At 28.2% G+C, this 115,343-nt stretch carries 127 protein-coding genes, 4 tRNA genes and 1 pseudogene (2 of these 132 running past the window's edge); 83 read left to right on the forward strand and 49 right to left on the reverse strand.

Annotated features, from left to right (window positions below):
* From CARM_RS02985 to CARM_RS03020, 8 genes are all read left to right on the forward strand, one after another.
* On the forward strand, positions 1-1,294 hold the 3' portion of the coding sequence (locus tag CARM_RS02985) for an acetyl-CoA carboxylase subunit A (RefSeq protein ID WP_139424806.1). Its footprint begins 146 nt before the window's first position; only the last 1,294 of its 1,440 coding nucleotides appear in the window; its start codon lies beyond the left edge, outside the window; the stop codon is at positions 1,292-1,294.
* Positions 1,294-1,557, forward strand: coding sequence for a hypothetical protein (locus CARM_RS02990; protein WP_139424807.1), 264 nt, complete (start codon positions 1,294-1,296; stop codon positions 1,555-1,557). The genes CARM_RS02985 and CARM_RS02990 overlap by 1 nt, the downstream gene beginning before the upstream one ends.
* Positions 1,554-2,270: an arginyltransferase gene (locus tag CARM_RS02995; protein WP_139424809.1), complete on the forward strand. Its 717-nt coding sequence runs from the start codon at positions 1,554-1,556 to the stop codon at positions 2,268-2,270. Before CARM_RS02990 ends, CARM_RS02995 begins: the two co-directional genes overlap by 4 nt.
* 18 nt (positions 2,271-2,288) lie before the next feature.
* Positions 2,289-3,095 (forward strand): adenylosuccinate lyase, encoded by an 807-nt coding sequence (locus CARM_RS03000; protein WP_139424812.1) that lies wholly within the window; start codon positions 2,289-2,291, stop codon positions 3,093-3,095.
* 68 nt (positions 3,096-3,163) lie between these two features.
* Positions 3,164-4,327: a putative lipid II flippase FtsW gene (gene ftsW / locus CARM_RS03005; RefSeq protein ID WP_139424815.1), complete on the forward strand. Its 1,164-nt coding sequence runs from the start codon at positions 3,164-3,166 to the stop codon at positions 4,325-4,327.
* 208 nt (positions 4,328-4,535) lie between these two features.
* Complete coding sequence (argF, locus tag CARM_RS03010) at positions 4,536-5,447, forward strand: ornithine carbamoyltransferase (protein WP_139424818.1); 912 nt, start codon at positions 4,536-4,538, stop codon at positions 5,445-5,447.
* 423 nt (positions 5,448-5,870) lie between these two features.
* Positions 5,871-6,614, forward strand: a complete 744-nt coding sequence (locus CARM_RS03015; protein WP_139424821.1) for a transporter substrate-binding domain-containing protein — start codon at positions 5,871-5,873, stop codon at positions 6,612-6,614.
* Position 6,615: 1 nt separating this feature from the next.
* On the forward strand, positions 6,616-7,374 hold the full coding sequence (locus CARM_RS03020) for a transporter substrate-binding domain-containing protein (RefSeq protein WP_139424824.1): 759 nt from the start codon (positions 6,616-6,618) through the stop codon (positions 7,372-7,374).
* Here the strand turns inward: CARM_RS03020 and CARM_RS03025 are convergent, their stop codons facing one another.
* Positions 7,375-8,640, reverse strand: coding sequence for an aminotransferase class V-fold PLP-dependent enzyme (locus CARM_RS03025; protein ID WP_139424827.1), 1,266 nt, complete (start codon positions 8,638-8,640; stop codon positions 7,375-7,377).
* A gap of 60 nt (positions 8,641-8,700) precedes the next feature.
* On the opposite strand from CARM_RS03025, the gene CARM_RS03030 reads away from it, so the two are divergent.
* From CARM_RS03030 to CARM_RS03045, 4 genes are all read left to right on the forward strand, one after another.
* Entirely contained in the window at positions 8,701-9,552 is an 852-nt protein-coding gene (locus CARM_RS03030; protein WP_139424830.1) for a DUF234 domain-containing protein, read from the forward strand.
* Positions 9,553-9,557: 5 nt separating this feature from the next.
* A complete protein-coding gene (locus tag CARM_RS03035; RefSeq protein WP_139424833.1) occupies positions 9,558-10,574 on the forward strand; it encodes a fla regulon two-component system sensor histidine kinase FlgS in 1,017 nt (338 codons plus the stop codon).
* Between the two features lie 44 nt (positions 10,575-10,618).
* Positions 10,619-10,695, forward strand: a tRNA-Arg gene (locus CARM_RS03040).
* A 213-nt stretch (positions 10,696-10,908) separates the two neighbouring features.
* Positions 10,909-12,117, forward strand: coding sequence for a tyrosine-type recombinase/integrase (locus CARM_RS03045; RefSeq protein WP_139424835.1), 1,209 nt, complete (start codon positions 10,909-10,911; stop codon positions 12,115-12,117).
* Here CARM_RS03045 and CARM_RS03050 read toward each other — a convergent pair.
* The 14 genes from CARM_RS03050 to CARM_RS03115 all read right to left on the reverse strand — a co-directional run bounded on the left by CARM_RS03050 (position 12,114) and on the right by CARM_RS03115 (position 19,593).
* A complete protein-coding gene (locus CARM_RS03050; RefSeq protein ID WP_139424838.1) occupies positions 12,114-12,293 on the reverse strand; it encodes a MerR family transcriptional regulator in 180 nt (59 codons plus the stop codon). The genes CARM_RS03045 and CARM_RS03050 overlap by 4 nt on opposite strands.
* Complete coding sequence (locus tag CARM_RS03055; RefSeq protein WP_139424841.1) at positions 12,290-12,955, reverse strand: pentapeptide repeat-containing protein; 666 nt, start codon at positions 12,953-12,955, stop codon at positions 12,290-12,292. The genes CARM_RS03050 and CARM_RS03055 overlap by 4 nt, the downstream gene beginning before the upstream one ends.
* Before the next feature lie 44 nt (positions 12,956-12,999).
* A complete protein-coding gene (locus CARM_RS03060) occupies positions 13,000-13,512 on the reverse strand; it encodes a YopX family protein (protein WP_139424844.1) in 513 nt (170 codons plus the stop codon).
* Between the two features lie 28 nt (positions 13,513-13,540).
* Positions 13,541-13,978: a hypothetical protein gene (locus CARM_RS03065; RefSeq protein WP_139424847.1), complete on the reverse strand. Its 438-nt coding sequence runs from the start codon at positions 13,976-13,978 to the stop codon at positions 13,541-13,543.
* Between the two features lie 146 nt (positions 13,979-14,124).
* Complete coding sequence (locus CARM_RS03070) at positions 14,125-14,352, reverse strand: hypothetical protein (protein ID WP_139424848.1); 228 nt, start codon at positions 14,350-14,352, stop codon at positions 14,125-14,127.
* Complete coding sequence (locus CARM_RS03075) at positions 14,349-15,002, reverse strand: hypothetical protein (protein ID WP_139424852.1); 654 nt, start codon at positions 15,000-15,002, stop codon at positions 14,349-14,351. Before CARM_RS03075 ends, CARM_RS03070 begins: the two co-directional genes overlap by 4 nt.
* A 13-nt stretch (positions 15,003-15,015) precedes the next feature.
* Positions 15,016-15,771: a DNA-methyltransferase gene (locus tag CARM_RS03080; RefSeq protein WP_139424854.1), complete on the reverse strand. Its 756-nt coding sequence runs from the start codon at positions 15,769-15,771 to the stop codon at positions 15,016-15,018.
* Positions 15,772-15,773: 2 nt separating this feature from the next.
* Positions 15,774-15,950, reverse strand: coding sequence for a hypothetical protein (locus CARM_RS03085; RefSeq protein ID WP_161593862.1), 177 nt, complete (start codon positions 15,948-15,950; stop codon positions 15,774-15,776).
* Positions 15,951-15,959: 9 nt separating this feature from the next.
* A complete protein-coding gene (locus tag CARM_RS03090) occupies positions 15,960-16,655 on the reverse strand; it encodes a hypothetical protein (RefSeq protein WP_139424856.1) in 696 nt (231 codons plus the stop codon).
* A complete protein-coding gene (locus tag CARM_RS03095) occupies positions 16,639-17,355 on the reverse strand; it encodes a hypothetical protein (RefSeq protein WP_139424859.1) in 717 nt (238 codons plus the stop codon). Before CARM_RS03095 ends, CARM_RS03090 begins: the two co-directional genes overlap by 17 nt.
* On the reverse strand, positions 17,348-18,217 hold the full coding sequence (locus CARM_RS03100) for a lambda exonuclease family protein (RefSeq protein WP_139424862.1): 870 nt from the start codon (positions 18,215-18,217) through the stop codon (positions 17,348-17,350). The genes CARM_RS03095 and CARM_RS03100 overlap by 8 nt, the downstream gene beginning before the upstream one ends.
* A complete protein-coding gene (locus tag CARM_RS03105; RefSeq protein WP_139424865.1) occupies positions 18,207-18,455 on the reverse strand; it encodes a hypothetical protein in 249 nt (82 codons plus the stop codon). Before CARM_RS03105 ends, CARM_RS03100 begins: the two co-directional genes overlap by 11 nt.
* Positions 18,456-18,659 (reverse strand): hypothetical protein, encoded by a 204-nt coding sequence (locus CARM_RS03110; protein ID WP_139424868.1) that lies wholly within the window; start codon positions 18,657-18,659, stop codon positions 18,456-18,458. It abuts the gene before it with no gap.
* 658 nt (positions 18,660-19,317) lie between these two features.
* Positions 19,318-19,593, reverse strand: a complete 276-nt coding sequence (locus CARM_RS03115; RefSeq protein ID WP_139424872.1) for a hypothetical protein — start codon at positions 19,591-19,593, stop codon at positions 19,318-19,320.
* A 166-nt stretch (positions 19,594-19,759) separates the two neighbouring features.
* Between CARM_RS03115 and CARM_RS03120 the strand changes: the two genes are divergently transcribed.
* Positions 19,760-20,530 carry an SEL1-like repeat protein gene (locus CARM_RS03120; protein ID WP_139424875.1) on the forward strand — a complete coding sequence of 257 codons (771 nt, stop codon included), beginning with the start codon at positions 19,760-19,762 and terminating at the stop codon, positions 20,528-20,530.
* A gap of 3 nt (positions 20,531-20,533) precedes the next feature.
* Here CARM_RS03120 and CARM_RS03125 read toward each other — a convergent pair whose 3' ends face one another.
* The 6 genes from CARM_RS03125 to CARM_RS03150 all read right to left on the reverse strand — a co-directional run bounded on the left by CARM_RS03125 (position 20,534) and on the right by CARM_RS03150 (position 24,256).
* Positions 20,534-20,815 (reverse strand): hypothetical protein, encoded by a 282-nt coding sequence (locus CARM_RS03125; RefSeq protein ID WP_139424878.1) that lies wholly within the window; start codon positions 20,813-20,815, stop codon positions 20,534-20,536.
* Positions 20,808-21,308 (reverse strand): Panacea domain-containing protein, encoded by a 501-nt coding sequence (locus CARM_RS03130; protein ID WP_139424881.1) that lies wholly within the window; start codon positions 21,306-21,308, stop codon positions 20,808-20,810. The genes CARM_RS03125 and CARM_RS03130 overlap by 8 nt, the downstream gene beginning before the upstream one ends.
* Before the next feature lie 63 nt (positions 21,309-21,371).
* On the reverse strand, positions 21,372-22,037 hold the full coding sequence (locus CARM_RS03135; protein WP_139424884.1) for a DNA/RNA non-specific endonuclease: 666 nt from the start codon (positions 22,035-22,037) through the stop codon (positions 21,372-21,374).
* A 2-nt stretch (positions 22,038-22,039) separates the two neighbouring features.
* Entirely contained in the window at positions 22,040-22,762 is a 723-nt protein-coding gene (locus CARM_RS03140; RefSeq protein WP_139424888.1) for a DUF3037 domain-containing protein, read from the reverse strand.
* The gene (locus tag CARM_RS03145; RefSeq protein WP_139424891.1) at positions 22,749-23,537 is read right to left on the reverse strand and encodes a HipA family kinase; all 789 of its coding nucleotides are present in this window, start codon (positions 23,535-23,537) and stop codon (positions 22,749-22,751) included. Before CARM_RS03145 ends, CARM_RS03140 begins: the two co-directional genes overlap by 14 nt.
* Positions 23,534-24,256, reverse strand: coding sequence for a S24 family peptidase (locus CARM_RS03150; protein ID WP_139424894.1), 723 nt, complete (start codon positions 24,254-24,256; stop codon positions 23,534-23,536). The genes CARM_RS03145 and CARM_RS03150 overlap by 4 nt, the downstream gene beginning before the upstream one ends.
* A 112-nt stretch (positions 24,257-24,368) precedes the next feature.
* Between CARM_RS03150 and CARM_RS03155 the strand changes: the two genes are divergently transcribed.
* Together CARM_RS03155 and CARM_RS03160 are read left to right on the forward strand one after the other, a co-directional pair.
* A complete protein-coding gene (locus tag CARM_RS03155) occupies positions 24,369-24,590 on the forward strand; it encodes a hypothetical protein (protein ID WP_139424896.1) in 222 nt (73 codons plus the stop codon).
* Positions 24,587-24,769: a hypothetical protein gene (locus CARM_RS03160; RefSeq protein WP_139424899.1), complete on the forward strand. Its 183-nt coding sequence runs from the start codon at positions 24,587-24,589 to the stop codon at positions 24,767-24,769. The genes CARM_RS03155 and CARM_RS03160 overlap by 4 nt, the downstream gene beginning before the upstream one ends.
* On the opposite strand, the gene CARM_RS03165 is transcribed toward CARM_RS03160, so the two are convergent.
* A complete protein-coding gene (locus tag CARM_RS03165; protein ID WP_161593863.1) occupies positions 24,766-24,915 on the reverse strand; it encodes a hypothetical protein in 150 nt (49 codons plus the stop codon). The genes CARM_RS03160 and CARM_RS03165 overlap by 4 nt on opposite strands.
* Before the next feature lie 181 nt (positions 24,916-25,096).
* Here CARM_RS03165 and CARM_RS03170 point away from each other — a divergent pair, with 181 nt between their 5' ends.
* The 12 genes from CARM_RS03170 to CARM_RS03225 all read left to right on the forward strand — a co-directional run bounded on the left by CARM_RS03170 (position 25,097) and on the right by CARM_RS03225 (position 36,442).
* Positions 25,097-26,095 carry a hypothetical protein gene (locus tag CARM_RS03170; protein ID WP_139424901.1) on the forward strand — a complete coding sequence of 333 codons (999 nt, stop codon included), beginning with the start codon at positions 25,097-25,099 and terminating at the stop codon, positions 26,093-26,095.
* 2 nt (positions 26,096-26,097) lie between these two features.
* The gene (locus CARM_RS03175; protein WP_236633230.1) at positions 26,098-26,763 is read left to right on the forward strand and encodes a hypothetical protein; all 666 of its coding nucleotides are present in this window, start codon (positions 26,098-26,100) and stop codon (positions 26,761-26,763) included.
* Complete coding sequence (locus CARM_RS03180; RefSeq protein ID WP_139424904.1) at positions 26,760-27,134, forward strand: RusA family crossover junction endodeoxyribonuclease; 375 nt, start codon at positions 26,760-26,762, stop codon at positions 27,132-27,134. Before CARM_RS03175 ends, CARM_RS03180 begins: the two co-directional genes overlap by 4 nt.
* Entirely contained in the window at positions 27,135-27,506 is a 372-nt protein-coding gene (locus CARM_RS03185; RefSeq protein ID WP_139424907.1) for a terminase small subunit, read from the forward strand.
* On the forward strand, positions 27,503-28,795 hold the full coding sequence (locus tag CARM_RS03190) for a terminase family protein (RefSeq protein WP_139424910.1): 1,293 nt from the start codon (positions 27,503-27,505) through the stop codon (positions 28,793-28,795). The genes CARM_RS03185 and CARM_RS03190 overlap by 4 nt, the downstream gene beginning before the upstream one ends.
* Positions 28,767-29,063, forward strand: coding sequence for a hypothetical protein (locus tag CARM_RS03195; protein ID WP_244948521.1), 297 nt, complete (start codon positions 28,767-28,769; stop codon positions 29,061-29,063). The genes CARM_RS03190 and CARM_RS03195 overlap by 29 nt, the downstream gene beginning before the upstream one ends.
* Positions 29,038-30,543 carry a portal protein gene (locus CARM_RS03200; protein ID WP_139424915.1) on the forward strand — a complete coding sequence of 502 codons (1,506 nt, stop codon included), beginning with the start codon at positions 29,038-29,040 and terminating at the stop codon, positions 30,541-30,543. Before CARM_RS03195 ends, CARM_RS03200 begins: the two co-directional genes overlap by 26 nt.
* Positions 30,521-30,724 carry a hypothetical protein gene (locus CARM_RS03205; protein ID WP_139424918.1) on the forward strand — a complete coding sequence of 68 codons (204 nt, stop codon included), beginning with the start codon at positions 30,521-30,523 and terminating at the stop codon, positions 30,722-30,724. Before CARM_RS03200 ends, CARM_RS03205 begins: the two co-directional genes overlap by 23 nt.
* Positions 30,721-31,368, forward strand: a complete 648-nt coding sequence (locus CARM_RS03210; RefSeq protein WP_139424921.1) for a hypothetical protein — start codon at positions 30,721-30,723, stop codon at positions 31,366-31,368. The genes CARM_RS03205 and CARM_RS03210 overlap by 4 nt, the downstream gene beginning before the upstream one ends.
* Positions 31,369-31,378: 10 nt before the next feature.
* On the forward strand, positions 31,379-31,738 hold the full coding sequence (locus CARM_RS03215; RefSeq protein ID WP_139424924.1) for a hypothetical protein: 360 nt from the start codon (positions 31,379-31,381) through the stop codon (positions 31,736-31,738).
* Between the two features lie 67 nt (positions 31,739-31,805).
* Positions 31,806-32,831 (forward strand): hypothetical protein, encoded by a 1,026-nt coding sequence (locus CARM_RS03220; RefSeq protein WP_139424927.1) that lies wholly within the window; start codon positions 31,806-31,808, stop codon positions 32,829-32,831.
* The gene (locus tag CARM_RS03225) at positions 32,828-36,442 is read left to right on the forward strand and encodes a putative barnase/colicin E5 family endoribonuclease (protein ID WP_236633229.1); all 3,615 of its coding nucleotides are present in this window, start codon (positions 32,828-32,830) and stop codon (positions 36,440-36,442) included. Before CARM_RS03220 ends, CARM_RS03225 begins: the two co-directional genes overlap by 4 nt.
* A gap of 132 nt (positions 36,443-36,574) precedes the next feature.
* Here CARM_RS03225 and CARM_RS03230 read toward each other — a convergent pair whose 3' ends face one another.
* The 3 genes from CARM_RS03230 to CARM_RS03240 form a co-directional block, all read right to left on the reverse strand.
* Positions 36,575-36,871, reverse strand: a complete 297-nt coding sequence (locus CARM_RS03230) for a hypothetical protein (protein WP_139424929.1) — start codon at positions 36,869-36,871, stop codon at positions 36,575-36,577.
* Positions 36,864-37,316 carry a hypothetical protein gene (locus tag CARM_RS03235; RefSeq protein ID WP_139424932.1) on the reverse strand — a complete coding sequence of 151 codons (453 nt, stop codon included), beginning with the start codon at positions 37,314-37,316 and terminating at the stop codon, positions 36,864-36,866. The genes CARM_RS03230 and CARM_RS03235 overlap by 8 nt, the downstream gene beginning before the upstream one ends.
* Before the next feature lie 105 nt (positions 37,317-37,421).
* Entirely contained in the window at positions 37,422-37,631 is a 210-nt protein-coding gene (locus CARM_RS03240; protein WP_139424934.1) for a hypothetical protein, read from the reverse strand.
* A 150-nt stretch (positions 37,632-37,781) separates the two neighbouring features.
* Here CARM_RS03240 and CARM_RS03245 point away from each other — a divergent pair, with 150 nt between their 5' ends.
* The 16 genes from CARM_RS03245 (at position 37,782) to CARM_RS03320 (ending at position 50,786) form a co-directional block, all read left to right on the forward strand.
* Entirely contained in the window at positions 37,782-38,507 is a 726-nt protein-coding gene (locus CARM_RS03245; protein ID WP_139424937.1) for a Rha family transcriptional regulator, read from the forward strand.
* A gap of 98 nt (positions 38,508-38,605) precedes the next feature.
* A complete protein-coding gene (locus CARM_RS03250) occupies positions 38,606-39,622 on the forward strand; it encodes an SU10 major capsid protein (RefSeq protein WP_139424941.1) in 1,017 nt (338 codons plus the stop codon).
* Positions 39,619-40,017 carry a hypothetical protein gene (locus CARM_RS03255; RefSeq protein WP_139424944.1) on the forward strand — a complete coding sequence of 133 codons (399 nt, stop codon included), beginning with the start codon at positions 39,619-39,621 and terminating at the stop codon, positions 40,015-40,017. Before CARM_RS03250 ends, CARM_RS03255 begins: the two co-directional genes overlap by 4 nt.
* Entirely contained in the window at positions 40,004-40,192 is a 189-nt protein-coding gene (locus CARM_RS03260) for a hypothetical protein (protein WP_139424947.1), read from the forward strand. Before CARM_RS03255 ends, CARM_RS03260 begins: the two co-directional genes overlap by 14 nt.
* Before the next feature lie 3 nt (positions 40,193-40,195).
* The gene (locus CARM_RS03265; protein ID WP_139424950.1) at positions 40,196-42,253 is read left to right on the forward strand and encodes a hypothetical protein; all 2,058 of its coding nucleotides are present in this window, start codon (positions 40,196-40,198) and stop codon (positions 42,251-42,253) included.
* Positions 42,254-42,263: 10 nt separating this feature from the next.
* Positions 42,264-42,899, forward strand: a complete 636-nt coding sequence (locus CARM_RS03270) for a hypothetical protein (protein WP_139424953.1) — start codon at positions 42,264-42,266, stop codon at positions 42,897-42,899.
* Positions 42,899-44,644: a radical SAM/SPASM domain-containing protein gene (locus CARM_RS03275; protein WP_139424956.1), complete on the forward strand. Its 1,746-nt coding sequence runs from the start codon at positions 42,899-42,901 to the stop codon at positions 44,642-44,644. The genes CARM_RS03270 and CARM_RS03275 overlap by 1 nt, the downstream gene beginning before the upstream one ends.
* Before the next feature lies 1 nt (position 44,645).
* Positions 44,646-45,143, forward strand: a complete 498-nt coding sequence (locus CARM_RS03280; protein WP_139424959.1) for a hypothetical protein — start codon at positions 44,646-44,648, stop codon at positions 45,141-45,143.
* Positions 45,124-45,498, forward strand: coding sequence for a DUF1353 domain-containing protein (locus tag CARM_RS03285; RefSeq protein WP_139424962.1), 375 nt, complete (start codon positions 45,124-45,126; stop codon positions 45,496-45,498). Before CARM_RS03280 ends, CARM_RS03285 begins: the two co-directional genes overlap by 20 nt.
* The gene (locus tag CARM_RS03290) at positions 45,495-46,853 is read left to right on the forward strand and encodes a hypothetical protein (protein ID WP_176300992.1); all 1,359 of its coding nucleotides are present in this window, start codon (positions 45,495-45,497) and stop codon (positions 46,851-46,853) included. Before CARM_RS03285 ends, CARM_RS03290 begins: the two co-directional genes overlap by 4 nt.
* Entirely contained in the window at positions 46,854-47,243 is a 390-nt protein-coding gene (locus tag CARM_RS03295; protein ID WP_139424968.1) for a YcbK family protein, read from the forward strand.
* 241 nt (positions 47,244-47,484) lie between these two features.
* Complete coding sequence (locus CARM_RS03300) at positions 47,485-47,877, forward strand: hypothetical protein (RefSeq protein ID WP_139424971.1); 393 nt, start codon at positions 47,485-47,487, stop codon at positions 47,875-47,877.
* Positions 47,861-48,016: a hypothetical protein gene (locus CARM_RS08580; RefSeq protein ID WP_236633228.1), complete on the forward strand. Its 156-nt coding sequence runs from the start codon at positions 47,861-47,863 to the stop codon at positions 48,014-48,016. Before CARM_RS03300 ends, CARM_RS08580 begins: the two co-directional genes overlap by 17 nt.
* The gene (locus CARM_RS03310; protein ID WP_139424978.1) at positions 48,009-48,482 is read left to right on the forward strand and encodes a hypothetical protein; all 474 of its coding nucleotides are present in this window, start codon (positions 48,009-48,011) and stop codon (positions 48,480-48,482) included. The genes CARM_RS08580 and CARM_RS03310 overlap by 8 nt, the downstream gene beginning before the upstream one ends.
* Positions 48,479-50,137 (forward strand): hypothetical protein, encoded by a 1,659-nt coding sequence (locus CARM_RS03315; protein WP_139424981.1) that lies wholly within the window; start codon positions 48,479-48,481, stop codon positions 50,135-50,137. Before CARM_RS03310 ends, CARM_RS03315 begins: the two co-directional genes overlap by 4 nt.
* 181 nt (positions 50,138-50,318) lie before the next feature.
* Positions 50,319-50,786: a tRNA (cytidine(34)-2'-O)-methyltransferase gene (locus tag CARM_RS03320; protein ID WP_139424984.1), complete on the forward strand. Its 468-nt coding sequence runs from the start codon at positions 50,319-50,321 to the stop codon at positions 50,784-50,786.
* On the opposite strand, the gene CARM_RS03325 is transcribed toward CARM_RS03320, so the two are convergent.
* Together CARM_RS03325 and CARM_RS03330 are read right to left on the reverse strand one after the other, a co-directional pair.
* Positions 50,783-51,511 carry an amino acid ABC transporter ATP-binding protein gene (locus CARM_RS03325; protein WP_139424987.1) on the reverse strand — a complete coding sequence of 243 codons (729 nt, stop codon included), beginning with the start codon at positions 51,509-51,511 and terminating at the stop codon, positions 50,783-50,785. The genes CARM_RS03320 and CARM_RS03325 overlap by 4 nt on opposite strands.
* On the reverse strand, positions 51,504-52,256 hold the full coding sequence (locus CARM_RS03330; protein ID WP_139424990.1) for an amino acid ABC transporter permease: 753 nt from the start codon (positions 52,254-52,256) through the stop codon (positions 51,504-51,506). Before CARM_RS03330 ends, CARM_RS03325 begins: the two co-directional genes overlap by 8 nt.
* A gap of 219 nt (positions 52,257-52,475) precedes the next feature.
* On the opposite strand from CARM_RS03330, the gene CARM_RS03335 reads away from it, so the two are divergent.
* The 5 genes from CARM_RS03335 to CARM_RS03355 are packed head-to-tail and all read left to right on the forward strand — an operon-like array spanning position 52,476 to position 57,842.
* Positions 52,476-53,918, forward strand: coding sequence for an alanine/glycine:cation symporter family protein (locus CARM_RS03335; protein WP_139424992.1), 1,443 nt, complete (start codon positions 52,476-52,478; stop codon positions 53,916-53,918).
* Positions 53,918-54,058 carry a hypothetical protein gene (locus tag CARM_RS03340; RefSeq protein ID WP_167507489.1) on the forward strand — a complete coding sequence of 47 codons (141 nt, stop codon included), beginning with the start codon at positions 53,918-53,920 and terminating at the stop codon, positions 54,056-54,058. The genes CARM_RS03335 and CARM_RS03340 overlap by 1 nt, the downstream gene beginning before the upstream one ends.
* 33 nt (positions 54,059-54,091) lie before the next feature.
* Positions 54,092-56,086, forward strand: a complete 1,995-nt coding sequence (gene glyS, locus CARM_RS03345; RefSeq protein ID WP_139424994.1) for a glycine--tRNA ligase subunit beta — start codon at positions 54,092-54,094, stop codon at positions 56,084-56,086.
* A complete protein-coding gene (pgp3, locus tag CARM_RS03350) occupies positions 56,083-56,889 on the forward strand; it encodes a peptidoglycan metallopeptidase Pgp3 (protein WP_139424997.1) in 807 nt (268 codons plus the stop codon). The genes glyS and pgp3 overlap by 4 nt, the downstream gene beginning before the upstream one ends.
* A gap of 2 nt (positions 56,890-56,891) precedes the next feature.
* Complete coding sequence (locus CARM_RS03355; protein WP_328591431.1) at positions 56,892-57,842, forward strand: SAM-dependent methyltransferase; 951 nt, start codon at positions 56,892-56,894, stop codon at positions 57,840-57,842.
* Here the strand turns inward: CARM_RS03355 and CARM_RS03360 are convergent.
* Positions 57,832-58,854 (reverse strand): bifunctional 3,4-dihydroxy-2-butanone 4-phosphate synthase/GTP cyclohydrolase II, encoded by a 1,023-nt coding sequence (locus CARM_RS03360; RefSeq protein WP_139425003.1) that lies wholly within the window; start codon positions 58,852-58,854, stop codon positions 57,832-57,834. The two genes, CARM_RS03355 and CARM_RS03360, sit on opposite strands and share 11 nt — an antisense overlap.
* 113 nt (positions 58,855-58,967) lie before the next feature.
* Here CARM_RS03360 and CARM_RS03365 point away from each other — a divergent pair.
* Positions 58,968-59,042, forward strand: a tRNA-Gln gene (locus CARM_RS03365).
* A gap of 13 nt (positions 59,043-59,055) precedes the next feature.
* Positions 59,056-59,131: transfer RNA gene (locus tag CARM_RS03370), tRNA-Met, on the forward strand.
* A gap of 353 nt (positions 59,132-59,484) precedes the next feature.
* On the opposite strand, the gene CARM_RS03375 is transcribed toward CARM_RS03370, so the two are convergent.
* Both CARM_RS03375 and CARM_RS03380 read right to left on the reverse strand, forming a co-directional pair.
* Positions 59,485-59,561, reverse strand: a tRNA-Ile gene (locus CARM_RS03375).
* A 52-nt stretch (positions 59,562-59,613) separates the two neighbouring features.
* Positions 59,614-60,723: an FtsW/RodA/SpoVE family cell cycle protein gene (locus CARM_RS03380; RefSeq protein WP_139425006.1), complete on the reverse strand. Its 1,110-nt coding sequence runs from the start codon at positions 60,721-60,723 to the stop codon at positions 59,614-59,616.
* Between the two features lie 69 nt (positions 60,724-60,792).
* Here CARM_RS03380 and CARM_RS03385 point away from each other — a divergent pair, with 69 nt between their 5' ends.
* The 18 genes from CARM_RS03385 (at position 60,793) to CARM_RS03470 (ending at position 78,690) form a co-directional block, all read left to right on the forward strand.
* Positions 60,793-61,755: an RluA family pseudouridine synthase gene (locus CARM_RS03385; protein WP_139425009.1), complete on the forward strand. Its 963-nt coding sequence runs from the start codon at positions 60,793-60,795 to the stop codon at positions 61,753-61,755.
* Complete coding sequence (locus tag CARM_RS03390; RefSeq protein WP_139425012.1) at positions 61,709-62,923, forward strand: fibronectin type III domain-containing protein; 1,215 nt, start codon at positions 61,709-61,711, stop codon at positions 62,921-62,923. Before CARM_RS03385 ends, CARM_RS03390 begins: the two co-directional genes overlap by 47 nt.
* The gene (gene trmB, locus CARM_RS03395) at positions 62,923-64,113 is read left to right on the forward strand and encodes a tRNA (guanosine(46)-N7)-methyltransferase TrmB (RefSeq protein WP_139425014.1); all 1,191 of its coding nucleotides are present in this window, start codon (positions 62,923-62,925) and stop codon (positions 64,111-64,113) included. Before CARM_RS03390 ends, trmB begins: the two co-directional genes overlap by 1 nt.
* A gap of 39 nt (positions 64,114-64,152) precedes the next feature.
* Positions 64,153-64,809 carry a cell division ATP-binding protein FtsE gene (locus CARM_RS03400; RefSeq protein ID WP_139425017.1) on the forward strand — a complete coding sequence of 219 codons (657 nt, stop codon included), beginning with the start codon at positions 64,153-64,155 and terminating at the stop codon, positions 64,807-64,809.
* A complete protein-coding gene (locus CARM_RS03405) occupies positions 64,796-65,602 on the forward strand; it encodes an ABC transporter permease (protein ID WP_139425020.1) in 807 nt (268 codons plus the stop codon). The genes CARM_RS03400 and CARM_RS03405 overlap by 14 nt, the downstream gene beginning before the upstream one ends.
* Positions 65,599-66,774: a murein hydrolase activator EnvC family protein gene (locus CARM_RS03410; RefSeq protein ID WP_139425023.1), complete on the forward strand. Its 1,176-nt coding sequence runs from the start codon at positions 65,599-65,601 to the stop codon at positions 66,772-66,774. The genes CARM_RS03405 and CARM_RS03410 overlap by 4 nt, the downstream gene beginning before the upstream one ends.
* Before the next feature lie 56 nt (positions 66,775-66,830).
* Positions 66,831-67,550 (forward strand): UMP kinase, encoded by a 720-nt coding sequence (pyrH, locus tag CARM_RS03415; RefSeq protein ID WP_139425025.1) that lies wholly within the window; start codon positions 66,831-66,833, stop codon positions 67,548-67,550.
* A gap of 14 nt (positions 67,551-67,564) precedes the next feature.
* A complete protein-coding gene (locus CARM_RS03420) occupies positions 67,565-67,783 on the forward strand; it encodes a DNA-directed RNA polymerase subunit omega (protein WP_139425027.1) in 219 nt (72 codons plus the stop codon).
* Positions 67,767-69,953, forward strand: coding sequence for a RelA/SpoT family protein (locus tag CARM_RS03425; protein ID WP_139425030.1), 2,187 nt, complete (start codon positions 67,767-67,769; stop codon positions 69,951-69,953). Before CARM_RS03420 ends, CARM_RS03425 begins: the two co-directional genes overlap by 17 nt.
* Positions 69,954-69,964: 11 nt before the next feature.
* Positions 69,965-71,167 carry a tyrosine--tRNA ligase gene (gene tyrS, locus CARM_RS03430; RefSeq protein WP_139425032.1) on the forward strand — a complete coding sequence of 401 codons (1,203 nt, stop codon included), beginning with the start codon at positions 69,965-69,967 and terminating at the stop codon, positions 71,165-71,167.
* Entirely contained in the window at positions 71,167-72,264 is a 1,098-nt protein-coding gene (locus CARM_RS03435; RefSeq protein WP_139425034.1) for a nitronate monooxygenase, read from the forward strand. Before tyrS ends, CARM_RS03435 begins: the two co-directional genes overlap by 1 nt.
* Entirely contained in the window at positions 72,257-74,212 is a 1,956-nt protein-coding gene (locus tag CARM_RS03440) for an N-acetylmuramoyl-L-alanine amidase family protein (protein WP_176300993.1), read from the forward strand. The genes CARM_RS03435 and CARM_RS03440 overlap by 8 nt, the downstream gene beginning before the upstream one ends.
* Positions 74,209-76,044 carry a bifunctional tRNA (5-methylaminomethyl-2-thiouridine)(34)-methyltransferase MnmC2/FAD-dependent 5-carboxymethylaminomethyl-2-thiouridine(34) oxidoreductase MnmC1 gene (mnmC, locus tag CARM_RS03445; protein WP_139425041.1) on the forward strand — a complete coding sequence of 612 codons (1,836 nt, stop codon included), beginning with the start codon at positions 74,209-74,211 and terminating at the stop codon, positions 76,042-76,044. The genes CARM_RS03440 and mnmC overlap by 4 nt, the downstream gene beginning before the upstream one ends.
* Positions 76,045-76,174: 130 nt before the next feature.
* Positions 76,175-76,360 (forward strand): PAS domain-containing protein, encoded by a 186-nt coding sequence (locus CARM_RS08420; RefSeq protein ID WP_268904550.1) that lies wholly within the window; start codon positions 76,175-76,177, stop codon positions 76,358-76,360.
* Between the two features lie 200 nt (positions 76,361-76,560).
* The gene (locus CARM_RS03455; protein ID WP_139425044.1) at positions 76,561-76,800 is read left to right on the forward strand and encodes a hypothetical protein; all 240 of its coding nucleotides are present in this window, start codon (positions 76,561-76,563) and stop codon (positions 76,798-76,800) included.
* Between the two features lie 126 nt (positions 76,801-76,926).
* A complete protein-coding gene (locus tag CARM_RS03460; RefSeq protein ID WP_139425046.1) occupies positions 76,927-77,178 on the forward strand; it encodes a hypothetical protein in 252 nt (83 codons plus the stop codon).
* A 110-nt stretch (positions 77,179-77,288) separates the two neighbouring features.
* Entirely contained in the window at positions 77,289-77,372 is an 84-nt protein-coding gene (locus tag CARM_RS08495; RefSeq protein ID WP_139425164.1) for a methyl-accepting chemotaxis protein, read from the forward strand.
* A 484-nt stretch (positions 77,373-77,856) separates the two neighbouring features.
* On the forward strand, positions 77,857-78,690 hold the full coding sequence (locus CARM_RS03470) for a hypothetical protein (protein ID WP_139425048.1): 834 nt from the start codon (positions 77,857-77,859) through the stop codon (positions 78,688-78,690).
* On the opposite strand, the gene rseP is transcribed toward CARM_RS03470, so the two are convergent.
* From rseP to murJ, 9 genes are read right to left on the reverse strand one after another with little or no spacing between them, the layout of a single operon-like run.
* Positions 78,687-79,793 (reverse strand): RIP metalloprotease RseP, encoded by a 1,107-nt coding sequence (rseP, locus tag CARM_RS03475; protein ID WP_139425051.1) that lies wholly within the window; start codon positions 79,791-79,793, stop codon positions 78,687-78,689. The genes CARM_RS03470 and rseP overlap by 4 nt on opposite strands.
* A gap of 2 nt (positions 79,794-79,795) precedes the next feature.
* The gene (gene pgsA / locus CARM_RS03480) at positions 79,796-80,326 is read right to left on the reverse strand and encodes a CDP-diacylglycerol--glycerol-3-phosphate 3-phosphatidyltransferase (RefSeq protein WP_139425053.1); all 531 of its coding nucleotides are present in this window, start codon (positions 80,324-80,326) and stop codon (positions 79,796-79,798) included.
* Between the two features lie 39 nt (positions 80,327-80,365).
* The gene (locus CARM_RS03485) at positions 80,366-81,145 is read right to left on the reverse strand and encodes an enoyl-ACP reductase (RefSeq protein ID WP_139425056.1); all 780 of its coding nucleotides are present in this window, start codon (positions 81,143-81,145) and stop codon (positions 80,366-80,368) included.
* Positions 81,145-82,041, reverse strand: coding sequence for a 4-hydroxy-tetrahydrodipicolinate synthase (dapA, locus tag CARM_RS03490; protein ID WP_139425059.1), 897 nt, complete (start codon positions 82,039-82,041; stop codon positions 81,145-81,147). The genes CARM_RS03485 and dapA overlap by 1 nt, the downstream gene beginning before the upstream one ends.
* Positions 82,031-83,284, reverse strand: a complete 1,254-nt coding sequence (locus CARM_RS03495; RefSeq protein ID WP_139425062.1) for a M16 family metallopeptidase — start codon at positions 83,282-83,284, stop codon at positions 82,031-82,033. Before CARM_RS03495 ends, dapA begins: the two co-directional genes overlap by 11 nt.
* Complete coding sequence (locus CARM_RS03500) at positions 83,281-84,339, reverse strand: quinone-dependent dihydroorotate dehydrogenase (protein ID WP_139425065.1); 1,059 nt, start codon at positions 84,337-84,339, stop codon at positions 83,281-83,283. The genes CARM_RS03495 and CARM_RS03500 overlap by 4 nt, the downstream gene beginning before the upstream one ends.
* A gap of 58 nt (positions 84,340-84,397) precedes the next feature.
* Positions 84,398-86,155: an ABC transporter ATP-binding protein gene (locus CARM_RS03505; protein WP_139425068.1), complete on the reverse strand. Its 1,758-nt coding sequence runs from the start codon at positions 86,153-86,155 to the stop codon at positions 84,398-84,400.
* On the reverse strand, positions 86,148-87,530 hold the full coding sequence (gene cysS / locus CARM_RS03510; protein ID WP_139425071.1) for a cysteine--tRNA ligase: 1,383 nt from the start codon (positions 87,528-87,530) through the stop codon (positions 86,148-86,150). Before cysS ends, CARM_RS03505 begins: the two co-directional genes overlap by 8 nt.
* On the reverse strand, positions 87,530-88,984 hold the full coding sequence (murJ, locus tag CARM_RS03515; RefSeq protein WP_139425074.1) for a murein biosynthesis integral membrane protein MurJ: 1,455 nt from the start codon (positions 88,982-88,984) through the stop codon (positions 87,530-87,532). The genes cysS and murJ overlap by 1 nt, the downstream gene beginning before the upstream one ends.
* A 124-nt stretch (positions 88,985-89,108) precedes the next feature.
* Here murJ and CARM_RS03520 point away from each other — a divergent pair, with 124 nt between their 5' ends.
* The 6 genes from CARM_RS03520 to CARM_RS03545 are packed head-to-tail and all read left to right on the forward strand — an operon-like array spanning position 89,109 to position 94,924.
* The gene (locus CARM_RS03520) at positions 89,109-90,956 is read left to right on the forward strand and encodes a flagellar assembly protein A (protein ID WP_139425077.1); all 1,848 of its coding nucleotides are present in this window, start codon (positions 89,109-89,111) and stop codon (positions 90,954-90,956) included.
* Between the two features lie 3 nt (positions 90,957-90,959).
* Complete coding sequence (gene ruvA / locus CARM_RS03525) at positions 90,960-91,511, forward strand: Holliday junction branch migration protein RuvA (protein ID WP_139425079.1); 552 nt, start codon at positions 90,960-90,962, stop codon at positions 91,509-91,511.
* A 15-nt stretch (positions 91,512-91,526) separates the two neighbouring features.
* Entirely contained in the window at positions 91,527-92,567 is a 1,041-nt protein-coding gene (locus tag CARM_RS03530; RefSeq protein ID WP_139425081.1) for a D-alanine--D-alanine ligase, read from the forward strand.
* A 2-nt stretch (positions 92,568-92,569) separates the two neighbouring features.
* A complete protein-coding gene (locus CARM_RS03535) occupies positions 92,570-92,785 on the forward strand; it encodes a type II toxin-antitoxin system Phd/YefM family antitoxin (RefSeq protein ID WP_139425083.1) in 216 nt (71 codons plus the stop codon).
* Between the two features lie 2 nt (positions 92,786-92,787).
* A complete protein-coding gene (locus tag CARM_RS03540) occupies positions 92,788-93,531 on the forward strand; it encodes an alpha/beta fold hydrolase (protein WP_139425085.1) in 744 nt (247 codons plus the stop codon).
* Positions 93,524-94,924, forward strand: coding sequence for a Mur ligase family protein (locus CARM_RS03545; protein ID WP_139425087.1), 1,401 nt, complete (start codon positions 93,524-93,526; stop codon positions 94,922-94,924). Before CARM_RS03540 ends, CARM_RS03545 begins: the two co-directional genes overlap by 8 nt.
* Positions 94,925-94,934: 10 nt before the next feature.
* Here the strand turns inward: CARM_RS03545 and flgH are convergent, their stop codons facing one another.
* Complete coding sequence (flgH, locus tag CARM_RS03550) at positions 94,935-95,636, reverse strand: flagellar basal body L-ring protein FlgH (protein ID WP_139425089.1); 702 nt, start codon at positions 95,634-95,636, stop codon at positions 94,935-94,937.
* An 86-nt stretch (positions 95,637-95,722) separates the two neighbouring features.
* On the opposite strand from flgH, the gene pta reads away from it, so the two are divergent.
* Entirely contained in the window at positions 95,723-97,192 is a 1,470-nt protein-coding gene (pta, locus tag CARM_RS03555) for a phosphate acetyltransferase (protein WP_139425091.1), read from the forward strand.
* Positions 97,193-97,200: 8 nt separating this feature from the next.
* The gene (locus CARM_RS03560; protein ID WP_139425093.1) at positions 97,201-98,385 is read left to right on the forward strand and encodes an acetate kinase; all 1,185 of its coding nucleotides are present in this window, start codon (positions 97,201-97,203) and stop codon (positions 98,383-98,385) included.
* A gap of 27 nt (positions 98,386-98,412) precedes the next feature.
* Here the strand turns inward: CARM_RS03560 and CARM_RS03565 are convergent, their stop codons facing one another.
* The 9 genes and pseudogenes from CARM_RS03565 to aspS all read right to left on the reverse strand — a co-directional run bounded on the left by CARM_RS03565 (position 98,413) and on the right by aspS (position 108,721).
* A complete protein-coding gene (locus tag CARM_RS03565; RefSeq protein ID WP_139425095.1) occupies positions 98,413-99,183 on the reverse strand; it encodes a MetQ/NlpA family ABC transporter substrate-binding protein in 771 nt (256 codons plus the stop codon).
* Between the two features lie 70 nt (positions 99,184-99,253).
* Positions 99,254-100,459 (reverse strand): glycosyltransferase, encoded by a 1,206-nt coding sequence (locus CARM_RS08585; RefSeq protein ID WP_139425097.1) that lies wholly within the window; start codon positions 100,457-100,459, stop codon positions 99,254-99,256.
* A gap of 9 nt (positions 100,460-100,468) precedes the next feature.
* Positions 100,469-101,104: pseudogene (locus CARM_RS08590) on the reverse strand (methionine ABC transporter permease); the annotation flags it as partial.
* 23 nt (positions 101,105-101,127) lie between these two features.
* Positions 101,128-102,084: a methionine ABC transporter ATP-binding protein gene (locus tag CARM_RS03580; RefSeq protein WP_139425101.1), complete on the reverse strand. Its 957-nt coding sequence runs from the start codon at positions 102,082-102,084 to the stop codon at positions 101,128-101,130.
* A gap of 3 nt (positions 102,085-102,087) precedes the next feature.
* The gene (locus tag CARM_RS03585) at positions 102,088-104,700 is read right to left on the reverse strand and encodes a valine--tRNA ligase (RefSeq protein WP_139425103.1); all 2,613 of its coding nucleotides are present in this window, start codon (positions 104,698-104,700) and stop codon (positions 102,088-102,090) included.
* Between the two features lie 75 nt (positions 104,701-104,775).
* Positions 104,776-105,831 carry an OmpA family protein gene (locus CARM_RS03590; RefSeq protein WP_139425105.1) on the reverse strand — a complete coding sequence of 352 codons (1,056 nt, stop codon included), beginning with the start codon at positions 105,829-105,831 and terminating at the stop codon, positions 104,776-104,778.
* A gap of 39 nt (positions 105,832-105,870) precedes the next feature.
* A complete protein-coding gene (ppa, locus tag CARM_RS03595; RefSeq protein WP_139425107.1) occupies positions 105,871-106,389 on the reverse strand; it encodes an inorganic diphosphatase in 519 nt (172 codons plus the stop codon).
* An 11-nt stretch (positions 106,390-106,400) separates the two neighbouring features.
* The gene (locus CARM_RS03600; RefSeq protein ID WP_139425109.1) at positions 106,401-106,973 is read right to left on the reverse strand and encodes an adenylate kinase; all 573 of its coding nucleotides are present in this window, start codon (positions 106,971-106,973) and stop codon (positions 106,401-106,403) included.
* A complete protein-coding gene (gene aspS / locus CARM_RS03605; protein ID WP_139425111.1) occupies positions 106,970-108,721 on the reverse strand; it encodes an aspartate--tRNA ligase in 1,752 nt (583 codons plus the stop codon). Before aspS ends, CARM_RS03600 begins: the two co-directional genes overlap by 4 nt.
* Positions 108,722-108,806: 85 nt before the next feature.
* On the opposite strand from aspS, the gene CARM_RS03610 reads away from it, so the two are divergent.
* The 7 genes from CARM_RS03610 to CARM_RS03640 form a co-directional block, all read left to right on the forward strand.
* Positions 108,807-109,637, forward strand: a complete 831-nt coding sequence (locus CARM_RS03610; RefSeq protein ID WP_139425113.1) for an NAD(+)/NADH kinase — start codon at positions 108,807-108,809, stop codon at positions 109,635-109,637.
* Entirely contained in the window at positions 109,637-111,151 is a 1,515-nt protein-coding gene (locus CARM_RS03615) for an AAA family ATPase (RefSeq protein WP_139425115.1), read from the forward strand. Before CARM_RS03610 ends, CARM_RS03615 begins: the two co-directional genes overlap by 1 nt.
* Before the next feature lie 61 nt (positions 111,152-111,212).
* A complete protein-coding gene (gene cbrR / locus CARM_RS03620; protein WP_139425117.1) occupies positions 111,213-112,457 on the forward strand; it encodes a bile resistance response regulator CbrR in 1,245 nt (414 codons plus the stop codon).
* A complete protein-coding gene (locus CARM_RS03625) occupies positions 112,448-113,245 on the forward strand; it encodes a TatD family hydrolase (protein ID WP_139425119.1) in 798 nt (265 codons plus the stop codon). Before cbrR ends, CARM_RS03625 begins: the two co-directional genes overlap by 10 nt.
* Positions 113,245-114,393: a lytic transglycosylase domain-containing protein gene (locus tag CARM_RS03630; RefSeq protein ID WP_139425121.1), complete on the forward strand. Its 1,149-nt coding sequence runs from the start codon at positions 113,245-113,247 to the stop codon at positions 114,391-114,393. The genes CARM_RS03625 and CARM_RS03630 overlap by 1 nt, the downstream gene beginning before the upstream one ends.
* Positions 114,329-115,168 carry a septal ring lytic transglycosylase RlpA family protein gene (locus tag CARM_RS03635; protein ID WP_139425123.1) on the forward strand — a complete coding sequence of 280 codons (840 nt, stop codon included), beginning with the start codon at positions 114,329-114,331 and terminating at the stop codon, positions 115,166-115,168. Before CARM_RS03630 ends, CARM_RS03635 begins: the two co-directional genes overlap by 65 nt.
* A gap of 4 nt (positions 115,169-115,172) precedes the next feature.
* Positions 115,173-115,343 carry the 5' end (the start) of an HAD hydrolase family protein gene (locus CARM_RS03640; protein ID WP_139425125.1) on the forward strand. 318 nt of this gene lie beyond the right edge of the window, so only the first 171 of its 489 coding nucleotides appear in the window; it begins with the start codon at positions 115,173-115,175; its stop codon lies off the right edge, out of view.

Below are 115,343 nucleotides of genomic sequence, written 5' to 3' on the forward strand. Positions count from 1 at the left end.
TAGAATAGGAACTGATGCTATAAGAGGTTATTTGGACGCTAAAAGAATAGTTGAAATTGCTAAAGCTTGTGGAGCTGATGCTATACATCCTGGATATGGATTTTTAAGTGAGAATTATGAATTTGCAAAAGAATGTGAAGAAGCAGGGATTATCTTTATAGGACCAAAATCAGATGTAATTCGTAAAATGGGTAATAAAAATATAGCAAGATATTTAATGAAAAAAAACGGAATTCCTGTTGTCCCTGGTACTGAAAAGTTAAATCATTGCACTTTAGAAGAAATCAAACTTCAAGCTTTAAAAATAGGCTATCCTGTAATTTTAAAAGCAAGTGGTGGCGGTGGCGGTAGAGGCATACGCGTTGTTCATAAAGAAGAAGATTTAGAAAAATCTTTTGAAGCTTGTAAAAGAGAAGCTCTTAGTTTTTTTAAAAATGATGAAGTTTTTATGGAAAAATATGTCATTAATCCAAGACATATTGAGTTTCAAATTTTAGCAGATAATTATGGTAATATCATTCATCTTTGCGAAAGAGATTGTTCTATACAAAGAAGACACCAAAAAATTATTGAGATAGCTCCATGTCCTAGTATTTCTGAAAAATTAAGAAAAACCATAGGAGTTACTGCAGTAGCTGCTGCAAAAGCGGTGGGTTACACAAATGTTGGAACGGTTGAGTTTTTACTTGATGATTACAATAGATTTTATTTTATGGAAATGAATACAAGAATTCAAGTAGAACATCCAATTACTGAAGAAATTACAGGGATTGATCTTATTACAAGACAAATTCGTATTGCAAATGGAGAAATTTTAGATCTTGAACAAAGCGATATTAAACCTAGAGGTTTTGCTATAGAAGCAAGGATTACAGCTGAAAATGTATGGAAAAATTTCATTCCAAGTCCAGGTAAAGTAACAGAATATTTTCCTGCTTTAGGACCTTCTGTGAGAGTAGATAGCCATTTGTATAAAGATTATACCGTTCCACCTTATTATGATTCTTTACTTGCAAAATTGATTGTTAAAGGTTCTAGTTATGATAGCGTGGTTAATAGACTTGAAAGAGCTTTAAAAGAATTTGTAATCGATGATATAAGAACTACTGTGCCATTTTTGATTGCAATTACTAAAATTAGAGAATTTAGAAGAGGATATTTTGACACATCTTTCATAGAAACACATATGGAAGAACTTTTGGAAAAAACCGAAGACAGACACCAAGAAAATAAAGAAGAGGTTATTGCAGCTATTGCAGCAGCTTTACAAAAAATTAAAGAAAGCAGAGAATAATGAGTTTTTTAGATGAATTAAAAGATATAAAAAAAGAACTTCAAAAGGAACAAAAATATTCGAAAAAAGAAAAAAATAAGTCAAGTAAAAGTGGTGTTAATATAAAAAGCACTGATTTAGGCACTTTAGAGAAGGATTTAAGTGAGCAAAATGCTGTTAAACGACAAGAACAAGAATTTGAAGATATATTTTTAAAACAAGAGCGCCTAGCAAATGAATTTATGGAATTTATAAAAAATAGTGATATTAAAAAAATTCAATGAATATTATTGGTTTTTGTACTTTAGAAGAAGAATGTCCTTATCTTGATGGTAAATTTTGTAGGAATGAATATAATTATATTTCTTATATAGATAAGTCATTAAATCAAGAATTGGTATCTAGGGGATGGAGACGCTTTGGTTCGTATTTTTCAAGACCAATTTGTAATGAGTGTAACGAATGCCAAAATTTGCGTATTTTGGTAGAAAATTTTCATTTTAGTAAAAGTTACCGCAGAGTTTTGAAAAAAAATATATCTACTAAAATTATTTTACAAAAACCTTGTTTAAGTGATGAGCATTTATTGCTTTATGAAAAATACCATTATTATCAAAAAGATAAAAAAAACTGGAAAATTTATGATTTAAATTTTAGAAAATATTATAATTTATATGTAGATAATGCAGGCACTTTTGGATATGAATTAGATTTTTACATTGATAATCAATTAGTATGTGTGGATTTAATTGATATTTTAGATGATGGAATTTCTAGTATATATTGTTTTTATGATCCTGATTATTCTCATTTGAGTTTAGGAAAATATTCACTTTTAACTGAAATTAAACTTGCACAATTAAAAAGATTAAAATATATTTATTTGGGTTATTTTGTAAAAAAGTGTCAATCTTTATCTTATAAAGCCGATTATAGTCCAAATGAAATTTTAAAATATACTAGTGCTCTAAATGAACAAGCGTTTTTGTGGAGTTAATTTTAACGAGAGGATTTTATGCAAGTAGTACAAACTTTAGAATCAGTTAGTGTTAATACTGATGATTTTACAATGTTTAAATATTTTCAAGATCTTATCCGTAAAAATTTTTCAAAAGTTATAGGAAATAAAAATAAAACATTATCGTTTTTTGTTGAAAATGAAATTCCTCAAAGAAGATATTTTTTAAAACTTGTAAATCACAAATATAAAAAAGATACGGGAAATCAAATAGATAATCTTGCTTTTGCCCATTATAAAACTTTCAAGCTCAATTTAGCACAAGCTAATACTTTAAAACCAGTTATTTTTGCTAAAATTGGTTTTTCTCAAAAAAACATATTAATTACTTTAAGCTCTAATGAAAAATTATTTGCTGTATATTTAGAGCAGTATTTTAAGGGACATAAAAGTTCTTATGATGAAAAAAATTGTATCTTTTCTATAGTATATAAAGATGATAATACTTTAAATCTTTTAGAAATTTTAGCTAGTGTGAATGAACATTTAAAATATTGTGTTGATTTTACAATTAATGAAGTTCAGCTTTTAGAATTTAGAAATAAAATGAAGAATAAATCTAAAACAAGCTGGAAATTTAATGCTTTAGCAAAGCTTTTTGAAAGTTATTTTCAAACTTTAGGGTGTAGTAGTAATGATGATTTTGCTACGATTAGGCAAAATTATCTTAATTTGGTTAAAATCTATCACCCTGATCGTCATCAAGAAAAAAGTAAAATTGAACAAGCTTATTGTCGTGAAGAGTTTGAAAAAATTCAACTTGCATATGAGAGTTTAAAATCTTTATATAAAAATAATACTTAATAAAATAACATCATTTTAAGTTGCAATTTATTAAAATTAATTTTTTTATATGAGCTTTAGGAATAAATTTGACTGCTGATAGAAAATTATTTTTTTTAAGTTGTATTTTAATTACTATAGGGATTCTTTTTTCTTATTCTTTGAGTGCTTTTACTGTTCTTTATTTAGAATACAACGAATTTCATTTTTTTATAAGACAACTTTTTTTCGGATTAAGTGGCATAGGGATTATATATTTAGTTTCAAGACTTAATCCAGATAGCAAACATGCACATTATTTAATGATTGGTGTGCTAATTATCGCATTTTTATGTGTCGTTATTTTGCCTTTTTTGCCAACTTTTTTGGCAACGGCTGCAGGTGGTGCGAAAAGATGGATTAGATTAGGTCCACTTTCTATATCTCCTGTTGAATTTTTTAAAATTGGATTGATATATTTTCTTGCTTGGTCTTACACAAGAAGAATAGATGATAGCAAAAAAGCCATTAAGCATGAAATCTTGATTTTGATCCCATATTTTTTATTAGCTGCTATAGTAATTGGTTATATTTATATGACACAAAACGACTTAGGGCAAAGTGTAATTTCATTCTTTTTAGTGTTTGCTTTAGCTTTTTTTGCAGGAGCTAGCAAAAGACTTTTTGCTTTTGGTGTGGTTATTGTTGGAATGATTGGTGTTTTAGTTATTTTAAGTAATCAAAGAAGAATTCAGCGCATTGCTGCGTGGTGGGGAAATATTCAAGATGCGTTTTTACCTTTTTTTCCTGATTGGTTAGCAAGTGCTTTAAGAGTTAGTCATAATAGTGAACCTTATCAAATTTCACATAGTTTAAATGCTATAGCCCATGGTGGATTTTTTGGTGAAGGTTTGGGACTTGGAACATTTAAACTTGGATTTTTAAGTGAAGTGCATACTGACTTTGTTTTATCAGGGATAACCGAAGAAGTAGGTTTATTAGGGTTGAGTGTTATTTGTTTTATTTATTTAATGGTAATACTTAGAATTTTTAGAATTGCTGGAAGATGTGAAAATAAGGTACATTTTTTATTTTGTTCAGGTGTTGCTTTGTTATTGCTATTCTCTTTTTTTATGAATGCTTTTGGAATTATATCTTTAACCCCTCTTAAAGGTGTGGCGGTTCCGCTTTTAAGCTATGGAGGAAGTTCTATGTGGTCTATTTGTTTAGGAATAGGCTATGTATTGATGATTAGTAAAAAGGTAAAAATATAAAATAGCTTTTTTAAATTGCGATATTAATGTAAATTGTTAATTTTATTAAATTTAATATAAAATCACAACAATAACTTTTATCATAGTTTTTATATTCTAATATTGTATATTATTCTATTGTTTATTATAAATATTTTATAAAATTTTTATAAATAAAATTATATTATGTGCGGTATTTATTGCTAAAAATAATAAGTAAGGAATGCAAATGAGACATTTTTTAACATTAATGGATTTTACAAAAGAGGATATTTTAGCTATTGTTGATCATGCTATCAAACTTAAGACAAATCCAAAAAAACTATTGCATGATAAAACTTTAGCAATGATTTTCGAAAAAAATTCTACACGCACCAGAATGGCTTTTGAGCTTGCGATTACAGAACTTGGCGGAAAAGCTATATTTTTAGATAGTAACGATTTGCAACTTGGTAGAGGTGAACCTATTAAAGATACTGCTAGAGTTATTGGTTCTATGGTTGATTTTGTAATGATGAGAGTAAAAAATCATGATAGTTTAATAGAATTTGCAAAATATTCTAAAGCTCCTGTCATCAATGGTTTGAGTGAGCTTTATCATCCAACGCAGATTTTAGGAGATTTATTAACCATTAAAGAATGGGGCAAAGAAAAAGATAATAATGTAAAAATTGCTTTTGTAGGAGATAGTAATAATGTGTGTAATTCTTGGCTAATAGCTTCTGCAATTTTAGGTTATGAAATTAGCATAGCCATACCAGAAAATTACAATATCAATACTCAAGTTTGGGATTTTGTTACAAAAAAATCAGAAATTTCAGGAGCTAAAATTTCTTTATTTCACAACAAATTTGATGCTTTAAAAAATAAAGATGTAGTCATAACTGATACTTGGATTTCTATGGGTGAAGAAAAGGAAAAAGAAAATAAAATAAAAGATTTTGCTGGTTTTATTATTGATGATGATGCAATGAGACAAGCAAATGGCGATGCTATTTTACTCCATTGTTTGCCTGCATATAGGGGTTTTGAAGTTAGTGAAATGGTCTTTGAGAAACATTCAAAAGTGATTTTTGAAGAAGCTGTAAATCGTCTTTATGTGGTAAAAGCACTTCTTTGTTTTTTAAACAAGAGTTTATAAAATAAATACTATTTTAAAAAGGTTTAAAATTACAAAATATGAAAAATTTAAACAAAAATTGAGTGCTGTAGAATATTGGCTAAGACAAAAAGATATTATAAAATAAAGTAATAAACATTAGGATATTTGCTAGCTATTATTTTTTGTGTTGAATAAATTTAATTGAGAAATATTTATAGCTTGTATTTGATAATGCAATTTTATTCTATTTGTTTTTAAGCATAATATAAATTTACTTAAAATATATCTTAGAAAAATATAGTAAAAAGTGCTAAATGTTATGGATGGATACAAAACCTTTACAAATAAATTTTTTTTGATATAATTTCAAGCAAATTTACTAAATCAAGGAGTGTCAATGAAAAAATATAGGCGTTTAGACATATTATAACTTTTTATTTAATTTGATCTTTAGGAGATAGAATGAAAAAATTATATGTTGTTTTAGCGTTATTTAGTTTATTAATTTTAGGTGCTTGTTCAAAGCAAGCTGATAATCAAAATAAAGTTTTAAAAGTTGGAATAGAAGCGAGCTATCCTCCGTATGAATTCATACAGGATGGAAAACTTAGTGGTTTTGATGTAGATATTATTGAAGAACTTTCAAAAAGAGCCAATTTTAAAATAGAGTTTGTTAATATGAGTTATGATGCACTTATTCCAGCTTTGATGGGTAAAAAAATCGATCTTATTATTTCTTCTATGGGAATCACTCCTCAAAGAACACAAAATGTGGATTTTAGTATTTCTTATTTTAAAGATAAAAATGTGTATTTAAAACACAAAGATAGTGATTTTTTACAAAAAGATGATTTAAAATCAAAAAATATTTGTGTATTATTGGGCTCTATTCAAGAAAATGCAGCAAAGCAAATTTTAAATGCAAAAGTAGTGGCCAATGAAAGTATGCTAAATTGCTTTTTAAGTTTAGATGCTAAAAAAACTGATGCTGTAGTAACTGATAAAGCTAGTGCAATGAATTTTTTGAAACAATATCCTAATATAAATACTTTTTATGAAGAAGATGATGGAAGCGAGGGTTTTGGTATAGCGTTTAGAAAAAATGAGTTTAAAGATTTAATCTTTAAGGTTAACCAATATTTAGAAGAAATGAAAAAAGATGGTACTTTAGAAAAATTTTTAGTTAAATATAATTTAAAGGATTAAAATGAAAAAAATATTATATGTTGTTTTGACAATATTTGGTATATTGGCTTTAGGTGCTTGTTCTAGTGATAAAAGTCAAGCTAGTACTTCTAGTGAAAAAGTATATAAAGTAGGTATAGCAGCAAATTATCCTCCTTTTGACTTTATTAAAGATGCAAAAATTACTGGTTTTGATGTAGATTTACTAGAAGAAATAGCTAAAAGAGAAAATCTAAAACTTGAGTGGGTTAATATGAGTTTTGATGGTTTGATTCCTGCTTTAAAAGCTGGAAAAATTGATATGATTGCTTCTGCAATGAGTTCAACTCCACAAAGATTAGCAAGTATGGACTTTAGCAATACTTATTTTAATACTAAAAATTTATATTTAAAATTAAAAACTGATACAAGTATTAGTGATAAAAAAACTCTTGAGGGCAAAAAGATAGGAGTTCAACTTGGAACACTTCAAGAAAGTGCTGCTAAAACTATACCAAATGCACAGGTGGTAGCAAGTGAAGAAATGTTAGCAGCAATTTTAGCTTTAAAAGCTGGTAAGGTTGATGCTGTTTTAACAGATAAAGATATTGGTAAAGGTTATTTAAAAACGAATGAAGAATTGGAAGCATTTTTAGAAGAAAATGATGGAAGTTCAGGATTTTGTGTAGCTTTTGATAAAGGAAAGCAAGTTGAACTTGTTCAAAAAATTAATGCCGGTTTAGAAAAAGTTAAAGCTGATAATACTTATCAAAAAATCGTAGAAAAATATGATTTACAATAATTAACTCAAAGCCTTGATGCTTGCTTTCAAGGCTTTGAAAAAGTAATCAATATCTTCTTTTGTATGTATATAATGAAATCCTACCCTTAGCCACCCTGGTTTAAAATTTAATTTTTGATTATCTTTTAGGTTAAGTAAATCATGTCCATAAGGTCCTGCACAAGCACAACCTGCTCTTGTTTCTATTTTATATGTTTTGCTTAATTTATAAGCTAAATCAAAAGGTGAAATTCCTTCTATATTTAAAGCGAAAATAGGAAGCCTATGTGTAATATTTTGTGCATACAGCTTTAGATTTGGAATTTTTTTATACTCTTTAAAAAAGTATTTACAAAGTTCCTGTTCTTTTTGTTTTATAAAATTTAATCCTATTTCGTTGCGTATTTTAAAAGCCAAACTTGCTCTAATAAGTTGAATAATACCAGGTGTGCCACCTTCTTCTAAATTTTCTACTTCACATAAATATTGTTGAGAAATTCTTGAGACATAACCCACGGTTCCACCTGCTGCAAAACTAGGGGTGCTTCCGCATAAATTTTTTTTAATAACAAGCAAACCACAAGATCCCACCCCTCCGAGCAATTTGTGAGAGCTAATAAATGTCGCATCATAAAATTTGGAGTTTAAATTTGCATAAGGGGCTAAAGAGGAAATATCAAAAGCAACTATACCATTGTATTGTTTAATTAAAGAGTAGAGTTTTTTATAATCACTTAAAATTCCTGTAACATTTGATGCAGCGTTAAAACTTGCTATGATTTGTCTGTTTTTGGATTTTTGTAATAATTTTTCTAAAAATATAAAATCTAATTCACCATTTTTATTTAAAGGTATGCGTATGCATTCACACAAGGCTTCTCTAAATGAAAGTTCGTTTGAATGGTGCTCGTATGGTCCTACTATAACTAAAGGTAATTTTTTTTTATCAATATTTTGAAAATATTTTTGCTTGATTAATGGTGGAATATATAATCCTAAAAGCTCTTGAAATTTTTTTATAGCTGCTGAAGACCCATTTCCACAAGCTATTAAGGCAAAACTTTCATCAATTTCTAAGTATTTTTTTAAATTTTTTCTTGCATTTTCATAGTGCTGTTGCGTAGTGAAGGAATTTAAAGAGCTATCTGAATGAGTATTAGCATAAGTTGCAAGAATTTTTTTAATTTCTTTTTCTATGCTTTTTAATGCTAAGGCGCTTGCTGTAAAATCAAAATAATATATACCTTTTTTTAATATAATATCTTTTTTTAATTCTTCTATTTTCAATATAAATATTCCTCTAAAATTTGTTAAAATTATATCATACAATACATTTAAAAAAAGGGAATGATTATAAAATTTAGAGATTTTTCAAAACTTAATAAAAGCTTTAACATTAAAGAACTTTTTGATTTTTATAGTGTGTTTGATGGTTTTGACTTTGATTTTAAATTGGATTTATATGATAATATTTTAAATGTTTTTATTTTACGGGCTTTTGATATTTTAAATTCTTTAGGCTTAGAGGAAAATGCATTGAAAGCTTTGTGTATTTTAAGTAAAAACAATAGAAAACGATATTCTATAAACAAGTCAATTCCACATTTTCAAGCTTTGGGGCTTATTAATAAACTTTTAGAAAAAAATATATTAATACTTGAAAAAAGTCAAGAAAAGCCTATTGTAAAAAACAAAAGACAAAAGATTAAAAAAGAATTAAGAACTTATAATATTCAGGATAAACTTATCTTTGCTAATCAAGGATTAAGATTTTACTTTTATTTTATTTATCCTAATTTAAATTTAATAGTTGAAAAAAAATATAACGAAATATTAGAGACTATAAAAAATAATTTAGAAAATTATCAAAGTTTTGCTTTTGAACTACTATGTAAAGAATTTTTAGCAAAAAAACTTAAAGTAGAACAAGTGTATAGTTTTTGGAATTATTATTGCGAGATAGATCTTTATTATCAAAAGGACAATTTTTGTGTTCTAGGTGAAGCTAAATTTAAAGAGAGAAAAGTATGTAAAAATATATTAAACATTTTAAAAAATAAAGCAAAACAGCTTAAAATTCAGCCTAATTTGTATGTTTTATTTTCAAAAAGTGGTTTTAGTAAAGAGCTTATTGCAAAAAAGGAGCATAATTTGCTTTTATACACTTTAGATGATTTTATTCTTTTAAATGAGGTTTGATAAAAATGGATGAAAATATTTTAAAAAGTTTAGATTCTAGTGAAAAAGAAGATTTACAAAGAGGATTAAAATTTTTAATAGAACAAACTTTTGTTTTAGAAAATGAATATAAACAACTTAGTGAAAATTATATTTCTCTAACACGAACCATGGATGAAGTTGCAGAAGTATTACCGATGGCTTTATGGATTTTAGATGCTAATAAAAAAATAACTTTACAAAACAATAACGCTAGACAGCAACCAAAACTTTTAGAAAATATTGATCTTGAAAAAACTCACTATGAGCTTGAATTTAATCACAAGTTTTATTTGATAAAAGTTACTTCTCATGTTGATAAATTAATAGTTAGTGCTACAGATATTAGTGATGAAAAAAGAAATGAAAGACTAGCTAGCATGGGAACGATTGCTGCACATTTAGCACACGAAATAAGAAATCCTATAGGTTCTATTTCTTTGTTAAGTTCAACTTTATTTGAAAGAAGTGAGCTAAAAAATAAGCATATTGTTTTAGAAATTCAAAAGGCTATTTCAAGAGTTGAGCGTATTGTAAATTCTACTTTACTTTTTACAAAAGGTGTGCATGTTAATTTAAATGAATTTAATTTACAAGAGTTGCAAGATGAATGCGAACAAGCTGTTAATGCGTATAATTATTTGGCAAACATTGAATTTGAATTTGATTTTTTTGATTTTAAAATTAATGCTGATAAATCTTTACTAGCTTTAGTTTTACAAAATTTACTTTATAATGCTATAGATGCTATTGAAGAAAGTGAAAAAGACGAAGGGGAAATAAAAGTTAAATGCGAACAAAGAGAAAATAAAATTTTTATTAAAGTATATGATAATGGCGTCCAAATTAAAGACAAAAAAATGGTTTTTGAAGCCTTTAAAACAACAAAATTAAAAGGGAATGGCTTAGGACTTTCCTTGTCTAAGCAAATAGTTGACGCACATAATGGGGTTTTGGGTTTTGAAGAAAATCCAAAATGTTTTTTTATAGAACTTAAAATTTAAGTTCTATAAAACAAAAATTGACTAAAATAATAAAAGTATATTTTGTCCTCATAGCTCAGCTGGATAGAGCACAGAATTCCTAATTCTGAGGTCGCAAGTTCGAACCTTGCTGGGGACACCATTTATTAATAAATATGGTTTTTTTATGTTTCTTTCATTTCTTTTGAACTCCTATTTTAACATATTTTTATATAAAATATAATTTATTTTTATTTCTTTTATTTCTTTTATTTGATATAATTTCAATACCCATTTTATACCCAGCGTTATTTTTATAGACATTGGGTATATTTTTGGTGTTTATTGGGTATATTTTTGGGTATAAAGGATAAAAATGGCACTCTCTCAAAGCGATATAGAAGCATTAAAAATAAAGGAAAAACAATACTTAGTTCCGCTCGGTGAGCCAAAAGAGCTTTATTTAAAAATTCATCCTACAGGTAAAAAAGTTTTTCAACTTAGAGAACAAAAATTAAAAAAATATATAACCATAGGAGAGTTTAGAAAAGGATTGTTAAGTCTTGCAGAAGCTAGAAAGGAAGCGATTAAGATTTTACAACAATTAAGAAGCGGGGATTTTATCGATAATAAGAATAAAAAATTCACTTTAAATATGGCAAATGATCACTATATACAAACTATAGGAAAAAAACTATCATATTTTACTATAAAAAAGGAGCAGGGAACCTTTATAAAATACATACAGCCTATGCTAGGGCAAAAGCCTATTAATTTGCTAGAAAAGAAAGATTTTTTACCTATTTATGATCATATGAATTCAAAAAATATTTATTCAACTTTAAATAAAAGTATTGCTTTTATTTGTAGGATTTTAGAACTTGCAAGGCAAAGAGGGGAATTAAAAACTAATATTATTGCAGATTTGAAAGATTTGCAAAAGTATTATAAGCTAATTAATGATGATTGTAGCGTGAAGCATTTTAAGGCTTTGATAGAAGAAAAAGAAGTTAAATTTATGCTTGAATGTATGAAAGAATATAGACAAAGAGCAAGAACTAATCCAAATATTATAAACGCAATTTATTTTACGCTTTTGACAGCACAAAGAAGTAAAAATATACGATTTGCTAAATGGAGTGAGATAGATTTTAATAATAATCTTTGGGTTATACAGGCTAAAGACTTGAAAGTAAAAAGCAATGGTGAAAATATTATTCCATTGAATGAATATGCATTAAAAATATTACAAATGCAAAAGATGTTTAATATAAACAAAGAATATGTGTTTTTTAATCTCAACAAATGCATTAGCGATAATTTTGCAAGCAAGTTTTTTAAAATGTATGATTTAAAACATACAATACATGGATTTAGAAGCACTTTTAGGAGTATATGCACTGAAAAAAGCAACGAGCTTATAAAACTTGGCATAGGCAAAGATATCGCTGAGATGATATTGCATCATGTAAATGGAAGCGAAGTTGAAAGAGCTTATAATAGAAGTAAGGCTATCGATTTAAGAAAACAGCTTATGAATTGGTATGGAAAATACTTAAATTCTTTATGTGATTTTGATTTTTAGCAAGCATTTTTTCTACTTTCTATCCATTCTTCTAGTTCTTTTTTGTCATATTTTATAAGCTTGTTTGTGAATTTATAAAAAGGTAGTCCTGCTCTTCGCATTCTAAACTGCTGTAAATTAGTAAAATTGTATTTTTGCTTGACATCTTCAACTGATAAAAATACTGGTTTTTTCATATTTTAACTCCTTTTTTTATGTCAATAATTTTAAACAAAATGTCTTTGTATGCATTCCATACTTGCGTATAATCTTCACGACCATCGTTTAACTCTTCATTTTTTACATTTTTCCACCATGATATGCTTTCTTGTTTGCAACCTATGGCTATATCTTGTGAATTAAATGATATAAAAAATTTTTCTACTTGTAGCGAGCATATGTTTTTCATATCTCCTATGGTATTTGAAATTAAAGTATTTTTAAAAACCGGATTTAAAATTTTAGTTTTTAAAAAATTATTTTCTCTTAAATCAGCCCCGCTAAAATCACAATTTACAAATCTAGCTGAAATTGAAATAATATTTTGCAATGAGCAATTTTTAAAATTAGTTTCATTTGCGATTACATCTTGCATATAGGCGTTTTTTAAAACAGCGGTTGTAAAATTAGCATTTGATATAATGCTTGATTGGAAATTGCAATATTGTAAAATAGCGTCGGTAAAATCAGCCCCGATTAGATCTAAGCTATTAAAATCTAGACCTACTAAATTTTGCTCTTTAAAATTAGCGTCTCTTAAAGATATTTTTTGCTTTCTGCAAAAATCAAGTAATTCATTCGAGTTAAATTCGGTTTTTTCTATAATAATATTTCCTTTTTTGTCATAAATTGTAGCCATTTTATTTCCTCTTGTTTTAGAATTAATATTGTTTTTTTGTTGGTTTAGATGTGGTTTTCGTGGATATTGCCGATTATTTTTAAGTTATCACACATTTTTTCATCAAAAACTTGCTTGTATAATTTATAAGATGATTTAAACAAAGTGTTTTTAACTTCTTCTTCATTGTATCCATGTTTTATTTTTTTTATAAACTCATTATAAGAACGACTAGCTATAAAAACTCCATCCACAAATTTAATTACTAAATTTTCAAAATCACAATACTTTACAATATCTCCTTCATAGATTTTATCGCCAAATTTATCGTAAAGCCCTGTCCATAGTTCTATTTCATAATTACACGATATAAAGTCTTTAACTTTGCAATATTCATCGTAGTCTCCACCATAATAATCTCTTTCACAACTATGTTTTATAGTAAAAACATAGTTCTCATCATCAACATTTCCTGTAACAGCGATATACTCATTGTCGTTTATATTATCATTGTATATTTTTTGTTTTAAATATTTTTTGCCATTCCAAACTCTAAAATCAAAATCTTGTAGTTTCATTTGCTATCCTTTAAGCTGTATTGTTTTTTTAAGTTTGCAAACTTAAGTTTAAAAACTCTCCAGTAAATATAAAAATTCTTCTCCTTACAATGTTTTCTAAAAATTCATATTGGACACAATTAGATATATTTACATACATTTTCATAGGTAATAAATCTCTAGATATATCAAATATAATAGCATTCTTAGCTTTATTTTTTAAAGCTTCTGTGTTATTAGACATATTTTTATAAAGTGTTATAGAGAATATAACTTCGCTATTATTCATATAAACATTATAACTGCTAGAAATATCATTAAATCTACCCCTCATTAAAGCTACAATCACATCTTTGTTTGTATTAATATATGATTTAATTTCCTTAATGGCTAAATTTTTCTTTAAAATTTTTCTTGTGGCACTTACTTTACCATCTACATAATAAATACTACACTCTTCATCTTCTATTAAATCTCGTATCTTCATTTACAAATCCTTTTTTAATTATTTAAGCCCTAATCATGCCATTCACATCAACACTTTGTTTAGTGTTAAAATTTTCTAATTCTTTTCCATACAAAATATAAGCTACTGTATAACTAATTTTAATTTGTATCATTTTTCAATCCTTTCTATAATTTATGAAATTGTGTAAAAACTATTTTTTCTGCTCTAACATCTTCTTTCAAATAATTAACTATATATCTATATAAAATATCTGGGTTAGAAGTTTTCCAAAAATACCTCTTTTCTGTAGCTATAGTGCTTCCTTTGATTTTTTCTCCATCATTTGATATTGCCTCATAGGCACAAAAATAATGAGTTTTAATTGTTAAAAAGTTAAGTATTTTTATAATCATAGCTTACATCTTTCATAGTCAGCTTTATACCATTTAACATATCTATCTAAAGCAAAATCATCTTCTTTGTTAAATACTACAAAATAATCTTCATCTTCTAATACATAAAAATCACTATCTATTATATTTTCTTTTGAAAACTTATCAGCACTATCTTGAACGCTATAAGCACCTCTTTTCTCAACAAATTTCTTTAGCTCATCATCATAATGTCCTGTGCGACTTTCAATTTCTTTTATAGTTTGCAACATACATTTATAGAAATTAAATCCTAAATCTGAAACTATATTTTCAATTGAAGCTAAAAATACAAATCCAAAGTTAATCTCTATAAACTCTAAGTCTAATTCTTTGTTTTTTTCTATAAAATCTCCCAACCTATAAATTAAATTTACTATAAAAAGCTCTTTCGATAAATTTTCATACAAAGTTACGGTTGTGTATTCAAATCTAAAACTATTTATATAGAATATAGCCATATAACACAAAGCATCAACGCTTTCTAAGTCGTCTTTAGCTCTAAAATATTTGCTAACTTTTTCAAATACATCACCTAAAAACTCTGCTTGTTGATTTTCATAGGTTAAATGCCTTACTTCTCTGTATTTAGTTAATCTTTCTTTGATTTCGTTAAATTGTTCTTTGTTCATTTTTTATCCTTTTTTAAGCAAATAAACTTCTTTCTATTTGTTTAAACATGATTTCATTAGCACTTTTAAAAAAATCTTTTTTAATTTCAAATCCATAAGCCTTGCGGTTAAGATTTGTAGCAGCAACCAATGTGCTTCCACTTCCAGCACAAGGATCTATAACAACATCACCAGTATCAGTAAAAATGCTAATTAATCTTTCTAAAAGTTTTATAGGCTTTTGGGTAGGATGTATTTTGTTAATATCCTTATCTTTTGTCCATTCAAAGCAATTCATAATCATTTTTCCATCATTATTAAATTTTGGAAGTTTTTCTCTATAAAAAAGCAATGCGTATTCACAATTGCCTACTATTTTCATATTTGCCTTTAAAACTTGAGAAGAGCTTGGTTTTCTAAAGACTAAATTAATGTAGTGTTTAAAACCATACTTTTTTGCTACATTTATTAACATAAATTGTTGCTCAAAAGAACAAAAAACTATCATACAAGGTGCTTTACCACATTCTTTTGGTTCTTTTATTAACAAGTGGCTACAAAAATGCATAAATTCATTAACATTAAAATTATGATCTGTATCGAAAAAAGATTTATTTGCTTTTTTACTCTCTCCATTTTTATTATCACCATCTATATACCACTCAGGACTGCTAGCATAAGCATTATTACCTAAATTATAGGGGATATCAGCTATTACAAGTTGTGCTTTTGGTATATGATACCTTTTGTAATTTTGAAAATGATCATTAAATAATTTAGGTGTATGCATTTTCATCCTTTCAATAATTCTTTTGCTTTTATCAAGAGTTTTTTTAAATCACTTAAATTGCCCCTTAATTCATCTTCATCACATTCTTCCATATAATCAATCAATTCTAAGCATTCTTTGTTGATTGCAATCAAAGCTCTTGCGTGTTCTATGGCTGTGTTTATTTTTTCTTTTAACATTTACTTACTTTAAAATGGTAGCTCACCATCATCTTCTAAGGTGGCATCTAAAGTATGGGTTTGATGAGGTTTTGGGTTAAAATTTTGTGAATATGGGTCAAATGAAATGCTTTGAGCTTGAAACTCGTTTTGCTCTTGTGGTAATTTTTTGTGTTTGGCCTTAAAGTTTTTGTATGCAACTGACTCTTTTTGGTTTTTAAATTCATCAAAACTTTGCAATTTTGAGTTAAAAATTCTACTAAGAACTATTTTATTTTCAATTTGATTGTTTTTATTTAAAAACTCTTCTGTATCAAAACCCAAAACTAAGGTTTTATTTGTTAGCTCATCAAGACTAATAACTTCCATTTCTTTACCATAGACATTTGCTTTTATTTTTTCGTTAAAGTCAAGTTCTTCTACACCTAAAAAGAGCATTATTGCGTTAAGTTGTCTAAAACCTAAGTAGCTTTCCTTTTCGCCTTTTGAGTTTGTGTATGTAAAATCTCCATTCTTTGCAATAAATAAACTAAAATCAGCTAATTTATTGTGTTTTTGGCATATAAATTCACATTTTACAAAGGTATTTACATTGCCCGCGTTGTTGGTAGTATCATATAAGAATATTTTTCTAAAATAACCACTATATAAACCACCCTCGTTTAAATATTCAAGTAGTGGCTGATAATTTGCCACTTCCATACTTGCTTTAAATATTGGTATCATCGTTTAATCCTTGTATTTTAAGTTCGAGTAATTTATTTTTATCATCTAACAATTCTTTTATTTTATTTGTTGTAAAGATATTGTTGTTTTTGATAAATGCGTCTTGTTCTTCTTTGTTTAAACCCATATCCTCTAAAGTTTTTCTTAACTCAAGCCCAAGTTTTTTTAGCTCATTTGCTTCATCTTTTATTAGCGTTGCTTTAGTATTGCTATAGTTTTTGGTAGTATCTAATTCGCTCTCATCTAACATTCCAAGACCGCAAATACTCAAAGTAACCCGCCTTTTAGCTTTAGTTATGGCTTTCATTAGGGCATTTGCTAGGTTATCCCCGCCTAAATTTCTAATATTTAAAGCTCCTGTATCGCAATCTGTTCTACCATCTGGAGTGCTAGCATAAACGGTAACCATGTAAATATCTCCTATTTGGTTGGTTTCTGTTTTAGTGATGGATACTTTGTGGATTTGTCTTAACTGATCTGTTGCTGCTTTTGTTGCATAAAGGCTTAGTTTGTTATTAAGCATAATGTATTCAAAAGGCTTAGTTAACATATTAATACCCAAGCTATCACAAATGCTTTTTACATATGAGGTTCGCTCTTCATCACTTAATCCTGATAAGTCCCCTTTAACTAATGCTAGTTCATAGGGGTTAAAGTTAAGATTATTTTCTTTTTTTTCACTTACTACTAATTCATTCATTTTGTGCTCCTTTTTTGATTTTTAAACACATTGAGGTGCTTTGTTTTATATACTCTTGCGGGATTTCTAATTTAGCAAAGTCTAAAAATCCTTTATAATCAATCGTTGTTCTATTTTGTGGATAAACACTAATATCTAAGCATTTAACCTTTTGGCCATCTGCTAAGGCTATAAATTCTTTTTTAAGTGCTTCTAGTTTTTCTTTTATAGGTTTTATGGTGTTTTCAAGTCTGATTATTTCTAAGGCTAAATTTTTTGCGTGGGTATCTTCAAGCTCTTTATAATCACTTTTTTGATTAACAAGATAATCATTTACAAACTCATCAATCTTTTTAAGCATAAAATCTTGATATTCCTTGTCATTTTTAACCACACAATAAACTAAATCATCATCTTCATTTAAGACTGCAAAAACACATTTTTCAAAACCACCTACAAAAAGTTGGAATTGAACCTGAGCATAGTATTTTGGGCTAGGTTTTTTAAATTTTAACACTTGTTCGTATTCTTCATTGTTGGTTGAGTATTTAAACTCATATATTGTTTTTTCATCATCTATACCATCTAAAGAAGCCGCGAAATTTTCATTTTCTAAGCTTTGAATAACGATAGGTGTTATATCTTTTCCTACTATAAATTCCATTTTTGCTCTGATTAATTCTTCATAATCTTTGCCTTTTTGCATAGCTTGGCTAGTATGTGGTTTAGAAAGTCCTTGTATAAGTTCTTTTGCCTTTTCTTTGCTTAAAAAAGCTCCTTTTTCCCCAATACAAGAAGCGACTATACTAGCTGTGATTTTTCCTTTTCTAAACTCTAGCCATTCGTTAGAGCCTTGTTCTAATTCTATGATTTTATATTTCATTTGTTTTCTCCTTTAATGCTTTTATTTTTTTAATTGCTAATTCTTCGGCGTTATCCATAGCTATAAGCCCCAGTTCTTCTAATACTTTTATTTTAAAAGAAAGAAATTTTTTAAGCTCTTTTTCTTTTTCTTCTAGGGCTAATAAGCCTTGATTGATTGCTTTGCTTTTAAGTCTTATGTGGTTTTGAGCTTTGAAAAGCTTTAATTGCAAACCATCATCTTTTTTGAAAAATAACATTTAAAGTTCCTTTGTTAATAAGTTTAATAGCTTTATATTTTCAATTTCTATGGCTATTCTTAAGCTATTTTCGCTTTTAAATAAGTCACTAGCTTCTTTTAGTTTTTCTTCTAGTAAAGCTATTTTCTTTTTATATTCGCTAACCTCACTTGCATAATCATCAAAACGAACATATGCTTTTTTGTTTATTACTTCTGCTCTCATTGGTATTCCTTTTAAAATTTTTATACTCAAAAGAGCGCAAAGCAAAAAAGGAAAGAATATGTCTTATTGTTTATAATTAAGGAATATTCGTTAAATAAAGTGCGTTTTAATTTTGTTTGGCGACGGGATTAAAACGCACAATTTCATTATAAGGTCTTAGTTGAAGCCATTAAAAAAATCAAAACAAAAATCTTTGCGCTCATTTGAGTATAAAAAGGGGTTTAAGAAAGCCGAAAGCCACGCTCTCTTTCGGTTATTGTTATAATTGCATTAAGCTTAGACTAAGCGTGGATATATATAATATATTCTAAGGTTTTTTATATGAGATAATTAACGAGCTTAATTATCTCTTTTATTAATTCTAAAATAAGAATTATAAAATCAATTATCTTGCTCACTAATAACCCCCTTTCTAAAAAACCGAAAGAGTAGCCATACTTAATACAATTGTTATTATACAAAATTATTCTTAAACCCTTAAGTTTTCTGTCATTTTTAAAGTGCAAGAAAACATAAAATAGCACTATAAACATTTATGCTAAGCCAAGTTTTTGGATAACTTGCTAACCCTTCTGCTATAAACTTTGCCAACGCGGCAATAAAGCTTAATTTTCAAGCAGTCAAAAGCTTAATCAAGTCTTTTTAATAAAAGACTTTGTTAAACTTTGATAGCTTCTAAAGCTCTTTGTGTTTGCTTTACTTTGGCTATTAAATCCCAAATCTCAAAGCCCACATCTTCTTTGTAAGTTTTTAAAGAAGTTGAAAACTCCCAATCATCCAATTTGTATTCAAGATCTGTTATAAAATCATCTATCAAATCTTTAAGATAAAAAAGATTTTTACCCCTCATACTCTCTTCATACATAAGCTCTTTAGCTAGAGTATCAGTCTCTCTTTCTCTTTTTTCTAAATCAAGGTAGCAACTATCTAACATTTTTTAAATCCTTTTTTGTTTCTTAGGTTTCATTTGTTTCGATGAAGAAAGTATAAAATAAATATCCTTAAAATTAAATTAAAAAATATAAATATTTTATACTTTTTAAAAATGTATTTATGATATAATTTTGAGTATAAAATAAAGGCAAAATAAAGGGTTATTGTTGAAAAAATTACTGATTTTGTTTGTATGTATATATGCTTTAGGGTTTGATGTATGTGAGCAAAGAGATAATGAAGCACTCGCGTATATAGAAAAACACGCCGTTGGTTATAAAAACAAAAATTTTAATCTTTCAGAAGAAAAACTATACAAAAAATCTTTTAGTGATTGCTATGATAAAAAGAATAAAGAAGCTTGTTTGTATATTTATAATAATTTTGTTATAGATGGAAATTATAAAGTTGAGAGTAATATATTTAATTTGATTAAAATAATGACTCATGTTGGTTTAATTCTTAATGCGGACAAAGATAAAAAGTATGAAGAAATTAATTATTTGATCTCTTTGGATAGTCACAAAAATGCCTTAGATGAAATAAATTTTGCTTTAAATAAAACTAATGATACAAAAGCTATAGAGACACTAAAACTACTAAAAAAGATGAATGATTTTGAAGTTAATCGGGCTTATGCATGTCCTTTGTATTATAATGATAAATTACAATCTGATATAATAGATATGCCTTGTGCCTGTAAAAAAACCACTGCATTTTTATTTAAACCAGGTACTATAAGACAAGCTTTTTTAAATTTAAAACTTTTGTGTGATAAATATAAGGATAGTGTGAGCTGTGGATCTGTTGGGTTACTTTATGAAAACGGCAAAGGTATAAGGGTTGATTTTAAACAAGCAAAAAAATACTATGGCTTAGCTTGTGATGGCGGTTATCAACTTGGCTGTGATGGATATAAAAGGTTGATGGGGTATTGAGAGTTATGGTTCTTTGTCTATCCAGTCTATATTAATTATCTCAAAACCTTTCTTTTTATAAATAATTTTAAAATAATTTGTCTTTACATAAAAAATCCCTTTTGGGTGTTCATGCTGATTTATTAAAATATTTCCATGTTGTATTTTAATGGCGTGAAAATATGCAATAGCGGGTCTTAAAAACTTATCTTTATGGGTATTGTAAAGTTGATGTATTTTTGTTTTACAATCTTCATTTATATTAAAATGTTTGCATAAATCATCTGCATTTGTAATACTAGCCATTTATAGTATCTTCTTTGGTGGCTGGTATAATATCTTGTAAAAATACACTTTCAATAGGCATAGTATCGCCATTTTTTGTTTTTTCCCAGCATTCATCATGAGAAATTTCTGAAAGCTCTTTTGCTGTTCTTAAGGCAAATTTATTGATAGTTTCATCTAAAATACTTATTTCTTTTGCGGTAAAATCATCTAAATTAGGTTCTTTTAAACATAAAAAAGATTGTTGTTGGTATTCGCCCTTATTTACTTTTATACTTTTGATAAACTCATTTTTTTCCAAATTAGTTAAAATGTTTTCTAATTTTTTAACTACTGGTCCTTGTGGATTTCTTATATAAGATGTTTGAGTTAGAGATGTGTAATTTTTATACATAAAGGCCCTATCTGCAAACCATAAAATTTTATTCAATTTCACTTTTCCAAGATCAGCTGGAGCATAGTTTGTTTGAAAGTAATTTATAATATAAATGATTATATTTTCTATTTTTTTCATCTTATACTCCTTATTTTTAAATTCTAAAAGCATATTATACTTAAACTAAAAAATCGTTTAAGATTAATAATTGCTAATTAAAATATCACAATTAAACTTATAGCTTTTTATACTTAAATTATCGACTTTATGATTTGGAATTTTATAACATTCTTTAAAATTATTGCCTTTTAAAATCTTGATATAAGAGTTTGGAATAGCAATTTGATTTTTTATTCTTTGTGGGTTGCTATCATAATTAACTAAATTTAAAACTTCAATTCTTCCAAGCTTTAAAGCCGCTTGTCTTTCTCTTTTTTCAATCTTATTCCAAACACTTTGATTTATTTGTGGATTTTGTGGAGTAATATTGCTCATTAAAAAAGTGCTTTTTTGGGCTTGGGTAGTTTTTCTCATAGAGGCATTAGAAAGGGTATGTCCTCTTGTGTAACCACTATTTTTATAATCACTCCATGTGGTGCGATATTTTTTAGGTATATTTGTATCATCTTCAAAGCGTGGGCGTTTTTTAATTTGTTTGCCTTTTAGATTATCTGCTTCTAATTTATAAGCCACTGCTTTAGTTCCTTTATAATTATAATCATAGCAATTAATATAATAAAATTTATCTAAAACCTGCGAGCAGTTTTGTTTAGTAAAATACTTCGCAAACTCTTCACTCGGTTTATATTGTGTGTAATCAGCTAAGGCTAGAGTTGTTAATAGTGGTAAAATTATAAGTTTTTTCATTTTCATTGTTTAGTGGTAGAAACTATTTCTTTTAAGGTGTTGTTTTGTGTTTGCTCATCGTAAAAAGATCTAAAATTTAAATTAACCTTTTCTAGACTTTCCCTGCTTTTTTGTGTTTTTTTGCTAGGTATAAACTCTTCACATTGCAAGAAAAACAATGGAATATCATACTCAATTGTCTTAAAAAAAGCTTCTTTTATGTCGTTGTCTATAGTGATATTTCCAAGTCTTGAAAAAATTTCTTTTTTGGAGTGTTTGTTGATTATATGCAAGTTATATTCGCCACGCTCTGAAATTATTTCTAAGTCATTTTTAAAATCATTTTGTATTAAATTTATGGCGTTATTTTTTATGGTTTCATATCTTATATTTTTGTATTTTATTGAAATATTTTTAAACTTTTCTCCTATTTTTTCGTGGTATAAAAACACTCTCGCACTCTCTAAGTTATCGTGAGCAATAGCATCAAAATCGCCAAATCTAAAATGATTTCCATACCAGTATCTTTCATCTGTTTCTAGTTTTAATCTTTCTATGCTATTTTTAATAAAATCTACATCTATTAATGGACATTTGGCTAATATTTTTATATGTTCATCATTATCGGTAATATAACTTTGTGCTTTATTTCCTTTTTCATCCCAAAGCCAAAAGCCTATATTTATAAATTCTTCACTAGCTGTAAATGGGAAATATTTTATAACTTTATATTTAAATATTTTCATGACTATAAATTAATCTTTGCCCCTGTCTTTTGCATATCATATTACATAAAGCTTTCTTTTTAGCAGAAGATAAGCTTAACCATTCTTGAGGTATCAAATCTATTATATCTAATATATCTTGATATTTTAATTTATTTTGACTTATTGTTATATGTTTTAAATATTCAAAAAGTAGATAATTATAATCAAAAATATTTTTATAAAAATATCTATTAGAATTGATTTCGTTATCCAAAATAGTATTCAAAGCTTCAGATATATCAAAAGCTAATCCAAAATCAATCAAAAATAGCTCTTTGTTTTTATTTATAAGTATATTTGGATTTTTAAATTCTCTATCGCTATTCATTAAAATACCATCATAAAGACAGGTATTGTTTTTAAAGTTATTAGTCAAATCTATTGGAAAAACCTTATTAGCATTGTGTATATATGAAACTCCTAAGTTTAGGCCTTTAGATTGTTTTATATTATTTAAAGCTTCTCTATCTCTTAAGGTTCCATTTTGTAATTTAATTTCTGCTAATTTTATAGTATTATCATCTATTTTTAGTAGAGTAATGTTAGGGATATTTTTAAATCCAATTTTTCGCAAATATAAATAAGAAAAAAGTTCAACAAATAAGCTTTTTCCATTACCACAAACGCTGTTATATTTAGTCTTTAAAATAAATTTTGAATTATCTTTAATGCTTACTTCCAAAGGATAACTAGCTCCATAATCTGTAGTTCTTATGATATTAGATATTTCAAAACTATTTAAATCTTCCTTCATCTTACAAACTCTATAAAATTTTTAAAGGTTTCAACAGCCATTTTTGATACAACTACTCCTATGATTTCACATTGTGCAAAATCGCTAATTTTAACTTCTTTATAGTCTTTGTTTTCAGATACTAAATAAATAAAATCACAAAAAGCCTCTTTTTTAATTTTTTTGCAATACAAATCTTCGCCTTGTCTAAAAATAACTATATCAGCACTCGAAATAGTATCAAGAGTATTTTTACTTCTATCAATAATAACAAAATCTCCATGTGTTAAAAGCGGCTCCATACTATCGCCATTTATTTTTATAATATCGTAGCTTTTTTTTATAGGAATGTCTAAAATCTCTTTTAGAAAACTTCCATCAACACAAATACTAGTATAATTTATATCTTGTGCTAAAACTCCATATCCAGCTGAAGCTGAAATATCAGGATAGTATTTAAATTCGATTTGATTGTCTTTTTTAAATATATCTTGTGTGATGATTTCATCAAATGGTATTTTTAACTCATCACAGATCACTTTAATTACGCCCATAGGTGGCTCTGATCTACCATTTTTCACAAACCACTTTTTTATTCCAGGCTCTGTATATTCTATGCCGTGTTTATATAAAATTTCTATTAAGTCTTGATAAGTTATTTTTTTATCTCTATTTCTTAAATAAAATTGGAATTTATCTTTATCAAATAAATAATCTATGGTTTTATCTTTTCTCGCCAAATTATCTCCTTTTTTGGTATAAAAATTATACACTTTTATTTATGCAATTTTCGTTCCTTATATTTATTCTTTTTTAATTTTCATATAAGAATATTTATTTTATACTTCAGTTATGAAAAAAATTGATTTTATGAAATTTACTAATTTAATGAAACAACATTATTCATTGGTAAGTATTAAAAAAATTAGAACTAATAAAACACGCCCATCTTTTAAAAAACAAATAGAGTTTAAAAGGTTATATGGAATTCCGCATGAGTTTTGGGTAGATGTGCGTTCTAATCTTAGCAATATACCAAAAAGAGGAAGAAAACCAAAAAAGGAGTGTGGGTGAAAGAGCTTAATTTGAAAATAAAAATTAAAGATGAGCATTATAAGGTGCTTGAAACACTTTCTAGCCAAGATAATAAAAGTGTCGATGAATATATTTTTTCGACTTTAAATAAATTCATCTCTCTTGATATTAGCTTGGCCTTAAGGGTTGAAGATGCTTTAATACTTAATAAGGATTAATCTTTGTCGCTAATTAAATCTGGAGTATCAAGGCTAAAGTGTTGCGAAGTGTTTTTATTCTTTTCCAATAAAGCTACTTTGCTTTCTAATGCTTCAACTCTTAGCTTTAAATCTAAAATGATTTTTTCTAATTGTTGGATTTCCATTTTAATTCTCCTTTCTTTAAAGATGGGGAATTTTAACTAAAAAGGAGTGTGAGTGAAAAGGATGTTTTATGAGTGTGATTAACTACTTGCTTTCAGGTCTTAGTATAGGATTTTTAATCGGAGTTTTTATTTATTCTTTGTCTCATTTTTTATATCAAAAGTTCAAAGGTAAAGGAAGATAATGAGTATTCCAAGTTTTAAAGCTAGTTTAGAAGTGGTTTTAGGAGTTAAAAAACCACTTAGAGCTAGAAGAGGTTTTACAAAGGTAGCTAATACGATTTTTTATGGTGGCTTAAGTATGGATGCTTTAGCACTTTATTTACAGCTTAAAAGAATGAGCGAAAAAACCTTAGTAAGTGAAATGTATCTAAGAGAGCTTATTTTAATCAAAAAAGATACAAGAATAAGTTTGCAAAGATTAAGACTTGCTAAAGATGAGTTGATACATTTTAATCTACTTCAAATCAAAAAAACAAATCATCACAGATTTAATTATGAGTGGATTTTAAAAGATGAAAACAATGAAATAATTAAGCATTTTAATAAAACTGAATATAAGCTTAAAAGTGCTGATGAAAACCTAAACAAAACATTTAAAAATAACACTTCTTCCGTAGTCGGAAATTTGAATACGGAAAAAGAAAAAAACGAAAATTCCCTATATATAGAAACACGCACGCACGCAAGCGATAATAAATTTATAAATAATATAAATATAAATAATAAAGAATTTATAAAAAAAGAAAATTTAGAAAATAAAGAAAATATAAACAAAAATAATAACGCTACGCGAACTTTTTTTGTGGTGAGTGCGAGCGGTTTAAAAACTCAACTAGGGGTAAATATGGGTAAATTTAAAAAGCCTAGCATAGATGATTTAATGGGGCAGATTAACGCCTTTAATCAAAAACATAACACTTGCTTTGATGAGTGTTTGGCCGAAGATTTTATAGAGTATTGGGACGCTAGAGAATGGAAAAGGGGCGATAAAAAAATGGCTTCAGTGGCTGGCAGCTTACATACTTGGCTTAAATATGCAAAGGAGAATGAAATGAGGAAAAATCAGCGTTTTAGTAGAAAAAAAGAAGCTGATGCTGATGTGGTTGATAGTTTGCTTAAATACTATGGGATTGAGGAAAACTCAGAAAATATAGTTATAGATGTGGATACTAGGAGTTAAAAATGAAAGAAAAAATTAAAATTTTAAAAGATTTACTAGAATTAAACGAAGCTCAAGCGGTGGATATAGTTGGTAGATATTTAAAAGATGTCAAAGATATACATGCTTTTTTGGATTATTATTTTGAGATATGTATGAATGAGAAAATCATCGGTTCTACTTATGAAAAACTTAGAATTGTTTGCAAGATAGCACAATTTGAGTTTAAAGAACGATTTGAGAATAAAGAAAGCTTTTTAAAATGGCTTTTTAAAAATTACAAGTCAAGAGCCTTTTTTAGAGTATATAAAAATGATTTTACATATGAATATTTTGCCTATGATGGTTTTAAAAATGCGTTAAAGCTTAAAAATAGTTCGAGTGATTGTTTAATATGTGTAAATAATTTTAAAGAATTAACATATCATGATGGGGCTTTGATAGAAGATGGAGCCTTTAAAGAAGCACTTATAGATTTTATGTTTAAAAATCAGCATAGGGTCGGGAAAGATTTGAATTTTAGCATTCAAAAGACAGAATTAAAAACAGAACTTTGCTATCAAAAGACAAAAGAAGAAGAAAAAACATTACACTTGCAAAATTTGGAAAAGTTTTCTCAAACTTTAAATAAAAAAACCAATGCCAATTTTAATTATTTAAACAAAAATAAAGAAAAGGTGGCGCGATGAATTATTCTTTAAAATTAGAGCTTAAAACCAATCCTGTGCCTTATAAAAGAACAACTCAAAGGGCTAAGTTTGTTTGCAAGGATTATCTTAAATATTTAGAGTTTAAAAAATACTTGCAAATTGAGTTTAGAAAGCAAAACGGAATAAGCCCTAATCAAGCTTTTGATTTTAAAAAGCAATATGAGTTTTCTTTAAAAATAGGCTTTAAAAATAAATGCCATGGCGATGGGGATAATGTATTAAAAGGCGTGTTAGATGCGTTGTTTGAAAATGATAAAAATGTATTAAAAGCTGATTATGAGATTGTTAGTTTTAAAAAGGCTTTTTTGGAAATTGATATTAAAGAATATGAGTTTAAAGAGGTTTTATAAATGGGCGGTCGAGTTTTAACAAAAGAAGAATTAGAGCAAAAAATAGAAGAGTTTTTTAATATTAAAAAAGTCATCAAAGAAACAAAATACGAGACTATTTATGCTCCAAAAACAATAGAAAGTCTAGCGGTGTTTTTAGGTGTTACGACAAAAACTCTAAGCGTTTGGGAAAAAGATGCAGATTTTGGCGAAATAGTTCAAATGGCTAAGCAAAGATGTGCTAGTTCTATAATAGAGCATTCTTTAATAGGCACTTATACTCCTAGCGTGAGTATGTTTTTACTTAAAAATAACCATGGTTATGTGGATAAACAAGAAATCATCAGCGATAATCTTCAAAAAATAGAAATTGTTAGAAGTGAGATAAAATGAACTTAAAACTAGATTTTTCTTACACTAAAGCTCAGCTTCAAGTTTTTAATGAAAAAAATCCGCGTTTTGTTACGGTTGCTAAAGGAAGAAGGCTAGGTTTTACAAGAGGTAGTGCAAAGTATGTGATAGAAAGTCTTTTAATGGGCTTAAATGTGTTATGGGTTGATACCATACAAGCAAATTTACAAAATTACTTCGAGCTTTATTTTATGCCAGAATTAAAAAAACTTCCTAAAGAATTTTATTCTTGGAGCGTTCAAGATAAAAAGCTCATTTTAAATAATGCTGTGCTTCATATGAGAAGTGCTGAAAGACCAGAAAACATAGAAGGCTTTGGTTATGATTTAGTTATTTTAAATGAAGCTGGAATTATCTTAAAAGATGCAAAGGGTGAATATCTTTGGCACTATGCTATACGCCCTATGCTTTTAGATAATCCAAAATCAAGAGCGATTATAGGTGGGGTTCCAAAAGGGAAAAATCTTTTTTATGAGCTTTGCAAAAAAGAGTTAAGCGATAAAAACTTTAAGCATTTTCAATTTTCAAGCTATGATAATCCTTTTTTAAGTAAAGAGCAAATCAAAGAGCTAATCGAAGAAGTAGGCGGGGAAGATAGCGAAGTGGTAAGACAAGAAATTTATGGAGAGTTTATCGACAATTCTAATAATGAATTGTTTTCATTAAATGAGATTGAAGCAAGTATGAATTTATGTTCTTTTGATATGCAAAAAATGCAAGGGGATAACATATGGGGCTTAGATGTAGCAAGATATGGAGATGATAAGAGTGTTTTAGCTAAAAGGAAAGGTTTTGTGGTAGATGAGATTAAAAAATATAGTGGGCTTAGCACCACAGCTTTAGCAAATGTGATTTTAGCTGAATTTAATCAAGATAATCAAAAGCCACAAGGCATTTTTATAGACACTTGCGGACTTGGGGTTGGGGTGTATGATGTTTTGCATAGTTATGGACTACCTGTGTTTGAGGCAAATTCTACAAACTCTGCAACTAGCAATGAGTATTTAAACAAAAGGGCACAAATGTATTTTACTTTTGCAAAAAATCTAAAACATATGCAAATAATCAAAGATGATGAACTTAAAAAAGATTTACGCATGATTGAATATGAATATAACGACAAGGGGCTTTTAAAAATCATCTCAAAAGAGCAGATTAAAAAAAATTATGGAAAAAGCCCCGATGTTAGCGACGCTGTGGCTTTGACTTTCTTTGAAAGATTACATTCAAGAGCTAATACTAGTGAAGATTGGAGCTATGATGGCTGGTGAGTTTTTAATGGTGTATGAGTGGGTAAATCCGAATATGGTTAAGGAGTTAGCTAAAAAAGATGATGAAGTGATTAAAATCGTTTTAGCTAAATGGATTTTAGAGCTTTTTAGTGGGTTTAAAAACATTTCTAAAAAGCAATTCAGGCGGGAGATGGTGGAGCTTTTAAAGGAAAAAGGCGTAAGCGATGAAGATATCGTGAAACTAACAAAACTTAGTAAAACTACCATATGGAGAATTGATAATGAAAAAAGAAGAAAAAATCACTAATTTAGAGTATTTAATCAGCGAGAGCAAAAACGGCTTTGAAAAATACAAAGCTCATTTTAAAAAATTACAAGAAAATTATTTATTGCAAAATGACAATAAAGAATATTTTAAAAAAAGAAATAAATCAGATATTTTTATACCAAAGCTTAATTCAAAAGTGAAATACTTAATCACTTCGTTAAATGATGTATATTTTAATAGCGAAAGAATGGCAGATATTGAAAGTTATATTAATTCAGATGAAGAAATTATCACTTTATGGCAAAAAGCACTAGATTTTTACACTGGTAATTTAAACCTTTTTAAAACCTTTCAGCCTTTGTTTTTAGATGTTTTAGTCGTTGGAACTTCTATAGCTAAAATAACTTGGGATAAGGGTTTTCCAAAGATAGATAGAATAGGAATTGATGAGATATTTTTTGACCCTAACGCTACAAATAATGAAGATATTAGCTATATAGTTAATGAGATTTATTTATCTTACTCACAAATTGAGCAAAGACAAAAGCTAGGTTTTTACAAAAAAAGTGATATTGATAGAAAAATCGATAAAAGTTGCGAGTTTAAAAAAAATAAACTTTATGATGTTTATGTAAAAAAAGATGATGATAAATGGGTGGTTTCTACGATTTTTGAGGGCGAGCTGTTAAGAGATGAGATTGAATTAATAGACGGGCAACCATTCGTTTGGGGTTTTATGTTGCCACAACTTAATACTATTGATTGTGATGATTTTGTTTGCGCTTATGGAGAGCCTGTTATGGCTAGTGCTTTGCCTTTGCAAAAAGAGATTAATATAACTAGAAATCTAATCATAGACGCAATGAGAAGTGCGTTAAACCCTAAGGTTGTTTTACCAAAATCAGCTGGAGTGTCAAGGGAAGATTTAGAAACCATAGGAAAACCAGTATATACTGCTGATGTGTCGGCTTTTTCAACACTTCCAACACCAAATATAAATTCAGCAAGTGCTAATTTAAGCTTTTTAGAAACTGAGCTTACAGAAGTTACGGGCGTTAGTCCGCAAAATAATGGAGCACAAACTGCAAAAAACGAAACTGCGACCGAAATTAGCATTAAAGCACAAGAAGGAGGTAGAAGAAGTGCTGATTATATTAGATCATACAATGAAACTTTTGTAGAACCTTTGTTTGATAGATTAGCAAAGCTTGTGTTTAAATATGGCAATGATGAGTTTTTTAACAACTTTGCAAGAGAGGATATACCTAGTTTTAGATTTAATATTCAAACTGGCACAGGAGCTATGAATAAAGAAGTGCAAAGAGCAGGGCTACAAGCTAGTATGCAAGCTTTAAGTCAGATTTTTTCTATGTATATGAATGTTGGCGATGCACAAAGTGCTTATAAGATTATCAAGATTAACGAGACTTTATTAAAACAGCTTTTACCTATATTGGGGATAAAAAATATCAATTCTTTGTTTGGAGATGAAAACAATGAAGCTGATCTTGGAAATTAAAAGCGATATTTATAACACTAAAGGAGGAAAAAGACTAATAGAATACATTGAAAATAAATACAATGAGTGCTATTTTCAAGCAAAAAACACAAAAGAAACGGATGTAAATAGGTTAAAAGCTTTAGAATTAATGGCTTTTTTAGACACAATAATAAACATTTTAGGAGAAGAAAACAAATGAGCAAGGAAATACAAGATTTATTAGATGCTTTAAATGATGATGGGGTAAGTGGTGATGCAAATGATACAAATAATACAAATGATGATAATGGCAATGCTAATGCTAACACAAGTGATACTAATAATTCAAAAATCGAAGAAGAGTTTAAAATTCTTTTTCAAAAACAAGAAGAAAAAATAAGAAGCTTAGAACAAGCCTTAAGTGAGTTTAAAAAACCAAATGAAACTGAAGAAGAAAACCAAAGGAAAGAGTATTTAAAACAGCTTGGCTTGGATAATATCGATGAAAAGCTTAAAAAATTAGAAGAATTAGAAAGTAAGGCAAAGCAAAAAGAAGAAGAAGAAAGCTTGCGTAATAAATATATGCAAGTAGAAGCACAGCTAAGAAAAGATTACCCACAAGCTGATTTAAAAGCTATGAGCGAGCTTGCAAACAAGCTTAGTGGTTTAGCTAATGGGGATTTACAAAGCTGGAATACTTTATTGCGTATTTTTTATAGCAAAACAAATGAAAAAAAGGCAGATGATATGCCACCAAATCAAAGCAAAAATGATTATAGCGATAGTGATTTTGCACAAAAAGTAAAACAGGGTAAAGAGGTTTCTAATATAGACTTAGGAAAAGAGATTTTATCATTAATGTAAGGAGTAAAAAATGAATTATGCGGCATTGATGGATAATGGTTTTGATTTTTCAAAAAACTTACTTAAGGCTCCAGCACCTGCTAAGGCTGGGGGTTTTTCTTTTTTTGATTTTTTAGGAGATAGTTTTAACAAAGTTACTCAGTGGGGAAATAAAGAAATAGCAAAAAATGGTGCAAGAACTAATTTTGACAGGCTTATAGATTTAGGAGGACTTGCTGGGGGACTTTGGGGCGGATATGAAGAGCAAAAAATGGCAAAAAAGAATTTCAAACTTCAAGAAGATGCCTACAATTTTAACAAATACTTAGCACAAGAAGAGCTAAGAAGAAGACAAAATAGAGAAAATAACTTAAAAGAAGTTTGGAGTTAGTTAGAGTTTATGGATTTAAGGATTTACCTTAAATCCTTTATTTTATACATTAAATAAAGGTAGGAAAATGGCATATTATAACCCACAACAAGTCGTATTTAATCCAAGTCTTGGAGTAATTCAAAGTGCAGGAAAAGTAGGCGGAGTTTTATACGATAGTATAAGAAATTATAGAGAAGATGAGAACAAAAGAAAGCTTTTAGCACAAAGAGATGAGGCGCTTTTAGAACAACAAAAGCAAAATGAGATTAATAATGCTTTTTTAAATAATAATTTATTACAAAAGGAAAGAGCCTATGAGTATGCTAAGGAGCAAGATAGAATTAAAAATAATCTAGCTTTGCAGGATTTGTTTTTAAAAAAATCAAAAATAGATTTAGAACAAGCAAAAGAGCAAAGGGAAAATAATCTTTTAGCTCAACAGGCAATGCTTAATTTACCAAGTTATACAAAGTCAAATCCGGAGATGAGAGCAATACAAGAAAGATTTAATACCATAAAAAAAGCCGGTGGTAGTTCTTATTATGACGGGCAAGGACTTTTAGGGGGAACTTGGCAAAATACAAAAGGACTTTTTGGGGGAGATAATATAAATGACGCACAAGATAGCTTATTTAAGTTTATAAGCGATAGTATTTATAATGAAAAAGTTAGAAGAGATACAAGCTATAATAGAACAAGACATGATGAAATTTACAAAGAGCCATCAGCTTGGAAAGCTCAAACCATAAATGCTAAAGAATATGAAAAAGCAATAAGGGATTATATAGCTACTAGTGAAGCCAAGATTAATGCTTATTATGATGAGCAAATGGCAAAGGTTTCTAATTTGAAAAATCCTTATATTAATGCCCTTTATGAAAAACAAAGACAAGAAGATTTAAAAGATTTTAAAGAGGGCTTAGCAAAAGAGCTTAGCAATTATTATATAAAAGGCGAAAATCAGCCTGGAAAAATAGTAGATATATCACAAGAACCTAGCAATCAACCTATAATCACTCCATTAGTTGAAGGAACTTATTTAGTAGAAAAAGATGGAAAATTTTATGAAGCAAGCTATGCTGAATTAAAACAAATGGGAGTTTTTAAATGAGAGAAATAACACAAGAACAAGCACAAATTTTAAAAAATCAATACGCAAGAAATACTTTAGCCAGTCTAGAAGATAATAAAAAAGTAATGAGATATTTAAATGATTTAAAAGAACAAAGCAGTGATGATATAGAACGAATGGAGATTGATAAACACAAAGAAGAAGTTTATAAAAATACGCCTTTTTTTATGGAAAACATTTACAAAGATGGAAGTAAAAATATAAAATCAAATATTATGCAAACACTATCAAATGCTAGTGGTTCTTTGGGAAATTATAATTTTGCTAAATCTGTTTTAGGTGATGAAGAAGCGCAGAGAGCAAGAGCTAAAGTTGAAGAAAATGTATTAAAATCAATGAGCCAAGAGCTAAAGAAAATGGGCTTAGGTTTTATAGGTAAAGATGAATATAACAGAAGATATTTTGTATCAAATACTGGAGAAACTACCGAACTTGATGATAATGCGTTTATGACCCTTTGGCGTGGGCTTAAAACTAATGCTTTTGAGGTTGGGGGTTCTCTTGCTGGTGCTTTGGTGGGTAGTAAATTTAAACCTATTTTAAGAGCTTTTCCTGGTGCTAAAAAGTATGCTGATGAGATTACAGGCGGAACTTTGGGGGCTATGATAGGAAGTGATATAGACTATACTAAAAATGCTGCTTTATTTAACAAAGAGCCAAGTTTTAATGATAGATTAGCAAATAGTGCAACCGCTGGGCTTTTAAATGTTGGTGGGGATTTAGCCATTTTAGGTGGTGCTAAGGCTTTAAGTGGTGTTAAAAACTCATTTTTAGGAGTTAAAGATGGTATAAAAGCAGGTGCAAATGCTGGTAAAGATATGATAGATGGGGTAGCCCTTAAGGGAGATAGGTTTGTTGATAAAATCAGCCAAAAAGACATTCCCATAGTTAGTAAGTTTAGCGATGGTGGTTTGCAAAATGCCGAAAAAGCTTACGATAATGTAACCAAAGATATAAAAGATAAAGCCCAAATTGATGAATTAATAGCCAAAGAAAACCCAACATACCTAGAAAATGGAAAACCTACTATAGAATTTATAAGAAATGTGGTAGAACAAGGACTTAACAAAAACAATTTTGAGTTTATACAAAATGGGGCTAAAAGAACAAGTGAAATTTTAAAAAATATTTCTAATGCTTTATCAGGTTATCCTACTACACAAAGAAGAGAAATACTACTAAAAGCAGCACAGGCATACCCTGAAGTTGGCAGTTTTTTAGATGATGTTTTAAGAAGTGATAAAAACGCAAGTATTGCATTTTTAAATATGATTAAAGGACAAGATGAAGTATTTAAAAACAAAACTGGTTTAAGCGGAGAGCTTGACATTAAGGCTTGGCAAAAAGATAATAGCTCTTATAAAAAAAGAATTAATGATGAATACGCTCAAGCTATAAAAAGTATAGATGAGCTTAATAATGGTTCAATAATTTTAGACAAAGAAGATTTAGCAAAGATTGAAGAGTTTAAAAACAACAATTTTTTAGAACAAGATATAAAGGCAAATATCACTAGCTTTTTAGAAGAAGCCGTAGGTAAGCAATTAAGCACAAAAGAAGTTTTTGCCTTAAGAAGTGCTTTAAATAAGCAATTAGCTACAGGGAATAAAACCTATAATACTAAAGAAGCTTATAGATTAGTAAAAGATGTTTTAGATGAAGCTATGATAAAAAATGCAAGCAATAAAGAATTAGCAAGGAATATTTTAGAAGATGCTAATAAAAACTATGCATTAAAAGAAAACTTTAGCAATAGCTATCTAGGAAAAATAAAAGACCAAGAAACACCAGAAGCTTTTAAGCAAAGAATAGCCAAAGGTGCTAGAAATATCAATGAAGACAAGGACTTAAAAAAAGCTTTTGAAGGTATGAATGAAGCAGAAAAAAAAGCATTTGAAAGACACGCATTTAATGCTTTATTAGAAAAACATAGAATTGAAGATATAGGTTATGATTTTAAGGGCTTAGCACAAGAGTTAAAATCAACTCAGTTTGTAAGTAAAGAATTAAACGAAGCCAAAGAGCTTATAAATGTTTATGCAAAGATTTATCAAAACAACAAAGATTTAATATTAACAGCCATTGCAAGTAGCGGTAAAAAGCTAAATTCTTCTATAGCTACTACTATAAAAGGGGTTTTTGATAGAATATTAATCGGTAGTATTTTTACTAGGCTTCATGCTTTAGCCCCAATAATAAATAGTGCTAAAGAACAAGCACTTAAAAATCAATTACTAGATGCACTAAAGCTTGCTAAAACTCATAAAGAAATTATAAAAACTCTTAAAAACATAAAAATATCAGAACCAAAACAAAGCAAGATTTTTAAAAATGCAGTGGATAATTATATTAAAGTAGATAAAGAGCAAAATAAAATTTTAAAAGATGCCTTAGTAGAAAAAGGGCTTATCAAAGGCGATAACTTTTACATGGATAAACCTAATCCTAAATATGCTAAAAGTGATTTAAATGTAAAAATGAGTGTCTCTCCAAATGTTAGAAATTTAGCAAAACTTACGAATGATGAGATTGTAGCTGATTTAGAATATTTAGCTAGCAAACATAAAGAGATGTTTAAAAAGCCTAGTGATGTATTTAAACTTATAAAAGAAATTAAAGAAAATCCTACATTTTTTTATAAAAATAATAGAATGGATATAGCTTTAATAGCAAAAAGATTAAATGATAATAAACTAGGAAAGCTTGGTGTAAATAAAGATACTGGAGAAGTTAGACATGTGACAAAAGTTAAAGAAAAAGATTTAACAAGACTTGAAAAAGTTAGCAAGAAAAATACTAAGGAAAATGTTGGCATTATCCAAACTTTCGTCCAACCAGGTAGCAAAAATGATAACTCATTGAATGGGCTACCAAATATTTTTAATTCTACCCAAAATAAGCCTAAAGAAAACTTAATAGAAAAGCTAAGCGAGGATAGGAAAAACAAGAAAAGTGTTAAAGAAAAACTTGATGAAAAAATCAAAAACCAAAAAATGAATGATGAGGATAAATGGAAAAGATTTGATGATTTTTTAAAAGAGAATAAAGATTATAATCTTGATGTTATGGGTAATTTAGATGCTATCGCTAGAGAATTTATACTCAATGCTAAAAAAAAGACACATAAGGGTAAAAAAGCTGATATACCTGATCTAATGCGTTCTAAAATAGAAAATGAATTAAACATCAAGCCTTTAAAAGAATTTGGGAAAAATTATGCAGAGTATTACCATGATGGAAAGGGTGCTTTGCAAAAATTACTCATTGAAAAACAAGGACAAGTAGCAGGTGCTTTTTATAGGAAAGATTTAGGGGATATTGATTTGGTTTGGGGAGATGGTAACTTTGGATTAAGTCATATTATTAATCGAAGAGAAGAAGATTTTATTAAGCAAGGGCTAAATAAAATAGAAGCAAAAAATAAAGCTTTAAATTTTATAAAAGAAATAGAAAATATTATAAATAATGGAAATGTAAAAAAGGGTAATAATAGAGCTTTTATTGATACTAAGAATAGTAGAGTTATGGTAGCACTTGATTATAAAGGTAAAGATAAAAAGTGGATTATAACTGCATATAATTTTTATTAATATTATCGCCCCTAGCTCAGCCGATACGCACTGAAGCTAGGCTTAATACTGACACTTTAAGCGTGAGTAGTGCCAATGGCGATTATTAATTATATCATAAATCCATATAATATTTTATAATATAAATAAGTGTTAATTATCTATCTTTTTATTGCAACAATCGTTTAAGGAGTTTGGGTCATTTTTAAAATCTTTAAGCTTATTGCATATATTTTTAATGATTTCTTTTTCTACATTAAAACAAGCACTTAGAAAATCATAAATATCGCCACTATTTGTTAATTTACAACATTTTACTATATAATCCCAATCATACATAATACCTCGACACAATAATGTTTGAACTTTTAAATTATTTTTTAAACCAGTTTTTATTGTGCGTGATTTTATGCTTAATGTTTCTCTATGCCATCCATATTTATCATTCATAAATAGTTTTTCCAAGTTCAATTAAGTTTGCTTTTTTATATCCGCCCATAGTTTTCATTAAATCATCATCTAGACTAAAATTTATAATTTCTACTAAAGCTAAACTTGCAAAAAAAACTTTTTCATCATATTTCTTACTTTTATTTTCAGCTTCGCGCATTCTTTTGTAAGATATATCATTTATTTCTTGGTATATTTTAATAAGTTTTTTAGATATATCTTTAAATTGCTTATCTTCAATTGGGTTTTTTAATTTAAAATAAAAAGCAGAAAGATTTTCCATATCTCTTATTATTTCAACACAAAGATTATTATATTTTCTAGTCTTTGTATGCTCCTCTATTGCTTTTTTAAATTCTTTAATTAAGGCTGTAAGATTTTCTTTTAGAATACTTATTCCACCAAAAATACTTTCTTGGCTTGATATGCTTATTGCATTTGTCATTTTGTTATTCCTTTTTCACACACTTATTATATAATATCACAAAATAATTAATATTTTATTGTGTTTAAGAATAAAGCAAAAAACATTCCTATTTATGTTTAATACCTACCTTATAAAAGGTTTTATAGATTTTGAAATTTCATCTAAAACTTTTGCTTTTTCATAATTAATAAGCCAACTATTTACCCAGCCGGGTATAGAATTTGTTTGTCTCCAATTGGTTACGCCGGTATAGCTCATTTTAACCATTTCAGAAAAATCTTTTTTGCTTAAACTGATTGATTTTAATTTATTCTCAAATTCATCATAATTCATTTTAACACCTTTACAAATAAAATATTTATTATTTTACAAAAAAACAACTAAAATATTTATAAAATTATTGACAATATAACTAAATAATGTTATAATTTACTCATAAAACAAATGATTTATTTGTTTTAAATCAAAACAAAAAGGTAAAAAATGGAAAAATTAGCTGTAATTAATGGCGTAGGTGTAGAGTTGGAGGTAGCCAACGACCAAGTAACGACTACCTCTTTAGACATCGCGGCAGTTTTTAATAAACGCCACGATAATATTATAGCAAAAATTGAAACTTTCCCAAAGGATAGTTTCACTGACCTTAATTTTAAGGCGAGTAAATATACTGATAGCACGGGTAGGGTTTTACCTTGTTATAAAATCACTCGCGATGGCTTTTCTTTACTTGTTATGGGTTTTACAGGCGAAAAGGCTTATAAATGGAAAATTGAGTTTATCAAAGCTTTTAATGAAATGGAAAAAAGACTAAGAAATATTGAATATGAGAAGTACAATAAGTTAGCTTTTAGACAGAGCTTAGGTTATAAATCTCAACTAGCACAGCAAAAACTAAAATATGAAAATGAGATTAAAGCTTTAAAATATGATTTAGAGCATAAAAACGAGTTAAGCTTTAAAAGAAAGCTTAGCAATGAAGAATTATTAGAGCTTAGAAAATTTCTAGCAAAAGATTATGAAATAGTTTGTTTTAAAAAATGGGAGTATATGTTATTTGCTGAAAGCATTTCAAGAAAAAACTATAAACTAGATAAAGCAAATGGTTTTTGTATTTATAAAAGTATAGAAGAAAAGTTTAATTCTAGGCTTGATTATTATAAACATTATGATGAATATGAGGAAAAATGGGGTAAGTTATTAAGAAGATAAAATTTTTCTTTAATTTTTCCAATTTGTTTCAAAAGTGGTAGATTTGAAATAAAGCCTTGGTGTAAAATCTTTGAAATTTTATAAAAGGAGATTTTAAAATGGCTTTATCATCTATGGAATTTACGCCACCAGCAACAGAAAATGTCAAATTAAAACCTAGTGTATATGAAACGATTATACAAATAGGAGCAGATGAAACACCACTTTTAAACAAAATTGGAACTTCAAAAGTTACAAACCCGCTTATTCATTCGTGGTTAAGTGATACACTCAAAGAGCCAAAGAAAAATGCAAACATAGAATATAGCAAGTTTGTAGGCGATATGGAAAACACCACTCAAAAAACCTCTAATGCAACACAAATCCTTATTAGTGAGATTGCAATTAGCACCACTTTAATGCATGCTAAACAATACGGCGGTAATGAAATGAGCTACCAAGTAGGTAAAAAAGCCAAAGAGCATAAAAGAGATATAGAATATGCTTTGTTTGGATTAGGTCGTGATAGTGATGCTAAAAAATCAGTGTTTAAAGAGTATATACAACCACAAAAAAGCGTAAGTGGAGAAATGGCTGGGTTATTTTACTATATAGCAAAAGGACAAACAAGCTTTAGCGATGGAAAAAGGGGAAATGTATTAGCCTTTGATGAGGCAAAAGATTGGAGTGGGGCTCCTAGTTTGCTTACTGAAGATAAATTAGGTCAGATTTTGCAAACTATTTGGGATAGTGGAGCTACGCCTAAAGATGTATTTTTAGGAGCTAGTTTAAAACCAGCTATTAATAAACTCGCTACTAGGATTTTTGGAAATGAAAAAAATCTAGTTGGCAATGTAATAAGCCTTGAGACAGATTTTGGAACGATTAATTTTCATTTACATAGACTATTAAGCCCTAAATATGGCTTAGGCGATGTTTTAATCGCAGGTGATTTTGAATTTATGAAACACGGACTTTACATTCCTACTTATATGGAAGATGTTGTAGATTCATCAACAGGAAAAGCAAAAAGATTTTTCACACAAAGCACACTAGAAGTAAGAAATGCTGATGCATTTGCTATAGGTGTTGGGCTTAGTAGTGTAGAAGGTGGAGCCTTAAAGCTTAAAAAATGAAAAGTGCTTTAGCCAGGGACATTATTTTAAAAAAAATGTCTAAAGAAAGAACTAGCGTTGATGATAAATATATAAAAGCCTACATTTTAGAGGCGTATTATTATATTTGTGGTAAATGTGAGCCTAGCGTGCTCACTAAAACCATAAGAGAAGAAGACCAAAAGGTTTTAAGAAATGTCAGAAACAATGCATTTTTAATCGTCCCTGATGAACCTAATTTTGATGATGAAGAAGAACATTTAATGATAGATGAAAGCCTTTGCTATGCTGTTATTAATTATGTATGTTTTTTGATGAGTAAGGGCGAAAATGTGATGTATTTAAAACTTTGTAATGAGATTATAGCTGATTATATTAGCAAAGACGGGCAGGAGTTAGAATATGCATACTTGTGATACTTATAAAAAGTTTATCAGGGTTAAAGACTATGAAGCTTATGAAAAAAGTATTACAAATTTAGATTTTATAGCTTATTTAGACACTAAATCTTGGCTTGAGGCTATGAATGATTTATTGCTTTTTTCAGAAAAAAGAATATTAGATTGCGATTTTTATGAAGCAGGAGAGTAAAAAATGGTGAGTTTAGCTGAGTTAAAAACTGGTAAAGAAAAATTAGAACTAATCAATCAAATCTTATTAAGGATTGATACTATAGCTAGGGCTTTAGACAATACAAGACTTGATGAGATAGTAGGATTAAAAGAAAATGTAACAAGCTTACATGAGCAAACCTTAAAATTAAAACAAGAAGTATTAACTATGCACACGGGCATAAGTGAAAACAAACAAGATTTAGACACTAAGTTTGAAAGCATAAACGAAAAATATACTCTCATGCAAGAACAATTTATTTTTATAGAAAAAGCATATAATGATTTTAACGCCTCAAGGGAGGATTTAGAAGCTATTAAGGCTTTTATAGAAGAGAATAAGCCTATATTTGAAGATTTAAAAGAAGATTTAACTAAATACGAAAGTATGAAGATAGATTTAGAAAAGATAAATAATGAAATAATCCAAAGTGCTAATTTAACAAAAGAATATTTTGAGTTAAGCACAAAAATAAAAGATGAGATATTAAAAGAACTAGATCATGCTTTAGATATAGTTGGAAGTTTGCATATTAATGTAGAAGAATTAAGAGCGATTAAACCTGAGCTTTTGCAAATAAAAAGCGAGGTAAAAGAGCTATCAAAATATGCTGTTAATGTAGTAAGTGAAGCTAGTGAGGTTTTAAAAAATAAAATCAATACTATCTTTTTTGAAAATCAAAGATTAAATCAAGAAATGATAGATAGTGTTAAAAAGCTAGAAGAAATAAAATACGATGTTGGTATAAAATATAAAGAAATAATACAAGCTTATGAGCTTTTGGTAGAAACTAAAGAGAGCTTAGAAGAGTTAAAAGAAGTTATTGCTTTATATAAAGAGTTTGAAAACGACATTAAATCATATTCAGAGCTTATAAAAAATTTCAAAGAGCAAATCGCAAATTTAGAAAGTGATTTAGAAAATAAAGCACAAGATATAAATGATAATCTAGAAGCTAAAAAAGAGCAAATAATCTCATCTATAGAAATAGCAAAAAACGAAGCTATCGTCAAATTTGATGAACTTGTTGCAAAATGTGAGGGCTATAAACTCCATTTTGAGCAAAGCTATGATAAGTTTAACCAAAGAGCTTTAATAGCTAATGAAGATTTGGGAAGATTAGCTGAGGTTGCTAAAAAAGAGCTAGGCAATGATAAGTTAATCTATGAAACTGAGTTAAAAGCAATAAGGGATGAAGTTTTAGGCATTAAAAACGATTGTTTAGAAAAAGTAGATACAAAGATTTCAACTCTTTTAGAAACTCTTTTAGAAAAAGAAGAAGAATTTAATCAGCATGTAAGCACTTCTAAAAATCTAATAGACAATCTTACAAGTATTTTTAATACTAATTACCAGGCTAAAAAAAACGAACTCAATCTTTTAGTAACTGAAAATATGCGTAATATGTATGAGAGCAAAGAAGAGTATATACAAGAACTTGAAGCAAAAACACAACTTTGCAAAAATGAGCTTGAAACAAAAAAAGATGAGTGCTTAGAAGAGATAGACGCAAAGGCCGTAGAGTATGATATAGTGAATATAAAAGAAGATGTTGCAAATTTAAAACCTAGGGTAGAAGCTTTAGAGTTTGATAAGACAAACAAAGATGCTAAAATTGATATACTAGAAAACGCTACTAACGCCAATGCTCAAAAAATAGAACAAACAAAAGAAGAGCTAAAAACTAAAGAAAATAGTGGTACTGCTGCTAATTTAGATAATGCTTTAAAACAAGAATTAGCAACACTTATTAATAAAAAAGAAAATACAGGTGTAGCAAAATCACTAACAGATGCATTAAAAACAGAACTTACTAATTTGATTAATGCTAAAGAAGCAAAAGGCACTGCTGCTAATTTAGATAAAGCTTTAGAAGCCAAGCTTACTAACTTAATTAGCGCTAAAGAAGCAAAATTAACTTTAAGTACAACAAACAGTGGTTATTACAAAACAACAACTTTTTATATAAATGGCAAATCTTGTGGATCAATAACTTATTCCACTTACAAACCAGAATCTTCTAGTGGCAATAACTTTTAAAGGAAATACTATGTTTTATAATCTAAACAATAATGATTTTTTAGAACTTGAAACTACTATATCTAGAATAGAACAAAAGCTTTTAGCACTAGATGGTACTAGTGATCAAAAAAGTATCAACAAAGCCAAGCACTTAAATGAAAGTAAAGCTTCATTGCAAAAATGCTTAGAAAAAAAAGATGATGATAAATATGATTTTTTCTTGCATCAAATTTATACTTTAACTTGGGGGCATAAACCCATAGAAGAAATGAATGAAGATGAAATCTTACCTTGCTATACAAAAGTAGATAAAGAACAAGTTAATATCCCTAGCTTAAAAGAAATAGCACAAAGTATTTTAAAAGAAGAAGTTGATGCGCTCATTAACAATCATCCTTTAATGCAAGAAAGAATGAGTGATTATGATGAAAAAGGAGTGCCAAGAAAGATAAGTATAAGACAAGCTAAATTAGCGCTTTTAGAAGTAGGACTTTTAGAGACAATAGAAACTATGATGCAAAGTGCTCCTAAGGCAACTCAAATAAGCTGGGAATATGCAACAGAATTTGAAAGAAATAACGAGCTTATTTTGTTTTTTCAACAACAAGCAAAATTAAGTGATGATGAAGTAGATGAACTTTTTAAGAAAGCAAAGGGTTTTTAATGATAGGAAAAAGTTTAACTTTTGTGCCAAATTCATATTGTAATTTTGCATGTAGTTATTGCTATCTTGGAAAATTAACAGAGCAAAAAGAAAAAACAAGTGATATGGCAGAGCAATTTAAAAAAATAGCTAAAAAATTAAAAGATGATGGAGTGATTATCACAGAAGTGTTTTTACATGGAGCTGAATTTAGTACTTGCTCATTAAAAGATAGTGAAGATTTATTAAGTGCGATTGATGATTATTTTAAAGAAAATAAGCATTATATTAAACTTTTTGAAAAAGAAAAAACAATCAATCATTTAGTGCATTTAAAAACTAATCTTTACAATCTAGATAAATTCTATGAGCTTTTTAAAAAATATCAAGTTGGCATTAGTGCTAGCGTGGATTTACCTTTAAGAATGCATGAAAAATATAGAGTATTGAAAAATGGAAAAAGCACTTTAGAAAAAACCTTAAAAATGATAGAACTTTTAAGCACTTATCCATATTTTAAGCAAATTTCAGCGACTATGACTAGTGAGCATTTAAATGTAGATGAGTTTGTAAAAGATATTTATATGCTTGAGGGCTTAGGTTTTGATATGGCAAATGATTTTTATATTATGTTTGCTTATCAAAGTGCTAATGCAAATAAAGAATTTGCTATGGCTAGTGATGAAGCTATGTTAAATTTTTATAAAGGCTTAAGAGAAAAGCTAAAAGACACTAAATATGCTTTTGCACTAGAACATTTTTGGTTTAAAGAGTTTTTGGGTGGATATTGCAACAATAGTATAAACTGCTCTAATCATCTTTTAATTCAAAAAAATGGCGATAGTTTCATTTGTCATAGATCGCAAGCTTTGAAAGAATTAAAAAGTGGAAATATTTTAAATCAAAGTTTTCAAGAAATAGAGTTTAATGCTTATAAAAACATTCAATTATTAGAAAATTCTTTAGAGCTTAGCAAAGATTGTTTAGAATGTGATTATTTTCATTATTGCAAAGCAAGTTGCGTGATAGAAAGAAAAGACACAGGACTTAAAAAATCCTACACTTGTGCTTTGCAAAAAGAAATTTATAAAAACAATCCTGATTTTTTCAAAGCTGATAAACAAAAAGCTAGAATGGAAATAGATGCTTTTTTAAGAGCTAATCAAATATATAAACATCTTGATAAAAGACTTCCAACATTAAGCTCTGAAATGTATGAAATAAAAAATTCTTTAGAAAATATCATAGCAAGAGATGAAATTTTAAAACAAGTTTATGATAAAAGCAATTTTTATCTAAGCATTAATGATAAATTACTTGAACTTGATTTAGAACTTGATGATATTTGCTCTTTAAAAAGACTTAATAAAAATGATGAAATTAAACTTTTTATCAAAAAAGATGCATTTTTGATTAATTCTAAAGAAGTGATTGATAATTTTGTATGGATGGCTTTAATCGGTGGAGACAAACAAAGATATGGCGAAGAGCAAAGATTAAAAATACCACACATTGCTACTGAATATTTATACTTTAATAAATTAAAAAATGAAGCTTTGGAAGTGGAAGGATATTTTGTTATAGATATTTCTTATTTTCTAAGAGCTAATGTAAAAAACTATAAAAAAGATGAAAGAAATTTTATCTTTTTTACCACAAAAGCTATGCGTGAATATCACTATGAAAAACACGCAAAGAATGCTTTTTATCACATACAAGCTATTAACTTACCTTTTTTAAGACTTGAATTTATTTGGGAGAATTAATATGCAACATTTAGAAAATTCAGCCAATATAGCTTTATTTGGAGGTTCTTTTATCTTAGCTTTTTTCTTTCAGTTTTTAGCATATACTGGCATTAAGGAAGCTCAGGCTATTACATTATTTGTTATTTTTTTGTTTGGGGCAGTAGTTGGTTTTTGTAGAACTTTAGCTTTGAATGAAAGTGTCAAAGCTTATACCTTTTCTGATCTTTTGTCAAAGTTTTTAATGCTAGGAATACCTTTTATGTTTGCTTTAGGTGCAAAGCAAATAGATGCTTTGTATTATTTTGTAGATTATAGTTTTAGCTTCTTGATTTTAGGAGAAATCATTTCAGTGATGATTAATATCCAATGCATAAAAACGAAAAAAGCAATAGCAGAAGTGGATATTTACAATATTGCAGTTGAAAAAATAAAGAATTTTTCAAGTGGTTTTTTAAAAACTAATACTTATATAAAAGAAGAAGAAAAGGACAAGCAAGATGATAAAAGAAGAGATTAAAAGGGTTGTGGTTAAACCATTTGGAAAAGATAGATTTGAGCTAGTGCAAGAATATAAGATCAAGGTTGGGATTTTGGAAGTGGGTGTGCCAAAAGGCTTTAAAAGTAATGGAGCTGATATTCCTAGGATTTTTTGGAGTATTTTTCCACCAAATTCACCTGAATATTTAAGTGCTGTTGTGGTGCATGATTATTTATGCCAACAATCATATTCAAAAGATGATTATAAGTTAGCAGATAGAGTTTTAAAAGAAGCCATGAGTGAGCTTGGTTGCTCTAAAATTAAAACTTTTATTTTTTATCATGCATGCAATGCTTTTCATATGATTAAATGTTTTTTGAAAGGAATAAAATGAGTTTAGAACAAGTTATCCAAACACAAAATGAAAGCTTAGAAGAGCTTAAAAACAAAATGGAAAAATTAGTTCAATTTTATGAGAGTGGTAAGATAGATAAGGAAGAATTGGCAAAGATTGTAAAAGAAGAGCTAGATAAAATAAATCTAGATGATAGTATAAAAGAAGGTATTTTATCTTATATTAGCCAAAATCAAGATAGTTTAAAAGGGGAAAAAGGGGAACCTGGAGTTAAAGGGGAGCCTGGAGAAAAAGGAGAAAAAGGAGAAAAAGGAGAAAAAGGAGAAAAAGGAGAAAAAGGAGAAAAAGGAGAAAAAGGAGAAAAAGGAGAAAAAGGAGAAAAAGGAGAAAAAGGAGAAAAAGGAGAAAAAGGAGAAAAAGGAGAAAAAGGAGATGGTTCCTCTAAAGAAGAGCTAAAACCTATGATAGAAGAAATCATAAGTAATCTACCACAAAAAGAAGCAGGTTTTGTTACTTCTTATGAGTTGCCAAATGCTGATGTAAAAGCTGAAGTTGGGACGCTAATAAATTATGTTAATGAGGAAGCCTCTACTATTTATTTATGCATAAGAAATCAAGGAAAAGGTTCGGTATGGCTTGATTTGTTTTCTAAGAAAAAAATAGCCAATGAAGAATATACAAAAATAAAATTTAAAGTTAAAACTTTATCAGGGCAATATGGTGGCTGTTTGAGTGATGTATTGTTTGCTTTTTCTAATGGCTTTGCTCATACTATAAAGGCTGATGAAAGCACAGCTGCTAATTATGATGAAGGTAATTTTATTATCAAAAAAAGTGGCATAGGTGGAACTTCTAATGCTCCACAACCACAAAGAATAGATTGTCTTTCTGAAATTTTAGCCAAAGATGAAGTTTTAGGAAAAATAAAAACAACTGATATTTATAGATCTACTCATCATATCCATCAAGCTTTAATGCGTTATTATAATTTTGATAATAGTGCTGCAGTTGGGGCAGGTTGGACAACTTGTTGTCTATGGAATGCAAATGGAGAATATGAGGTAGAAATTATACTTTTTAATGAAGAAGTTCCTAATAAAATTTTTGCAAGAGGCACAGGGCATTATGGACAAGTATATATACATAGTTTAAGTGTTGAAAAGATTATAGCAAAAGCGGGTGAGATAAAAGAGACTATCCCTTATGAAGTTGAAGTTTTACCACCTTTTGGCACTGCTAAAGAAAATGAAAATCACGCTGGATATATCTTTGATGATTATAACAAAGCTTATTATCAAAGCAACACTAGTGTTAATGATGAGCAAAACAATTTATTTCAAGATTATGGTGCTCATGCTAATTTGTTTTTAATTGCACCAAAAAAAGGAGAATAAATGAAAGAAAATAAATATTTTAAAGAGAGTGAATTTAAATGCAAATGTGGAAAATGCAAATTGCCAAAAGGTGTGCCAAGTGATGAGCTTATAGACATTCTTTGTCAAATTAGAGAGCATTTTAATGCACCTGTGATTATAAATAGTGCCTATAGGTGTGCTTCTCATAATGCTAAGGTAGGTGGAGCTGCTAAGTCTCAACATACCTTAGGTAGTGCAGTAGATTTTATAGTTAAGGGTGTTAAAACAGAAGAAGTTCATCAATATGTTTTAGATAGTTTTGGTGAATTAGCTTTAGGAATTGCTATCAAGCATAATTTTAACAATGCTTATGCAGGTTTTGTGCATGTTGATACGCGTGGCAAAAAAGCACGATGGACTTATGCTTAAATTAAGAAAGGAGTAAGCTTTAAGTAGGCCAAAGGTGGTATTCTAGTCCCCTTTTAAAGGGGAAATCAAAGCTAACAAGCCTTGACTATAATTATACAAAGTAGTATAATTATTACTAGAATTTTATGGTTCAATTTTAATCACCACCTAACTGGGTGTTGATTAACACCAAAGGCGGCCACCTTTGGTGTTCCACCCTTTGAAATTATACTCAAATCTACTTAAACTTTTAAAATAAGAAATGATAAATCTTTTATTTAAAAATACAAAGCTTTATATTGCTTTAGCTCTAATGGCAATCTTAGTAGGATATTTATATCTTAAACTAGATAGCACAAATGCAAAATTAGAAAAAAGCCAAAGTGATTTAAATTTAGCTTTGGGTGTAAATAATGAACTCACGAGGATTACTCAGGAGCTTAAAATAAGACACGAACAAGAGCTAAAAGCACTCTTTTATGCAAATATTCAAAAAAATCAAATCAAAACAAAGGTTGATGATGTTAAAAACTATATATCCAAAAGCAATGAAACTAACACTACTAAGCTTTTTAATACTATGCTTGATAGGTTGTGGGAGCAAAACACAAGTATTAACCAAAATACAAATTCAAAAAGTGCAAATACCAAATGAGCTTTTAAGCTTAGAGCCTTTAAAAAGGCCTGTTGTTAAAAATGAATTAGATATATTAAAAGCTTATAGTGAGCTTTTTTATCACTATAAGCAATGTGAGATTAATATAGAAAAAATCAAGGAGCTAAACAATGAATAATTATGAGCAAAGATTAAGTCAGTTTAAAAAAATATACCCTGAAATTTTAGAGTTAAGTTTGGCTGAAAAATCCCCATTTGGAGAGTTAAAAAAGATATTAGATGATAGTATAAAAAATGATGTGATTAAAAATGAAGAGCAGTTTAAGACCTTGGCTAATGCATTATCTTTAGTAGGGCAAAGCATAGTAGCACAAAGCCAAACTACAGCTTTGGGCATGATATTACAAGGCGATGAAAATGAATTAAACATTGAAAAGAAAAAATTAATACAAGCGCAAATAGAAACTGAAAAGAAAAAACCAGCACTCATAGATAGACAACGAGAACAAATAGATGATATGTTAAGAATAGAAGCGGCAAAAGTAGCACAAGGATATAGTTTTGGACTAAGTGCAGGCGGGCTTGAAATACCAAAAGAGTTAGAAGCTTGGGTAAAAGAAAAAATTGAAAAAATAGATAAATGATTGATAAAAAATATAGAACTCCAAAATATTTTTTAAGAGCTAAATATCCACAAAATGCAAATGAGATAGGATATGTAGAATGTTATCAATCTTGGTTTATATATGGAACTACTTTTGTTCATAAATATGTAGAACTTTTACATAAACAGCTAATAAGAAAGGGTAGGGCTGTAAAAACAAAAGTTTATCATCCACTTTTCCCAAATTCTTATGGAATTGATTATTATGATATTAAAAGTCCTTCTAGAGCTCCTTATAATTACCACAATAGCGGGGATTTGGGGTTAAATCAATTTTTTGTGGGTCAAAATCCTTATGAATGGTATAGGGGAGATCCAGGAGATAAAAATGGAATATATCATGATACTTGCAATATTGTGAGAAAAGCTAAAGATATTTTACTATATGATGCAAATTTATCAAAAAATGTAGTAACTGATACAAAATATCTTTTTAAATATCAAAAAGAACTAGAAGGGTTTTATTATTTTTATAAAAAAATTACTTTCAATGACCTACACAAAGTTCCACAAGCTAAAATGTTAAAAAGTGTTAGTTGGGATAGCGATAGTGAAGTATTTGTAAAACCACAATATTTCTTAGTTAAATCAAAAATCGTAAATGGAGCTTTGCTAGAACCTAGGTTTAATTTACCAGATAAGAATTTTACACCCAAAAGAGTGAAAATAGGAACTAATGAAAAACCTATTTATTATTATAACTTAGCACCTTATTATTATGAGTTTATGCGATTAAATAAAGATGTTGTGGTTGTTGATTTGCTTGCAAATACAAAAAGCTATTTTAATGCTCCAGCCAAAAGCATTGATTTTGCAAAGGCGTTTGAAGAAAATATTAAAAAATCTAGATTTGGTGATATTTTTACGCCTATGGTTTTTAATGGGAATTTAAGCCAAATTATATATGAACAAGGGGTGATATTGCAAGGCTCTAGAACTCTTTTTAGCTCAAGAAGCTTTTTAACCCCTTGCTATAATAATGAAAGCAATATGCCTTATGGTAGAAAAGATAGATGGTTTATTTTATGGGATAGCATGTATGATCTTTATGTAGAAGAAGATAAGGAATGGTGGGAGTTTATAATAGCTCCTGTTGCTGCTGCTGTGATTGTTTTTATTAGTTTTTATACTGGTGGGGTTATAGGTGGAGCTTTGGGCGGTATGATAGGTGGAGCTTCGGCTACAATTATAACTAATATAACAATCGCACTTAGCACGCTTGGAGGCGTTATAGATGCATTAAGTTTTTTAGGCATAGTGGATAATGGAAGTTCTTTAGCTAAAGCAAATAAAATATTAAAATTGGTTTTAGCTGTTGCAGGATTGATAAGTGCTGGATATAAAATGGGAGTTGATATTAATACGGCAATTTCTAATCAAACTCCTATAGTGGATGTTTTAATTAATAAAGATGCTACATCTTCAGATATTATAGGCTATATTAGTGATATATTTTTAGGTTCTAATCTAAAAGAAGCTAGTTTGTCTTTAAATAGTAGTAAAGAAGATGAGAATGTATTTTTTGGCGAAGCTTCAAAAGAAGATGCCCAAATGGTAACTAAAAATCTATTAAATGAGAATTGGTATAGTTTTGATACCTTAGATATTTTAAATGAAAAAGATATTAAGATATGATTTATATAATTAAGTTTTATCTAATATATTTTAAAGTATCTTTTGAAAAATAAAAAAATATATGTTCTTAGCAAATTATACCCATTTTATACCTATTTGTGAATTTTTGGTATAAAATGTCTATAAATAAGCTATTTTATAGCATAGTTCGAACCTTGCTGGGGACACCAAAGGATTATTTATGTTTCATATAGTTTTGGTTGAACCACGCATACCGCAAAATACGGGAAGTATAGGTAGAATGTGTTTTAATGCAGGCTTTACTTTGCATATTATCAATCCTTTATTTAGCATTAATGAAAAAGCGGTTAAAAGAGCAGGGCTTGATTATTGGAAAAAATTAGATCCTTTGCTGTGGGATAGCTTAGAAGATTTTTTAAAAGAATATAAGAAATTTCAAGATAGATTTTTCTTTGCAACAACCAAGACTACTCAAACTTATTTTGATGTAAGTTATCAAAAAGGTGATTTTTTATTTTTTGGTAGTGAAAGTTTTGGTTTGCCTATGGATTTAATGCAAAAAAAATGGGAAAATGCTATTACTATACCTATGAAAGAGTGTGGTAGAAGTTTAAATTTAGCTACTAGCGTAGGTATAGTGAGTTATGAAGCATTGAGACAAAATTTCATCTCTTTTGAAAAATATTAATGGTTTAAAACTTGATTTAGAAATTCTTTTAATCTTTCGTTTTTTGGATTTTTAAAGGCTATTTTAGGGCATTCATCTACTGCTATAATACCCTTATCCATAAAAAAAATCCGATTAGCTACATTCCTTGCAAAACCCATTTCGTGCGTAACTACAAGCATAGTAAGACCCTCTTTTGCTACTTCTTTCATGATATTTAAAACCTCACCTATCATTTCAGGATCTAGTGCTGAAGTTGGCTCATCAAATAAAATAACATCAGGATTCATCATTAAAGATCTTGCTATAGCAATACGCTGTTTTTGCCCACCTGAAAGTTTATGAGGAAAATAATTTTCTTTATCACTTAAACCAATTTTTTTTAGTAATTCTCTCGCTTTTTTTATTGCCTCATCTTTATTCATAATTTTAGTTTGAACTGGAGCTAAACATAAATTTTCTAAAACATTTTTATTGTTAAAAAGATTAAAATGCTGAAACACCATACTTACTTTTTGACGAATTTTATTTATATCTGTTTTTTTGTCGAGTATATTTATATTATTGATATAAATATTGCCACTATCTGGTGTCTCAAGTTTATTTAAGCATCGTAAAAAAGTACTTTTGCCACCCCCGCTAGGACCAATAATGGCTATAATATCACCCTTATTTATTTTAATACTAATATCTTTTAAAACTTCTAATTCACCATATTTTTTAATTAAATTTTCAATTTTAATCATGCTTGTTTAATCTCATTTCTATAAATCTAGCAATCAGTGTTAAAAATTTTACACTTACATAATATACAAGTCCTGTAAAAATAATAGGCTTAGGATTATAGTAAATTGCTTGCAGGCTTTTGCTTTGCATGGTAATATCCATAACGCTAATATAACCAACTATGGAAGTTTCTTTAAATAAAGAAATAAATTCATTCATTAATGAAGGTAAAATATTTTTAATAGCCTGTGGAAAAATAATTATTCTCATTGAGCTTGAATAGCTAAGTCCCATAGCTCTTGCTGCTTCCATTTGTCCTTTATCAACACTTTGAATCCCACTTCTTATGATTTCAGCTACATAGGCTGAACTATTGAGCCCAAGAGCAATAATAGCTACATAAAAATTATCACTCCAAGTAGCAAAAATTACTACGGAAAAAATTAAAAGTTGCAAAAGCAAAGGAGTTCCGCGTATAATATCTATATATTCATCTATAATAAAATTTAAACTTTTAATTTCTAAAAATCTTAAAAATGTTAAGAAAAATCCAAGTATTATACCTATTGAAATTCCGCCTATTGTTAAGCCAAGTGTTGTGAAGTAACTACGCACATAAGATTTAGCTTCTATGGTGTAAGCATATTCTCCTGTAGCTAATCCATTTAGATCTTTAACTTGTAAAATTTCAATAGGAAATGAAAAATAAGCCCAAAAAATGATAATAGTAAAAAACACAAAAAACTTCATTGTATTTTGTTTCAATTTAAACACCTTAGTAAAATTAAAAATCTAAGTGTATAAAAATTAAGTTTTCTTTTTACTTAAAATATCTGAATGTGTTTTGATTGGATTTGTTAGGTAGGTTAAATTTACACATAGCTTTAAAAAATAAAATAAATTTAATATAAAATTATATTTTTTTATGACAAATTCATTTTTTTATGATAAATTTATATTTGAAAATTATAAAAGGAGATAAATATGGATCTAATATCTCAATTTATTGGCTTTGTAAATAATCAGTATTATTCTATTTTAGTAGTTTTACTTATTATTACAGGATTTTATTATAGCTATTTAACAGGTTTTGTGCAGTTTAGAATGCTTCCTTATGTGTTTGATATCTTAACAGAAAAGCAAGAAAAGCATGAAAAACACCATATTACTCCTTTTCAAGCTTTGATGATTTCAACAGCATCAAGAGTAGGTATAGGAAATATTGCAGGTATTGCAGTAGCGGTTGTTTTAGGTGGACCTGGGGCTTTATTTTGGATGTGGGCTATGGCATTTTTTGGCGGTGCTTCAGCTTTTGCAGAAAGTACTTTAGCGCAAGTGTATAAAAGTCGTGATGGAAAAAGTTTTAAGGGTGGACCTGCTTATTATATCAGTAAAGCTTTAAATTTAAAATGGCTTGGAGCTGTTTTTGCAGTGATTTTAATTATCACTTATGCTTATGGGTTTAATGGGCTACAAAGTCAGACTATGACTTCGGCATTTGAGTTTTACTATAAAGGCATGGTTAATGCTAGCGAAGTAAGTTTTGCGCAAAGTTGGTGGCCTATTGTGATTGGGGCTATTTTAGCTGTTTTTGCTGCTTATATGTTTTTTGGTGATCATACTAAAATAGGTAAAGTAAGTTCTGTTATCGTTCCTATTATGGCGATGATTTATGTGGGGTTGTCTATCATAGCAATGTTTATGAACTTTGATAAAATTCCAGAAGTATTTTCTATGATTTTTAAAAGCGCTTTTGATTTTGAAGCTATTTTTGGTGGATTTGCGGGTTCTGCTTTGGTTATAGGTATAAAAAGAGGGTTATTTTCAAATGAGGCAGGTATGGGTTCAGCGCCAAATGCAGCAGCTTCAGCTCTTACGACTCACCCTGCAAAACAAGGAGTTATTCAAGCATTTTCTGTATTAATCGATGTGATTATTTGTACAAGTTCAGGATTTTTAGTATTATTTTCTCTTGCTTATGCAAATAATATCGGCGTAGATGGTAAGCCTATTTTAACAGCTCTACCTTTAGTACAAGAATCTATGAAAGAATATTATGGAAATTTAGGAGTGCATTTTACTACTGTTAGTATAGTTTTATTTGCTATTACTTCTTTGATAGGAAATTATTATTATGCTCAAGCAAACATTAAATACCTTACTCAAAATCCTATTATTATCAATCTTTTTAAAGCAAGTGCTGTGCTTATGATTTTTATCGGTGCAAATATGGATTTAAAATTTGCATGGGATTTAGCTGATACTACCATGGCGTTTATGGCCACAATTAATATCATTTCTATTTTATTACTTGGTGGTATAGTTAAAAAAGTATTAAAAGACTTTAGTGAGCAAAAAAGACAAGGTAGAGATCCTGTATTTAGTGCTTCAAAACTTGGTATTAAAAACGCAGAGTGTTGGGATTGATGTTAGATTATATTATTATTGCTTTGTTTATAGCTTTTATGGTTTTTCTTGTATTTGGTTTTAACCGCCAAATGCAAGAAAAAGCCAAGCAAAGAGAAGAAAAATTAAAAACAAAGAAAGATTTTAAAAAAAATAGGTAAAATACACTAAAATTTTTTAAAAAAGAGTGTAAAATGAAATTGTTAATAGAAATAGGCACAGAAGAACTTCCTGCTATTCCTTTATTAAAAGAACTTCCAAATATTAGTAAAAAATGGGAAAAGATTTTACAAGAGTATCATTTAAAATCAGAATTTAAATTTTTCTATACTCCTAGAAGATTAGTTTTTATTCATGAAACTTTTAAAGAAAAACAAGATGATTCTTTTGTGGAATTTATAGGTGCACCTAAGGGGATAGCTTATAAAGATGGAAAACTTACTCAAGCAGGACTTAGTTTTTTAGAAAAAAGTGGTTTAAAAGAGGAAGAGCTTGAATTTAAAGAAATCAAGGGTAGAGAAGTATTATATTGTCAAAAGCAAGTGCAAGGCTTACAGAGCAAAGCAGTTTTAGCACAAATGATAGAATCTTTCTTAAAAAGCTTGAGTTTTGGTAAAACTATGAGATGGGGTGATGGTAGTTTTGAATTTATCAGAGCTATTCGTTCGCTTTGTTGTATTTTAAATGATGAATTAATTGAATTTGAAAGCTATGGTGTTAAAAGTGCAAAAAGTACTTTTGTGCATAGAAGTGTTAGTTATGATTTAATGTCTTTTGAAAATATTGATGAGTATTTTAAAATTTTAGAGCAAAATTATATTATTTTAGATCAAGAACAAAGAAAAAAACTCATTATAGAGCAATTGAAAACACTTGAAAAAGAAAATGATATTATCATTGCAGAAGATGATGAGCTTTTAGCTGAAGTTGTAGCTATCACGGAGTATCCAAAAGCACTGTTAGGACATTTTGAAAAAGAATATTTAGAAATTCCAAGTGAAGTTATTATTACTTCTATGAGAGAAAATCAACGCTATTTTGCGGTATTTAAAAATAATACTTTGAGCAATCATTTTATAGTAGTTTCTAATGCAGTTTGCGAGGATTATTCTAAAATCATTAATGGAAACGAAAGGGTTTTAAGAGCAAGATTGAGCGATGCGATGTTTTTTTGGAAAAATGACTTAGCTCAGGGCTTAAATAATGAAAAAATAAGTCAAATGATTTATCTTGAAGGGCTTGGAACTTTAAAAGATAAAATTACTAGAGAGCAAAAAATTGCTGTTAAGCTTTGTGAAGTTTTTGCTAATTCTCATAAAGATGAAATTTTAAAAGCCATAGAATACTCAAAAGCTGATCTTAGCACCCAAATGGTATATGAATTTACCAATCTTCAAGGTATTATGGGGTCTTATTATGCTAAGGCTATGGGTATGGGTGACGAAATTGCTTTAGCGATTAAAGAACAATATCTTCCAAATGGTGATAATTCAGCTATGCCAAGTAGTGAATTTAGCTCTATTGTGGCTTTAGCTAGTAAGCTTGATACACTTATGGGACTTTTTTCTGTGGGAAAAATTCCAAGCGGCACAAAGGATCCTTATGCTTTAAGAAGAGCAGCAAATGGTGTTTTAAAAATTATTTTAGCTTTGAATAAAAAATTTGATCTTAAGGTATTTTTAGAAGCAATAGCTAGTGAATATAAAAACTTTGATTTAAAAATTTTATTAGATTTTATTTTAGAACGCTTATATACTTTTTATGATGTAAATGCTTCTTTTGTTAAAGCAGTGCTTAATTCTAGAACTTATGATATTATTTATATTGATTCTTGTATTAAAGCTTTAATTCAAAGTGCAAGTAAAGTAGATTTTAGTCAAAATTTTGCTACTTTTAAGCGTTTGGCAAATATTGCAATATTGAGTGAAGCTCAGGTTAATGAAAATTTATTTAGCACTCAAGAAGAAAGAGATTTGTATCAAGTATTTATGCAGTGCAAAATAAAAGAAAATAATACCCAAGAGCTTTTAGAAAGTCTTTTTGCACTAAAACCGCAAATTGATGCTTTTTTTGATAAAGTGATGATTAATGATAAAGATGAAAATATCAAAAATAATCGTCAAGCTTTGGTGTGTGCAATTTATTGTGAGTTTCTAAAAATAGCTGATATTAAAGAGCTTAGTTTATGAGAAAAATTCTTTTTTTTCTATGTTTTTTTATTTTTGTTTTAGAAGCTAGAGAAATTGATCTTGTAAAAGGACAAGTGGTTTTTTTAGAATTTGATAAAGATAAATTTTTACAAATTAGTTCAAATTCTAAAAATCTTCCTTCTTTTGAGTATAAAAATAAAATTATTGTTAGTGTAGCTATGCCTTATAAGAATCCTAAAAATAGAAAATTAATAGTTGAGTTTAAAGATAATTCTAAAGAAGAAATTTTAATAAAATTCAGCGAAGGAAGTTATCAAAAAGAATTTTTAAAAGTGAGTGCTTCTAAGGTAAATCCACCTAAAGAAGTTCTTGAGCGTATTAGTAAAGAATACAATCATGCAATTAAAATTTATAATACATACACCAATATTGCGTTGTTTAATGGGGATTTTATATATCCACTAGGGAGTAAAATTACAAGTGATTTTGGAAAAGCAAGATTGTTTAATGATAGCTTAAAAAGCTATCATAGTGGGACTGATTTTAGAGCAGCAACTGGAACAAAAATTTATGCTAGTAATGATGGTATTGTAAGAATTGCTTCAAATCGCTATTATGCAGGAAATTCAGTGGTGATTGATCATGGATATGGAATTTATTCACAATATTATCATTTATCAAAACTAAATGTAAAAGTTGGACAAAAGATAAAAAAAGGCGAGCTTGTAGGTTTGAGTGGTGCTAGTGGTAGGGTTACTGGACCGCATTTGCATTTTGGAATTTTAGTTAATGGTGTGCAAGTTGATCCGCTTGATTTTATAGCTAAATTTAATATTTTATAATGATAGTTTTTAGTGAGTTTTTTCAAAATTGGATTGATGAATATTACTCACAAGCTGTGAGTATTGGTAAAAATGGAGATTTTTATACAGCAGTTAGTGTTGGAAATCTTTTTGGAGTGTTATTAGCTAATCATTTTTTAAAACTTATAGATGATAAAAAACTAACCTTACCTGTTGAAGTTGTAGAAATAGGGGCAAATGAAGGTCATTTGATGCTTGATTTTATACAAGCACTTTACACGCTTAAACCAGGTATTTTAGAGCAGATTGAATGTTGTATTATAGAGCCACATGAAAAATTAAGAAATACGCAAAAAAAACTTTTTATTGAGTATGAATTAGATGTTAAAATCTATAATTCTTTAGAAGAATGTCATTTTAAGAATGCCTTTTTTTATGCTAATGAATTATTTGATTGTTTTGCATGCGAGCTTATAAAAGATAAAATGATGGCATATGTTGATGATGATTTAAACATCGTTTTTAAACCAATGAATGAAAATTTTTTAAACGAATGTAAAAAATATGCTATTGTTAATAGTGAGTTTTGTATCTCTTATAAAGCTTTTTTATCCAAATTAAAACAAGCTTGTGGAAAACTAACTTTTGCATGTTTTGATTATGCTAAGAAGGAAGATAAAATTAGTATTAGAATGTATAAAAATCATCAAGTGTTTGACTTTTTTGAGGAGAATTTAAAAAACTTTTATGCTAAAAGTGATATTACATATAATGTAAATTTTGAACATTTTATGCAAGTTTTAAAAGAAGAAAGGTTTGAAATACTAGAGTATAAAAACCAAAACCAAGCTTTAATTGACTTTGGTTTAGAAAAAATTATAGAGCAAGCTAAAAATACCAACCCCCAAATTTATAAAAACTTTATCAAGCAAAGTAAAAATTTGATGTTTAGTTTTGGTGATAAATTTAAATTTTTAGAATTTAAACTTTAAAATTATTGCTTATAATATTAAGTCCAAAACCTTTTAAACCTATAAATTCTTTATCAGTATTTTGACTTAGAAGTTTGATTTTTGAAATTTTTAAATACCTTAAAATTTGTGCCCCTATGCCATAGTTTTTAAATTGAATATTTTCTTGTTTTTCATTTTTCATAAAAATAATCACACCTCCTTCTTGATGTAAATATTCAATTTGTTTTAATAGTTCATTGAATTTATTAGAAGTTAATAGCTCAAAATCACTTCCACTAAGATAAAATTTAACATTTTCACTTTCTCTTAAATCACCAAAACTAAATGCTATATGTTCATTTTTATTGTGATCTTTAAAAGTCATTTTTTTAACTTTAAAACCTGCTAAAACACTTTCTTCTTCTTTGATTAAAGAAATTAAACTTTCGTTTTTTAAACGATATTCGATTAAATCTGAAATAGTAATCATATTAATATTATGTTTTTTACAAAATTCAAGTAAATCACTTCTTCTAGCCATGCTTCCATCATCTTTAACAATTTCGCATATTACACAAGCTTCTTTCAATCCTGCTAAGCGACATAAATCCACTGTGCCTTCTGTATGACCCGTTCTTTCTAAAACCCCGCCTTTTTTTGCAATCAAAGGATTAATATGACCAGGGCGCACAAAATCGCTTGCATTTGCATTATCATCAACAAAAATTTGAATTGTCATATCTCTTTCATAAGCACTTACTCCTGTTGTTGCTTTTTTTGCATCTACTGTTATAGTAAAAGCTGTTTCGTGATTTGAGGTATTTTTAGGTACCATTAAAGGTAGCTCAAATTTTTTTGCTAAATTTTCATTTAAGGCCACACACACTACACCTCTTGCGTGAGTGATGGCAAAATTTACTTTTTCTTGTGAGCTAAATTGTGCAGGAAAAATCAAATCTCCTTCGTTTTCTCTATCTTCAGCATCTACCATTACTAACATCTTACCATTTTGAAGTTCTTTTATAGCTTGTTCTACACCAATATATCCCATAATCAATCTTCCTTTTTATACTTTTTTGAGAAATTATATATTATTTTTCTTGACATTATATTAAAAATAATATATAATGCGGTTTTTAATTTATGAAAATATTTCTTTATTATTGGGGTATCGCCAAGCGGTAAGGCAACAGGTTTTGGTCCTGTCATTCAGGGGTTCGAATCCCTTTACCCCATCCACTTCATATGATGCCGCGAAGTAGAGCAGTGGTTAGCTCGTCGGGCTCATAACCCGAAGGTCGGGAGTTCAAATCTCCCCTTCGCAACCATTTTTATTTTACAAAATGCTTTTTAAAGTCTTACTTTAATAGAATAAATAAAGCTTGCATTGGTTTTATTTGTGTAATTTTACTAAGCTTTTGTGGTTTTATTATTTCTTTTATTTTGCTTAGAATATATTTGGTTTTTTAAGCTTTAGATATAAGTAGTAAATAAATTCATACTACTAGTTTTTTAAATGATTTTAATGCTTTAAGCAAGCTAGGGTTAATTAATTATTAGAAAATTTAAGTTTGTATAATATTAATACAAAATGTAACTTTAAACAAGAGTATGACTTAAAGAGTTTTTTAACAAAGACAATATTTTTATCTAATATAATTATGAATGTAAGATTAAAATATGGTGGATTTAGCAGGACTCGAACCTGCGACCAACCGGTTATGAGCCGGTTGCTCTAACCAACTGAGCTATAAATCCGCCAGAAGTTAAAATAAAAATGTTATTATATCTTTGTTTCCTTAATTTAAATTTAGAATTTTATTTTTACTGCTTTTTCTATCGCTAAATATCTAAAAGTTATTAAATTTTGTAAAATTCCAAAAAAAACCATAAAAGTAGCAAAAGAACTCCCTCCGTGGCTAAAAAATGGCATAGGTATGCCAACAACAGGGGCAAAACCTATAGTCATTGAGATATTTACTGCTACATATATAAAAATAAATAAAGCAATACAATTTGTTACAACTCTTGTAAAATAATCATCTTTGAGCTTATAGTTTAAACTTAATAGATGAAAGATTAATAAAGTATAAAGTAGTATAATAATAACAGCACCTATAAAACCAAACCTTTCAGATAAATAAGCAAAGATAAAATCACTCGTAGAAATAGGTAAAAATTTAAAATGCGTTTGAGTAGCTTCATCTGCTTTTTTTCCACTTAAACCACCGCTTCCTATAGCAATGATGGATTGTTTTACATGGTAACTTGGCTCTTCAGCTAAAAAGTCATGAATTCTTTGTTTTTGATAAGGTTTTAAAAAATCATTATAAATAATAGGTGAAGCTATAGCAATGACTAGAAAAATACTAAGCCAAATTTTATAATTTACACCTATGATAAAAAGTGTTCCAAAGCCTACTATTAAAAGTACTAAAGCAGTCCCCAAATCAGGCTCTCCTGCTATAAGTAAAAATGGAAGCAAAATATAAAAACTTAGTTTTAAAAACTGCTTTAAACCATAACCATTAGGTGGTGGTGGATTTTGATAGATCAAATAAGCAAGCATTAAAATGAAAGATGGTTTGAAAATTTCAGAAGGCTGTATAGTAAAATGTGTAAAAGGAATTTCAAGCCATCTTCTAGCACCAAGTCTTTCTACTCCAAAAACATCTACGCTTAAAAGTAAAACTATATTGATCCAATATAACACAGGTATAAACCATATTAGCCTTTTTAAAGGCAAAAAGAAAAAAAAAGCAAATCCTGCAAAACCTACTAAAGTATAGATAAATTGTTTTTCTGCTAAACGCGTATTTGCTTCATAAATTAAAATAAATGATATGGCGATAATGGGTAATATAAGAAGAGGTTGAACAAAATCAAAATGCGTTAAAATTCTTCTATCAAGCTTTATCAAGGCCATCCTTTTATAAAATATTGTGTAATTATATGCTAAAATTGCAAATTTTATCACAAGGAAATAAAAATGCTAAAAATTTCATCACTTTGTGAAGAGCGATTGGATATTTTTTTATCAGATATACTCAAACAAAGCCGTTCGCAAATTGCTAAGTTGGTAAAAGAAAATTGTGTTTATATTAATGAAAAAATAGAAAATAAAAATTCAAAAAAAATAAAACAAAAAGATGAAATAAGTATTTTTTTACCTCAAATAAAAAAAGCAAAAGAAAGTTATATACCTAAATTTGATATAGAAATTTTATACGAAGATGATGAAATTTTAGTTTTAAATAAAGCACCCAATGTTGTAGTGCATGGTGCAAGTAGTGTAAAAGAAGCGACTTTGGTAGATTGGCTTTTATATAAAGGTTATGCTTTGTCAAATTTAAATGGAGAACATAGAGCAGGACTTGTACATAGACTTGATAAAGGGACAAGTGGAGCCATAGTAATAGCAAAAAATAACCAAAGCCATCAGTTTTTAGCAAAACAGCTTTTAGATAAAAGTATGGGGAGAATTTACTTCGCTTTAAGTGATTTACCTTTAAAAAATGATAAAATGAGTAATGAAAAAGCTATTATGCGTTGTCCTAGTAATAGATTAAAAAAAATAACTACAAATCACTTAAATTCTTTAGCAAAAAGCGCAAAAACAGATTTTATAAATTTATTAAGTGCTAAAAACTGCTCTTTAATAGCTGCTAAATTATATACAGGAAGAACTCATCAAATTAGAGTACATTTAGCTGATTTTAATCGTTATATTTTAGGTGATGAATTATATGGATATAAAGGAAAAATAAAGTATAATAGAGTAATGCTTCATGCGTATTTGATTTATTTTATTCATCCTAGGACTAAAAAACTTATGTTTATAAAAGCACCTATGTTTGATGATTTTTATCAAATTTTGAAAGAGAATTTTACACAAGGAGAAATAGATGAAAAAACTTCATTGGATTATATTAAGTTCAGCTTTGGCTTTTAGTGCTTGTAGCACTACTATGAGTTCGCCACAAATTGCTCAAGTAAATGATACTTTACCAAAAATTTCAAATATCAAAAGCATAAGTGATATTACCAGTATAGCTTTTGAATGGGAACCTTTATACGATCAAAATATAGCAGGTTATTATATTTATAGAGCTAATGCAGCAGGTGCGCCAATGGAACTTATAGCAAAAATTAAAAACAAGTTTCAAACACATTACACTGATACAAATTTAGAGCCAAATACGAGATATTATTATTCTATGAAAACTTTTAACGAGCTTGGTCAAGTTTCTCAAGATGGTGTGAGCATAGAAGCTTTTACAAATAGAGTGATTGATCCAGTGCCTTTTGTTCAAGCTATTGTAGGTTTGCCAAATCGTGTAAAATTAGTTTGGAGACCACATCCTGATTTAAGAGTAAATTCATATATTATCGAACGCGCTAATATGAAAGATATGAAATTTAAAGAATTAACTAGGGTTAAAAATCGTTTAAGTGCCGAGTATATTGATGATTCATTAAAACCTGATGAGAGTTTTCAATATAGAATTATAGCTTTAACTTATGATGGTATTAAAAGCACTCCAAGCAAGATAGTAGAATCAACCACCAAAGCACTTCCTCCTATGGTAAATAACTTACAAGCAAGCAAAGATGCTCCAAGAAAAATCATCTTAACTTGGGATAAGATTGATTATGCTGATTTTGCTTATTATAAAATTTATTCAAGTTCAACTACTTTTTTACCTTTTAGTGTTATAGCCAAAACTTCTGAGAATACTTATGAAGATGCAGTAAAAGGTGTAGCTGAAAAGAGATATTATAAAGTAAGTATGGTTGATAAAGATGGCTTAGAAAGTCCTATAGCAAATGAGCCTGTAGAAGGTATAACCTTAGGAGCACCATTAGCACCTAGTATTATTTTATGTGCAGTTGAAGATGATGGCATTAGAGTAGAATGGGTTGATAATGATGATAGGGCTAAGGAATACATAGTAAAAAGAAGTGGTGGTGGAAGTAGTGCTGTGTTTAAGGAGATTAAATCTAAACAATTAAAAGATATTACAGCAGTTCCTGGAAAAGTGTATAGTTATGAGGTTATAGCTATTGATGCTAATGGTATTGAGTCAAAAGCTTCTGATAAATTTACAGCGGTGAAATAATGCCAAATTTTAAGTGTAAAATTTTAAAAGAAATTCAACTTCCATTTCAAAAGGATGGAGTTGAATTTTTATGGCTTGCAAAAGGTGAGAATGTAAATTTACTTTTTACGCGTATAAAAGAAGAAAATTTTTTTATACAAATTAAAAAAGATGATAGAAAACAAGAATGGCTCATTAAGGGAGAAAAACATACCAAACCTTCACAAATTGGATATTTGCAAAAAGCTTTACTTTTATTTAAGGAAAATTTTACCCAAGATATAATTTGTGAAGCAGTTGCTCTAAAACATACAAGATTAATTCAAAAAACACCTTTGATTGCTAATGATTTAAAAGAGTTGCTAGAGCAAATCCAAAATAAAAAGCAAATTTATATAGAAATAGGTTTTGGAAGCGGTAGGCATTTGCTCTATCAAGCTAAGCAAAATCCTAATGTTTTAATCATCGGTATAGAAATTTATACTCCTGCATTAGAACAAGTAGCTAAGTTAGCTTTAAGTGAAAACTTAAATAATGTCTTATTGATAGAAACTGATGCAAGGTTGTTATTAAGTGTGCTTGAATCTAATTTAGTAGATAAAATTTTCTTACATTTTCCTGTTCCTTGGGATAAGAAGCCTCATCGTAGGGTAGTGGGACTAAATTTTGCAAATGAATGCGCTAGGGTTTTAAAAGACACTGGTCAGTTTGAGCTTAGAACAGATAGTTATATGTATTTTAGTTTTACTTTGGAAACTTTTTTAAATTTTTCGCATTTAAAAGCAGAAATTGCAAAAAATAAAAATTTGGAAATATCGAGTAAATATGAAGATCGATGGAAAAGACAAGAAAAAGATATATATGATTTAAAAATTAGTGATTTTAGTGAAAGTAAAAGACTGGATAAAAATCAAAAATTTGCTATAGAAAATTTGAAATTTGATTTGGAAGAATTAGATTGTATTAAAAAGAATTTTAAAAATAATGTTTTTAAAGATGATGATTTTTTCTTATATACTGAAAAGTTATATACTACAGAAAAAGATATTATCATTAAAGTAGCTCTTGGAGCTTTTTATAAGCCAGAGCATGTGTATATAAGATTAGGTAAATATAATACTATTTTTGTTTTTGAAGACCCTTTTAAAACAAAAGAAAATTTAAAAGCTATAGAAAAATTAAGAGAAATATTGTATTCTTATAGCAAATAATAAATATTTATACTTTAATATTATAAGGAAAATATAGTGATGATAGAAGCCAAAAAGCTTTGTCTTGGTTATGATGAACTTGTTATAGAAAATGCTAGTTTTTCTTTAAAAGACAATGATTTTGTTTTTATTACAGGTAAAAGCGGTAGTGGAAAATCAACTTTATTAAAATCTTTTTATGGAGATTTAGAGCCACTTGGTGGAAATTTAAAAGTTTGTGATAATGACTTGGTGAATATTTCTAATACTGAACTTTTACAACTTAGACAAAAAATAGGTATTATTTTTCAAGATTATCGTTTGGTTCAAGAATTTAACGTTGAGAAAAATGTAATGCTTCCTTTGATGATTAAGGGTTATAGCAAAAATGTATGTAAAGAGCAAGCTGCAAAACTTTTAAAACATGTAAATTTAACTTTTAAAGCAGATAAAAAGCCTGCACAACTTTCAGGTGGAGAACAACAACGCGTAGCTATGGCTAGAGCTTTAGCACATAATCCAAAATTACTTTTATGTGATGAGCCAACAGGTAATTTAGATGAATATTCTTCAGATATTATATGGACATTATTAAAATCAGCTAGAGAGATACTTGGAACTTGTGTTGTAGTTGTAACACATAGAATTCCTACTAATTTAAGACTTGATTATCGTCGCTTTAATATAGAAAATGGGAGAATGAATGAAATCGTTTAAAAATCATCTTTCTTTAATATTTGCCTTAATGGTGATGATGTTTGCTTTTGAGTTTTTAATTATTACAAACAAAACTATAGAGCACTATGAAAAACTTTTAAATAAAGATTATAATATTATTTTGGTAGGAAAAACTCATTTGGATAAAAAAAGCATAGAAGATCAAGTGGGTTATTTTCAGTCTTTAGAAATTTTAAATCCTAGTGAAATGATAGATAGACTTAAAAATGATATATCAGCTAAAAATATAGAGGTTTTAAAAGCTACATTGCCAAAATTTTATACTTTAAAATTAAGCAAACTTTTATCAGAAGATGAATTAAAATCTTTAAAAGATAGGCTTTTGAAAAATCCAAATATCACTAAAGTTGAAACATTTGCTAAAACTCATACTAAAATTTACAAACTTTTAGTTTTGGTGAAATTTTTATTATGGTTTTTCTTGTTTATTATTATATTGCTTAGTTTTGTATTATTGCTTAAACAGATGAAAATATGGCTTTTTGAACATACTCAAAGAGTTGAAATTATGTGCTTGCTTGGAGCGCCATTTTGGTTTAGATCTTTTATGCTTTACAAAATTGTCTTTATTGATTGTTTGATAGCATTTTTATTATTAGTTGCATTTTTTACCCAAGTTTATGATCTTGAATTTATTAAATTAGCTTTGCAAAGTGTGGATATTAGCTTGCCTAAAATAAGTATATTTACATACTTATTTTTGATTTTCTTGGCAATGCTTTGTGTTTGTTTTGCATGCGTAAATTTTGTAATGTTCAAGGTTAGAAAATGAAAAAATACTTTTTGTTTTTTTTGATTTCTTTTTCTATTTTATTTGCAAATGAAATAGCACAAAAACAAAAAGATATTAAAGAAAATGAGCGTATAGTAAAACAACTTTCTAAAAAATTAGAAGATTTAGCAAGTGAAATTTTAGATAATGAAAAAAATCTTAAAAAAATTGCAAGTGAAATTAGTGTTTTAAGTTCTAAAACCTTAAAATTAGAAAGTTCTGCAAAAGTTCAAATTAAATCATTAGAACAATTAAATACACAAAATAAAGATCTTTTGCAAAATAAAAATAAAATTGAAGGAAAGATAATTGATTTAATAGCTAAAGATTTTGCTTATGATTTAGCTATTCCTAAAAATTATATAGAAAGTGAAGATAGTATTATTGCTTTAGAATTAGTTGGAGCGTTAGATAAAATTTTTAAGGAAGAATTTTATCAAATTTCTAAAGATTATGAAGATATAAGTAAAAAAATCGAAGAAAAACAAGCTCAAATAGCTGCAATCAATACAAATTTAAAAAACTATAAAGATCAAATTGATGAGTTAAAAAATCTTAGAAAAAAGCAAGAACAAGAAATCATAAAACAAAAAACTGATAAAGAAATTTACACTAGAAAACTCTCTAATCTACAAGCACAGCAACAAGAATTAAGAAAAACTCTAAATAAATTAAAAATTATAAAAGAAAAAGAAGAAGAAAAAATTGCACAGAAAAAAGAGGATAACAAAGCATCTAGTAATATTAAACAAGTAGGTTCAAGTTATCAAACAAGTAGTGTTAAAAGTTATAGTGGTGCTAAAACTATAGCTCCTTTAGAATCATATACAGTAAAGCAAAAATTTGGAAATTATGTCGATCCAATTTATAATATTAAAATTTATAATGAAAATGTTGTTTTAAAAAGTGATGTTGCTAATGCTGCTGTGAGGAATGTATTAGATGGCAAGGTAGTTTTTGCTAAATCAACTCCAACCTTGAAAAAAGTTGTAATTGTAGAAAATAAAAATGGAATTCACACTATTTATGCACATTTAGATAAAATTGCACCCGGGGTTAAAGTAGGTAGAAATATTAAAAAAGGATATATTATAGGTAGAGTTGAGAGTGATTTAACTTTTGAAGTAACACAAAAGAATTTTCATATAAATCCTTTAGAAATGATTAAGTAAATTAGCTTTTTTTAATACGAATTTTGGTATAGTTTTATCCCAAAGGAGAATTTTCAATGAGTAATAAAAGAAAAAGAGTTTTGGTTAAATTTTCTGGGGAAGCTTTAGCTGGAGAAAATGGGTTTGGTATAGAAAATTCTATTTTAAAATATATAGCTTCTGAAATAAAAAGCTTAGTTGATGAAAAAGTTGAAGTAGGTATTGTTATAGGTGGTGGAAATATTATTAGAGGTGTTTCTGCTGCAAGAGATGGACTTATAAAAAGAACAAGTGGTGATCATATGGGTATGCTTGCTACGGTGATTAATTCTATAGCTATGCAAGAAGCATTAGAAAGTGCTGGGCTTGATGTAAGAGTTCAAAGTGCCATTCAAATGGAAGCATTTTGTGAAACTTATATAATGAGAAGAGCACATAGACATTTGGAAAAAGGACGCATAGTAATTTTTGCTTGCGGAACTGGTAATCCTTATTTTACAACCGATACTGCTGCAACTTTAAGAGCAATAGAAATTCAAGCAGAGATGATTATCAAAGCGACTAAGGTAGATGGAATTTATAATAAAGACCCAAAAAAACATAATGATGCTATTATGTTAAATGAATTAAGCTATGAAAGAGCTTTACATGATAATATAAAAGTTATGGATGATACTGCTATTGCTTTAGCAAAAGATAATGCTTTGCCTATAGTTGTATGCAATATGTTTAAAGAAGGAAATTTGTTAAAAATTATTCAAGGCGATATGAGTTTGTGCTCTATTGTTAAAAATTAATATTAAGGAAGAAAATGAGAGTAGAACAAATAGCTGCAAAAGCTTTAAAAAAAATGAAAAATGATAGATATAAATTAGCTTTGGTAGTAGCAAAGAGAGCAGAAGAACTTGCAAATGGTGCTGAAGCTTTAGTTGATTTAGATAAAAATAAAAATAAATTTACTGATATTGCTTTATATGAAATTGCAGAAGATAAAATAACACTCGAGGGATTTATTGAAACTAGTAAATGATGAGTTGTTATTAGATAAGCTTATTGATGATGTAAAAAATTGCAAAGATTTAAATAGGGCTAAAGAAATTCTTTTTTTAGTTTTTCCACAATCTAATATTTTAGAAAAAGCAGTGGAATTTTGTATTCAAAAACATAATGGGCAATTTAGAAAAAGTGGCGAACCTTATGCGGTTCATCCTATATTAGTTGCTTCTTTTGTTGCTTTTTTAAGTCCAGTAAAATCTATGATTATAGCTGCTTTGTTACATGATGTTTTAGAGGATACAAATTGCAATGAAGAAGAGCTAAGTATGATTTTTGGTGAAGAAGTGGCAAAACTAGTTCAAGGTTTGACTAAAATTGTTAGTATTAGAGAAGATCATCTTACTCGCTCTAATTCAAATGAAAAGTTAGCAAGATCTGCTTTGACTTTTAGAAATATGCTTTTAGCTGGCGTTGAAGATGTGAGCGTACTTGTGATAAAGCTTTGTGATAGATTGCATAATATGCTTACATTAAATTATTTAAGAGAGGATAAACAAAAAAGAATTAGTGAAGAAACATTGGTGGTATATGCTCCTATAGCCCATAGACTTGGTATTTCAAGTATAAAAAATTTGCTTGAAGATTTAAGTTTTAAATTTTTACTACCTGAAGAATATATGCAAATTGATAATTATATTAACGCTAAAGATCAACAAATTCAACTCGGTTTTAATGAATTTATTTCTAAAATTGAAATGTTGTTTTTAGAAAATGGCTTTAGACAAGGTAGTTTTATTATTCATAAAAGAATTAAACATAATTATTCTATATATTTAAAAATGCAAAGAAAAGGTGTAGGTCTTGAAGAAGTTTTAGATCTTTTGGGTGTTAGAATTTTAGTGGAAAAGATTTATGATTGTTATTTGGCATTAGGAATTTTACATACACATTTTAATCCTTTAATTTCAAGATTTAAAGATTATATAGCTTTACCAAAGCAAAATGGTTATCAAACCTTACATACTACTCTTTTTGATGCTAAAAATATTATAGAGGCTCAAATTCGCACCTTTGATATGCATAAAACTGCTGAATTTGGTGTTGCTGCTCATTGGAAATACAAAGAAGGAAATATCGCTACTCCAAATTTAGATTGGCTTGCGGATATTTCTATGCATGCTAAAGAAGGAAATAATGTTCAAGATTGTGATGCAATAGAGCTTTATGAATATGCTAAGGATAGTTTATATATTGAAGATATAGCAGTATATTCTCCAAAGGGAGAAATTTTTACTCTACCTCGAGGAGCTACAGCTTTAGATTTTGCTTATGAAGTGCATACTAAAGTAGGACTTCACGCAAAAACGGCTTTTGTAAATCGTGTGAGAGTACCTCTTTTAACTGTGCTTAAAAATGGTGATATAGTTAGTATAGAAACTTCTAATGAAGAATTTTTTAGATGTTCGTGGATAGATAGTGTTAAAACAGGAAAAGCCAGGGCTAGCATAAGAGATTTTTGCAAACAAAAGAAAAAAGAGTTAAATAATAAAATTGCCATTAATCTACTTTCTACTGTATTTAATAAAGACTCAATTACAATAGAAAAATGGCTAGAAAAAGAAAATTTTAGTAAAAAACTTAGACAAATTGCTTTAGATTTTAATTATTTTAAAGATGTGATTATTGCTCTTAGAAAATATATGGGACAAAATCAAGCTAACAAATTTGAACAAAATGAGCAAAAATTTGAAAGTATTGTTATAGGATCTAACTATAAAATTACTACTATTAATTTTGATTATTGCTGTAGACCTAAAAGAGGAGATGAAATTATCGCTTTTAGGCATTCTACTAATGCCACAATACATCATAAACTTTGTGAACAAGCTATGAAAATGATTGAAGAAAATAAAGAAATGGTTTTTGTTTCTTGGAATGATAGCTCGATAAAAAGTTACAAAATTATTGTTTCTATTGAAAATAAAAAAGGTTCTTTAGCAGATTTTCTAACTACTTTAGCTAAAATGCAAATAAATGTCTTAAGTATTAATTCAGCTGATTCAGAGCCTGTGGTGGCAAATTATTTTGAAGTTCAAGTTGAATTGCCTAATAATATTGATGTTGAAAATGCCAAAGAAAGATTAAAAACTAGATATAGAATTTTAGATTTTACATCTTTAAATGATGCGTATAATAATCACTAAAAAGGTTTATAATGAATATTGATGAAATTATTAAAGAGATTAAAAGAGGAATTGCAGAAATTATTGATGAGGAGAGATTGGTTTCTTTAGTAAAAAATTACTATGAAAAGGGTGAAAATTTTTTTGTAAAAGCTGGGTTTGATCCTACAGCTGCTGATTTACATTTAGGACATACTGTTGTTTTAAGCAAGATGGCTTTACTTCAAAAGCATGGAGCTATAGTGCAGTTTTTAATAGGCGATTTCACAGCTCAAATAGGTGATCCTACAGGTAAAAGTGTTACAAGAAAAAAACTTGATAAAGAAGAAGTGCTTAAAAATGCCAAAACTTATGAAGAGCAGGTTTTTAAAATTTTAGATCCAAGTAAAACTCAAATTCATTTTAATTCTAAATGGCTAAATGAGTTAGGTGCTAGTGGTATAGTAGAGCTTACTTCGACTTTTAGTGTTGCTAGAATGCTTGAAAGAGATGATTTTACTAAACGTTTTAAAGAACAAAGTCCTATATCAATTTGTGAGTTTTTGTATCCACTTTTACAAGGTTATGATAGTGTTGTATTAAAAAGTGATATAGAGATGGGTGGAACAGATCAAAAATTCAATCTTTTGATGGGTAGACAACTCCAAAGAGTATATAATTGCCAAAAAGAACAAGTGGTTATGATGATGCCATTGCTTGAAGGTCTTGATGGTGTAAATAAAATGAGTAAAAGCCTAGGTAATTATATAGGGGTAACCGAAGATGCTAAAGATATGTATGCTAAGGTTTTAAGTATAAATGATGAGTTGATGTTTAGATATTATGAGCTTTTAAGTGAAAAAAGCTTAAATGAAATTTCACAAATAAAAGATGATATTAAAAATGGTTTATTGCACCCTAAAAAAGCTAAAGAAGATTTAGCTTTAGAAATTACTACGCGTTTTCACTCAAATGAGTGTGCATTAAAAGCTAAGGAAGAATTTGACAAAGTTCATAGTGCAAAAGAGCTTCCTAGTGATATGCCAAGTTTTACTTTAGAAGGTAGTATTTGGCTTGCGAAAGCTATAGTAGAATGTAAAATGGAAAGCTCTACTTCAGCGGCGAGAAGATTGATTAATTCAAATGCGGTAAGTATTAATGGGGAAAAAGTTCAAGATGAACAATTCCAACTAGAAAGCGGAGAATATATTTTACAAGTTGGAAAAAGAAAATTTGCAAAATTAAAGGTAGTATGATGAGTTTTAAAGCTTTAAAAATTGGAAAGCATGAAATAAAATATCCTATTTTTCAAGGTGGTATGGGTCTTGGTATAAGTTGGGATAAACTTGCTTCTGCAGTTTCTTTAAATGGTGGTCTAGGGATTATTTCCTCAGTGGGAACTGGATATTATGAAAATAGAACACATATAGATAAAGAGCTTAATGCAAAACCTTATGGAAGTGATAATTTTTATTCAAAAGCAGGCTTGAAAGCCTTGATAGATAATGCTAGAAAAGTTTGCAAAGATGCACCTTTAGGCTGTAATATTTTATATGCAAGTAATAATTATGCACAAATTGCACGCAATGCTTGTGAAGTTGGTTTTAATGTGATAGTTTCAGGAGCGGGACTTCCTACAAATTTACCTGAATTTACACAAGATTATCCTGATGTTGCTTTGGTGCCTATTGTATCATCTGCTAAGGCTTTAAAAATTATTTGTAAAAGATGGCAAAGTAGATACAATCGCTTGCCTGATGCAGTTATAGTTGAAGGGCCTAAGAGTGGAGGGCATCAAGGTTTTACTTATGAGCAATGTTTGATGGATGAGTATCAATTAGAAAATGTAGTTCCACAAGTTGCACAAGAAATTAAAAATTGGGGGGATATACCACTAATTGCTGCAGGTGGAATTTGGGATAAACAAGATATAGAAAAAATGATTTCTTTGGGTGCTAGTGGTGTTCAAATGGGAACTCGTTTCATAGGGACTTTTGAGTGTGATGCAAGTGATGAATTTAAACAAGTGTTGCTTGATTGTAAAAAAGAAGATATTGAGCTTTTAAAATCTCCAGTTGGTTATCCTGCAAGAGGGATAAGAACTAATCTTTTAAATTTAGTCGATAAAAAAATGGGTCCAAAAATTTCTTGTGTAAGTAATTGTGTTGCACCATGTGGCAGGGGTAAAGAGGCAAGTAAAGTAGGTTATTGTATAGCAGATAGATTATATGATGCTTGGAGTGGTAAAAAAGAAACCGGATTATTTTTTACTGGAGCTAATGGGTATAGATTAGATAAGCTTATTAGTGTAGAAGAGCTAATGAAAAAATTAGTTAATGGTGAAGATGTTTAGAATATTCTTTATCTTTTTATTATTTTGTTCTAGTATTTTTGCTGATGTAGAAATTAAAAAATTTGATCAATCTTTTTTAATTTCTAATTCAGAAGAAAAGCTACAATTACATCAGCAGTTAAAGTCTTTATATATTCAAAGTGTAATTAATGATAATTTTAAAGAAAAGAATGAAATTTTAAAAAGACTAATTATAAGTTCTAATTCTTTAGGGTTTGATGATAAAGCTTATGTGCAAGAGCTTAAAGAAGGCGGAGTAAGCGAAGAAGAAATTTTGCGTTTAAAAAATGCTTTAAAAGTTATACAAGATCAAAAAATAAAAAAAGAACAAGTGAGAAAAGAAACCAATACCACGATATCTAATAATAAAAAAGAAGATAAAAAAGAAGATAAAAAAGAAGATAAAAAAGAAGATAAAAAAGAAGATAAAAAAGAAGATAAAAAAGAAGATAAAAAAGAAGATAAAAAAGAAGATAAAAAAGAAGATAAAAAAGAAGATAAAAAAACTCCAGCACAAAAAGAACTTTTTATTCTTGATGTTAAAAAGTTAGATAATGGTATTTTGCTTGATTTGAGTGAAAAAATCAGCCAAAAAGATATTAAAAATTTTACTCTCAAGGGCGATGATAATTTTCGTTATGTTGCAGATTTTGATGGAATTTTAAAAGGACCTAAGAGAAATTTTAAATTTAAAGATTTTGATGTTATTGTATCGCAGTTTAATCCAACAAGCATGCGTTTAGTTTTAAGTTCAAAAAAAGAATTAAAGATAAAAATAGAGCTTAAAGATCGAAGTTTTTTTATGGGACTTGGAGAGATAGAAAAAAAAGAAAATCCTAGACCTATAGTTAAAACACAAAATGAAGCAAAAAAAGTAGTAGTTGAAAAAGAAATTACCAAAAACGAACCATTATATATATTAAAATCAACCAAAGAAAAAAATGGTATAAGTTTAAAATTGAATAATGATATTGATATAGAAGATATAAAAATTAATTCTTTTAAAGATGGCAAATTTTATCGTTCGATTGTAAGTTTTGAGGCAATATTAGAAGGTGATAGAAAAAAAATAGATATTAATAAAAATCAATCAATTACTTTAACTCAATATAATAAAACAATTGTTAGGCTTGTTTTAAGTTCAACAAGTAATTTTAAGACAAGTCTTGATTTAGATGATAATGAATTATTTATTGGTTTTGAAAAAAATATCAAAAATACAAACCAAAAAACTAAATTAACAGAAAAAAAACCTTTAATTAAAAAAACAGGAAAAGTTATCGTAATTGACCCAGGTCATGGAGGTAAAGATCCAGGAACTTTAGGGGATAAAGGTGTTAAAGAAAAAGATGTAGTTTTAAGCGTAGCTTTAAAACTTGGTAATGAGTTAAAAAAAAGAGGGTATAAAATTTATTATACAAGAAGTACGGATAAATTTATAAACCTTAGAGATAGAACATCTATGGCTAATGAAAAAATGGCAGATTTGTTTATTTCTATCCATGCAAATGCAGCTCCAAACAAACAAAGAGCAAAAACTCTTGAAGGTATTGAAACTTTCTTTTTATCACCTGCAAGAAGTGAAAGAAGTAAAAAGGCTGCTGAGCTAGAAAACCAATCAGACTTTGAAGAAATGAATTATTTTTCTAAACAAACCTTTTTAAATTTTTTAAATCGTGAAAAAATAGTTGCTTCAAATAAACTTGCCATTGATGTGCAAAAAAAGATTTTAAGCAATGTAAGAAAAAAATATAAAGTTGTTGATGGTGGCGTTAGAGAAGCTCCTTTTTGGGTTTTAGTGGGTGCACAAATGCCTGCTATATTGATTGAGACAGGTTATATTAGTCATCCTAATGAAAGAAATAGGTTAGTTAATAAAAATTTTCAAGAATTATTAGCTATTGGTATTGCTAATGGCATAGAGAGTTATTTTTATAAAAATCAATGAAAAAAGCAAATATCATCATTAAAAACAATACACCTTTTTCTTTAGATTTTGATGATTATTATTTTAATTCTAGCGATGGTTTAAGTGAGAGTGAATTTATCTATACTAATGCTTTTGAATTTCAAGCAAAACAAACTATCATTGCAGAGCTTGGTTTTGGCATAGGTTTAAATTTCTTTCTTACTCTAAAGCGTTTTTTAAAAGAAAAAAAAGCAACTCAAAGACTTTTTTATCTTAGTTTTGAAAATTTTTACATAGAAAAAGATAAATTAAGAGAAATTTATAAAAATCTTGGTTTTTATGAGGAATTTAAAGAATTTTTGGAGCAGTTTTTAAAATTTTATCCCCCATGTAAAGATGGAGTTTATAGGTTTTATTTTCAAGATTGTTTTTTAGACTTGGTATTTGGTGATGCTAATGAAAAATTGCAAAAATTAGATTTTAAAGCTGATGTTTGGTATTTAGATGGTTTTGCACCTGTTAAAAATCAAGAGATGTTTGATGAGGATATTATAAATAAAGTTGCTAAAAACTCAAAAATAAATACCAAAGTCTTAACCTTTTCTTCTGCAAGTGTTTTAAAAAAAGCTTTAATAAATAATAATTATCAAGTGCAAAAGGTAAAAGGCTTTAGAAAAAGAGAAATGATACAAGCTGTTTTTAATGGTTTAGAGTTTGAAGACAAATTTGCTTATTTTAATACTCCATATTTAAAAAAAGATATCCAAAAAATAGCCATTATTGGAGCAGGTATAGCTGGAGCTAGTTTAGCTTATGAATTTTCATTAAGAAATATTCAAGTGGATATTTTTGAGAAAGAAAATTCATTAGGCAAGGGTGCTTCTGGAAATATCAATGGAATTTTAAGTTCTTTGATTTTAAAACCTGATGTTTTATTGGGAGAATTTTCACAATATGCTTTTTTAGAGGCAAGTAGGTTTTATAGGCAAATTTTGGACTTAGATCCACAAGGTGTTTATGAGTTTGCTCATAATGAGCTTATGCAAGAGCGTTTTAATAGTCAAAAAAATAATGTTTTGTTTAAAATTACTAATAATCAAGCTTTTTTAAAAGATGGAATGTGTATAAAGCCTCAAGAAGTAGTTAAGATACTTTTGGAAAAAAGCAAAGCAAGTATATTTTTTGAGTATGAATTTATAGATTATTCTTATGAAAATGAAAAGTTTTCTTTGCGATTTAACAATAAAAAAACTTTAAAAGATTATGATGTATTAATTTATGCTCAAGGTGCTGATGTTAAGAACTTTTTAGATTATAAATATATGAAATTAAGTAGTGTTAGAGGTCAATGTACTCATTTAAAACCATTTTTAAAAAACACCTATGCTTTATCATCAAAAGGCTATATTTGTCCTATCAATGAAGAATTAAATTTGCAACTTATTGGTGCAAGTTATGATAGATTAAATTGTAACAATACACTTTTAGAAAAAGATGATTTTCAAAATATTGAAAATATAAGAGAATTTTTAGAAAATGAAAAATTAGAGATTGTGAGTGGTAAAGTAGGATTTAGATCATATTCTAGTGATAGATTTGCTATAGTTGGTCAAGCATATGATGAAAATTTTTATTTACAAAATTATAAAGCACTTTTATGGCATAAAAATAAAGCTCAAGTAACTCCAAATGAATTTATTCCTCTATATTTTAGTATTGCTCATGGCTCTAGAGCTTTTGCTAGTGCTATTATATCTTCTAGAATTATTACTTCTTTGGTTTTTAATGAACCAAGAATAGAAAAAGAGTTTTTATATGCTTTGCATCCTGCAAGATTTTTAATCCGTCAGCTAAAAAAAGGAAAAAATTAGAAATTCATTTTCACTTTATTTATGTGTTTTTACGCATTGCAAACAAGGAGAGTATATGCGAAAAATTCAACCTATATTAAATGAGAAATTTTTTAATGATGGATAAATTATTGTCTCAAAAACCGACAAAATTCGTCGCCCTGATATGCCTAAAGTTGTTTTTGGAATTCTTTGGGAAAGTATTAAAAATAAAAAAGAGGTTATTGCTTATGTAAAAAATTTATCTAAAGATGGCTCATTTTATTGGGTATTAGCTTTTATAACCCCTTCTTTTGATTCTAATGGAGAGGTTATGAGTATCATTCGATGCGCTTAAATCCTAAAAAGGAAGCTATTAAAAAATAGAAAAATATACAAAGAGCTTTTATTAGAAGAACAAAAAGGCGGACAAAAAGCATCAAGAAAATTACTAAATAATATTTTAATTCAAAAGGGAATGAGCTATGAAGAATTGGTTTTATCGATATAATATCAATCAAATTGTAAATTACTTTGCTTTGTTTTTTATTTTGTTTAATGGCTTTTTTAGAAGTAATTGAAGGAAAAATTTTTTGGTTTTGTTTTTGTGTTTTAGGAACTTTAATTGTACTATTTAGTATTGCCAGTGCTTATTATAGAAATAAAGAAGCACTGAGAGTAACTTCGGTTTTAAATGAACTTGCAAAAGGAAATTTAGAAGCTAGGGTAACTCATATACTTGTTTTAAAATCTGGAGTAGGTAAGTTAGGCTGGGTTGTTAATGACTTAGCAGATTAGATTGAAGTTTTTAATAGATAAATTCTTAACGCAATTTTAGTAGTTAAAGAGTAAATAACCTATAGAAAAGTAAGATTTGAGGGTTTGGTGGGTGCTTTTTTATAATGCCAAGTTATTAATGAAGAAGTGACCTTAGAAATTGAAAAAACTCAAAATTTATCTACAAGAAGTATTATTGTAGAAAATGTATCTAAGAGCATGTTAGATTCTTTGCAAAAAGAATTAGCATTGATTAATACAAAGCTTAATGATATTGCAGACATTATGCATGATGTATATGATCAGGCAAATATCATTTTTATTCATTCTTCAAAAAATGCTAAAAATGCACAGGTAATCTCAGATGATTTGTCAAATTTAGATGAAAATATAGGGTAAATTCATACTTTAATAGATACTTTTTCTCAGCAAATTAATAGTGTATCTTCTTTTATAGGTATTATTGAAGATATTACAGAGCAAATAAATTTTTTGGCTTAAATGCTGCTATTGAAGCCGCTTGTGCAGGTGAGTATGGTAGAGGTTTTGCTGTGGTTGCTGAGGAGGTTAGAGCTTTGACTGAAAAAACTTAAGTTACAGCTAAAGAAATTTCTGTGATGATTAAAACATTAATAGAACAAATGGGAAATATCAAAGATATTACAAACAAAGCTTATAGAGTTGCTAAAATTCTAATTCAAGTCTAGAAGAATTTCAAAAAGTTTTCACAGGTGTTGATGAAAAGGCTAAAATTTTATTAGATGAAATTTCTAAAACTAGTGCAGATGCTAATAAAATTTTACTTTATTTAGAATGTTGTTTAAAACATACTTAGCTTTTTCTTGTGTGATTAATTCTAAAATAGAACACATAGAAGTAAAATTGATACTCAAAATAATATTTTGTTTTAAACCAAGATTTAAATTCTTACATTGAAAGATTGTTTAGTTGTATAAAAAATAATCAATTAATACAAGAAGAAAAAATATTTATGTTTGGATTAAGCAAATTCAAGATATAAATGAAAGGATGATAAGTGAAATAGAATACAAAAAGCACATACAAATGAGAGGCTGAGTGAAAAAATATATTTTTTTAAGTTGTATATGTATCAGTGTATTTGCTTTAAATTTAGAAGAAAGTTTAAGTGAAGGTGAAGTAAATATCACTAAAGAGCAAAAAACAAACATAGTTTCAAAACAAGTTTTTTTTCAAAAACCTAAAGAATATCAAAATCAAAGCATAGATTTTAATTCTTATGCTAGTAAATCACTAGGACAAATTTTAAATTTAAGTTCTAAAGATAAAACAGAGGCTAATGTTGATTTTAATGCCTTAAATGTTAATATTAAAAATATTAATTCTATATTTGATTATGAAAATGCTTCTTTGCTTTTGGAAAAACAAGCTAGAATAGGGCAGCTAGAGCAGGCCTATTCGGTTGGAATTATCAACCGCTATGAGTTTGATAAATTTAATTTAGGTTTTAATTATTTTAATGATCAGTATAAAGAAGCTTGTGGTAAAAATAGTTTTGGCGTAGAATTTCAATTTAGCAGCTATTTTAAGGCTTATGCTAACCATTATAGTGTTAAAGAAAGTAATTTAGATGATAGCACTGAAGTTGGCGTAGTTTTTGATTTGCCTTATTTGAATACTTTAAATGTCAATTCAAATATCAAAGAAATGCAAAATCAGTATAATATTACTTATTCTCCAATTTCTATTTTAGATTTATCGCTGAATTATCAAGATGAAAAAACTAGTGCTAAAGATCAAGCTGCTATGTGGGTAAGATTTAGATTAAATTATGAGCAGAGTTTAAGCAAGCAGTTTTACAATAGTTTTTATCGTAAAAATAATATAGTAGGTGAATTTAATCGTTATGATTTTGCAACAAGGACTTATTAATTGTTCATAAAACGGGTAATATCATTATAAGTTACAAATATCATTAAGCTTAAAAGTAAAGCCATACCAAAATAACTAAGATATTCAAAGCATATTTTTGGAACTTCTTTTTTAAAGATTAATTCATAAAGATTAAATAGTATATGCCCTCCATCTAATGCTGGGATAGGAAGTAGATTTAACACCCCAAGATTGATAGAAATTAAAGCTGTGATTAAAAATAAAACTACGATGCTAGTATTTGCTGCCTTTGATGTAATATCAACCATAGTGATGATTCCACCCATATTTTTAGCATCTAACTCCCCGCTTATAATCTTAGCTAATCCTTTAAATATAAGCATAGAAGCTTCTATGCTTTCATTATAAGCATATTTTAAACTATCAATTCCTTGATGATAAATCGTTACAAATTCATTTTTAGGAGCTATACCAATAAGAGGTTTTTGAACTTTTTGATAAAACTCATTATATCCTTGATCAATTTGTGGAGTAAGGATGATATTGATAATTTTATCATCTCTTTCTATGTTTAGAGTGATAGGCTTTGTATGGACTAGTTTGCTAATTTCTTCAAAACTTTGAATTTTTACTCCATTTATAGCCAATATTTTATCCCCAATTTGTAAATTTGCTTTTTGGGCAGCTGAATTTGGTGCTATATTTCCTATTATAGGTGCTATTTTTTGAATACCTAAAAAACCTATGGCTATATAAAGCAAAAAGGCTAAAAAAAAATTAAAAAATGGTCCTGCAAAAAGTATGTAAATTTTAGCTAAAGGATTTAAAGTATTATAACTATTTGGTTCATAGTTTTTTTTACTAGGATTTAAGTCATCTTGTCCTTTAAGTTTAACATAGCCACCAAAAGGTAAAGCAGACAAGCGATATTCTGTATTTTTGTAGGTTTTTTTAAAAACAGCTTTTCCAAATCCTATGCTAAAAATTTCTACATCAACTCTCATATGTTTTGCAGCTAAAAAATGTCCTAGTTCGTGAAAAAAAATTAAAAAAGATATTACCAAAAGTGTCACTAAAAAGCTAAAGGAATAAAATTTAAATCCTATAGCTAAAATGATGAATAAAAATAAATATGATTTCAATTTTATACCTTTTTTGAGTGATTAATGTAGGCTAATACATATTCAAAAGCCGAATAAAGCGTAAGTATTAAAGCAATAAATAATAAAGTATTGGCAAAAGGCCACTGCATGATTAAAAATATAATAGCAATCATTTGAAAAGTTGTTTTGATTTTCCCTGCAAAAGAAGCGCTTACATCAAATTTTTCACTTACCATAACCACTCTAAAGCCGGTTATAAAAAACTCTCTTACTAAAATAATATAAATTATCCAAGGATCAGCTTTTTGGGTGAGTAATAATCCCAAAAAAGCAGCTAAAACAAGCATCTTATCAGCAAGTGGATCTATAATAGCTCCAAGTTTTGTTGTTTGATTCCAAGTTCTTGCAATATAACCATCAAAAAAATCGGTTAAAGCAGCTATACCAAAAACAACACAAGCAAAATAATTTACCCAACTAGGATGGATATTTTCAAAATCATTGATTAGCAAAAAAAATAAAAGTGGAGCTAATAATATCCTCATAAACGCTAATATATTAGGCAAATTCATCGCTTTTAATCCTTGTATAAAATACCAAAAGGTAATGAATTATTTAAAAGTGGTACCGCCATCTACAATTAAAGTATGACCTGTGATCCAATTTGCTTTATCAGAACATAAAAATAAACATGCCCCAGCTAGATCTTGAGGTTCTCCTATGCGGTTTAATGGACTAAGATTAATAGTCGCATTTTTAACTTCCTCATAATTTGTAAATGCTTTAAGTGCATCAGTGTCGATTGGTCCGCCACTTACTACATTTACGCGAATATTTTTAGAGCCAAGTTCAGTTGCAGCATATCTTGCCATAGCTTCTACGGCTGCTTTTGCAGTACCATGACCAGCATAATTTTCAATATGAACTAAATTTCCTGTTGATGAGATTGAAAGTATGCTACCTCCGCCAACTTTTTCCATTCTTTTTGCTGCTTCTTGTGCTCCGACAACAAAAGCATTAACAGTTGCTGTGAAGATATTATTAATACCTTTTGGTTTTAATTTCATAAATTTAGTATATCCGCCTACAACAGCACGACCTGAAATAATAGCATTGGAAATAAAAAAGTCTATTCTGTTAAAATCTTGATCAATTTTTTCAAATAATTCTTTATAAGTTTCTGGTTCAAGTATGTTAAATTCATAAGCTTTTGCTTTGATTTTATAGTTTGATTCTAAATCTTTTACGATTTCTTGAGCTAAATTTGCGTTAGAATTAAAAGTAAAAGCTATATTAGCACCTGCTTTTGCAAATTCATATACAATAGCTTTCCCAATTCCTCTTGTTCCGCCACTAATTACTAAAGTTTTGTTTTGAAAAAAAGTATCCATTAAAATCCTTTTATATTATAGTTTTTCATAATTGTTTCTATTTTTGCTAAATTACAATCACTAGGTTTGCAAAGTGGCAAACGATACTCCAAAGTAGGAGTTAAACCTGCTATATACATCGCTGCTTTAATAGGTATAGGATTGCTTTCACAAAATAAAATTTTATTAATATTATATAACTCATCATTGATTTTTTTAGCTTCAATATATTTTTCTTCTAAAGCTAAATGAGTTAATTTTGAAATCATATCAGGAAGTAAATTTGAAGTAACTGAAATCACACCTTTTCCACCATTTGAAAGTATAGGATAATTAATTGCATCTTCTCCGCTTAAAAGTATCATTCTAGGTTCATGTGCTAGTAAATCAACGCATTTATCTATACTTCCGCTAGCTTCTTTAACTCCATAAATATTTTCACAATCTCTAAATAATCTTATAATAGTTTCTGTTTGAAGTTCGCATCCTGTTCTTCCTGGTACATTATATAAAAGCACAGGTATATCAACACTTTTTGCTATTTCTTTATAGTGAAGATATAAACCTTCTTGTGTGGGTTTATTATAGTATGGAGTAACACTTAAAATTCCATCAGCTCCATGCTCTTGTGCAAATTTAGCTAAGCTAACAGCTTCATGTGTAGCGTTGCTTCCTGCTCCTGCTAAAACTTTACAAGAACTTCCTTTGCACGCATCTAAGGCTATTTCTATGCAAATTCTATGTTCTTCGTGGGTTAAAGTTGCACTTTCTCCGGTTGTTCCAACAGGCACTACCGCATCAATTCCATTTATAATTTGTCTTTTGATGAGTTTATGGTAAGTTTGCTCATCTAATTTTCCATTTTTAAATGGTGTTATTAAAGCTGTCATTGCTCCTATGATGATTTTATTGTCCATCTTCACCCCTTTTTAAGATTATTGTAGTAGATTTGCTTTCATTAAAGTATTTTCTAGCACAATGAATTAAATCATTTTTACTTAGATTTTCTATGTTTTTTTCATAATCAAGCAAAGGCTTTAAATCACCTTTTGCAAGATAAGAACCATAAATATTTGCAACATTACTTGCATTGCTCAATGAAAAAATAAAATCACTTTTTACGGTATTTTTGATTTTTTCCATGATAGTATCATCAAATTTAGCATTTTTTACATCTTCAAGAATTTTCAAAAGCTCTTTTTCAACATCTTCTGCTTTTATTCCTTCATTACAAACACAAATAAATATAAATAAATTCTCATCTATGTTTTCACTTGCATAAGCATAAAACTCATTGATAAGTTCTAATTTATCAATTAAAATTTCATTTATTAAAGAACTTTTCCCATTTCCTAAAAGCTCACTTAATGCGCAAAGTTTTGGCATATCTTCATGGTTAAATGCTGGAATTTTATATGCAAGTGCCAGTAACTGCGTATCGCTTTCTTTGTGTAAGATTATGCGTTTAGCACCATCTTGTTCAGGTTCTTTTTCATGAACTATAGGAATTTCTTTAGTATTTTTTATATTTTGAAAATGCTTTTTAGCTAAAGCAAAAACTTCATCTTCATTTATATCACCACTCACAAGCAAAATAGCGTTTTTTGGCTGATAAAAAGTTTGATGAAATTCTTGTATATCTTGTATTTTCCAATTTTGTATATCTTTAAAAAAGCCTATCGGGGTCCAGTGGTATGGATGATGTAAAAAAGCATGATTGTATAATCTAAAATATAAATATCCTAAAGGATTGTTATCAGTTCTCCAACGTCTTTCTTCTAAAACTACATTTCTTTCAGGTTGAAATTCATCATCTTTTAAATTTAAATTACGCATTAATTCAGCAAAAAGCCACAAGGATTTATCTAAATTATCGCTAGAACATTTTATAAAATAGTGAGTAAAATCAAAGCCTGTGCTTGCATTATCTACTCCGCCAAAACCCTTGACTATTTCATCAAATTCACCTGCTTTTAAATTTTTTGTACTTTTAAAATTTAAATGTTCAAGCATATGAGCTATGCCACTTTTTCCCATTTTTTCGTTTCTTGAACCAACTTTATAAAAAATATCTACACTTATAACACCACTTTTTTTATTTACAGGTAAGGCGTAAATTTCAAGTTCATTTTCAAGGGTGATTTTTTTATAATTAATCATTTAAAATTAACTCCTATAGCTTGACTAATATGATCAAAACCATCTTGTTTTAAAAGTTCGATTAAGCCTTGATTGATATTTTTAACAATGCTTGGTCCTTTGAAAATCATGGCTGTATAAATTTGAACCAAACTTGCTCCATTTTTAATACGCTCATAAGCAAGCTCGGCACTATCTATACCTCCACTTGCTATTAAAATAGTATCTTTGTAAATTTCTTTAGCCACTTCTTTGAAAAATGTTGCACTTTTTTGAGTGATTAATTTACCACTAATTCCACCAAAGGTTCTTGTATTGTCGATCAAAGAATAATCTATGCTAGTATTTGCCATGATAATGCCATCAGCTTTTGCACTAATAGCACTTTTACAAAGTGAAATTGCACTATCTATACTCATATCTGGAGCGATTTTTAAAATCACAGGTTTATCTGTAATTTCTTTTGCTTGAGTAAATAAGATACTTACAAATTCCTCACTTTGCAAATCTCTTAAATTTTTGGTATTTGGTGAAGAAATGTTAATCACAAATAAATCGCACAAATCTTTAAATTCTTTTAATAAAATAATATAATCATTAATAGCTTCTTCGTTTGGGGTAATTTTATTTTTGCCTATATTTGCTACTAAAGGTATACTAAAAGGATAAACTTTTTTAACTTCTTTCGCAATGGCATCTTTGCCTTTATTATTGAACCCCATAGCATTTTGAATACTTTCTTGTTCAACAAGTCTAAAAAGTCTAGGTTTTTCATTGCCACTTTGTGGTTTTGGGGTGAAAGTTCCATATTCTAAAAAGCCAAAACCTAAAGCACTTAGTGGTCGTATCATAGTTGCGTTTTTATCAAATCCACCTGCTAAACCAACGGGATTGTAGAAATTTAGATTAAAAATTTCTTGATTTAAAATTTCATCATTTACTATATAATCTTTTGCGAAAAAACTAAATCCTCCAGGAAATATGCAATCTAGAGTTCGCATACCAAATTCAACTAAAGCATGAGCATTTTCTGGATCTAATTTATAAATTAAAGGTTTTAAACTATCATAAGTCATTTTTTTCCTTACTTTGCAAAATTAAGATATTTTACTAAAAAAATAATAATTTTTAGTTTTATTTTTCTTTTATTTTATTAGTTTTTTGAGTCTTTTGTTTTAATTTTTGATAAATTTCACAATGTTTCATCAAATATTCATCATTTCCTATAGATGCAATTTTACCTTTATCAAGTACTGCAATTTTATCAGCATTTTCTATAGTACTAAGCCTATGAGCGATAATAAGAATCAAGCGATCTTTTTTTAGACTTTCTATGGTTTTTACTATGGCTTTTTCACTTTCATTATCAAGTGCTGAAGTGGCTTCATCAAAAATTAAAATTTGAGGATTTTTGTATAAAGCTCTTGCTATAGCAATGCGTTGTTTTTGCCCACCTGAAAGATTTTTCCCATGCTCTTTTAATTCAGTGTGTATGCCACCAAGTTCTTGTACAAAATCATAAGCATTAGCTTGTTTTAAAACCTCTATTACGCGTGTTTCATCGTATTCTTTAGCATAAGCAATATTTTGAGCTATGGTATCATTAAATATATAAATATTTTGAGTTACTAAAGAGATATTTTCTCTTAAACTAATAATATCAAAAGAACTAATATCTTTTTGATTAATTAAAATTTCTCCGCTATCTTTTTCAAAAAAATACATTAAAAGATTAATAATAGAAGATTTCCCTCCACCGCTTGATCCAACTAGAGCTAGAATTTCTCCTTTATTAAAAGAAAAATTTATATCTTTTAATACCATTTTATCTTTTTGATAGCTTAAAGATACATTTTTAAAATGAATATTTTGAATACTTTCTGTAAGTTTTTCATTGCCACCTTTAATTTGCGGTTTTAAATCAGTTAGGTAAAAAGTTCTCTCGCTTGCTGCTACTGCATTTTGCAATCTTGTATAAAGTGATGAAAGCCTTTTAATAGGGGTATAAGCCATAAATAAAGCCGTAGTAAAGCTAAAAAAAGAACCTATGCTTAAACTTCCTTCTATAACCTCTTTCCCTCCTATTATAATTACTATTGCAAATCCAATTGAGCCCATAGATTCCATTAAAGGACTACTTAAAGCTTCGATTCTAATGCCTTTTAAAGAAAGTCTGCAAACTTCACTATTGGTTTGGCTAAATTTTTGCATTTCGTTTTTGCCTGCATTAGAAGCTTTAATCAGTTCTATATTAGAAAAGATTTCACTTAATCTTGAAGTAAGATCGGAATTTTTTTCTTGAGTATTGCGTCCTATTTTTTTAATTTTTTTAGCAAAAATAGCAAGAGGGTAAATTGCCAAAGGTAAAATCACTAAAGCAAAAAAAGCAAGTTTTGGACTTTGGTAAATGACAACACTTAAAAGTCCAATCGCGGTTAAACTTTCTCTTAAAATTTCAGGTATAATGGTAGAAACAATATTTTGCAAAGCTCCAATATCAGAAGTGCATCTGCTAATTAGTTCTCCACTTCTATATTTTTGAAAAAAACTCATATCCAAACGCAAAAGATTACCAAGAACTAATTCTCTTAATCTTCTTAAAATATCTGTTCCAACATACGATATATAATAAACTTGCATATAAGCACCAAGGTTTTTTAAAGCATAAATTAAAACAACAAGAAAAGGCATATAATAAAGTAATTCAACATTTTTTTCTATAAAAATTTTATTTAAAATAGGTTCTATGATATAAGCACTAGCTGCTGTTCCACCACTAGTTAAAAGCATACCAATGATAGCTAAAATAAAATAAAACCAATACTCTTTATAATAAGGCTTAAAGCGGATAAAAACTTCTTTAAGCTTCATTTCTTTGTAATTTTTATCCATTTTTCTCCCATACTACACCATTTGGTGTATCCATTAAAAGAATATTTTCCTTAGCTAAATCATTGCGAATTTGATCTGCTAAGGCGTAGTTTTTTTCTTGTTTTGCTTTGTTGCGTAAAGTGATTTTTTCTTCTATTTCTTGACATTGTTCTTTACTAATGCCAAATTGAAAATATTTTATAGCATCTATAAAACCTATACCAAAAATGAATGCAAGTTCTTTTAAAGTTTTTTCTAGTTTAGCTTTATAAACTTTATCTTTTGGATTTTGATCTAAATAAATATTACTTTCATTAATAAACTCATCAAGTAAAGCTAAAGCCTTAGAGGCATTTAAATCATCATTTAATACTTTTAAGATATTTTTAGCAATTTCGCTTTCTATGATGGTTTTTTCACCTATAAAAGCATTTAAATTTAAGCGTTTTTTTAAGCGGTAAAATTTATCAAGTCTTTTTTTGGCAGCTTGTAAGTCTTCTAAAGCATAATTAAAATGTGCTCTATAATGCACGCTTAAAAGATAAAATCTCAAAACCTCTCCACTAAAAAGCTTTAAAGAGTCTTTTAGAAAAAAGCTATTTCCTAAGCTTTTGCTCATTTTTTCACCATTAATTTGCACAAAGCCATTATGTAGCCAAAAATTAGCCAGTTCGTGGTTGTTTTTACAACGACACTGACAAGCTTCATTTTCATGATGAGGAAAAAGTAAATCTATACCCCCTGCATGAATATCAAGTTTGTCTTTAAAAATACTCTCTATCATCACAACGCATTCTGTGTGCCAACCCGGCCTTCCTTTGCCAAAATTTGCAGGATAAAATTTTTCATCAAATTTCCACAAGACAAAATCACTATCATTTTTTTTAGCTACACTTTCTTCTAAGCGTGATTGATTATCTTCTAAATTTCTTTTAGAAATATAAAAGTATTTATCATCTTTGCTAGTATCAAAGTAAATTCCATCTTCAAGTTTATAAGCTAGGTTTAATTCTAAAAGTTTTTCTATGTAAGCAATCATTTGCTCAATATAAGCTGTAGCCTTTGGTTTAAAATCAGGTTCTAAGATATTAAGTGCTCGCATATCCTCTTCATATCTTTCAATGTAAAAATTTGTAATTTCTTCTAAACTTTTACCACTCTCTTGCATTTTTTTTAAGATTTTATCATCAATATCAGTGTAATTTCTAGCAAAAGTTACTTCATAATCATTTGCTATTAAAACTCTTCTTAAAAAATCAAAACATACACTACTTCTTGCATGGCCTAAATGTGCATCATCATACACGGTAGGTCCGCATAGATAAATATTTGCTTTTTTTGTCTCATGTGGGACAAATTTGCATTTTTTCTTTAAAACGCTATCAAAAAATACCATCAAAATAAACCTTTAAAAAAATGATACATTTCAATTAAAAATTGTATTAAAATATCTTTAATTTCAAATAAGCCTAAAGCAAATAAACTTAAAAATACTATGCTAATAAGCCAAAATTTAACTCTAAAAATACCCCAAAGATTTTTAAAACCAAATTCTTTAATATTAGCATATAATAAATAAAAAGCACTAATAGATGAAGCCAATGCGATACCTAAGCTCTTATATGCCTCTTCTTTGATAAGCAAAATAATCACAATGCTAAAAAATGCTGATATAAAAAGTGTTTTGAAAGCAATTATGGCTGCTATTTTTTGTTTAAATTTGGCATAAAGCCATAAAGAAAAAAGCTTTTGTAAGCCAAAAGGTAAAAGTCCTAAAAGATAAGCTTGTAATAAAAATGCTGTAATTTTCGTATCCTCTTGATTGAAATTTCCTCTTTGAAATAAAAATTCCACAATTTCTTTAGCTAAAATGATCCCAACTATACTAGCTAAAATCAAAAGCATGCTTAAATACTCAAAAGCCTTTTGCATAAAAGCTAAGGCCTTTTGTTCTTCATTTGCTTTTAAATGTCTTAATATTTTTGGAAAACTTACCTGACTTAGGGCGATTGCAAAAAGTGCTAAGGGAAGTTGAAAAACTCTGTTAGAATAATATAAATAAGAAATACTTCCAGCCATTAAAAAACTAGCTATAGTGGTATCTAATAAAGAACTAATTTGATTAGCTGAAGAGCCTAAAAGTCCATGGGTAAAAGTAGAGTGGAATTTATTTAGACTTGCTTTTGTCCTTCTAAGTTTGATACTTAAATACATACTTTTTAAAATTCTAGTATTTTTTAAAGCAAAAATATGCCATATAAGTTGAGCTAAACCACTTAAAATGGTTGCATAAGAAAAATAATATAAAGCTTTTAAAGGTTCATCTTGACTAACGAAAAATCCTGCAATAACCACAAAAAGATTAAAAAATGAAGCTGAAAAAGAAGTGATGAAAAAATTCTGCTTATAGTTTAATAATGAGCCTAAAAAAGTTACTAAAAAGATAAAAAATAAATACCAAAAATTGATAGAAACTAAGGGTGCTGCTAAAATAATGGTTTCTTTATTAAAACCAAAAGCAAAAATTTTTGTAAAAAATTCAGCAAAAAAGCTTATTAAAACACAAGTTAAAAAAACAATGATGCTAAATTGCAATAAGACATTTAAACAAAAAGCACCTTTTTTGCTAGCTTTTAAAAAACTTGGTAAAAAAGCTTGTCCAAAAGCTCCTTCTGCAAAAATTCTTCTAAAAAACGCAGGCATTTTTAATGCTACAAAGAAAATATCGCTATAGATTCCAGCTCCTAAATACAAAGCTAAAATAATATCTCTTAAAACACCCATAATTCTAGAAAATAAAATTCCTAAAGCATTGATGATAAAATTTTTAAAAATAATATTTTTTTTCATTAATTTTCATTCTTTAATATTAGTTTGAGTATTATAAAATTTTTAATAATAATAATTTTAACTAAATTTTGATTTTATTTTTGATAAAATTAAAATTTTATACATAAATAAGGAAACTTAAATTATGGAAGAAAATAAAATTTTATATACTAAAGATCCATATAAAGAGCTTTTAGTGTTTGCTTCTGAAAACAAATGTGAAGTTGATGAGCTTGATTTTAGATTGTTGAGTTTTAGTACTTCTTATACTTATGATAATCAAGAATGGATAAAAGTTAATGAAAAAGAATTAAAAATTTTTGAAGAAGATGAAAAATTTTTAATCCATGATTTAAATATAGAACAAGAATATAAAATAGAAATTTATTTTAAAAAACCAACAGATAAGCAAAAGTTTGAAATAAATTTACATACAAATGATTTTTGTACTTCCCTAAAAGCTATTATAAAGCCTATGGAAGTGATATTTTACTATGACAAGCTCGCATTAGATCTTTTAGAAGCTATTTATAAGATAATGATAAAAGATAAATATTTGCTTGGTTTTAGAAATTATGACTTAAAAAAGAGAATAATTGATTTTAACGCTAAAGTTAAGGAAAGGCAAAAATTTGATTTTGAAATAGAATTTGATATAAGTAAAGGTATTGATCCACAAAATCCTACTGATGAAGAAATTATATATCATTATTTAGATAATTTAAAAAAACATAATGATGTAATGAATAGAAATTATGTAGCACCTATAGGAAAAGATGAGGTGGCTATTGAAAGGATTAAACCAAAAGAAGGTAGCGATGGAAAGGATTTAAGATTTAAAATTTTAAAAGCACTCCCGCCAAAAACAAACAAAGAAAAGATTGTTTGTTCTGATAATTTTGAAGTTAAAGAAGATGATGAGAGTGTAAAATATATTGCAAAAAAAGATGGTTTTATTATACAGAAAAAATCTATTTATGAAATAGAAAATTATCTTGAATTTAATAAAGTTGATTTTAAAAGTACGGGTTCTATTTGGGCAGGTTTTGATAAGCAAGTTATTATTGTCATAAAAAACACCAATGCTTTAGAAGATGCTATAGGCCCAAGAATTACCGTAGAAGCACAAGAGCTTGATATTGTAGGTAATATAGCACAAGATGCTGTTGTAAGAGGTAAAAAAGTAATCCTTAAAGGTAGTACCCATCATAAAAGTTCTATTATAGGTCAAAAAGTTGAAGTAAATATTTTAAGGGGATATTGTGAAGCAGAAGAATTAAACGCTGAAACTTTAGAAAATGGAGTTGTTAAGGCAAAAAAAGTTAATATAAAAAAAGCAATGGGAGGAGAGATTATTGCTGATGAAATTTACATACAAGAGCTTGGTGGAAATTGTATATGTAGTGCAAAAAGCTTAATTCATATAGAAAAAGTTGAGGGTAGTGGCAATAAGCTTATCATACAGGATTTGAAAGCTTTTGGTGATGAAAAAAGCGGAGAAGAAATTTTATTGCATATTGATGCTTTGAAAAAAGAGCGAGAAGACTTAGCTAGGGAGATTGAAGAGACAAAGCATACTATCCATGTGAGTAAGGATTCTGTTCGACTTTTACAACAAAAAGCAAAAGAACTAATGAGTGCAAAAAGAGCTATACCACAAGCTTACAAAATTACTATTAAAGATTTTAATCAAAAAATAGAAAATTTAAACATTTTGGCTAATAAGATAGAGGCTTTAAATGAAGAAGAGAAGGCAAATATAGAAAAGCTTAAAAAAATTCAAGATAATTTTTTAAAATCTAAAATTATTAATAAAAGTGGAAAATGGATGGATTTGAATGAAATAAAATTTAATTTGTTGTATCCTAAAAAAGAATTAACTTATCATCCACATAATGAAGAAAAAATTCAATGTTTTGAGCTTGAAAAAAATATTACAGAAGATAACACTAATGTTTATGAAATTCGCTCTATAAGCAACTATAAGGAATAAACAATGATAGTAGCTATTGAAGGAGTAGTTGTAAAAAAGGAACCTACTTTTGTAATTTTAAAAACTTCAAGTGGGGTAAGTTATGGTGTTTTTGTTTCGCTTTTTTGCTCAAGTATTTTTGAAAAAAATCAAAAGGTTGAATTTTTAATCACTCAAATTATTAAAGAAGATTCACATAAATTATATGGATTTTTAGATGTTAATGAACAAAGAATGTTTGAATTATTGATCAAGATTAATGGCATAGGGGCAACTACTGCTATGGCACTTTGCTCAAGTTTAGATACAAATACCTTTTATGCAGCTTTGCAAAATGGTGATGAGAGTGTATTTAAAAAAGTTCCAGGTATTGGTCCAAAAAGCGCAAAAAGAATTATTGCTGAATTAAGTGATGCAAAAATCAATATAGAAAATTCCAATCAAGATCAAGCACAAGCCTTAGCAGCACTACTTTCTCTTGGTTTTAAACAAGAAAGTATTTTAAAGGTTTTAAAAACTTGTGAGAGTAAAAATACTAGCGAACTTATTAAAGAAGCTTTAAAAAAATTAGCATGATAAAAGGAAGATGTAATGGTATATGGTGTAATTTTTGGTGCAAATTCTTATGAGCATGAGATTAGTATAGTAAGTGCAGTTGTATTAAAAAAAGTTCTCAAAGTGCAAAAAAAATTCATATTTTGTGATAAAAATAAGGAATTTTTTCTAATAGATGAAGAGAAAATGAATGCTAAGACTTTTAGTGGCGGTGCTTATAAAAAAGAAAAAGCTTTGGTGTTAAAGCAAGGTGGATTTTTTATAAAAAATATGCTAGGTGAAAAAAAACTCGACATAGATGTAGTTGTTAATATAGTTCATGGTAAAGATGGTGAAGATGGCAAAATAGCTGCTTTACTTGATTTTTATAGCATAAAATATATAGGACCGCGTATAGAGGCTAGTGTTTTATCTTTTAATAAGATTTTAACTAAGCTTTATGCGCAAAGTGTCGGAGTAAAAACACTTGATTACAAGGTTTTAAATTTACATAAAGAGCAAAATGTTTCTTTGGAATTTCCTTGTATATTAAAACCAGCAAGACTTGGAAGTAGTATAGGTATAAGCATAGTCAAAGATGAAAGTGAGCTTAAATATGCCAAAGATGTTGCTTTTGAATTTGATGAGGATGTGGTAGTTGAAAAATTTGTAAGTAATATAAAAGAATATAATTTAGCTGGTTGTATGATAGGTGAAAAAATGGAATTTTCGACTATTGAAGAGCCTAAAAAAAATGAAATTTTAGATTTTGAGCAAAAATATTTAGGTTTTTCAGAAAGTTCTAAAGTAAGTGAAGCAAATATTAGCGAAGAATTAAAACAAAAACTAAGGGATAGTTTTACCAGAATTTACAATCCTTTATTTAAAGGAGCTTTGGTTCGCTGTGATTTTTTTGTAGTAGATGATGAGGTTTATTTAAATGAAATTAATCCAAATCCAGGATCTTTGGCAAATTATTTATTTGAAGATTTTACTCAAACCATTAATAATCTAGCTAAAAGTATAGAACTAGAAAAACAAATTAAAATTGACTATGCTTTTATTCATAGTATTAATGGTCAAAAAGGCAAATTGTAACCATGGCTACTTTTAGCAAAGATGAAATTTACACAGCCACCGAAGTGGTAAGAAATTTCAGCACTATGCTTGAAAAAACTAAAAAAAACGAAAACAATAGAGTGGTGATTGTAAAAAACAATAAATTTGAAGCTGTGCTTTTGAGTTTTGAAGAATATGAGCGTTTAAGTGAAGCTGTAGTGCTTTTGGAAAAGATTTATGAAGATAAAAAAGGCTAGAAATGGCAAAAACTAGAGTATATTCTAATGGATATTTTTATAATTTAAGTTATGAGCTTATTAATTCAAAATATGATAAAACTATACTTATTTTACATGGTTGGGGTGCTAATAAAGAGCTTATGAAGCAAGCTTTTGAAAAGCCTTTGAGTGATTTTAAGCAAATTTATTTGGATTTACCTGGTTTTGGAAATTCAAGCATAGATGCACCTATGGACTCTTATTCTTATGCAAAAGTTGTAGAAGACTTTTTAATAACAATAGAACAAAAAGTGGATTTTATAATGGGGCATTCTTTTGGTGGAAAAGTTGCGACTATTATGTGTCAAAATTCTAATTTTCAAGGCTTGATTTTACTTTCAAGTGCAGGTGTGATTTTGCCAAAAAGTTTTAAGGTGAGATTTAAAATAACCTTGTTTAAAATTTTAAAAAATCTTCCTTATGGGGATTTTTGGAGAAAATTTTTTATTAGTAAAGATGTTCAAGGTATGAGTGAAGTGATGTATGAAACCTTTAAAAAGGTTGTCAATGAAAATTTGGAAAATGAATTTCAAAAACTTAAAAATTCTATTTTAATTTTTTGGGGTAATGAAGATAAGGCTACACCATTAAAAAGCGGTGCAATCATTCACTCTTTGGCACAAAAAGGAAAACTTTTTGCACTAGATGGGGATCATTTTTTCTTCTTAAAGCATGCTGGTTTTATAAGTGAAAAAATACACGAGGAATTTTTAAAAAATGATTAGTATGATAGCCTTCTTAAGCTTAAATTTTTTGCTTGGTTTTTACTTAATTTTGACTTTACAATGGCATTCTTATAAATTTTCACGCATAATTTTGCATTTTACTAAGCCATTGTGGCATTTGTATTTTTTAATTATTCCTTATTTTGCTTTTGTGTTTTCCTTATATAGTGGAAATTTTTATTTATATTTTATAGTTTTTGCTTTATCTTTGTTATATGGCGGATATTTATATAAGAATTTGGATAAAAAGTTAGTTTTTACTGCTAGAATTAAGCGTTATTTTTTACTTTTATCACTCTTTATTTTAGTATTTATGCCATTCTTTTGGATGGGTTTAGAAGCTTTAATAGTTACTTTTTTGCTAAGTTTTTTTATAGAAAAGATCAATCAAAAACATTTTATAAATAAAGCAAATAAAAAAATTCAAGGTAATCAAAACTTAAAAATTATTTTAATTACAGCAAGTTTTGGAAAAACTAGTATTAAAAATTTTTTATATGAACTTTTAAAAGATGAATTTAAATGCTATAAAACTCCAAGAAGCGTAAATACTTTTATGGGTATAGTTAGAGATATTAATGAAAATTTAGAAGATAATACTCAAATTTATATCGTAGAAGCTGGAGCAAGAGAGCAAAATGATATTTTAGAAATTACAGAGTTTTTAAATCCTCAAATTTGTGTAATAGGTGAGATTGGTTTAGCCCACTTAGAATATTTTAAAACACAAGACAATATTCGTAAGGCAAAACTACAAGCTTTAAAGTCTAAGCGTTTAGAAAAATACTTTTTACATTCAAGTACTTTATATGAAAATGAGTTTTATGATAAGTGCTTAAGTGATGTTAGGGCAAGTTTAGATGGTTTAGATTTTAAAGTAAGATTAGATGATAAAAAATATATCTTCCATGCAAATTTATTAGGCTCTTTCAACGCTTATAACATCGGTGTGTGTGTTTTACTTGCATATTATTTTGGTATAGAAATAGAAAAAATTATTAAAAGTGTATCTAATCTCAAAGCGGTTGAACATCGTTTGCAAATAGTTTCTAAGGAGCCTAAATTTATTATAGATGATGGTTTTAATGGAAATTTTAATGGTATGAGTCAAAGTTATGAGCTTTGTAAAAATTATCAAGGAAGAAGAGTTTTGGTAACTCCTGGTATAGTTGAAGTAAATGAAGAAGAAAATATAAAATTATGTAAAATTATTAATGAATGTTTTGATTTTGTGATTATTACTTCAGAAGCTAATAGTGTGATTTTGCAAAAACATATCACTTTGGATTTTTTTGTATTAAAAGAAAAATCTAAATTAGTGCAAACTTTGGCAAAATTAACTAAAAATGGAGACTTGATTTTATTTTCAAATGATGCACCAAGTTTTATATAAAACCATTTAGTTAAAAAGGCCAAATGGTTTCCATAAATTTTGTTCCCCAAGGTTTGCGGGTTGATTTGTCTATATCACCTTCTGTTTTATAAAGAATTTTTGCATCAGCTATATATTTGCTATCTATCATATTGTCTTGAGAAATATCATAAGGTCTTATAACTCCGCTTAGTTGAATGATTTGCTTTTCGCCATTAATTAAAAGCTCGCGACTTCCCTCTATGAAATAATTTCCATTTGATAAAACTTTAATTACTCTAGCAGAAATTGTAGTTTGAAAATTTTCACTTCTAGTTTGAGAGCCTGTACCTTGATATTGTGAAGTGCTTGTTGTTGTATAACCTACATTAGTATAATCATTTAAAAAATCTCTAACTTTACTAAGCCCCGCACCAGTAGTTATTTGACCTCCACCTAAATTGGCATTATTATTTTTGCTTGTGGCTTTGGAGCCTTGTGAGTTTTGTGTAGCATTTTCTCTAATAACTACTGTTACCAAATCATTAACATTCATAGCTTTTTTATCAGAAAATAAAGGATTATCTCCTTTGCCAAATAAAGATCCGGGATTGCTTTGAGTATTATTATTTTGTTTAGGAGCTAACTCTTCAACATAAGCAGGTGGTTTCATGTTAATATGTGGATCAACAGTTGCACTACAACCAAACATTACAAAAGGTAACAAGTAAAAATTAACATTTTTAAATTTCATAGCTTTATAACCTTATATTATTGTGATGAATTTTAGAATTATTATATTACAAAAAAACAACTATTTTGTTAAAAAAAGAGGAAAAAATGAAATCCATGTTTTTATTAAATTGTATTGATGAAAAATTTTTGGCACAATCTTTAAAGAAAATTCAAGGCAAAATAGCTTTTTATTTTCCTGTTTTTTGTGAAAAAAATAAAGAAAAAATTGCTTCAATGTGTTCAAAGATAAATTCCAAGCTAGATTTTTTTGGTAGTTTTGAAAAAAATGATTATCAGGTTAAATTTACTCAAAATCCAAATAATTTTTTTAAAAAAATTATACAAGATTATGAGAAAATTAAAAAAGAAAGTGATTTTGTTATAGTGATTGGGATAGATGATTTTGGTTTAATGGGGGATTTAAATTTAAATATTGTTTTAGCTAAGGAGTTAAACACTCCATTATATGCAAAAAGTCAAGATGAAAATTATACTATGCTAAATTTCTTATTAAGTCAAAAGCTTAGCAGATTTGTTTTGTTAAAAGAAAATGAAGATTTTACTCAAGATTTATTGCAAGAATATACCTATAAAACTCAAGCAAGATTTTCTTATGAGCTTTTTGAAAAAGCAAAAGCGGATAAAAAAATAGTAGTTTTACCTGAAAGTTTTGATGAGAGGGTGTTAAAGGCAAGCGAGTTTTTAATGCAAAATGGGATTGTTGATTTGATTTTGTTGGGTGATAGTAATGAAATTTGTGCTAAAGCTAATAGCTTAAATATCAATATTGATGGCGTGCGTATTATTAACCCTAAAAATTCTCAATATAATGAAGAATTTGAAGAGCTTTTGTATGAGGCTAGGAAAAGCAAAGGTATGAGTAAAGAAGAGGCTAAAAAACTTGTACAAGATAAAACATATTTTGCAACCTTGCTAGTGCATACTCAAAAAGCCCATGCTATGGTAAGTGGTGCAAGTACAACTACTGCTGAAACCATTCGTCCTGCTTTGCAAATTATAAAAACAAAACCTGATGTAAGCTTAGTTTCTGGTATGTTTTTTATGTCTTTAGAAGATAAAGTTTTGGTTTTTGCTGATTGTGCTGTTATGCCAAATCCAACTCCTGAGCAACTTGCTGAAATTGCTTATGTAAGTGCAAATAGTGCTAAGGCTTTTGGACTTGAACCTAAAGTAGCTTTACTTTCATACTCTAGTGGGGATAGTGGGAGTGGGGTTAGTGTAGATGCAATTAGAGAAGCTACTAAAATAGCTAAAGAAAAATATCCTCAACTCAAAATAGAAGGCCCTATACAATTTGACGCTGCTTATGATATGCTAACAGCAAAAAGCAAAATGCCAAATTCTAAAGTAGCAGGAAAGGCTAATGTGTATGTATTTCCTGACTTAAATGCGGCAAATATTTGCTATAAAGCAGTGCAAAGAACAGCAAATTCTTTAGCTATTGGTCCGATTTTACAAGGACTTAAAAAACCAATTAACGATTTAAGTAGAGGTTGCTTGGTAGAAGATATCGTTAATACTGTGATTTTAAGTGCTATTCAAGCACAAGAATAAGGAGAAAAATGAAAATTTTAGTTTTAAATTCAGGTTCATCTTCGATTAAATTTAAACTTTTTGAAAAAGATGAAGCTTTGGCTTCTGGTTTGGTGGAAAAAATAGGCGAACAAAATTCTACAATAGAACTTAAAGATTTAAAAAATGGTCAAAAATATAAAAAAGAGCTAGCGATTAAAGATCATGAGCAAGGTATAGAATTAGTAAATGAGCTTTTTGCTCAAAGTGGAATTTTACATGATTTAAATGAACTTGATGGATGTGGGCATAGGATAGTTCATGGAGGTCCAAATTTAACTAAGCATTGTTTAGTAAATGATGAGGTTTTAAATGAAATTGATAGGGTTTCTCATATAGCGCCTTTACACAATCCTGCACATTTAATAGGCATTAAAACTATGATAAAAGCAGCTCCAAATGTTCTTAATGTTACTGTTTTTGATACAGCTTTTCATCAAAGTATGCCAGATTATGCTTATATGTATGCTTTGCCTTATGAATTTTATGAAAAATATCAAGTAAGAAAATATGGTTTTCATGGTACTTCACATTCTTATGTAAGCAAGCAAGCTGCACATATACTTGGTAAGGATACTAATGAGTTTAATGCAATTAGTGCTCATCTTGGAAATGGTGCGAGTGTTTGTGCTATAGAAAATGGAAAATGCGTAGATACTTCTATGGGTTTTACTCCGCTAGAAGGTTTGATTATGGGAACTAGATGTGGAGATATTGATCCTGCTGTATTACCATTTTTAGCAAAAGAATTAAATTTAAATCCAGCTGATTTAGATACTATTATGAATAAAAAAAGTGGTGTTTATGGAATTTGTGGATTTAATGATTTTAGAGATATAGAATCACAAATTGAACAAAATAATGAAAAAGCAAGACTTGCTCTTGATATGTTTTGTTATCGTTTGAGTAAATATATTGGCTCTTATTTTGCGATTTTACCTAGAGTAGATGCTTTGATTTTTACGGCTGGTATAGGTGAAAATGATGATATTGTTAGAACAAAAGTATGTCAAAGATTAGCACATTTAGGATTTGATATAGATTTAGATAAAAATACACAACTTAGAAATGGTGAGATTAGCAAAAAAGATTCTAAGATTAAAATTTTAATTGTTCCAACAGAAGAAGAATTAGAAATAGCTAAAATAACCACAGAACTTATTAAAAATAATTAACCTTGAGTTTGGTACTCAAGGTTAATTTTAAAATGCAGGAATTACTGCGCCTTGATATTTTTCATTGATAAAATCTTTTACTTTTTGACTTTGCAAAGCCTTTACTAAAGCTTTTATTTTAGGATTGTCTTTATTATCTTGAGTAGTTACTAAGATATTTGCATAAGGACTTTCTTTGCTTTCTATTAAAATAGAATCTTTTACCGGATTTAAACCTGCAGATAGGGCATAATTTGAATTAATCACTGCAAAATCAACATCATCTAAAGCTCTTGGAAGTTGTGCTGCCTTTAGCTCTTTAAATTTGATATTTTTAGAATTATCTTTAATATCAAGTGGAGTTTTTAGAGCAACATTTTCAAAACTTACCAACTTGGTATTAGCGATAATATCCAAAGCTCTACTTTCATTTGTTGGATCATTAGGAACTGCTATAGTAGCATTTTGTGGAAGATCTTGGATATTTTTATATTTTTTAGAATAAACTGCCATTGGTTCGATGTGAATTTTTGCAACGCTAATTAACTTTGTGCCTTTGTTGGCATTAAATTCATCCAAATAAGGCTGATGTTGGAAGAAATTTGCATCAAGTTCCTTGCTATCTGTGCTAAGATTTGGTAAAACATAATCATTAAATTCCTTAATTTCTAGCGTATAGCCTTCTTTTTTTAACAAATCTTTTGTTTGTTCTAAAATTTCAGCATGAGGAACAGGTGTGGCACCTACTATGATAACTTCATTAGCAAATAAACTTGCACCTAAAATTATGCTTGCAACGAGTAATTTTAACAATTTCATTTTAACTCCTTTTTATAGTTTTTAAAATGCTTGATTATATTGTAAAAATATTAATAAGGTAGAAAAAGCTTTATTTTAGTTTATTTTTATATTCTTTAGCAAATTTTTTCAAATCTTTTATAAAGTTAATATACCCCCCCCCATACCAATTTTTTTGAGCACTTATGAGAGATTGTCCGATTTTATAAGAATAGGTATTTTGATTTTTTATACCTTCACTTTTATAATCATCATAGCTTGATAAAGGTGGAAGTTTAAGATAAGGTTTTGTTTTTAAATCTTTTTGATATTGCTTAGCAAGTTTTGTGTGTTTATAATAAATCTTTAATAAAGTAAAAGGCAATATTGGAAGTTTTTTCTTATTTTTAGTACATTCTATAAAAGCATAACCTAATTTATATGATAAGTGATATCTTACTCTTGCTTTTGCTTGAGTATTGGTAGCTTTTACTCCATCTAAATATTCACTACCACCAAATTTCAACCATTTTTCATAGTATTCTTGCCATTTAGGCCATGTTTGATTGCATAAAATATTATTCCAAAAACGATTGTTGCTACCTTCTGCATGTGTTATAGATGCCTTTTGTGATAAATTAGTTCGATAATCAATATTTCCATTATAAGTATCTTTTAAATCTTTTATTTTAAACTTGTATTCTAAAGCTAGTAGTGTAAATAATCCTTGATCGTTTAAATTATGAATATTCTCATTTAAATGTTTATAGATAAATTGATAACATTGTAAAGGATTTGGAATAAGATCGGTAAAGACCAAAATTCCAGTTAAATATGTTCGCTTTTTATGATGCTCTTTTTTTGCAGGCAAGCTTTCAATAAGTAAAGTTTTACCCAATCTTGCACCAAAATGATATTTTCTAGCTCTTAATTTCCTAAGTTCATCTATGCTTTTTAAAAGTAAAACATCAAAATCAAGATAAATAATACTTTCACACTCATGTAAAAACTTAAAAGCTTCAAATCTAGCAAAAGCCATATGTGTCCATCTTTTTAGGAAAAATAAATCACTAATATCATTTTGATTTTTTTCAAGAGTAGCTAAAAAATCTTCTTGAGTAAAAGGAATGAATTCAATTATTTTATCTTTAACGATTTTTTTCATGATATTTTGATCATTTAAGCTAAAACCATCATGTAAAATATAAAATATATCTACCTTCTCACTCATAACATCCATGATATTAATGAGTAGGGTTCCTATGGTAAAGCTTGAATTTTTAGTTGCTGCTAGTAAAATACCAAGTTTGTGTTTCATTATCTATCTTTTGGTGATTTTGTAAAGTATATTTCCTATAAATTGTATGATTTGCACTAGCACAATCAAAATAACAACAGTTTGGATCATAATATCAGTTCTAAAACGCTCATAACCATAGCGAATAGCTACATCACCCAAACCTCCACCTCCAACAGTTCCTGCCATAGCAGAAAAACCAATAACTATGATTAAAATTAAGGTAACACCATTAATAATACTTGGTAAAGCCTCATTAAACATAACTTTAAAGATAATTTGTGCTTTGCTAGCTCCGTAAGATCTTGCTGCTTCTATAATACCAGGATCAATTTCCTTAAAAGCACTCTCAATCATTTTAGCTAGATAAGGTGCAATGCCTATGGTAAGTGGAACTATGGTAGCAGTTGTACCTATGCTAATACCAATAAGATATTTTGTAAAAGGACTTAAGACTACAATAAGCACTAAAAAAGGAAAAGATCTTAAAATATTTATAATAAAATCAAGCACACTATAAATGTTTTTATTTTCACATAATCCATCTTTATCTGTGATAGTAAGCACGATTGCAGGGATAAGTGCAATTAAAAAAGCTAAAAAAGTAGCTGTAAAACTCATATAAAGAGTTTCTAGTAATGCTGGGTAAAGTATATTTTCAAAATTTCTTAAGATTGCTTCTAAATTCATTACACTAGCTCCCAAATAACACCATTTTCTTGTAGGTAATTTAAAACTTTTTCTTGATCTTTAGTTTCTATGTTAATTACCAAATTTCCTAAAGCATTGTTGTTTAATTTTTCTATTTTACCCCATACAATATTAAAATCAATATTTAAGCTTCTAGCCATATGAGTGATGATACTTTGATTGGCTTTTTCTTTGCAAAAATATAAGCGTACATTAACTCCGTTTTGCGGAAAAAATTCATTTTCTCCTAAAAACTCACGCATTTTTTCACTCGGCTTTAAAAACAAATCTTCGATTTTTCCTTTACCTATGATTTGTCCATGTTCTAACAATACTGCCTTTTGTGCTATTTGTTTTACTGCTTCCATTTCATGAGTTACTAATACAACGCTGATATTAAACTCTTGATTAATTTTAGCAATAAGCTCTAAGATATTATTTGTAGTATTTGGATCAAGTGCAGAAGTAGCTTCATCGCTAAGTAAAATTTTAGGATTTAAAGCAAGGGCTCTAGCTATGGCTACTCTTTGTTTTTGCCCACCACTTAGCTCATTTGGATAAGTCTTACTTTTAGTTAAAAGCCCTACAAGATCTAAAAGCTCATTAACTCTTTTTTGAATTTTATTTTTGTCAAAATTATGAATTTCTAAAGGCATAGCTACATTTTCAAATACATTTTTCCTATTCATAAGTGCAAAATGTTGAAAAATCATTCCTATGTCTTTTCTAAAATTTCTAAGTTCTTTTTCTTTTAAAGTAGCTATTTCTTTACCAAAAACTTGCACGCTGCCGCTTTGATAATTTTCCAAACCATTAATACATCTTAGCAAAGTTGATTTTCCTGCCCCGCTATGTCCAACAAGGGCATAAATTTCACCTTCTTTAACTTCTAAAGAAACATCATTAATGACTAATTCTTTACCGTAGTATTTTTTAAGATTTTGTATTTTTATCACTTATTAGCCTTCTAAATTAGAAATTTCATCATTTATTTTTTCTAGTTGAGTTTTAATGTTTTCAAGCTGAGTTTTGTTTTGTTCTACTACTGCAGTGGGTGCATTAGAGATAAATTTTTCATTTTTCATCATAGTATCTAGTTTGTTGAACTCTTTTTCAAGTTTTACTTTTTGGTTATTTAGTCTATTTAAAACACCACTTAAATCAAGATCTTGAGTAGGAATGAAAACTTCTAAATTTTCACTCACATCTCTAATAGATTTTTCCAAATTTATAGTGATAAACTCGATATTTTCGCATTTTGCAAGTGTAGAGATGAAGTTAGTGTAATTTTTTAACTCAGCTATTAAACTTTCATCATTTAATTTTATACAAGCTTTTTGAATTTTTGTATTTGCAAGTTCTACTAAAGTTTTTGCACGGCGAATACCGACTATACTTTCTATGATGATATTAAATAATTTTTCTATTTTTTCATTTCTAGTATTAAATTTGGGATACTTTGAAATCATTATAGACTCATGAGTTTGAATAGAAGTTTTACTTAATTCATGGTATAAATATTCACTAATAAATGGCATAAAGGGATTTAAAAGTTTTAATGCTTCTTTGAAAATGCTTCCAAGTTCTTTTATACTCGATTTTTCAGCCTTGCTAAGCTCAATCCCCCAATCACAAAATTCATCCCAGAAAAATCTATATAAGGTATTTGCTGCATCATTAAAGCGGTAATTATCTAAATTTTCTCTAGTTTCTTTTACGCAAAGTTCAAAACGAGATAGCAAATATTTTGCTAAATTAGTTTGAATTTTACTTTTATCTAAATCTTCAAATTTTTCTTCATTTAAAAGTAAAAATTTACTCGCATTGTAAAGTTTGTTGGTAAAATTCCTAACTTGTATTAATTTATCACTACTTAGCTTTATATCTCTACCTTGAATAGCTAAAAGTGCAAGGGTGAAACGCAAAATATCAGCACTATATTCATCCACGCTTTGTACTGGATCGATTACATTACCTAAAGATTTACTCATTTTTCTACCTTGCTCATCTTTAACTAAAGCATGTAAATATATATCTTTAAAAGGAAGCTCACCTAAAGCATTAGTGCTTTGAAACATCATTCTAGCAACCCAGAAAAATAAGATATCAAATCCAGTGATTAATAAAGAATTTGGATAAAAATCTTTTAAATCATCTTCATACCAAAGTGTGTTTTTGCCCCAGTCTTTATTACCCCAACCTAAAGTACTCATAGCCCAAAGACCCGAAGAAAACCAAGTATCTAAAACATCAGGATCTTGTTTGAAATTAGTGCTTTGACATTTTGGACACTGACTCGGGGTTTCTTCGCTTGCCCATTCATGAGAGCATTCACAATAATATACAGGAATTTGATGACCCCACCAAAGTTGTCTTGAAATACACCAATCTTTTAAATCTCTCATCCAAGCATTAAAACTATTAATCCAATGTGTAGGATAAAACTTACTATAGCCAAGATTTACTTTTTCTATGCTTTCTTTAGCAATTTCATTTTTCACAAACCATTGTTTAGAAATATATGGTTCAACCACATTTTTACAACGATAGCAATATCCTACTTGATTAGTATAATCTTCTATCTTTTCAACAAAACCTTTTTCTTGTAATTCTTTTATAATAACATCTCTTGCTTCTAATCTTTCTAAGCCTTTAAAATGCAAACAATGTTCATTTAAAATACCTTTTTCATTAAAGATGGTAATAAATTCAAGTTTATGTCTTAAGCCTACTTCATAGTCGTTATGATCGTGTGCAGGGGTTACTTTTACAAATCCAGTTCCAAATTCCATATCCACATGCTCATCTGCAATAATAGGAATTTTTCTATCTATTAAAGGCAAAATTACATTTTTACCAATTAAGTGTTTAAATCTTTCATCATTTGGATTAACCATCACAGCACTATCACCAAAATAAGTTTCTGGTCTTGTGGTAGCTACTATGATATATTCTTGAGAATTTTCTAAGAAGTATTTTAGATAATATAATTTTCCTTTATTTTCTTTGTGTTCTACTTCTATATCACTTAATGCCCCATCATGAGTGCACCAATTTACCATGTAATTTCCACGCACGATAAGTTTCTTATCATAAAGATCTACAAAGGCTTTTTTTACTGCATTAACTAGACCTTCATCCATAGTAAAGCGCAAACGACTCCAAGCAGGAGTGATACCTAAAATTCGCATTTGTTTAACTATAGTATCACCGCTTTGTTCTTTCCATTCCCAAACTTTTTTTATAAATTCTTCTCTACCAAGTTCTTCTTTTTTAATACCTTGAGCTAAAAGTTGTTTTTCTACGACATTTTGTGTTGCAATACCTGCATGATCAAGCCCTGGTTGATAAAGAGTTTTATATCCATCCATTCTTTTATAACGCGTTGTGATATCTTGTAAGGTACAAGTTAGAGCATGACCTATATGCAAAACACCCGTTACATTAGGTGGTGGCATCATGATGCAAAAGTTTTTACCTTTTTCTTGAATTTTTTTATTGCCATTGATTTCAAAATATCCGCGTTCTTCGCAAATTTTATAATATTCTTTTTCTAGTGATTTATCATACATAATTGCTACCTTGAGAATGAAAATAAATTGTTATGTTAGCTTAAAATTGTTAAAGAAGTTTTGAATTTTGAGAAATTAGTTATAAAAACTAATTTCTACTTTACGATTATTTTGTCTTTGTGAGTCAGATTTATCTTTGATAGGGTAAGTATCTTTTCCTAAAGATTCTATTTCTATTATTTCAGTAAAACTAAAAAAGTGTTTAGCTACATTCATTGCTCTATTTAATCCTATTATATAGTTTGCAAAAATACTACCTCTATCATCAGCATAACCTTGAATTTTCATTCTTTTTATCACATCTTCTCTTGCTAGATTTTGACTAATTTTCTCAAGTAAATTTTCATTACTATATTTATTATAACCATTTCTTTCAAATAAAAATTTTAAATCAGAAATTTTTATATCTACATAATTATATTTTTTCTTATTTTTAGCAAAAACAATGTCTTTATTGTAAATGCTCAATTTCATATTATTATTTGAAAGCATATTGATAAAAATTGTTAAATTATAATCTTGCGAATTTGCTTGAATCGGATTAATCATCTCTTTTAACATAGAAATTCTATAATCACTTAAATTTTTTCCATCTAAAACATAAACTTTAACAAAATCATCACTCAATCTTGGCTCATATCTACTAGTTTTACCTTTTGCAATGTATTCTTGCATAGTATTTTTATATTTTGTTGTTTTTTCCTCTTTTGCTTGTTCTTTATTTTTAACTTGATTAATTTGAGTGTTTTTGATTTGTTCAGTAGGATTAATAGGTGTTGCAATTTCTTTTTTAATATTCTTTATTTTTTGGTTATCTATTGTGTCTATTTGTGATGTTGAGTCAGAATTTTGAGTATTTTTAGTTATTATATTTTCATCAACACTTGATTTGTTTTGATCTATTGGTTCAGATTCTTGATTTATATTTAATTCTTCATAAGTATTACTACTTATATTATTTTGTTCTTGATTGTGTTGATTATTTGTTGAAGTATGATTTTGGTAGGAATTGTTTTGCTTATAATCATAAACATATGTTTTTGAATTATCATCAAAATACCACATATAAAAACCAATACTAGCACCTATTAACACAACAAAAGCTATACTAAAAGCAATAATACTTTTCATTTTTCTTATCCTTTGTGAAGTCCTTAAAAAGGACTTTGATTATTTATAATTTTTAATAGAATTTTCTAAAATTTCACTCGCTTTTTCAATACCTGCAAATTCTTTTACTTTTACCCATTTGTTTGGTTCGAGTATTTTATAGGTTTCGAAGAAATTTTTGATTTTATCTAAGCTTGCTTTTGGTAAATCATTTAAAGTTTTAATATTATCATATCTTGGATCAATTTTGCTTACCGGGACAGCTAGTAATTTTTCATCCATACCGCTTTCATCTTCCATTAACAATACTCCTATTAAACGACAAGGAATTACAGCTCCTGCTTGAATAGGATATTCATTTAACACTAAAACATCAATTGGATCACCATCATCTGCAAGAGTATTTGGTATAAAACCATAGTTTGCTGGATAAAACATAGCTGAATACATTACACGATCAACAACTATAGCTCCGCTTTCTTTATCAAGTTCATATTTGATGTTTGAACCATAAGGAATTTCAATTACTGCATTAAGTTTATTTGGAACTTCTCCAACTTTGATTTTACTAATATCCATTTTTACATCCTTTATTTTAATAAATCATCGATTAATTTTTTCATATCAGCAACGATAGCTTCAATACTTCTTTCACCATTGATTATATGGTGGATATTTTCTTTAGTATAGAAATTTGTTATTTCTTCTAAAGGTTCTAAATAAACTTTCATTCTATTATTAAAAACTTCTTCATTATCATCAGCACCTCTAGCACGCCCTAAAACTCTTTCTCTAGCAACTTTTTCGCTAACTTTAACTTCTATAACACCTTTTAAATTTACTTCATTTTGATTTTTTAATACCCTATCAAATTCAAGCATTTGTTCTACACTTCTTGGATAACCATCTATTAATATAGTATTAGTTGGTGCATTTTTTAAAGCGGTTATAATAGTATTAACTACTACTTTTAAAGGAACTAAATTTCCTTTAGAGATAAAACTATCTATAGTCTTTCCTAGCTCACTACCGCTGGCAACTTCAGCTCTTAATAAATCACCTGTAGAATAATGAGTAATATTTGTATCATCTGTAGCAATAATACTCGCATCGGTTGTTTTACCACTACCTGGTGCGCCTATGATTAAAAATAATTGTTTCATTTAGTATTCTCCCTTAATCTTATACCTAATTCTCTCATTTGTTCATTACTTACTTCACTTGGAGCTTGAGTCATAAGACATTGTGCTCTTTGAGTTTTAGGAAAAGCAATAACTTCTCTAATACTTGAAGATTTTGTTAAAAGCATGATAAGTCTATCAAGACCTATTGCTATACCACCATGTGGCGGTGCTCCAAAGCTTAATGCATCAAGCAAGAAGCCAAATTTCTTTCTTTGCTCTTCTTCATCAATATTTAAAAGTTTAAATACTTTTTGTTGAATAGGGCTTTTGTGAATTCTTATACTACCTCCGCCTAATTCTACACCATTTAATACCACATCATGCGCAATAGAATTAATTTCTTCAAGATCTTGTTCATCAATATTTTTTGGCATAGTAAATGGATGGTGCATTGCAGAATAGCTTCCATCATCATTTTGTTCAAACATAGGAAAATCAATAACCCATAAAAATTCTAATTTATCCTCATCAATAATTTTCATTTCATCAGCTAAGAATAATCTAAATCTACCCATATAATCAAGCACAGTTTTCTTAGCCCCTGCACCAAAAAATACTACATCTCCAACTTCTAATTCACATCTTTGAATTAAAGCATTCAAATCCTCTTCACTAAAGAATTTGCAAAGTGGACCCTTAGGACCATCTTCTTTCATTTGTATAAATGCAAGTCCTGCTGCTCCAAATTTGCGTACAAATTCTTCAAATCTTTGCATTTGGCGTTTTGAGAAAATTGTATCACCTTTTGGAACTCTTAAGGCTTTAATGCGATTTTTCTTTGCATCTTTTGCGATATTTGCAAAAATTTCGTTATTTGATTTTGCAAAAATATCAATTACATCGATAAATTTCATATCAAATCTTAAATCAGGCTTATCAGAACCATAATTTTCCATAGCTTCTTTATAACTCATTTGTCTAAAAGGTATGCTAATTTCTTTTCCGCAAGCTTTGAAAATATCTTTAAGTAAATTTTCTGCCATAGCTATGATATCTTTTTGCTCACAAAAACTCATTTCTATATCTATTTGAGTAAATTCAGGTTGGCGATCCGCTCTTAAATCTTCATCTCTAAAACATTTTGCAATTTGAAAATATCTATCAAATCCTGAACACATTAAAAGTTGTTTGAAAAGTTGAGGACTTTGAGGTAGGGCATAAAATTCTCCTTGATGAACACGCGATGGAACTAAATAATCTCTAGCACCTTCAGGGGTAGCTTTGGTTAATATAGGAGTTTCAACTTCCAAAAATCCCATTTTTGCTAAAGAATTTCTTGTTGCTATACAAGCAGTTGATCTTAATGCAAAATTATCATAAAGCTTTTTGTTTCTTAGGTCCAAGAATCTATATTTTAATCTTAATTCTTCATTGACGCTTTCATCTCCTATTGCAAAAGGCACTACAGCACTTTCATTTTCAATAGTAAGTTTATTTATAACAACTTCTATTTCTCCGGTTTTTAGTTTTGGATTTGCAAGTCCTTCACCGCGTGGGCGAATTTTTCCTTGTGCTATTAAAACATATTCATTTCTCACCGATGAAGCTATATTGTGTGCTTCTTGATTATCTGCAGGATCGCATACTAACTGTATAAGTCCGCTACGATCTCTAAGATCAATAAAAATTACACCTCCATGATCGCGGTAAGAATTTACCCAACCACATAATGTCACTTCCTCGCCAACATTTTGTATGTTAAGCTCTGTATTATAATGAGTTCTCAAAATTTTTCCTTAGCTTAATTTTGTTTAATTTCATTATTATAGTATTTTATTCTTTTGCTTAGCTAAGTTTTGTTATAATTTTTTTATGAAAAAATATATAAATAGAGAAAAAATTCAAAAAATTGGTTTATTTTGTAAATTAAATACAAATTTAAGTGAGCAAATAGCACTTTTAAAAAAAATTTTTTTACAAAGAAATATAGAACTTATATTTTTAAATTATGAAAAAATTAATATTAAAGATTTACATAATTTAGATTTTTTAATTTCTTTAGGTGGTGATGGAACTCTTTTATCTTTATGTCGGCAAACTTATCAAGCCAAAAAACCTATTTTGGGAATTAATGCCGGAAATTTAGGTTTTTTAACAGCACTTTCTTTTGAAGAAGTTCAGGAGTTTTTTGATGATTTTTTTAATGAGCAATACAAAATAGAAAAAGCGAAAATGCTTCAAATAGTGCTTCATAAAAAAAACAAAGTTATTAAAAAATTTGCATTTAATGATGCTGTTTTTTCTCGTGATAATGCTTTAATGGCAAATGTAAAAGTATTTTTTGAAAATAAACTTTTTAATGCTTATTATGGTGATGGTTTGATAATTGCTAGCTCAAGCGGATCTACCGCTTACAATATTAGTGCTGGAGGACCTATAGTGCATCCTTGGAATGAAACTTTTGTTGTAACTCCAGTTTGCTCGCATTCTTTGACTCAAAGACCTATAGTTTTACCCTATGGATTTGAACTTGAGTTGAAAGTTAAACATTGCTTATTATATTTAGATGGACAAGAAGTGATTGATCCTAGAGAATATGATAAAATCTTTATAGGACTTAGCAAAAAAGAAATTAGCTTTATACACAAAAAAGATAGAGATTATTTCCAAATTTTAAAAGAGAAATTAAACTGGGGTAAATAATGATAGAAAGTATTTTAATAAAAGAAAATTTGGGTTTTAAACAAGCAAAACTAGACTTAGAAGCTGGACTTACTGTTTTTACTGGGCTTAGTGGTACTGGAAAATCAGTGCTTTTTAAAGCTATTTTAGCAACTTTTGCTTTAAGTGAGAGTGAAGCTAAAATGGTTGAAGTTTTGTTAAATGATGAGCTTGAACTAGATGAATTTGGTATTGAAAATGAAGAATTAAATGTATTTAAACTTTTAAAAGATAAAAGCACGCGTTATTTTATCAACAACCAGCTTATTTCAAAAAAGAATTTAGCTTTACTTTCTAAGAAATTTGTAAAATATCTTTCAGCTAAAGAAAACAATGAATTTTCAAATGAAAGATTTTTAAATTTGCTTGATTTTATGCAAGTAAAGGAAGATAAGAAATTTCAAGATTTTCTTAATGAATATAAAAACACCTATAAAGAATACACAGAAAATAAGACTAGATTGGAAAAAATTCAAGAAGAAGAGAAGAAGGTGGAAGAATTAAAAGAATTTACTAGTTTTGAAATACAAAAAATCCAAAGTATCAATCCTAAAATAGGAGAATTTGAAGAATTAATGAGTTTTAAAAAAAGGCTTTCTAAAAAAGATAAAATTGATGCAGCTTGGAATAGGGCAAGCAGAATTTTTGAACTAGAATCAGCTGTAATTGAAGCTTTGCAAATTAGCGATGTTGATAGTTCATTTTTTTCAGAGTGTTTAAATGAACTAAGGGCAGTGTGGGAAAATCAAAGCTTTGATGATTTTGATTTTGATATAGAAGAAGTACTTGATAGGATAGAAAAACTTTCTTCTTTGATTTCAAAATATGGAAGTATAGAAGAAGCCTTAGAAGCCTTAGAAAAGAAAAAATCAGAACTAGCTCATTATGAAAATTTAAGTTTTGAAAAAAAGGAATTAGAAGAAAAAGTGCAAAGTGCCAAAATACTTTTAGATGAAAAAAGTCAAAAATTAAGCATTTTGCGTAAAAAAAGATTAAAAGAGCTTGAAAATTTACTCAATTTTTATCTTAAAAAACTTTATATGAAAGATGTAAAATTAGAACTTAAAGAATGCGCTTTAAGTATTTTAGGCAAAGATGAAATAAGTTTAAATATTAATGAGGCAAATTTAAAGAATTTAAGCTCAGGTGAAATAAATCGTCTTAGACTTTCTTTTATAGCAACTGAATGCAATGTAACTAATAAAGCTAATGGGATAATATTTTTAGATGAGATTGATGCAAATTTAAGTGGAAAAGAAGCTATGAGTATAGCTGAAGTTTTAAAAGAGCTTGCTAAATTTTATCAAATATTTGCTATTTCGCATTTACCACAGCTTTCATCAAAAGCTAACAATCATTTTTTAGTAGAAAAGATAGACAATGAAAGTAGGGTGAGAAAAATAGAAAACGAAGAAAGAGTAAGAGAATTAGCAAGAATGGTGAGCGGAGAAAATATCACTCAAGAGGCTTTGGAATTTACTAGAACTTTACTTTAGAAACAAAAAGTAAATTTGTATATGATATAATAATAATTTTAAATTGCAAAGAGAGATGATTATGGAAGAAAAAATTTTAATTATTGATGATAATAAAATGCTTACAAAACTTTTAGCCAAAAAAGTAGAAAATACATTGGGATTAAAAGTTGATGTTGCTTTTGATATGAATAGTGCTAAAGAATTAGTAAAAAATGATTATTTTATGACTTTTGTGGATCTTTGTTTGCCAGATGCACCTAATGGTGAAGTTGTAGATGTGGTTTTAGAAAAAAATATTCCAGCTATAGTTTTAACAGGAAGTAGTGATGGGCAAACTCGTAAAAAATTTATGGAAAAAGATATAATAGGCTATATACAAAAAGATAGTGAAAGTTGTATTGATGAAATGATAAATTCAATCAGAATGCTTCAAAAAAACAATAAAACTAAAATTGTTTTGGCTATTGCTAATGTAACTTTGCGTGCAGAAATGAAAAAAAATTTAAATAATCAACTTTTTAATGTTTTAGCAGCAGCACACGGGGAAGAAGCTTTGAATTATCTTGGTGATAATCCTGATACAAGATTAATTATTTGTGATGCAACTATGCCTGTTATTAGCGGAGAAGATTTACTTGCTGAGGTTCGTAGTAAATATTCTAAAATCGAACTTGGTGTGATTATGGTTGGAGATAAAGATGATGCTTTGGAAGCTAGAGCATTTAGAAAAGGAGTAAATGATTATGTTATTAGGCCTTTTCAAAAAGAATCATTAAATTGTAGAGTAAATAATTGCCTAGATTATATGCAAAAATGTGTTTTATTGAATGAATATAGTTTAGATAAAGATCTTTTAACAGGACTTGATGATTATTCTGTTTTTGAAAAGAAATTTTTAGATTATTTAGAAGATATACAAGAAAATGAAGAAATGGCTTTGGCATTAATTGATATAGATAATCTTGCAACGATAAATTATGAAATAAGTTATGATTGTGGTGATGGTGTAATTAAACATACAGCAAAAAAAATCAAAGATCAAATTCGAGGTATGGATTTGGCAACTAAAATTGAAGATGGAAAATTTTATGTTGTATTGAAAAATACTAGCAATAAAGAGGCCTTGAAAGTATTTTCAAATATTAGAGTAAATATAGCCAAAGAAAGCGTATTGGTTGTATTAGATGAGATTGATTATAGTGTTTCTATCGGTGTTGTTTTTGGAAACAAAGGAGATCAAATTCAGGATTTATTAAATAAAGCTCAAAAAGCTTTAGATTTAGCAAAAGCTAATGGAAGAAACAGGGTTGAGGTATGTTTTTAGATTGTGATTTTAAAGAAAAAATCATAGATACGCATTGTCATTTAGATAGTCAAGCTTATTTTGGGTATTTAGATGAAATGCTAATGCATGCTTTTGCAAGTGGAATTGATAAAATAATTATACCAGGTGCAGATATTAAGGATTTGCCAAGATCTAGAGAAATAGCACATAGTTATGAAAATGTATATTTTTCATGCGGAGTGCATCCTTATGATATAGATGATTTTGACTTGGATATTTTAAAAGAATTTATAGATGATAAAAAATGTGTTGCAGTAGGTGAATGCGGACTTGATTATTATCGTTTAAAAAATAATGATTCGCATATAAAAACTAAACAAAAAGAGATTTTTATAACACAAATTGAACTTGCTATAGCATATAAAAAACCTTTAATAGTTCATGTTCGTGATGCTAATGAAGATAGTTTTAATATTTTAAAATCTTATGCAAAGTATTTACAAGGTGGAGTTTTACATTGCTTTAATGCAAGTGAGCTTTTATTGCAATTAGCTAATGATGGTTTTTATTTTGGAATTGGTGGTGTTTTAACTTTTAAAAATGCTAAAAATTTAATAGAGATTTTACCTAAAATTCCAAAAGATAAAATTGTGCTAGAAACTGATGGACCTTATTTAACTCCAGAACCATATAGAGGTAAAACAAATGATCCTATTTTAACGCATTTTGTAGCGCAAAAAATAGCTCAAGTGTTACAGCTTGATAAACAAGAAGTAATAAAACTTACTAATTTTAATGCTAAAAGATTGTTCTTTCAAGGTTTATAATGAAAAGAAAATTATTTTTATTTTTTTTATTGTTGTGTTTGAATGCTGATGCAATGCAATTTACACCAGAGCATTACACACAACAAGCTCAAATTTTAAGAAATTTAGATATTGAAGCAAATTATTTAAGTGATATGATTTTTTTAGAATTTAAAGAATCATCTATTAATATACATTCTAAAACCCTAGTGGATACTATGAGAGAATTTTATAAGATAACTCCAATTATCCGTAAAATTTTAGAAAAAGAAAATATTCCTCAAGAATTTTTATATTTAGCTATTGTAGAATCTGGTTTAAAAACTCATAGTATATCAAGAACAAAAGCAGTTGGTGTATGGCAATTTATGAAGCCTACAGCACAAACATTAGGCTTACGCGTTGATCCTTATGTAGATGAAAGAAAAGATTTGGTTAAATCAACCTATGCGGCTATTGCTTATTTAAAACAGCTAAAAGAACAATTTGGAAAATGGTATTTGGCTATTTTAGCTTATAATTGTGGTGATGGAAAATTGCGTCAAGCAATCAAAAAAGCACAAAGTGATGATTTGAAAGTTTTACTTGATCCTGATAAAAAATATCTTCCATTGGAAACTAGAATTTTTATTAGAAAAATTCTAACTATGGCTTTTTTAGCAAATAATAATGATTTTTTGATCTCTCAAGATAGTGCTTTGTTAAATTATGCATTATCTAGTGAAGTTAAAAAAATATCTATTCCGCCGAGTGTTTCTTTAAGAGAGCTTGCTAAAGTGTCTAAAATGTCATATAGTGAATTTAAACGCTATAATCCACATTTTAATTATGATTTTACTCCACCTGATAAAAAAGATTATTATATGTACATTCCTTTAAGTAAAAGTGCTGTGGTTGAAAGAGCTTTGCAAAATGTAAAATTAGCAAAAGTTGATACTACCATACCTTATACAAAAATTTATATAGTAAAAGAAGGTGATAGTTTATATACTATTGCTAAAAAACATAAAATTAGTGTTGAGAGTATTAAAGAATATAATAAAATCAAAGGAAATCTGATTAATATTAATCAAAAACTTGTGTTAAAAATTAAGGAGAATAATAATGCAAAAGTTAAAACAACTCAAAAAATATCAAAAAACTCTCATACAAAAGTCGTTAGTCGTTAGTTGTGTAGGGGTTTTATTTAGTGCTTGTAGTATAGTACCTATTAGCACGCCTACTGTATATTATCCAGAACGAGATTTTAAAAGCGTTAAGCACAATAATACTAGCTTAAAAGGCACAATGAAACCTTATACTATTAATGGAAAGACTTATTATCCAACTGTGGTTGAGGTTGGTGAAACTGCAGATGGTATAGCTAGTTGGTATGGGCCAGGTTTTCATGGTAAAAAAACTTCTAATGGTGAAACTTATGATCAGCACGCTTATACAGCAGCTCATAAGACTTTACCAATGAATACTATAGTGAAGGTAACAAATTTAAAAAATCATCGTCAAACTACTGTGAGAATAAACGATAGAGGACCATTTGTGGCAGGAAGAATTATTGATCTATCTAATATGGCTGCAAGAGATATTGATATGATACATTCTGGAACAGCACCTGTAAGACTTGAAGTAATAGGTTTTGGAACAAGTGCAAATTCAGGTTCAGTGCATACAAATTCTAATTTAGGAAGTAGTGGAGCTATAGTTGATAGTGGGCATATTTTCCAAGGTGGTTCTTTTATGGTTCAAATTGGTGCATTTAGAAATAAAAGTGGTGCAGAATTAATAGCAAATAGATATAAAAATTATAATTCATATACCTCAACTATACAAACAAGCGCTAAAGATGGTTTGCATAGAGTATTCTTAAAAGGCTTTAGAAGTGAGCAAGAGGCAAGAGACTTTGTTGATAGTGGATCTTTCCCAGGTGCATTTATAGTAAGAGAGTAAAATTATGATAGAACTTATTTTTTTAGATGTAGATGGCTGTTTGACAGATGGTAAAATTATCTATACTCAAAATTATGGAGAAATTAAAGAATTTAATGTAAAGGATGGTGCGGCTATTGAGGCTTGGCAGAAGCTTGGTAAAAAAGTTGCTATTATAACAGGTAGAACAAGTGAA

This window comes from Campylobacter armoricus, assembly GCF_013372105.1.
GTDB lineage: Bacteria > Campylobacterota > Campylobacteria > Campylobacterales > Campylobacteraceae > Campylobacter_D > Campylobacter_D armoricus.

What these genes read in the sequence shown, in the direction of transcription:
- ppa (WP_139425107.1), bottom strand. Translation starts at nt 106,389, where the DNA reads ATGGATATTAGTAAAATCAAAGTTGGAGAAGTTCCAAATAAACTTAAT.
- CARM_RS03110 (WP_139424868.1), bottom strand. Translation starts at nt 18,659, where the DNA reads ATGAGAGCAGAAGTAATAAACAAAAAAGCATATGTTCGTTTTGATGAT.
- CARM_RS03230 (WP_139424929.1), bottom strand. Translation starts at nt 36,871, where the DNA reads ATGAATGATAAATATGGATGGCATAGAGAAACATTAAGCATAAAATCA.
- CARM_RS03285 (WP_139424962.1), top strand. Translation starts at nt 45,124, where the DNA reads ATGATAAAAGAAGAGATTAAAAGGGTTGTGGTTAAACCATTTGGAAAA.
- glyS (WP_139424994.1), top strand. Translation starts at nt 54,092, where the DNA reads ATGAAATTGTTAATAGAAATAGGCACAGAAGAACTTCCTGCTATTCCT.
- CARM_RS03530 (WP_139425081.1), top strand. Translation starts at nt 91,527, where the DNA reads ATGGTATATGGTGTAATTTTTGGTGCAAATTCTTATGAGCATGAGATT.
- flgH (WP_139425089.1), bottom strand. Translation starts at nt 95,636, where the DNA reads ATGAAATTTAAAAATGTTAATTTTTACTTGTTACCTTTTGTAATGTTT.
- CARM_RS03180 (WP_139424904.1), top strand. Translation starts at nt 26,760, where the DNA reads ATGAATTATTCTTTAAAATTAGAGCTTAAAACCAATCCTGTGCCTTAT.
- CARM_RS03020 (WP_139424824.1), top strand. Translation starts at nt 6,616, where the DNA reads ATGAAAAAAATATTATATGTTGTTTTGACAATATTTGGTATATTGGCT.
- CARM_RS03590 (WP_139425105.1), bottom strand. Translation starts at nt 105,831, where the DNA reads ATGAAAAGTATTATTGCTTTTAGTATAGCTTTTGTTGTGTTAATAGGT.
- CARM_RS03130 (WP_139424881.1), bottom strand. Translation starts at nt 21,308, where the DNA reads ATGAAAAAAATAGAAAATATAATCATTTATATTATAAATTACTTTCAA.
- CARM_RS03455 (WP_139425044.1), top strand. Translation starts at nt 76,561, where the DNA reads ATGGCTTTTTTAGAAGTAATTGAAGGAAAAATTTTTTGGTTTTGTTTT.
- CARM_RS03205 (WP_139424918.1), top strand. Translation starts at nt 30,521, where the DNA reads ATGAAGCTGATCTTGGAAATTAAAAGCGATATTTATAACACTAAAGGA.
- CARM_RS03190 (WP_139424910.1), top strand. Translation starts at nt 27,503, where the DNA reads ATGAACTTAAAACTAGATTTTTCTTACACTAAAGCTCAGCTTCAAGTT.
- CARM_RS03625 (WP_139425119.1), top strand. Translation starts at nt 112,448, where the DNA reads ATGTTTTTAGATTGTGATTTTAAAGAAAAAATCATAGATACGCATTGT.
- CARM_RS03255 (WP_139424944.1), top strand. Translation starts at nt 39,619, where the DNA reads ATGAAAAGTGCTTTAGCCAGGGACATTATTTTAAAAAAAATGTCTAAA.
- CARM_RS03535 (WP_139425083.1), top strand. Translation starts at nt 92,570, where the DNA reads ATGGCTACTTTTAGCAAAGATGAAATTTACACAGCCACCGAAGTGGTA.
- CARM_RS03260 (WP_139424947.1), top strand. Translation starts at nt 40,004, where the DNA reads ATGCATACTTGTGATACTTATAAAAAGTTTATCAGGGTTAAAGACTAT.
- CARM_RS03105 (WP_139424865.1), bottom strand. Translation starts at nt 18,455, where the DNA reads ATGTTATTTTTCAAAAAAGATGATGGTTTGCAATTAAAGCTTTTCAAA.
- CARM_RS03310 (WP_139424978.1), top strand. Translation starts at nt 48,009, where the DNA reads ATGAATAATTATGAGCAAAGATTAAGTCAGTTTAAAAAAATATACCCT.
- CARM_RS02990 (WP_139424807.1), top strand. Translation starts at nt 1,294, where the DNA reads ATGAGTTTTTTAGATGAATTAAAAGATATAAAAAAAGAACTTCAAAAG.
- CARM_RS03275 (WP_139424956.1), top strand. Translation starts at nt 42,899, where the DNA reads ATGATAGGAAAAAGTTTAACTTTTGTGCCAAATTCATATTGTAATTTT.
- CARM_RS03060 (WP_139424844.1), bottom strand. Translation starts at nt 13,512, where the DNA reads ATGAAACTACAAGATTTTGATTTTAGAGTTTGGAATGGCAAAAAATAT.
- CARM_RS03000 (WP_139424812.1), top strand. Translation starts at nt 2,289, where the DNA reads ATGCAAGTAGTACAAACTTTAGAATCAGTTAGTGTTAATACTGATGAT.
- CARM_RS03165 (WP_161593863.1), bottom strand. Translation starts at nt 24,915, where the DNA reads ATGGAAATCCAACAATTAGAAAAAATCATTTTAGATTTAAAGCTAAGA.
- CARM_RS03065 (WP_139424847.1), bottom strand. Translation starts at nt 13,978, where the DNA reads ATGAAGATACGAGATTTAATAGAAGATGAAGAGTGTAGTATTTATTAT.
- CARM_RS03325 (WP_139424987.1), bottom strand. Translation starts at nt 51,511, where the DNA reads ATGATTAAAATTGAAAATTTAATTAAAAAATATGGTGAATTAGAAGTT.
- CARM_RS03505 (WP_139425068.1), bottom strand. Translation starts at nt 86,155, where the DNA reads ATGGATAAAAATTACAAAGAAATGAAGCTTAAAGAAGTTTTTATCCGC.
- CARM_RS03630 (WP_139425121.1), top strand. Translation starts at nt 113,245, where the DNA reads ATGAAAAGAAAATTATTTTTATTTTTTTTATTGTTGTGTTTGAATGCT.
- CARM_RS03170 (WP_139424901.1), top strand. Translation starts at nt 25,097, where the DNA reads ATGAGTATTCCAAGTTTTAAAGCTAGTTTAGAAGTGGTTTTAGGAGTT.
- CARM_RS03485 (WP_139425056.1), bottom strand. Translation starts at nt 81,145, where the DNA reads ATGGATACTTTTTTTCAAAACAAAACTTTAGTAATTAGTGGCGGAACA.
- argF (WP_139424818.1), top strand. Translation starts at nt 4,536, where the DNA reads ATGAGACATTTTTTAACATTAATGGATTTTACAAAAGAGGATATTTTA.
- CARM_RS03520 (WP_139425077.1), top strand. Translation starts at nt 89,109, where the DNA reads ATGGAAGAAAATAAAATTTTATATACTAAAGATCCATATAAAGAGCTT.
- CARM_RS03035 (WP_139424833.1), top strand. Translation starts at nt 9,558, where the DNA reads ATGGATGAAAATATTTTAAAAAGTTTAGATTCTAGTGAAAAAGAAGAT.
- CARM_RS03385 (WP_139425009.1), top strand. Translation starts at nt 60,793, where the DNA reads ATGCTAAAAATTTCATCACTTTGTGAAGAGCGATTGGATATTTTTTTA.
- pta (WP_139425091.1), top strand. Translation starts at nt 95,723, where the DNA reads ATGAAATCCATGTTTTTATTAAATTGTATTGATGAAAAATTTTTGGCA.
- CARM_RS03360 (WP_139425003.1), bottom strand. Translation starts at nt 58,854, where the DNA reads ATGGGATATATTGGTGTAGAACAAGCTATAAAAGAACTTCAAAATGGT.
- CARM_RS03615 (WP_139425115.1), top strand. Translation starts at nt 109,637, where the DNA reads ATGATAGAAAGTATTTTAATAAAAGAAAATTTGGGTTTTAAACAAGCA.
- CARM_RS03340 (WP_167507489.1), top strand. Translation starts at nt 53,918, where the DNA reads ATGTTAGATTATATTATTATTGCTTTGTTTATAGCTTTTATGGTTTTT.
- CARM_RS03495 (WP_139425062.1), bottom strand. Translation starts at nt 83,284, where the DNA reads ATGATTAATTATAAAAAAATCACCCTTGAAAATGAACTTGAAATTTAC.
- CARM_RS03080 (WP_139424854.1), bottom strand. Translation starts at nt 15,771, where the DNA reads ATGCATACACCTAAATTATTTAATGATCATTTTCAAAATTACAAAAGG.
- CARM_RS03200 (WP_139424915.1), top strand. Translation starts at nt 29,038, where the DNA reads ATGAAAAAAGAAGAAAAAATCACTAATTTAGAGTATTTAATCAGCGAG.
- CARM_RS03215 (WP_139424924.1), top strand. Translation starts at nt 31,379, where the DNA reads ATGAATTATGCGGCATTGATGGATAATGGTTTTGATTTTTCAAAAAAC.
- CARM_RS03075 (WP_139424852.1), bottom strand. Translation starts at nt 15,002, where the DNA reads ATGAACAAAGAACAATTTAACGAAATCAAAGAAAGATTAACTAAATAC.
- CARM_RS03405 (WP_139425020.1), top strand. Translation starts at nt 64,796, where the DNA reads ATGAAATCGTTTAAAAATCATCTTTCTTTAATATTTGCCTTAATGGTG.
- murJ (WP_139425074.1), bottom strand. Translation starts at nt 88,984, where the DNA reads ATGAAAAAAAATATTATTTTTAAAAATTTTATCATCAATGCTTTAGGA.
- CARM_RS08585 (WP_139425097.1), bottom strand. Translation starts at nt 100,459, where the DNA reads ATGAAACACAAACTTGGTATTTTACTAGCAGCAACTAAAAATTCAAGC.
- pgp3 (WP_139424997.1), top strand. Translation starts at nt 56,083, where the DNA reads ATGAGAAAAATTCTTTTTTTTCTATGTTTTTTTATTTTTGTTTTAGAA.
- CARM_RS03315 (WP_139424981.1), top strand. Translation starts at nt 48,479, where the DNA reads ATGATTGATAAAAAATATAGAACTCCAAAATATTTTTTAAGAGCTAAA.
- CARM_RS03560 (WP_139425093.1), top strand. Translation starts at nt 97,201, where the DNA reads ATGAAAATTTTAGTTTTAAATTCAGGTTCATCTTCGATTAAATTTAAA.
- CARM_RS03300 (WP_139424971.1), top strand. Translation starts at nt 47,485, where the DNA reads ATGATAAATCTTTTATTTAAAAATACAAAGCTTTATATTGCTTTAGCT.
- CARM_RS03390 (WP_139425012.1), top strand. Translation starts at nt 61,709, where the DNA reads ATGAAAAAACTTCATTGGATTATATTAAGTTCAGCTTTGGCTTTTAGT.
- CARM_RS03245 (WP_139424937.1), top strand. Translation starts at nt 37,782, where the DNA reads ATGGAAAAATTAGCTGTAATTAATGGCGTAGGTGTAGAGTTGGAGGTA.
- CARM_RS03610 (WP_139425113.1), top strand. Translation starts at nt 108,807, where the DNA reads ATGAAAAAATATATAAATAGAGAAAAAATTCAAAAAATTGGTTTATTT.
- tyrS (WP_139425032.1), top strand. Translation starts at nt 69,965, where the DNA reads ATGAATATTGATGAAATTATTAAAGAGATTAAAAGAGGAATTGCAGAA.
- CARM_RS03635 (WP_139425123.1), top strand. Translation starts at nt 114,329, where the DNA reads ATGCAAAAGTTAAAACAACTCAAAAAATATCAAAAAACTCTCATACAA.
- CARM_RS03050 (WP_139424838.1), bottom strand. Translation starts at nt 12,293, where the DNA reads ATGAAAAAACCAGTATTTTTATCAGTTGAAGATGTCAAGCAAAAATAC.
- CARM_RS02995 (WP_139424809.1), top strand. Translation starts at nt 1,554, where the DNA reads ATGAATATTATTGGTTTTTGTACTTTAGAAGAAGAATGTCCTTATCTT.
- CARM_RS03250 (WP_139424941.1), top strand. Translation starts at nt 38,606, where the DNA reads ATGGCTTTATCATCTATGGAATTTACGCCACCAGCAACAGAAAATGTC.
- CARM_RS03185 (WP_139424907.1), top strand. Translation starts at nt 27,135, where the DNA reads ATGGGCGGTCGAGTTTTAACAAAAGAAGAATTAGAGCAAAAAATAGAA.
- mnmC (WP_139425041.1), top strand. Translation starts at nt 74,209, where the DNA reads ATGAAAAAAGCAAATATCATCATTAAAAACAATACACCTTTTTCTTTA.
- CARM_RS03045 (WP_139424835.1), top strand. Translation starts at nt 10,909, where the DNA reads ATGGCACTCTCTCAAAGCGATATAGAAGCATTAAAAATAAAGGAAAAA.
- CARM_RS03265 (WP_139424950.1), top strand. Translation starts at nt 40,196, where the DNA reads ATGGTGAGTTTAGCTGAGTTAAAAACTGGTAAAGAAAAATTAGAACTA.
- CARM_RS03145 (WP_139424891.1), bottom strand. Translation starts at nt 23,537, where the DNA reads ATGAAGGAAGATTTAAATAGTTTTGAAATATCTAATATCATAAGAACT.
- CARM_RS03085 (WP_161593862.1), bottom strand. Translation starts at nt 15,950, where the DNA reads ATGTTAAAAGAAAAAATAAACACAGCCATAGAACACGCAAGAGCTTTG.
- CARM_RS03210 (WP_139424921.1), top strand. Translation starts at nt 30,721, where the DNA reads ATGAGCAAGGAAATACAAGATTTATTAGATGCTTTAAATGATGATGGG.
- CARM_RS03095 (WP_139424859.1), bottom strand. Translation starts at nt 17,355, where the DNA reads ATGAATGAATTAGTAGTAAGTGAAAAAAAAGAAAATAATCTTAACTTT.
- dapA (WP_139425059.1), bottom strand. Translation starts at nt 82,041, where the DNA reads ATGGACAATAAAATCATCATAGGAGCAATGACAGCTTTAATAACACCA.
- CARM_RS03090 (WP_139424856.1), bottom strand. Translation starts at nt 16,655, where the DNA reads ATGATACCAATATTTAAAGCAAGTATGGAAGTGGCAAATTATCAGCCA.
- CARM_RS03270 (WP_139424953.1), top strand. Translation starts at nt 42,264, where the DNA reads ATGTTTTATAATCTAAACAATAATGATTTTTTAGAACTTGAAACTACT.
- CARM_RS03500 (WP_139425065.1), bottom strand. Translation starts at nt 84,339, where the DNA reads ATGACTTATGATAGTTTAAAACCTTTAATTTATAAATTAGATCCAGAA.
- CARM_RS03140 (WP_139424888.1), bottom strand. Translation starts at nt 22,762, where the DNA reads ATGAAAATATTTAAATATAAAGTTATAAAATATTTCCCATTTACAGCT.
- cbrR (WP_139425117.1), top strand. Translation starts at nt 111,213, where the DNA reads ATGGAAGAAAAAATTTTAATTATTGATGATAATAAAATGCTTACAAAA.
- CARM_RS03125 (WP_139424878.1), bottom strand. Translation starts at nt 20,815, where the DNA reads ATGGCTAGTATTACAAATGCAGATGATTTATGCAAACATTTTAATATA.
- CARM_RS03135 (WP_139424884.1), bottom strand. Translation starts at nt 22,037, where the DNA reads ATGAAAAAACTTATAATTTTACCACTATTAACAACTCTAGCCTTAGCT.
- CARM_RS03290 (WP_176300992.1), top strand. Translation starts at nt 45,495, where the DNA reads ATGAGTTTAGAACAAGTTATCCAAACACAAAATGAAAGCTTAGAAGAG.
- ruvA (WP_139425079.1), top strand. Translation starts at nt 90,960, where the DNA reads ATGATAGTAGCTATTGAAGGAGTAGTTGTAAAAAAGGAACCTACTTTT.
- trmB (WP_139425014.1), top strand. Translation starts at nt 62,923, where the DNA reads ATGCCAAATTTTAAGTGTAAAATTTTAAAAGAAATTCAACTTCCATTT.
- CARM_RS03420 (WP_139425027.1), top strand. Translation starts at nt 67,565, where the DNA reads ATGAGAGTAGAACAAATAGCTGCAAAAGCTTTAAAAAAAATGAAAAAT.
- CARM_RS03155 (WP_139424896.1), top strand. Translation starts at nt 24,369, where the DNA reads ATGAAAAAAATTGATTTTATGAAATTTACTAATTTAATGAAACAACAT.
- CARM_RS03235 (WP_139424932.1), bottom strand. Translation starts at nt 37,316, where the DNA reads ATGACAAATGCAATAAGCATATCAAGCCAAGAAAGTATTTTTGGTGGA.
- CARM_RS03585 (WP_139425103.1), bottom strand. Translation starts at nt 104,700, where the DNA reads ATGTATGATAAATCACTAGAAAAAGAATATTATAAAATTTGCGAAGAA.
- cysS (WP_139425071.1), bottom strand. Translation starts at nt 87,530, where the DNA reads ATGGTATTTTTTGATAGCGTTTTAAAGAAAAAATGCAAATTTGTCCCA.
- CARM_RS03545 (WP_139425087.1), top strand. Translation starts at nt 93,524, where the DNA reads ATGATTAGTATGATAGCCTTCTTAAGCTTAAATTTTTTGCTTGGTTTT.
- CARM_RS03175 (WP_236633230.1), top strand. Translation starts at nt 26,098, where the DNA reads ATGAAAGAAAAAATTAAAATTTTAAAAGATTTACTAGAATTAAACGAA.
- CARM_RS03400 (WP_139425017.1), top strand. Translation starts at nt 64,153, where the DNA reads ATGATAGAAGCCAAAAAGCTTTGTCTTGGTTATGATGAACTTGTTATA.
- CARM_RS03410 (WP_139425023.1), top strand. Translation starts at nt 65,599, where the DNA reads ATGAAAAAATACTTTTTGTTTTTTTTGATTTCTTTTTCTATTTTATTT.
- CARM_RS03225 (WP_236633229.1), top strand. Translation starts at nt 32,828, where the DNA reads ATGAGAGAAATAACACAAGAACAAGCACAAATTTTAAAAAATCAATAC.
- CARM_RS03240 (WP_139424934.1), bottom strand. Translation starts at nt 37,631, where the DNA reads ATGAATTATGATGAATTTGAGAATAAATTAAAATCAATCAGTTTAAGC.
- CARM_RS03100 (WP_139424862.1), bottom strand. Translation starts at nt 18,217, where the DNA reads ATGAAATATAAAATCATAGAATTAGAACAAGGCTCTAACGAATGGCTA.
- CARM_RS03280 (WP_139424959.1), top strand. Translation starts at nt 44,646, where the DNA reads ATGCAACATTTAGAAAATTCAGCCAATATAGCTTTATTTGGAGGTTCT.
- CARM_RS03435 (WP_139425034.1), top strand. Translation starts at nt 71,167, where the DNA reads ATGAGTTTTAAAGCTTTAAAAATTGGAAAGCATGAAATAAAATATCCT.
- CARM_RS03320 (WP_139424984.1), top strand. Translation starts at nt 50,319, where the DNA reads ATGTTTCATATAGTTTTGGTTGAACCACGCATACCGCAAAATACGGGA.
- CARM_RS03055 (WP_139424841.1), bottom strand. Translation starts at nt 12,955, where the DNA reads ATGGCTACAATTTATGACAAAAAAGGAAATATTATTATAGAAAAAACC.
- CARM_RS03220 (WP_139424927.1), top strand. Translation starts at nt 31,806, where the DNA reads ATGGCATATTATAACCCACAACAAGTCGTATTTAATCCAAGTCTTGGA.
- pgsA (WP_139425053.1), bottom strand. Translation starts at nt 80,326, where the DNA reads ATGAATTTGCCTAATATATTAGCGTTTATGAGGATATTATTAGCTCCA.
- CARM_RS03295 (WP_139424968.1), top strand. Translation starts at nt 46,854, where the DNA reads ATGAAAGAAAATAAATATTTTAAAGAGAGTGAATTTAAATGCAAATGT.
- CARM_RS03540 (WP_139425085.1), top strand. Translation starts at nt 92,788, where the DNA reads ATGGCAAAAACTAGAGTATATTCTAATGGATATTTTTATAATTTAAGT.
- CARM_RS03600 (WP_139425109.1), bottom strand. Translation starts at nt 106,973, where the DNA reads ATGAAACAATTATTTTTAATCATAGGCGCACCAGGTAGTGGTAAAACA.
- CARM_RS03440 (WP_176300993.1), top strand. Translation starts at nt 72,257, where the DNA reads ATGTTTAGAATATTCTTTATCTTTTTATTATTTTGTTCTAGTATTTTT.
- CARM_RS03565 (WP_139425095.1), bottom strand. Translation starts at nt 99,183, where the DNA reads ATGAAATTGTTAAAATTACTCGTTGCAAGCATAATTTTAGGTGCAAGT.
- pyrH (WP_139425025.1), top strand. Translation starts at nt 66,831, where the DNA reads ATGAGTAATAAAAGAAAAAGAGTTTTGGTTAAATTTTCTGGGGAAGCT.
- CARM_RS03070 (WP_139424848.1), bottom strand. Translation starts at nt 14,352, where the DNA reads ATGATTATAAAAATACTTAACTTTTTAACAATTAAAACTCATTATTTT.
- CARM_RS03115 (WP_139424872.1), bottom strand. Translation starts at nt 19,593, where the DNA reads ATGTTAGATAGTTGCTACCTTGATTTAGAAAAAAGAGAAAGAGAGACT.
- CARM_RS03030 (WP_139424830.1), top strand. Translation starts at nt 8,701, where the DNA reads ATGATTATAAAATTTAGAGATTTTTCAAAACTTAATAAAAGCTTTAAC.
- CARM_RS03335 (WP_139424992.1), top strand. Translation starts at nt 52,476, where the DNA reads ATGGATCTAATATCTCAATTTATTGGCTTTGTAAATAATCAGTATTAT.
- CARM_RS03015 (WP_139424821.1), top strand. Translation starts at nt 5,871, where the DNA reads ATGAAAAAATTATATGTTGTTTTAGCGTTATTTAGTTTATTAATTTTA.